We start from the raw sequence: 115,343 nt of genomic DNA, 5'->3' as shown, positions 1-115,343 counted from the left end.
TTAGGAATAATTGTGGCAGCCATAATGAGATATGTACTATTTTTTGGGGCTCTAGGAATTGCTATGAAAGGTGTAAAGTTTGATTCTGTTAATCCAGCGGCTACTCCTTTCCTCACAGTAGCAGGAACTTTTGGCTACAAGATGTTTGGCCTAGTATTATGGGCTGCAGCAACTACTTCAGTTGTAGGATGTTCCTTCACTTCCCTTTCTTTCATAAGGACATTCTTTAAATCTATAGATAGATATTTTGAAAAATATATTATTTGGTTTATAGTTTTTTGTACTGTTATCTTTGTAATTGTAGGAAAACCTGTAACTTTGCTAATATTCGCTGGCGCAATAAATGGATTAATACTACCTTTAACTCTTGGTTCAATGCTTTTAGCTTCTCGAAATAAAAAAATCATAGGAGATTATCAACATCCAACTATATTTACGATATTAGGAATTTTAGTATTCATTTTAACTCTATATGGAAGCATTAGTTCACTCTCAGAAATAGTACAACTTTTCAAATAATTAATATTTTTAAAATCAATATAAATTAAAATCCTGCTCAAGGCAGGATTTTTTTACAACGTAAATTTATCTTTTATACTTTTTCAACTCGCAATCAAAAAGCTTTTCGATGTTCTAAAATATGGAGCTGGCAAAGGGACTTGAACCCTTGACCTGTTGATTACGAATCCAAAAAGTGGTAATTTTATAACTGTTTTTGATATTACTTAAGTACTTTAAAGATGCATTACGACTGGATTTTAAGTACTTGTAATATTTTGTTAAATTACTTGAAATTCATTGAGTTTTTTTAAGTTTAAGCACTTTTTAAGCACTAAAATTTCACTATACCCGTATCAGGTATAGCTAATAAAGCATGTTGAAATCAGTAAAACTTAAGCTTTTTAACTATGTGGTCACACATGGAAGGAAAAGGAAGACCAGATTGGCTTTACAAAAAACAAATTTGAAGGCAATACTGTAAGACATAGGAAGTCATTAAATAGAACAGTTTTTGTATTATACAGGTGCAAAAGACGCAAAGTTCAATTAGCATCTGAAACTAATTCGTTATTATAGCAATGGCTGCAACAAGCTTATTTCTTTTATATTTTTAGCTAATATATTCTTATAAATTCAATGCTATCTGCTATTTATTTTTTCAAAGATGTTGTAAAATTAATTATGAGTAATATAACATTAATAGGAGATGAAAAAGCATGTGCTGTAAATGGTATGCTATTGAGACAAAGAAGGATAAAGAACTTGATACATTAAATTTAATAAATTTAATATTAGAGAAGTCAAACGAAAAGTCATACAAAATATTATTACCTAAAAGAATTATTTTCGAAAGAAAAAAAGGCAAAAAAGTAGAAACGACCAGATATTTAATTCCAAAGATAGTTTTTGTAAAAGTTGACGACATTAAAAAAATTTATAATGCAATTAATGAATTAAATTATGACCTTTTAGAAGATAACAGTAAACCTATGGAAGTAAAAGATGAAGAGATGCATATCATATTACAGTTAATAAATGAATCTGATATTATCGGAGTTTCATCAGGAATAAAAATAGGAACTAAAGTAAAAATCATTGATGGTCCTTTAAAAGATTTTAAAGGAGTTATTGAAGAGATAGATAATCGCAAAGGCAGAGCAAAAATAAGGTTAATTTTATCAGGAAATGTATATTTTGTAGACCTAGGTATATTTGTAGGGGAAGATGTAAATCAATTACTAGAGATGAGAAGCTAAAAAAATTAATTAAAAAAATTGTTTTAAAAAGAAGGAATTTTTTAGTTTATGTCGAATAAATAAAAAGTAGTAATAATATCCAGTAACATTTATGCTGACGTTTCGGCGCTCATAAATATTACTGGTGGTTATAAAGCTTTAGAGCGGAGGCGGTGAATTTAATTCACTGGCGCCCGTATGGCGAAGCTATACCTATTTTGAGGGAAATGTGATATAATTAAGGATAAGGAAAATAAAATAAAATGAATGATTGGCACAGTGATTTTGTAGCGGCTATAAAAGAAGAGCTAAAAGATATACTGAGGAAGAATTAAAAAAGAGCATGGAAAAGGGTATGGAAAGCTTAGTAATAAGACAATTAAAGAGTAAATTTAACGATATACCTTAGAAATATTTAAGATTGATAGAAGATGCAGATGAGAAAATGCTACATCGAATAGCAGATAATATATTTGAAATAAATAAGATTGAAAATATAGAAAAATATATTGTAAGTTTAGAATTTGTTTTTCAAAATGGGATATTAATACTAACTTTTGTAATAACTTATTTAGTAACTTTTTTAGTAATTGCAAATGCTGATATATCGCTTTTTTCGTTTAATTCGTACACTATTTATATAAAAGAATGTAAAAAAATTATAAATAAAATTTGGTTGTGATTAGAAAGTTATTCGTAAATGATTTTGTTTCAATATTCTAATGTTCTACTTTACAGTTTAATTGGGGGTTATTAAGAAATGACTTATTTAAAAGTAAAAAGATTGATAGATATAGTTCTTTCATTATTAGGGCTAATTTTGTTTTCTCCAGTATTTTTGATTTTAATAATAGCAATTAAGATTGACTCTAATGGTCCGGTGTTATTTAAGCAAAAAAGAGTTGGAATTCATAAGAGTTATTTTAATATATTAAAGTTTAGAACAATGAGAGTGGATACTCCTAAGGATATACCAACACATATGCTGGAGAACCCTGATCAGTGGATTACTAAGGTTGGAAAGTTTCTTAGAAAGACAAGTTTAGATGAGCTACCGCAGATGATAAATATATTAAAGGGTGAGATGAGCATTATTGGACCTCGTCCTGCTTTATGGAATCAATATAATTTAATAGAAGAAAGAGATAAGTATGGAGCTAATGATGTAAGACCAGGCCTTACTGGTTGGGCACAGATTAACGGTAGAGATGAACTACCCATTGAGGTTAAAGCGAAATTGGATGGGGAGTATGTTGAAAAGTTAAGCTTTTGGTTGGATGTAAAGTGCTTCTTTAAAACAATCATAAGTGTTATCAAAAGTGACGGAGTTGTCGAAGGCGGAACAGGAAGACTAGAAAAAGGAGAAGCTACTCAGAAGGAGACTACATAATAATGAAAAAGATACTAATAACAGGAGCTAATAGTTATATAGGTACATCTTTTAAAAATTGGGTTAGTAAGTGGCCTGACAAATATAAAGTAGACAGCATTAGTGTAAGAGGCAGTGAGTGGAAAAAGAAGTCATTTAAAGGATATGACGTTGTTTTTCACGTAGCAGCAATTGTTCACGTCAAAGAGAAAGAAATAGATGAATATTTTAGAGTGAATAGAGATTTAACTGTAGAAGTAGCAAAAAAAGCTAAACAAGAAGATGTAAAGCAATTTATATTTTTAAGCACTATGGGAGTCTATGGTACTGAAACAGGGTATATTACAAAAGATACAGTACCAAATCCAAAGACACCATATGCTAAATCAAAATATGAAGCTGAAGAATTGCTATTTAAAATGAATGGAGATACTTTTAAAGTAGCAGTACTTAGACCACCTATTGTTTACGGGAAAGGTTGTAAAGGAAACTATCCTAGACTAGCAAGAATTGCAATAAAAGTGCCAGTATTTCCTGATGTAGATAATAAGCGAAGTATGATTTACATTGATAATTTGTGTGAGTTTATTAGATTTTTGATTGATGATGATAGTAATGGGTTGTTTTTCCCACAAAATAGTGAGTATGTAAATATAAGCGAGATGGTTAAATTGATTTCTGAAGCAAACGGGAAAAAGATCAGAATTACTAAGTTATTTAATCCTATATTAAAGCTACTGAGGACAAGTACAGTTAATAAGGCGTTTGGTGACTTAGTGTATGAGAAAAAAATGTCTAGTTATCATAAACATTATTGTTTAAAGGATTTTAAAGAGTCAATTTATCTAACTGAAAAGAGAGAATTGAAATGAATGCTGGTATAAATAAACAAATGTTGGTTAGCATTATTATGCCAACGTATAATTGCGAGAAATATATAGAACAAGCAATAAATTCAGTAATCAATCAAACCTATAAAGAGTGGGAACTATTAGTTATAGACGATGGTTCAGAAGATAATACAGTTGAAATAATTAAGGAACTTTCAAAAAAAGATTCTCGTATTCGTTTTGTAAAGAATGAAAAAAATCAAGGGGTATCAGCTACTAGAAATATAGGAATCTCTTTAGCTAATGGAAATTGGATTGCATTTTTAGATAGCGATGATATGTGGGATAAAACAAAGTTAGAAAAACAGATGAAATATGCAGAAAAAACGTCTGCAGAATTTTTATTTACCGGTTCGTCGTACATAAATGAGGATGGTGAATATTATAAAGGCATATTTGAAGTTCCAGATAAAGTTACATATAAGAAATTGAGGAATCATAATGTAATATCTTGCTCGTCAGTTCTTATAAAGAAACGACTTTTCGATAACATCAAAATGGAAAAAGATGATATGCACGAAGACTATGCTGTATGGTTAAGGATTCTTAGAACAGGGATATTAGCTTATGGAATTAATGAGCCTCTTTTAATATATCGTATTTCTCGCAACTCAAAGTCTGGAAACAAGATAAAGTCAATCAAGATGACGTATAAGGTATTTAGATTTATTGGATTGAATCCGATAGTTTCAATATATTTTACGTTTAGGCATGTTATAGAATCTGTTAAAAAGTATAAGAAAATTTTTGCAAAATGAAAATTTAAGAGATACTATTATGTTATTTGATTAAGGTTAAAGGAGAAATGCATATAGCTTATAGTTTTATGAAAATCTAGTAGAATATAAAATTGCTAAAAAAATTGAGTTCAATAATAATAAAAGTAAGAAAGGTTTTATACATATACATATTAAATAATAAAACTGATATATATAAAAGTTTCTATTGATATTAATTATTTGCTTATATATAAATAAGAACCTTATATAAGATAAAAGATTAAAATAAGTTTTAAAGGATGGAGATAATGATAGGCATAATTTTTATTGGGGATTTAAAATATTGCCCTTATTTAAACAAATATACGCAAGTTCTTGATGAAGAAAATCAAAAGTATGAAGTTCTATTCTGGAACAGAGAAGGAAAATCTGTAGATTATCCATTGAATTATTTTTCATTGAATTTGAAATCAGTGCTTAATAGGCATCCGCTGTTTAAAATTTTGGATTTTCTAAAATTTAGAAAGTGGGTAAAAAATCAAATTAAAACAAGAAATTATGATAAACTTATTATTCTTTCAACTTTATCTGGTGTTCTTATTGCAAAAACTCTAATTAATAAGTACAAGTATAATTATATTTTTGATATTAGAGATTATAGTTATGAAAATAATAAAATGTTTTTCAATATCGAAGAGAATTTGATTAGAAATTCTTTTTTTACGTGTATTTCTTCAGAGGGATTCAAAGAATTTTTGCCAAAAGGATATCCTTATATTATAGCGCATAATATTAATAAAAATGATTATCAAAACAAAAAAAAATTTATAAAGAAAGATAAAGGAAGTATTCTTAATGTAGTCTTTATTGGGGCAGTTAGATATTTCAAACATCAAGTTAAAATAATTGATAGGTTGAAAAATGATAATAGGTTTAATTTGATTTACCATGGTTCAGGAGCTGAACTGGATTTGTTCATAAATTATTGTAAAAAAAACAATATATCAAATTTAAAGTTTACGGGAGAATATAATAATTCAGATAAAAATAAGTTATTAATAAAAGCGGATATATTGAACAATTCTTATAAGGCTTCCAAAATGATGGAAACAAAATATGCGATTTCAAACAAATACTATGATGGGATTATTTATGGAATTCCTCAGCTTGTTGAAACCAATACGTATAAGCAAAGTAAGGTAGAAGAGCTAGGTATAGGAATAGGTTTAGACGTAGAAGAAGAGGACTTTGCAGATAAATTATATGAATATTACTATAATATTGATGAAAAAAAATTTAATGATAGTTGCAATAAAGAATTACAAAAAATTTTAATAGAGGATCAATTATATTTAGAGAAAATAAGAGAATTTATTAATAGTTAATAATATTGAGTTATAACCTACTGCATAGGTTTTAGTCTTATGATTAAAAGATAGCGATATAAAGAACACGATATTATTTTTATAAGAAATTGCAACTTGAATGAAAGGAAGAACAATTAGTGAAAATATTATATTTGGATTTTTTGTATCCTAAAGGTCATATATGCCAAAATGCTTCATATATAAGCTGTTTTGCAAAATTTGTAAATGTTTATGTTATATGTCCTAAAAGGCATTATAATAATCTACCCAAAGAAGTAAAAGTTATAGAAAAGGATTCTTTAAAAATAAAGGATGGAAGATTATTTAGCAGGTTAAGTACGCTCAAGATCATGCTTATATCAGCTATAATAGCTCGTAAATTAAAGCCTGATTATGTTTTTATTTCTTCTTATGAAACTATAATGTTTTCAATAGGGAGGTTATTCTTTCGAAGACGTGAAAGATTATCATATTACATCACTTCAATATAGATTAATTAGAGAATAGGATTAAACGATGGTTTTTTAAAAGATATATGAATAAAGTTGAACATGTAGTTTTTGAAGAATTTATTAAAGATTGTCTAATGGAAACACATGAAATAAATAGTGAGAAGGTTCATGTTTTACCGCATCAATTAAATGAGAATATATTAAAAGATAATTATCAAAAATATGCTTGTGTAGGGTTAAGCAATAGTAATGATGAAAACATAATATCTGAGATTGTAAAAAAAGAGAACCAAGAAAAAATTTTAAAAAAAGCGAAATGTAAAGTGATATTGAAATCGAAAGTAATTAATTTTGATGATGGTTTTTTAAAAGTGCTAAATAATTATTTAGATGATATGCCATTTCCATCTACATTTAAGTATAGAATGAGTGGAACACTTGTTGATGCTTTTTCTAATAATAAAATTATACTTTGTAGCAATATTACTTTGATGGATTATTATTCAAAAGAATATCCATCAATTTGCAAAATAATTGAAAGTGTAGATGATTTTTTCGAATATGTTATTAAAATAAATAAATTGGAGATTAATGAACAACTTAATGAGTTTGAAATATTCAAAAATTCACACTCTGAAGATAAGATAGTTTTGGTTTTTAAAAATATGGTTTAATATGCAAAAATACTAGTTAAAAAATTTAGGAGAACTAACTATGCAAAGTAATGGATTAATTAATTCAAATATCAATATAAAGGTTGGTAAAATAAAAGACATAAATATTATATTATTATCTAGTATGATAGGTAGTTTGAATGTATTGTTCTATAAAAATTATCAAATATCAATGATTATTATTACCGCAGAATTAACGATACTAGCATATTATTTTATGAAAAAAGATATTACTAGATATATTGGAAGTTACTTGATTTTTCTATCTTTAAGTTTCGAATTTAATGAATTAGGTGGTACTGAACAATTTTATGGATTTAAAAATTTTAGAATATTTGGTATTAATCTAGGTATATTATCTTTATTACCTTTATTAGTAATAGTACTTTCTAAAAAAATCAAAATAAATGAAATCAAAAATAAATATACTAATTTACATAAATTTATAGCAATTATCATATTTATGGATTTTATGGGGGTTATATTTGGATTATTACAATTGATTACAAATGACAATAATATACAGAATATGGATGGTATGTTACCAAGCTTTGTGGGCACTACATATAACATGGTTGCACTACCTATTCTTCTAATAATCTCTATAATATATATTCTTACTTGAGAGAAAGAAAAAGTACAACTTTTGGAAGACTATTTAATTGCAATTTTAATTGGTGCAATTGTTTCAATGATTGTGTCATTATTAACTGGTAATTTTGGTATATATGGAAGAGCTAATACTTTATTAGTAAGTAATGTGATAATATATATACCTTTTTTGTTGTTAATACCATTTTATGAAAAATGTAATTGTAGAAAGCCTAATATTGGGATGATAAAACAAGCTGTTGAAGGACTTTAATATAAATTTAGATAAAAGCATTATAGTAGGTGATAAAGAAATAGATATTCAAACAGGAAAAAATGCAGGCATTGGTAAATGTATTTTAGTAAGAAGTGGTCATCAAGTGGATGAAGATAAAACAAAAGCAGATATTATATAATTAATTTTATAATCGTTGAATTTAATTAATAATAATTATTAGACACATACTTTTTGATTTTTCAAAGCAATTTAAGCGCATATATGCAGATATTTAGAATGATATTTTAAATTAACATTTAACAATATACCTGAGGCTCATATATGTAATGATTTTTGTATCATCAAGTCGAATATGCATGGTAGGCCAGGTAAATAATGTAATGCAAGTACGATTTAGAGATGGAGCAATTTATGAATATTATGATGTAACTAAGCCTGAATTCAAAGATTTTATGAGTTCTTCCTCATTAGGGGCAGTATTATCAAAACTTGATAAAGCGCACAGTTATCGTTGTATTCAATATTATATCTATTACTGAATGAAATAGTGTTAGAGTTCTATAATAAACTATAAACAAGCTAAAAAAGTAATGAAATAATTTAGATGAAAGTGTTTTTATTTATAAAAGGAAATTTAATATTTTATATAGAATATATGTCATAGAATTTATTAAAGCTATTTATTATCAAAGTTAGCTCTTAAAATATTAAAAGAAGGGACATTATTATGGAAAAGAATATAAGAAAGTATCTACTTATCCTTATAGATGCATTGTTAATCAATATTGCTTTTTTTATGGCTTTTTTCTTGAGATTTGATTATCATGTAGTAGAACCATATTTCACATTGTATACGCAGTCATTTATAATTTTTACATTAGCGAACATATTTACATTTATATTTTTTAGGCAATACCATAAGATATGGCGGTATGTTAATTTAAAAGATTTGATAGACATGATGGTTGTCATAACAATAGGAAGTGCCATATCATCACTGATATTATTTTTATTGCAGATACATTTGCCAAGGTCTATTTATCCATTAAGCTGGCTTTTGAATATCATATTAATTATTTCAAGTAGGATGTTTTATAGATATATAATGAGCAATTCAAAAGTAAAAATAAAAAATATAGTTTTTAAAAACACGCTCATAATAGGTGCTGGAAGTGCCGGGCAAATGTTAATAAGAGAATTAAGAGCACACCTTGAAATAGGATTAAAGCCAGTAGCTATACTTGACGATGATAGATCAAAGATATATAGGAGTATGGAAGGTGTCCCTATTGTAGGTACACTCGATGATATAGTTAAAGCAGTCAAGGAAAATGAAATTGATGAAGTGATATATGCAATTCCTTCTGCGTCAAGGACGGTATTGAGAAAAGTAATTGATAGCTTAAGTGAATTACATATGAAAGTAAAAACGCTTCCTGGAATATATGAGCTAGTGAATGGTAAAGTGTCTGTTAATCAAATACGAGATGTTGATATAAACGACTTATTAGGAAGAGATCCAATAAAGATAGATTTAGATGAAATAAGCAGTTACATAAAAGGCAAGAAGGTAATGGTAACTGGTGGAGGTGGATCGATAGGTTCAGAATTATGCAGGCAAATAGCAAAGTTCAATCCTTCACACCTTGTAATCCTTGATATATATGAAAACAATATGTACGATATACAGCAGGAATTATTAAGAAAATATCCAGATCTAAGAATGACGTGTCTTGTAGCTAGTATAAGGGATGAGAAAAAGTTAAATATCATATTTAAAGAATATAAACCTGAAATTGTTTTTCATGCTGCTGCACATAAACACGTTCCATTGATGGAAGATAGTCCACATGAAGCAGTTAAAAATAATGTATATGGAACATTGAATCTTGTCAGATGTGCAAATGCATATAATGTAAAACGCTTTGTTATGATTTCAACTGATAAAGCTGTTAATCCTACAAGCGTAATGGGCGCAACAAAGAGAATTTGTGAAATGATAATTCAATCATTTGATAAGGTTAGTAAAACAGAATTTGTTGCAGTTAGATTTGGTAATGTTTTAGGAAGTAATGGCAGTGTAATACCATTGTTTAAAAAACAAATAGCAGAAGGTGGACCTGTAACAGTTACACATGAAGATGTAAAAAGATATTTTATGACAATTCCAGAAGCAGTTCAATTGGTAATACAGGCAGGTGCTATGGCAAATGGTGGAGAGATATTTGTACTTGACATGGGAGAGCCTGTAAAGATTATAGATCTTGCAAGAGATTTGATACGCTTATCGGGTTTTGAACCAGATGTGGATATTCCTATTAAGATTACAGGACTAAGACCTGGTGAGAAATTATTTGAAGAACTGCTTATGACAGATGACAAATATACGTCAACAAAACATGACAAAATTTTTATAGAGAAACCAGGATTTAATGACTATGATGGCTTAGTTTTAACTTTAGAAAAATATAAATCTAAAATAGATGATATGAATACATATGAGATAAAAGAATTTATAAAATCGATTGTACCTGAGTATAACTCACCTGAACTTGAAACAATTGATGAAGTTAGTGCTACTACAATTAACCCGAAATAAAGTTTTAATGTATTTATAGCATTTTTGATTATAGATATGTGCATAATCAAAAATCAATCCAAAATAAAAACCGGCATAGGTAGGTTATGTAAATGATAAAGGCTAAAAAATATACTTGAACATTTAAAACTAAATAAAAGAAAAAAATGAGAGCTAAAAAAGGGTATAAAAATCCTGTAGATAATTGATGGTAAAAATTGATAAACACTTAAATATAAAATTAAGCTGTACGCTTTAAACCATCAAGAGATTTAGTTTTGTCAATATTACCAGCTTTATAGGCAGCTATAGCAAGGGTTAATAAAGTAATATGGTCAAAAGTATTTAAATTACTGACAGAATTAATATTTCTAACATATGCTCTTTCAAGGTTTAAAGCTTCACAGCTAAATTTATCTTTCTGATTCGGTCCTTAATTTATATTTAGATTTCAAATGTATAGAATTTCTATCGATTGAAGACCTGTAATCAGTAGATATAGAAGTATATTTAATGCAACCTCTGTACTTTTTGCCATTGAAGTGTTTGGGATGATGGCATGGGCAAAGAGAATCATCTTTTGATTTATAGTATTTACAACGATGTTTTTGTTTAATAAAACCATCAAAATACTCTTTGCCATCTTTAATCATTGGAATACCTGCATCACAAACAACATGACCATCATCAGTTAAATTATGCTTTTTAGAACCTCTCTTACTAAGAGGGCTAAAACAATGGCCATGGAGGGTGTTCCTTACAAAATTATAGACTTTTTTAACATCATAGTCTTTGTCAGCAATGAAATTGACACCTTCAAGATTAAACCAATTGTTGGTTTCAGATAAAAGAGGGATTGCAGCATCAAAATCGGGGATATTAGCAGTAGTAGTTACTTCAGCAATAGGCAGACGAAGACCAGACAAAGAATCAATAATTATGTGATTTTTATATCTCCAATAGAACTCATAATTTTTATTAGAAGAATCATTAGAAGCAGAATGAACACCAAGTTTACAATCCTTGTCAGACTTAGGTTGATTATCTTTAGAGAATTTATTTTTAGAAAAAGACTTAGGATTGTTAAACTTAGTATTAGCCTTAAAAGGAGTAGAATCCAAAGAAATAGGATCGCCAGAAATAAGTCCAAAATCCTTAAGAATATTTACTTGATTCTGCATAACATAAGACAAGTATTTATGGTCAAAATTCTTAAGGAAACGCTCAAAAGTCCAATAAGAAGGCAGCTTTTTAGTAATATCAAAGCCGCAGAAGTGAGCAATAATAAGATTATTGCAAGATAATCAATGAGGTCAGAAATCTCACCGAATTTCTCAGCTTTCATAACAATTAAGCTAAAGAGAGCATGGCGGGAAAAGCCTATAGGGCCAAATTTAGAAGGCGGGAATTCAGGAATGGGAGATAAATCAAGATTACTAAATAAAGAAGTATAAAAATCAATTTTAGGTTGAGAAGTAAAAAGGTCTATGAGGTTTGAAACTTGTTGAAGCTGGTACATGTAGGCTTTCCTCCTTTAATGTTTAATGATGCTAATAATACTATGATTCAACAAAAAAGGTAGGGAATCCTACATATCAGATAAAAATTTTTAAGGTGATAAGAAAAAAGCATATCTAGGAAATAGCTTAAGTCAAGGCTTTTGAGATATGCACAAGTTTATAATTTAGTATAATTGGGGTGATTTGTTATAAACAGTAGAAAACTAATACCTAATATTATAAAGCTGAGAATTAAACAAATATATTATAAACGAAAATTTAATGCCGAGATTTATTCTGATAAAGTACATATTGCTTCTAAATTAGGTAAAAGTGTAACAGTTTATAGGAATGTGTTTATAAATAAAGATGTTTGCATAGGTGATTATTCTTATGTCTACGAAAATACATTGATTGAGTCAGGTAATATTGGAAAATTTTGTTCTATTGCTTCAAATGTGAGTATAGGACCTGATAATCATCCAATTAATCTAGTGTCTACTCATCCTTTTTTATATGATAAAAAATGGTCAAGAAAAATTAATATTGATACGATAAATTATGAATATAAAAATGATAGTCCTCCAATTATAGGGAACGATGTATGGATTGGAAGAAATGCGATAATATTAAGAAATGTAACAATAGGTGATGGAGCTATTATCGGTGCAGGGGCGGTAGTAACTAAAGACGTAGAAGCTTTTTCTATTGTAGGTGGAGTTCCAGCAAGGCATATAAAATATAGGTTTCCGGAAGAAATAAGAGAGAAACTTTTACAAATAAAATGGTGGGATTGGCCAGAAGAAAAGATAAGAGAAAATATAGAATTATTTTATAATGTCGAGAAATTCATAAAAAAATTTTATCATAGTGGGGAGAATGAATATGTTTAATTATGATTATGTAATAGTAGGTGCAGGTTTTGCTGGGAGCGTATTTGCTGAAAGAGTGGCGAATTTGTTAAATAAAAAAGTGTTAATTATAGAAAAGAGAAATCATATTGGTGGAAATGCGTATGATGAATATAATGAAGATGGTATATTAGTACATAAATATGGTCCCCATATTTTTCATACCAATTACAAAGAAGTGTGGGATTATATATCTCAATTTACAGAAATGAATATTTATTATCATCATGTACTTGCAAGTATTGATGGCAAATATGTGCCAATTCCTTTTAATTTAAATACATTATATGAATTATTTCCAGAGTCAGTTAGAATAAAATTAGAAAAAAGTTTGATAGAAAATTATGGATACGGAATGAAGGTTCCTATTTTTCAATTAATGAAGACAGAAAATAATGATTTAAAATTTTTGGCAGATTTTATTTATAACAGGTTGTTTTTAAATTATACGACTAAACAATGGGGTATGCAGCCTGATGAATTAGATGAGGAGGTAACAGCTAGAGTTCCAGTATATATAAGTAAAGACAACAGATATTTTGGTGATAAATATCAAGGTGTACCTAAGCATGGTTATACAAAAATGTTTGAAAGAATGCTTGATAATAAGAATATACATATTCTTCTAAATACTGATTACAAAGAAATAATAAATCAAATTAGATATGGGAAGTTAGTTTATACAGGTTCAATAGACTATTTTTTTGACTATAAATATGGTAAATTACCATATAGATCATTAGATTTTAAGTTTGAAACACTAAGTGTAGAAAAATTTCAACCAGTAGGAACAGTGAATTACCCAAATGATTATAATTTTACAAGAATAACAGAATTTAAACATTTAACCGGTCAAGTTCATAACAAAACTACTATATTAAAGGAGCTTCCTAAAGAGTGTAAAAATAGTAATGACACACCATATTATCCAATTTTACAAAAAAGAAATGTTGATTTGTATATGAAATATAAAAATGAAGCCGAGAAATTTAACAATGTAATTTTTATAGGAAGGTTGGCTGAATATAAATACTATAATATGGATACTATTGTAAAACGTGTATTAGATATAATCAGAAATGAGGGAATGTAAATGCAGAATTTTAATAAGAAGATATTGATGATGATTTTAAATTGGAATGGTAAAATAGCTATTTTAGAGTGTTTAGAGTCAATAAAAAATTTAAATTATAACAAAAAAAATTTGATTATTGTTTCTATTGATAATGGTTCATCTGATGGTTCGGTAGAAGCTATAAAAAAGAAATATGAACAACTTAGAGGTGTAGGATTTGAATATTTGGAAGTTGTTAAACTAAACGAAAATGTTGGTGCTCCAAAAGCATATAACTATGCTTTAAGTAATATAAAGTACGAATATGATTATATATTAAAATTAGATAATGATGTTGTTTTTAATGATAGAGATATAATTAATAAATTGCTTAACAAAACGGAAACAGATAAAAAAATAGGTATTATTGGACCAAAAATAGTTTATTATGATAATCCAAATCAATGTGCCCATGCAGCAGGTTATATTAATTGGTTGTGGGGCCTTCCATATACGAGTAATGAAGATTATGAAGGCGAATGTGATTTTGTTACGGGGTGTTGTATGTTAATCAAAAGAGAGATTATAGATAAATTAGGTGTATTTTTAGATGAAGACTATTTTATATATTGGGATGATACGGATTTGTGCATGCGTGCTAAAAATAATGGATATAAAGTATATTATTTTCCTGCTACAAAAATTGTACATAAAGTATCAAAAAGTACCGGGCTAAAGAAAAGATCTAATTTTGCGATATATTATATGATGCGTAATAGAGTTTTATTTGTAAAGAAGAATGCGCCAACAATATTGCGAAAATTTGTAAACATATATATTTATTTATGGTTTTTAAGGTATGTATTGCCGAAATTACGAAAAGGTAAGAAAGGAATTAATGAGATAAAAATTACTTATAAAGCAATTATTGATGGTATAAATAATGTTTCAGGTAAAATTATTTAATTAAGTGAGGAATCGTGTATATGAAAATTCTTTATGTGGATTTATTAAGTCCAAGTGGTCATATTGGATTAAATAAAATATTGGTAAAAACATTATCAAATTTAGTAGACTTAGATATTGTATGGAGGAATAACTATATAAATATAGATGAATTAAAGGATGTAAATGACAGAAATATAAACGTTTATTATATTCCAGAAAAACTATATAAAGAGAGTGTATCTAAAATTAGCTATAGGTTAAATAATGTCAAAATAATAAAATGGTTATTGAGAAATTTTGATATCAACAAATATAACTTAGTTTTTATTAGTAGCTATGAGACTATATCTTTCTCCATGGCATGGCCGAGAAAGTTAAAAACGAGAACAGTGATATTAAATCATAATAACTTAGATGAATTACAAAATAAAGTAAAATATTTGTTTTTTAAATTAATTCCTAGGCATATTGAACATATAGTTTTTGAAGAATACATGAAAGACTATTTAAAGGAATCAATTAAAATTGATAATAAGATTTGGGTAATGCATCATCCTATAAGTTTTGATAAATATCATGATGCAAAAAGATTTGGTCTTCTGGGTAAAGAGAAAGATAAGTGTGATATAATATTTGCACCAAGTGGAAGTAATGATGAGTTGTTTATTAAAAACTTGATTAATAATCAATTGGTATATAAGTACCTAAGTCAAACAAATTGGAGATTAATTATAAAATCAAAAGAGATAACTTACGAAGATAATTATTTAAAAATATTTAGTAATTATTTAGACTATAAGGAATATTTGTATTATTTTGTTAATGCTAAATATATTCTATTTCCATATGTTCAAAATTTTAATTATAGAATAAGTGGTGTATTATTTGACGCAATTGCTTTTAAGAAAAAGATAATTGCCTCTTCAAATAAGATATTTAAATATTTTTTAAATAAATATAAAGATTTAGGATTTATTTTTAACAATTTAAATGAGTTTAATTCGTTAATAAACATATTACACAAAGATAAAGGAATCATGAGTAAAGAAATAATTAATCAGATTTACTATGATTATTCGCAAGATTTTTTTACAAAATCATTAAAAAATATTATAGGTGATAGCCAAAATGATGAAGAGTATAAGTATTAATAGCAAAATTGAGTATAAGAATTTTATTATTATATTTTTATTAACTCTATTAATTTCATTATTTGGTGAAACATTATCTTATAATCTCATAGGTTTTTTATAATTTATTTAATTGCTATAATTTTAGCGGCTTTATTATTAGTGAGAAAAAGTGATTGGGTATATATTAGTTTACTTCTTATAACTATGAATATGAGCGAATGGTCAAGAACAATTTCTGATAATAATTTTTATACTTTTAGGACAGTGAAGTTATTTGGTATTAGTTTAACTGTTTTGTTTACAATATTATTATTCAATTATAAATTTATTTTCTTAAAAAGAAAATTTGATATTTTTCGGAATACGATATTTAAAGTATTTAGTTTGATTTTTTTAGTAGGTTTAGTGGTAGGATTTTTAAATTTAATATTTGGTGATACGAATATAAAAGGCTTTGAAAGTGATTTGTATTACTGGATAATAGTTATTTTGGCATTCTATATTTCTTACAATTTTAAAAATAAAGATTTGATTGAAAATATTTTAATTATTTCCTTACTAACAAGACCATTAATTATATTATTAGGATGGTTTTTTAAATTTGGTGAAGGGAATTATGGAGGAGTCTTTATTTCATCTTTTGACCCAATAGATATTTTTATACCATTTATATTATCATTATTTTTTTTGAAGAATGATATACCAAAGTGGCTATTTATGATATCTTTTCTGTCTTCATTAATTACATTAGTATTACAGCCTTCAGGTAAGAGTATCTTACTTTTGCCTATAGGTATATTATTAATCTATATTACTTCTAATAAATCATATAAGAATTTTATTAGGCATACTGTTGTTTTTATATTTATTTTGATTTTGATTTTGACTATAATGAGTATGGGCTTTACGAGTAACAACATTTTATTTAAAATAAAATTTTCACAAGCGACTAGTTTACTAAGTTTAGTTCCAGATGTAATTAATAATCCAGATAACGTGTATAAAATGGAGGGATCACCAAGAGATAGAATTTTAGAATTTTTAAATATTATTGAAGATTTAAAGAATAGCTATAATATAGTTATTGGGAAGGGCTTTGGAGGAAGTTTTAGAGATTATAAATATCCAATTCCATTTGTTAGAAACGGCTATTCTCAAGATCAATGGTTGAATAGACAATTTTACGATGTACACGAGAGTATAAATTATGTATTTTTGAAGTTTGGCATTTTAGGAATTATGTTTTATATAATTTTTATTTTGTACTTACTTAAAAGAATTTTTTGTGAGAAAAATTGGAAAAGAAAGTTTTTAAGTATCGTTTTAATTTTTGAATTCGGTTTAATGTTAGGATATAGTTTAAAACTTGCTTTTATGTTTGGTACGTTATTAGGGATAATTTTAGACAAAAATATATGGAGTGAATCGAATGAAAAAAGTTTTGTTTATTGTACCACACAACATTGATCCAAGAATAAAAAAAAGAATTAGAATATTTATAAATAATAACTATCAAGTTTATTTATTATATGGGAATAGAGATAAAAAAAGTAATAATGAATTAGATTTGCTTGGAATCAACAATATAACATGGGTCAATTTTTCTAATAGTAGAAGCACAATCAAAAGGATATTTAACTTATTATTATTTTCAAAAAATGTATGTAAATATATTAAAAATATTCAACCTGATATAATATATATTACTGGTTTTGAAGCATTGATAGCAGTTTGTTTGTGTAGTTTAAAGAATAGGAAAAAAATATTTTATGAAGTTCCAGATCTACCAGGAGGCAGATGGAGGCGAAATAAAATTTTTAAAAAGGTTATAGATAAGCTGGAAAAAATGTTATTAAATAATATTGATAGAATAGTGTTAACATCTCCATTCTTTATCGAAAACTACAAAGAATACAAAACAAAAATTTTTATCTTTGAGAATCTACCAGAAAAAAGAATTTTTGCGAATTTTGAAAAAAAACATCATGAAAAATTTACTATTGGTTTTTTCGGTGAAATACGATATAAAAAATCGATGGAAACTTTAATAGAAGGTCTCGGAGGATTAAATAATATAGATATTATAATTGCTGGTAAAGGAATTTATTATGACGAAATTAATGACATAGCAAAAAAATATTCAAACATTAGAATGCTTGGTTCATATGATTATGAAAAAGATATAGTTTATTTATATTCATTAGTTGATTGTATATATTCTGTTTATGATCTAATATCTGATAATGTAAGATTAGCTTTACCTAACAAATTGTATGAAGCAATTATTTGTGAGTTACCAATAATAGTATCTAAAGGCACTAAATTAGAGGAATTTGTTAAAAATAAAGGTTTGGGATTCGGTATTTCTCCAGATAATAAGAATGAATTAAGAGAAATTATTAATAATTTAATTAGTTATAAGGAAATTTTAAAGGATATAGAAGGTAATTGTAGAATTATTAAAGATATGTATTACTATGAGAACATTGAAAAAGAATTTATTGATATGTGTCTATAATAATTATTTATGGATTGCTTGTAAGGAAGAATTATAATTGTTTTTATTTATTAAGGTATATGATGTTTATGGAAAAATATAAATTTAAACATTTTAAAATCAAGAATTTATATTCTATAGAATAAGTTATTAAAGTTAGAAAAAAACAAATTTTGCAATCCAATAGGACTCGTAAATAGATTTTACTATTAGTTAACAAAAAACAAATGTAATGGCTCTTATGTAAATATAAATTAGTTTTTCAATTGTATTAATGAGATTAATTTATTAGATAGCGACAAAATGTGTTCACGATTGAAGGATATTTTGCTTTAAAACAGAAATCGCAGAAATGAGGGGTAGCATGAAAATATCAATAGCAGGAACGGGTTATGTTGGACTAGTTACAGCAGTATGTCTTGCAGAAGTCGGTCATAATGTAACCTGTGTAGACATTGATGAGAGAAAGATAAGAATTTTAAATGAAGGAAGATCCCCTATTTATGAACCCGGACTTGAAGAATTGATGATCAAAAATAGAGAAAGGCTAACATTTACAACTGATTATAAAAATGCTTATAAAGATGCTGATGTTATATTTATAGCTGTTGGGACTCCAGAGAAAAAAGATGGTTCGGCGAACTTGCAATACGTATTTGGAGTTACTAAACAAATAGCAGAACCAATTCAGCAAGATTGTGTCGTCGTGGTAAAGTCAACAGTTCCAGTCGGAACTAATGATGAAATTGAACGGGTGTTAAGAGAAAATTTAAAAAACGATGTACATGTCGAGGTGGCTTCAAATCCCGAATTTTTATCACAGGGTACTGCTGTAAATGACACATTAAATGCAAGTAGGATTATCATAGGGGTCGAAACAAAATATGCCGAAGAACTATTGAGAAAAGTATACGATGGTTTTGGACTTCCATACGTGATAACAGATAGAAGAAGCGCTGAAATGATAAAATATGCATCAAACGATTTTCTTGCTTTAAAAATTTCGTATATAAATGAAATAGCCAATCTTTGTGAAATAGTTGGTGCTAATATAGAAGATGTTGCAAAAGGCATGGGAATGGATCCTCGTATAGGAGATAAGTTTCTAAAAGCTGGCATCGGTTACGGTGGTTCATGCTTTCCCAAAGATACAAAGGCACTAAATTGGCTAGCAAATTTTAATGATTATGAGTTAAAAACTATTAAAGCTGCAATTGAAGTAAATGAAAACCAAAAGATAAAACTTATTAAAAAGGCAAGAAAATATTATGATAATTTTAGTGGTTTAAATGTCGCAGTCCTCGGGCTTACATTCAAACCAGGTACAGATGATTTAAGGGAAGCACCGTCACTGCAGAATATACCGATACTTCTAGAAGATGGTGCTAATATTAAAGCATGGGATCCTGTCGGTATTGAAAATTATAAAAAGATATATCCTAAAGAGATAAAGTATTGCAATACAATAGAGGAAACAATTAAAGATTCTGATATCTGCTTTATTTTCACTGAATGGCCTGAAGTAAAGAACTTCGATGTGTCATTATTTCCTAAATTAATGAAATATCCTCTTGTTATTGACGGAAGAAATTGCTATGATTTAGATAAAGTTAAAAATAATGGTATTATTTATGAATCTATAGGAAGAATTACAATTAATGGATTATGTTTTGAAAATAGTAATTTGCAATATAAAGATGAAGCTGCTACTACAGATAGCAAAGTTAGAGGCAAATGAATTTTAAAAAATAAATAAAGTAATGATTTCTATAAATTTATGAAATGCGAGGAAATTAGAATTCTTACATTTAGTGAATGCTTTACAATGGGGGATTATTGTACAATGAATGTTTCTATTATTATACCAGTTTATAATGCAGAAAAATTTATTGCAGAAACTATAAAATCTGTGCTACATCAAACATATACTAACTGGGAAATGATTTTAGTTGATGATTATTCTAGTGATGATTCTCAAAAAATTATAAATTGTTTTGCCCAAAAAGATAATAGGATAAAATATATAAGACTTGAGAAAAATTGTGGAGCAGCTGTTGCAAGGAATACCGGACTTGAAATAGCGAAAGGAAGATATATTGCTTTTCTTGATAGCGATGATTTATGGGAACCAAATAAACTTGAAAAGCAAATAAAATTTATGGAAGAAAACAAAATAGGATTTTCTTTTACATCGTATCGTTTAATCGATGAAGAGGGTAATGATTTAAATAAAATAGTAACAGTCCCTAATAAAGTTAATTATAACAATTTACTAAAGAATACAATTATAGGATGTTTAACGGTAATGATTGATAAAAATATTATTGGAGATTTTAGAATGCCTTTGGTAAGAGCCGGTCAAGATACCGCAACGTGGTTATCTATATTACGTAGAGGTTTTGAGGCATATGGAATTAATGAACCATTAGCTAAATATAGGAAAGTTAGTGGGTCAATTTCAAGCAATAAAATTAAGGCATTAAAAAGAAGTTGGAACATTTATAAAAATATTGAAAAATTACCCTTACCTAAGTTATGTTATGTCTATTCATGTTATGTAATTAATGCTATAAAGAAAAGAATATAAACAAACATTAATTGCCTTATATAGTTGTTAGAAGGTAAAACTGTGAAGTATTAGGGATTTAATAATGGATTTGTCAAAATAATTTAGGTAAGTATATTATTATTTTTTCACAAGTTGAGAAAATTACGCTAATTGATTTTAATAGATTTAGTATAAGAATGTTCAACTTTATACACGGAATTAAAACACATTTTACTTAGGATGAGATTATTGGAAAAACAAATAGACTTAAATCATATAATTTTGTGAAGCTTATATAAAGAACAAAAAGGCTCTTTTATTTTACTAATATTTTATATTAATAATATTTAAGTTTGTATACTATATAAGATCACCGAAAAACATAAAATTAAAACGGTCGTAAAATTATTGGGGGGATGATTACTTGAAAATATCTATAAATAAATTTTTTAGATTGAGTAAGTTTTTTGTTTTTATTGTTGATTTATTATTTAGTACATATAGGCTTTATAATTGCATATATTTTAAAGTTTGGTATAAATCCGCCAATGATAAATTTTATGCCTTATTATCAATTAATACCAGTCATTATGTTATTTGTTATTTTATTGTTTAATATCTATGGACTTTACGCTATATCGAGAAAAGCGTATAGTGATATTTTATTATGGGCTTTAGCCTGTTGAGCTCGCATAGCGAGCGAAACAAAAAACCACCCGCTATGCGGGTGCGCGACAGAAGTTATACAAAAAATCACCTTTCCGTTATAATAGAGTTGTTCAAGCTACTATATATAACAAAAGGAAAGGTGATTTAATGGTTAATAAACGAGATGAAATGGCACGTACAAAATGGATGTGCAAGTACCATATTGTGTTCACTCCTAAGTATAGACGAAAAATAATATATAATCAATACAAAGAAAGTATAAGAGATATATTAAAAGAATTATGTAAATATAAAGGAGTGGAAATTATAGAAGGACATCTAATGCCAGATCATGTGCACATGCTTGTGAGCATACCACCAAAAATAAGTGTATCAAGTTTTATGGGATACTTAAAAGGCAAGAGTGCATTAATGATATTTGATAGACATGCAAATCTAAAGTATAAGTTTGGGAATAGGCATTTTTGGGCAGAAGGATATTATGTAAGCACTGTAGGGCTAAATGAGGCAACGATAAAAAAATACATTCAGGAACAAGAAAAGCGAGATATTATGTTGGACAAATTGAGTGTAAAAGAATATGAGAACCCCTTTAAGGGGTAGCCCGTAGTACGTTTGTCCCTTTAGGGGCGGGCAAAAGTGACAAATGCATGGTGGCTTGAACAAAGTGAAAGCCAGCGCCTTTAGACGCTGGCTAGTAATAGAGGCTTATAGCCTCAGAGCAAACCACCCGTTTTACGGGTGGTCATGATTTTATTGCAAATAATAACAATAGCATCGTCATTTTTTATTAAACAGTTTACTTTTCCTAAAAGTATATTTTTTATTACTTTTTTTATACAATTAATTTTGTTGTCACTGTGGAGATATTTAGTTCAGAATGTAAGGAAGTATGTTCACAGCGAGAAAAATATAATGATCATTGGTGACAGCGAAGTGGCAGAAAAGCTAGCAAAAAAGTTAATAACAAGTTCAAAAGGTTGGTATGATATAAAGTACATATTAGAACCTGAAAAATTTTTAAGTAGTAAAGAATATGTTAAAGAAATAGATGTAGTATATATTTGCAATAAAGTAGATGAGAAGATTAAGTCGGATATTATTTCAGAAGCTATTAAAATTAAAAAACATATATTTATTGTGCTAAATTTTAAAGATATTCTTTTAACTTAATCACAATTTATTCAATTTGATGATGTTCCAACGATTAGTATTAATTATCTAGCACTTACAGCAGAGCAAAAAATGATGAAGAGAATTGGCGATGTATTGTAGCACTAATTGGATTAATAATTTCGAGTCCATTCATGTTTATAATTTCTATATTAATCAAAGCAACGTCTCCAGGACCTGTAATATATAGCCAAACTAGAATTACTGAAAATGAACGAGAATTTAAGGTATACAAGTTTAGGACAATGGTTAAAGATGCTGAAAAAATGACGGGTCCTGTATTAGCTACAGACAATGATCCGCGTATAACAAAAATAGGTAAAATATTGAGAGCAACAAGGCTCGATGAACTGCCGCAGCTATTAAATGTTTTAAAAGGTGAAAGGAGCTTTGTGGGTCCTAGACCAGAAATACCATATTTTGTAAGACAGTTTAAAGAGCAATATCCGACTTATAGATACAGGTATAATATTAAAGCAGGTATTACAGGGCTTGCACAAGTTTTAGGAAAGTATACTACAGATGCTGATGACAAACTGAGGTTAGACCTTATTTATATAATGAATTATTCAGTATGGCTAGATTTAAAAATATTACTATTAACTTTGAAAATTGTATTAACAAAAGAGGCGTCATCTGGAATAAAAGGTGATATGACTTTAGAAGAATTGCTGAAATCTATGGATTATAATGTGTATAACGAGTTTGGAGTAACAAAGCTAGACCGATAAGGGGCAATTTTAATGAACATATTAGTCATTAATGAACATATTAGTCACAGGTGGAGCAGGTTTCATAGGATCAAATATTGTAGATCTACTTATAGATAATGGATATGATGTCGTTGTTTTTGACAATATGTCTACATGCAATAAAAAGAACATAAATAAAAAGGCTAGATTTTATAATGTAGACATTACAGATAGTAATTTATACAAGGTATTTGAAGATGAGAAAATTGACATTGTAATACATCATGCAGCTCAGATAGATATACAGAGGTCTATAAATGATCCAGTCTTTGACGCTAAGGTAAATATTATAGACACGATTAATTTGCTAGAGTGTTGTAGGTATACGATGTTAAAAAGATTGTTTATGCATCTTCAGTAGCAGTATACGGTGACCCAGAGTATCTAGGAGTTGATGAAAAACACGTTGTAAATCCCATATCGTATTATGGCATATCAAAACATACACCAGAGCATCACATAAAAGTGTACAACGAACTATATGGTTTAAAATATGCGGTATTGAGATATGCCAATGTATACGGTATAAGACAGGATCCAAAAGGTGAAGGTGGAGTAATATCAATATTTATTGATAAAATGTTAAAAGGTGAGAGACCCGTTATATATGGAGATGGTAATTAGACGAAAGATTTTATCTATGTAAAAGATGTGGCAAAAGCAAACCTTTTAGCGCTTGAAAAGGGAGACGACGAGATCATAAATATAAGTACAAACAGATCAACTACTATAAATGAGCTAGTTGAGATAATGAATAAATTCATGGAAGAACCACAAAAACCTATATATAAAGAGCCAAGAAAACAAGAAAAGGCGATATATTATATAGTTATCTTGATAATCAAAAGGCAAAGGATTTGCTGGGATGGGAACCAGATTATACATTAGAAGAGGGACTAAAAGAGACGATAGAATACTATAAGCTAAAATACTCAAATGATGAAGTAGCTGTTGAGATAGAAAAATAAAAAAGGAATGATGCATATGATAACAGGTGTAATCATGGCAGGGGGAAAGGGCGAAAGATTTTGGCCCAAAAGCAGGATAAAGATGCCGAAGCAGTTTTTAAAGCTATACGGTGATAAGACTATGATTCATCAGACGGTAGATAGGCTAAGGAGACTTATGCCAATTGAAAATATTTTTGTCGTTACAAATATAGATTATGCAGGCTTGATTAGCGACCAGATACCAGAGCTTCCGACAGAAAATATATTGATAGAGCCAATGGGTAAGAATACTGCAGCCTGCATAGGTCTTGCAGCGCTGCATACAGAAAAGCTATCAAAAGATTCTATCATGGTAGTAGTGCCATCAGATCACGTAATAAAAGATGAAGAAACCTATTTAGGAGTATTGAAAACAGCAATAGAAAAAGCAAAATCAGGCAACAATCTTGTCACAATAGGTATAAAGCCGCAGCATCCAGAGACAGGATACGGATATATAAACTTCAGAAAAATAACACATGAGATACTAAACAATAATCCTGTACATAAAGTAGAAAGATTTGTAGAAAAGCCTGATTATGATACAGCAGTCAAATATGTAGAAAGCGGAAACTACCTGTGGAATAGCGGCATGTTCATATGGAAGACATCTACAATATTAAATGCGATAAAAGAATATATGCCACAATTATACAGTGCATTAAATGTTATAAGAGAACACTTTGATTCAGATGAGATAGAAAAAGTATTATATGAGGAATATTCAAAACTTGAGAGTATATCGATAGATTACGGCATAATGGAAAAAGCGAAGAATGTGTATGTAGTGCCGGGAGACTTTGGTTGGGATGATGTAGGAAGCTGGACATCAATAGAAAGGCTCTATGAAAAAGACGAGAACGGCAACGTCATAAAAGGCAATGTCGTAAGCGTAGATACAAAAAAGTGTATCATAACGGGAAGTGATAAACTCATTGCGACTTTAGGCATAGAAGATGTAATAATCGTAGACACAGAAGACGCACTTTTAATATGCTCTAAAGATAAAGCACAGAATGTGAAAGAAGTATTGAAAGAGATTAGAGAGAAAAAGAGCGAGTACTTATAAAAATAACGATGATAAAACAAGATTATTCATGCTTAATTTTATTATCATAGCTTACAAATATTATTAAATTTGAAATTTTTCATGATGCAATTATAAATATTTGATAAAGGTTTTATTAATTAAGTTATTAAATTATCAAGATTTGTATAATATAGGATTCAAAAATAATTATAAATTGAATTAGTAACCTATAAACCAATATAAATTTATGCTAAAATCATATAAATTTTTTTATTAAAATTATAATAAAGAACCATAATATAGCGCTTAGAATTAATCCAATGACTAAACCTTTGTAAAATTTTTTATCAGGCATATGATTAGCTCCAATCCATAAATATGTTAAAAATATTATACTAAATCTAGTTTCGAATTACAATATTATGAATTTCAGAAGCAAACCAATTAATCCAACTGCAAATTGTAATAGAGGAAAATACCTTTAAACAAACAGTTAAAGAGTCTATTGATAATTCGCTTAAAGAAAAAGACAGATATAAATATTCTCATTTGGATTATCTTTTTATTTTTGAAAGGGGCAAATTAGGCAGGACTGCAGTCCACAGAATGATTAAAGAATATTGCTATATGGCTAAAATGGAGTAAAAATAATTAATTAGTATGGTACGGATTTTTCATTTTCGCTTTGCTCAAATCAAAAATCCGAATTTATGACGCACCTCTGCTCATTCTTCGCAGACGTGCTATTTTTTTCGAAGTATAAGCAGGCAATAAATATATTTGATAAAATAGTAAAAATATTTTTAAAATTCTATTGACATTTTGCTTTTTATATGTCATAATATAATCGAAGGTAGAAATCAAAAATAAAAAGAGGATTAGTTTTTAAAACTAAAAGGTGAGTACCTATATCAAAAGCAAAAAGAGAATAGGTTCTACCTAAAATAAAGGTGGCGTGATCAACCACCTTTATTTCTTTATGACAAATAATGTGATACTGTGACGTTTTCACGGTTATGACCTAAGTTTCTGCTTACTTCTCTTACTGCTTCTCTATCTCTTTTATCTCTTGTACATTTTTTGTATTTTCGCCCTCTGATTTCTATAAACCTGTCTTGAGCATACTCACGTCTCATGCTGTGTATATCAAGATGTTCTGGAATTCTTGTAAAAAGCCTTTCATTTCCTCTATCTTTAGCTTTTTCTAATATGCTTTCTATTTTAGGCTGATATTTTTTCAGCACAGGAACTTCTCTTGTCTTGCCACCTTTACCGTTTTTAACATGAACATATAATCTATCGTCTTTTTTATAGATATCATTTGCAGTGATAGCTGATACTTCACGCCTTCTTAAGCCAGATGATTTACAGAAATCTATTAAATCCTTATAGTTATCCGGATTAATTTTTTTGTCATCTGGTTTTTCAAGTCTTGATCTTGTTATGTTTTTTAATTTTCTTTCAGGTATTTTAATATCATTGGCAAGGCTATTATCTTTATATGCTTTTCTTAAAGCTGATCTTGCAACTTTTATAGACCATGCTGATTGACCCAGTGAAATTTTTTCGATTAAATAGTCTGATACCATATCCTTTGTTTTGTCAAAGTCCTTATTCTTTACGCCTTTAGATTTGCACCAATCAGCGAATTTTTTAACTTCATTACGATAAGTTGCATAGGTCTGCACAGAGAAGATACCTGCATTAAAAACCGCATCATTCATAGCATTAAATACATCTTGTCCATGAAGTCCATTCTTTATTGCTTCTTCTCTAGCCTTCTTCTTAATTGCATATTTACTTTTTCCGAATGACTGCTGTTCTTTTAAACTATTAAGCAATCTATAAAAAATGCTTCCCTGTCTGCCCATTAAAATCACTCCTATTTTCGTATCATATCTGCTTTTTTACTTTGTCATCTATTTTTCAGCTATTTTGATTTCGCTTTGGATGGTTCTCGGTGATACATTTATTTTAGCAGCAGTATCTTCAGCGAAAGACGACATTTTGTCGTTTTTCGGTATTGCTATTTTTTCCTCTATAAATATATTTTGCCTCAATATTGACACCTATGTCGACAAATACTACAAATCAATAAATAAAATTGTCGACATTGTTAATTATTTTTTATGCTTTTATCAGCTTATTGTACTATTTTTTCGTGTCGACAATTGTTTTGCAAAATGTCGACTCTATGTTTAGTAAAAGCTTTTAAAATGGCTTTAAATCAAGAAATTAATAATGTCGTCAAACAATTGATAACAGTGATAAAAGCATACATACCAAACTTAAATAGTTTAATAAGAGAAAAATGTTAACAGTTTTTATGTGTAAGTATAGGTTAGTTATCATTTTAAACAATTATGTTGCCTTGAAAGGCATAATATCAATAAAAACTGATGTTATCAATGTAATATAGTTTAACAGAAATAATTGATAAAGCCATTTTGACTGCTTCTGCAAAATCGCCACATCTTCTTATTGTGATTGGTGTATATTTTAAAGTTTTAGATATTTTTTTCAGCAGTTTCTTGTTTTCCATTATCTGTATTTGGAATGTTGCAACTTTTGCAACATTCCACTTCCGAAATTTTTCCAGTATATTGATTGCATATTAGGATTATCTGTTTTCCGGTGACGAAATAATTTCGCTACTGGTATTTTAAACCGCTTTTATTTGCATTCTAAGGCGGGTCTAATTCTTTAAAGGTATAAATTATAATATCCTGCTTATTAAAAGGTTTTACAGACAAATTTAAGTCTTTGTTGGCAATTATTGTGTTATAATTGTGCAGATTCCGCACAATTATCTTCCGATATCTGTATTTGGAAAAGTATCAATTTGATACTTTTCCATTTCCGAAAATTTTCCAGAATATTGGTTTTGATGTGTCTTAAGTGGATAGGACACCGTGTCCGATCCACCTCCTAAATTGTCAGCAAGTTCCTTTCCTACTTTCAATATGTATAATATTTGATGTAGGCTTGCCATTCTTTATATCTTGCAATATCTTTAACGCCTGTTTGTGAATTTCCTTGTCTTTTTCGTTTGCATCGTGTTCTAATTGCCATTTTAAGGCTTTAATCTGTCTATCTAATTTATTCATTCATAACATCTCCATAACTCAATATAATTAATGAAGTCTTATTAATACTCGCCTTTTTGCTATTATCTGCATTTTTCAAGTTGCCAAAGTGGCAACTTGAAATTTCCGAAAATCTTCCAGTATATCGGTTTTAAGAGTATGGGGTATATTGGATCCTCCAGTGATCTTCCAATGTAGCGGTTTTCTGCAAAGTTTCAGGTAAAAAAAGTATGCCTAAGAGAGGAATATAACCAGCTTCGCCGTTTATATTCTCCTATTGTCGCTGCGTGAGTAAGTTTTATATCCATAAAGTAAGCTTAGCCTTTGTTAAAACATCATTACCAGTTGTGATTATGTCGTAGATAAAGCCGGTAAGCCGCTTTATCTCCTCTAAATGCATTATCCGCATAGCATGATAGAGATTGCTTCTGCAGGGATTTTGCGATATAGCTTATGAGATTGCTGTGGTGTATTTTATCATGCCGGATAACTGATGCCTCAAAATTCCGTCTTCTCATATCCAAGCCCGTGAGCCATAGGGCTTTGCCGCTGGTGTAAATGCATGATGTCTACTGCTTATTTATGCAGTTTCAAGAAAATCAAGCAACCTTCCATTGCCATTCTCTTTTATGAAATATCCGGATAGATGCAAAGGAATTAACTTTAGCGGTAGAAAGTTAATCCTTTGATACTCGCAAAAGTGCTTTCTGAAGGCCCGGATATTTCAACCGCAGAGGAAAGAGAATGATGCATAAAGCATTTTGTTTTTATGCTTGTTTTCTTTTTAATCCGATATTATTATATAACAAATATTCAGAAAATTCAATATAAATATTTAAATACCCTATGCTTTGAATTGCACAGGGTATCTTGTTATTTTAATTAGTTTTCCATTTTGAATTTTATAAGTTCTGGCAGTGAAAAATATTCATCTCCACATAATCTATTCAAACATTCCTCATACATCATGTTATAAAGTTGCTTAAAATCACCATCGGATAGTTTACATATCTTATCAAAAAGTTCTTCTAAATTATTTGACTTGTTCATGTTCTATGATGTCATTTCCGCTTATTTTAAATGAATGTATTGTTTCATCCCAAACAACCTTTTCTATGTTTATATTATGGATTTTTGCAAATTCTTTTGCTTTTGCATAAGTATGAACAATTTCTATAATTGTAGATTTAAAATCATCTATCGCATCGTAAAGTTTAATCATGTTTTTTGCTTTAAAAGATTCATCAATTTTTTTTGCTGTCTTGTTATGTTTATCATTTAATTCCTTATTACATGTTTCTATCCAGTTTAGTGCGCCATCGCTGCCTATATATAATTTTGAGATTTCCAGCATTTTTTCTTGCAAATATCTATATGCTTTATCTTCATCCCATTTATGCTTTTCTTCAAAATTTTTTAAGATTTCTTCTAAAGAATCATTAGAATTATTCCAATAGCCATTATTAATTTCTAACGTTTTAACTTCACCTTCTTTTATATAGATGAGTACGAATTAAACGAAAAAAGCTATATATCAACGTTTATGGATACTAAAAAAGTTACTGAAAAAGATACTAAATAAGTTATTGCAAACTTTTTTCGTATTTTTTATGTGGTTCAATTAGGTTATTTAGAGCTTTTTTCGTTTTTACGTACATTATCTATTTATTTAAACTCCAAAGTAATTTTGATCGTCCTTTTGTTGACTGCTTTATGCATTTAATTTTTCCGCTTTCTGATAGTTTTTCTAGCACATATTTTATCTTTTTGCTACTCATATTTCCTTTAAATATACTGCGACTTATTTCTGTTTGGGTTAAAGGCCCTAATGCTAATGCCTTTATAATCTTAGCTTTTATATAATTGTATTCTTTTGATTGGCTATCTAAATTGAACAAATATTTAATTGAATTAACGTTTCTTTCCCAAATTGCCAAAGCAGCTTTCAAATGTTCATACCGAATTTTTTCTGTTTTATCTAGTAATGCATAAATAACACATAATTTTAAAATATATGGCTCAGCTCTCGAAGTTAAGCCGGCGAGTATTGGATCTTTTATTTCCTCTGGTATTGTATGATATATATTGCTCCAAAGATCTTTAATGCTATCAGCTATTTCAAATCTTACGATTTTCAATTCAGTAAGCCAATTTATAACATCTTTCAATTTTAAAACTGTATTATTATATATACTATCTGGCACTGGCGGTATACACGGCTCAACTTTATAACGTCTTACACATGTAAAAAGGAATCTATTCAGAAAACCGTTATAGAAATATAAATTTTTCGTGAGATTTTTAAGTTCTTGAGGTGTTATGTCAGCAATTAAACCAATATGTGGATGGCTTGATCTCATGGAACGTTTTTTGTCTTTAACATTGATTTCTAGTGGACTGCTGTCAAATCCTTGCATTATGATTTGGCTTAGAATATTTCCATCTCTTCCAGCGACTTTTAAGATGCTGCTAAATTCGTCTTCTCTAATTAAGAGTCTCTGGTCCAAGTTATCTTCATATTCCTTTGTATCAGGATTGTATAATTTGTCAGAAATTCTAGCTATGATTCCTTCGCCGCTGCTAAAACCGCTTTTGATATGATCATTTATAAAACTTTCATCTAGCCTATTAAAAAGTTCTTTTACGATTTTCCATCCAGTACCTTTTCTTGCACCAGTATCACCTACAACAAGATTAAAAATATTACTATAAATCTTCTCAGTGCCGTTTTGTATATATGCTTTTTTAGATACATAAACGCTTATAGTGGTTATAAGGTCTAATAGAATGCCAGCAGGATCCGCTTCTGTATAAGGCATAATTGCTTTAACAAATTCACCAGCGATGCCATAATAGGCATCGTTAGATAGATCACCAAGCCATGGTTTTGCTTCATTTTCTGGCACTGTTTCAAATATTATGTTTTCATCTTGTTTTTCAAATGGCAATATATTATTAATGCTATTAGCATTATTAATTTCAATCATTTTATTACCTCCTGAAAATGATATATAAAACTTTTAATACGAACACATGTATTCTTGACAAATGAATTAGTTAATCCTATGATATATGCAAGATATGCATATTAAAATTATTTTTGAAAGGGGCAAGTAAAGGGGATTACCTGCCACCTTATATTTCTTCGTTTTTGAGATTTTTTTGTTCCATAAGTTCGAATGAATCATTGATGCTTTTAAAAATTTCTACTTGTAATTCAAGTATTACATCAATGATTTCATTCATTTCATCTATGTTTTCATTGATTTCAGCTATAGATGTATTTATTAAGTCCATAATTTGATAATAATAATTTAAGTCTTTTTTATTATTTAACATTTTTGAATATACTCTGCATTTTATCATAAGCAATCCTGTCAATAAGTCATAATCTTCTGCTGAAATTTTATTATTAGCCATTTTTATTTCACCACCTTTCTCCAGCCGCCATCAAAAGCTTGTCCACCTTTTTTGATCCATTCTTCTATCTCGTCAGAGTCGAAACGAATTAGTCTGCCAATTCTCACGTATGGTATGATATTTTCTCTAGTCAAACGATATACGGCATCGATATTAATATTTAGCAGTTCAGCAACGTCTCCAGCTAATAATAATTTTTTCATAAATTATCAACTCCTTTCGAATTTTATAAAATTTAAATTACATTATTTATTATATATCAAGATTTTTGTATTTTCAATGAAAAAAATGGACCGTATATTTTTGTGTTAGTTTTTGTTAATTCAATATATAGTATTTCAGAATAAAATTGATTCTAGATGTTGAATTTATTTTATCCATATAAAATTTAAAACAGGTTATATATGTTTACATATTAAATCGATAGTAGAATATTATTTAATTTTAATCCAAAATAATTGAATTTTATTATAAAATATTATACAATATAAACATAAGAGATAAAATAATTTTAATTTTAAAGCTTTGGAAGGGATTGCAATTAAATGAATAATCAAGATGATGCAAAAAAATTTTTTAGTACAAACGAGGAAGAAAAATATAAAACTTTAGGGAAAAGAATCAAATTTTTAAGAATAGAAAAAGGATTAACTCAAGCTGATCTCGCACAAATTTTATTTTCTACTAAAACTACAATTTCAAACTACGAAACAGGGTATTCAACACCAGATTTGGATACATTATTGAAAATTGCTGATTACTTTAATGTTACGATGGATTATTTATTAGGACGAGTCGACAAAAGAGCTCCAAATAAATATGGATTTGTTTCTGATGAAATGATCATAGTACCAATTTTAAGAAAAGTAAATAGTAAAGAAAATTTATTTACTCCTGGGAATATTGAGGGATATGAATTTGTAAATAAAAGATTACTTGATGAGAATGCAGAATATTTTTATTATCATGTAACTGATGACAGTATAAATAAAATTATAAAGCAAGACAGTTTAGTACTTTTCAAAAAATCAAGTGAAGTCAAAAATGGTCAACTTATTTTGTATATTGATAAAGATAAACCTTTATTGAGATATTACTATTATAAAGAAAAAAAGGCAATTCTCGAATCAGCAAGCTATAGTTCAGAGCATTCATCATTATATTTTATGAGTTCTGAAGTACAAAAAGAAAATGTTATTGGAATTGCTGAATTTGCAATGATTGATTTAAGAATATATTAATTTTAGTTTTACGAAGGATTTATCTTCCTTTTACGATTTGTAAAAATGTTTTTAATTAGGAGGAGGATTTTATTATGGCAAGACAAAAAGGGAAAAGAGGTCAAATAATTGATAAGGGAAATGGTACTTATTTGGTTAGGGTTTGCATAGGTGTAAATGACAAAGGAGTACCACAATACCATAATAAGACTATACATGGGAAAAAAGGAGATGCGCAAAAATATTTAACGCAAAAATTGAGAGAGTTAGACACTGGAGAATTTATAAAGGAAAATAAAATATTACTTAAAGATTATCTTGATAAATGGATTGAGATAAAAAAGCCTTCAATAGCTTTAAAAACGTATGACAGTTATCAAAAAGTAATAAGGATATACATCAAGCCCTATATTGGAGATTATCCAATATCAAAATTAACACCTATGATTATTCAAGACATGTACAATAAAATGACCGAAAATGGGTTAGGATCACGTATAGTAATTTATGCCCATACGGTTTTGAGACAGGCTCTAGATCAAGCGATTAAATGGCAAATGTTAAACCGCAATCCATGCGATGGATTAACTTTGCCAAAGCGTACACAAAAAGAAATGAAAGTATTGACACAAGAACAAGCTAAAAAGTTTTTGGAAGCATGTGTTTATAATCGCTTTGGAGTGCTATTTGAATTATTGCTTATAACTGGTATGCGACCAAGTGAAGCATTAGGGCTTAGATGGGGAGACATAGATTGGGAAAATAATAAGATTATACTCCAAAGTACATTATCCCGAGTAGGAAAGATATGGGAATTAAAAGAACCAAAGACAAAACACGGTAGAAGAACGATCCCATTACCGCCTGAAATTATGAAAGACCTTAAAGAATATAGGAAAAACCAGTTAAAAGAAAAGCTTATGGCAAAAGAAACTTTAAATTATGAAAAAGACAAAAATAAATTTAAACCTGAAGAATGGGAAGAAAAATTAAATGATCCACAAGTATACATTGATTATGGATTAGTATTTGCAACAGATACAGGGAAACCGCTTGACCTTACAAATATCAATCACAGATATTTTAAACCACTTTTAAAGGAAGCGGGATTGCCAGATATACGACTTTATGATCTAAGGCATACATGTGCAACTTTCTTATTTGCTAAAAATGTAAATCCTAAAATAGTAAGTGAAAGATTAGGACATTCTAACATTGGAATAACATTAGATATTTATTCACACGTATTGCCAGATATGCAAGAAGAAGCAACCAAAAAATTAAAAGATATATTGTTTTAAGCATATCAGTTAAGGAACAGAAATAAAAGGGGTATTCGTCTTTTAATGGATACCCCTTATTTTTGCATTAGTACCTTTTACACTCTTATTTTTAAGCACTTTTTAAGCACTTTTTTTATTTTGAAATCCTGAAATCCAGAGCTGGCAAAGGGACTTGAACCCTTGACCTGTTGATTACGAATCAACTGCTCTACCGACTGAGCTATGCCAGCGCTACACTTATATAATATAGCATGAAAATAAATTTTTATCAAGTACAAATTTTGATTTATTTTTGCCACATAAAATTAACAAATTGTTCAATTATTTGATAAAATTATTATATATAATTAATATAAAATCAATATTATATATATTTTAGATGAAAGGAAGGTTATTGGAATGAAAAGAAAATACATAGCCATCATCGTAATTTTAATTATTATTGCAGGTACAACTTATTATTTTATAAGAAAAAGGTCTACACCGACAGTATCAAGAACTCCATATGTGGAAGTGACAAAAGGTAATATATCCATGACTGTTGATGGAACTGGAAATCTTGATACAGATAAAAGAGTAATAACTCTTAAAGGAAGTGGCACAGTTAAGAAGGTTTATCATAAAGTAGGAGATAAGGTAAAGGCTGGTGAGCTATTGTATCAAATTGAAGATGATAATTTAAATACACAGCTTAAAGATGCATTGATAAATGTAGAGCTTGCGCAGCAACAGCTTGATAACGATATGAAATCGTACAATGATACCATATCAAAGCAGAAAATAGTATCTCAGTATTCAGGTATTGTAGATAGTATAAGCGTCAAAGTAGGGCAAGATGTAAGTTCAGGCGCAACAATAGCTACAGTAATTGATTATTCAACAGCTACTGTCAAAGTACCATTCAATGGTTCTCAGATAAAAAACATAAAGACAGGGCAAAGTGCCGACGTGTATTTGTATAGTTCTTATGTAACGGTAAAAGGGACTGTGACGGATGTATCAACGGAGGCCGTACCTGTAAATGGAGCATCGTATTATTATGTTACAGTAAGCTTGTCAAATCCTGGTGCGTTGACTGACGGCACGACTGCACAGGTGACAGTACATACAAACAGCGGTGATATGAGAGCCATAGAGAATGGCACACTTAGTGTTAAGGATACTAATACCATTACATCACAAATACAAGGTACAGTTGCTAGTATAAATGTGAAAGAAGGTCAGAAGATAAGCGCGGGGACATTGATTGCTACATTAACTACAACAGTTGATGACACCACAATTAAAAAAGATCAGTTAAATTTGCAACAAGCTCAAAACAGCTATAATAATATTCAAAGTCAGATAAGCGATTTGAGTATTTATGCGCCAATTGATGGTACTATTATATCACAGAATATAAATGAAGGAGATGAACTTTCAGGCTCTAGTTCTTCTAATACTTCAACTAGCAGTATAAGTTCCAGCAGCAGTTCCAGCTCAAGTAGCGGCAGCAGTACATCTGTCAGCAATCTTTCGTCAGTTTACGATCAGTCAGAGACAGCGATTATAGTAAATAATAACAGCTATTCGGTAGATGTGCCTATAGATGAAACAGATATAAGCAAGATAAAAATAGGGCAGAAAGCAACGCTTACGACAGATGATTTACAAGGAGAGACATTTGAAGGAACTGTGATAGAAATATCATCAGTACCGACAATACAAAACAATGTAGCATCGTATGATGTAACTGTATCACTGCCGTATACAGATAAACTTAAACTTGGTCAGACTATGAACGTATCAATTATCGTATCGGAGAAAAATAACACACTGATGCTTCCTATTGAAGCAGTCCAAACAAATGGAAATAGTAAATATGTAGTCTTATATGATGAAAATAGTTCAAAGAATAGCGACAGTAAGACAAAAAATATAAAACAAGTTACAACTGGAATTTATAATGACAAATATATAGAGATTTTAAGCGGATTAAGCGAAGGGGACAAAGTCTTAATATCCAGCAGTGGTACATCCAACAGTACAAGTACAAATAGTAGAAATAATCAAAGGAGCGGCTTTGGAGCCATTGGCGGCGGCGGGATGCCTCCAATGAAGTGAGCTATAAGGAGGTTATACGCCATGGCAGAGAATAGAAAAGAAAATAGAAACGTGATCACAATAAAAAACCTTTCAAAAATATACAAGATGGGAGACAACATAGTAAAAGCCCTTGACAACATAAACTTAACCGTCGATGAAGGAGAATTTGTATCAATTGTTGGACCATCAGGCTCAGGAAAATCAACACTGATGAACATAATAGGGTGCCTCGATGTCATGACAGAAGGAGAATACTATCTAAACGGAAACGACACGAGGAAGCTTAATGAAAACAAACTAGCCGAATTAAGGTCCAACGAAATAGGGTTCATATTCCAAAGCTTCAACCTGCTTCAAAAACTGTCAGCACTAGAAAATGTAGAACTTCCCATGATATATAAAGGCATACCAGCAAAAGAAAGATACAATAGAGCAGTAGAGTTATTGACAATGGTAGGTCTGGAAAAAAGAATACACCATAGACCTACAGAGCTATCAGGAGGACAGCAGCAGAGAGTAGCAATAGCAAGAGCCTTAGCCAACAATCCACACCTAATATTAGCAGACGAACCAACAGGAAACCTGGATTCTCAAAGCGGGAAAGAAGTCATGAAAATAATAAAAGAACTAAACGAAAGAGGAAACACCATAATACTAATAACACACGACATAAACGTAGCAAATCAAGCAAAGAGAACTGTAAAAATCATGGACGGCAAAATATATGAATAAAAGGAAGTGTGTAAAATGGCATTAATGCAAGCAATAAAAATGTCCTTAAAAAGCATAATAGACAACAAACTAAGATCATTTCTGACAATGCTGGGAATAGTAATAGGCGTAATGTCAGTAATAGGACTAGTAAGCTTAGGACAAGGAGCAACAGAAGGAGTAACATCCCAGATAAAAAACATGGGATCAAACCTGATAATGGTATCAATAATGGGCAGGGGCATGGACACATCCCTGTCCTATAACCAAGCCATGTCAATAGGAGACTCGCCGTATATATCGAAAATATCACCCATAATGAGCGCAAACGCATATGCCAAGTACGGAAACCAATCATATGAAGAAAGCATAAACGGAGTAAACGAAAACTACATATCACTGAGAAATCTAAAACTTGCAGAAGGAAGATTCATACTATCAATAGACAACGACACGAGACAGAAAGTAGCCGTAATAGGAAGCAATGTAGCCAGTGATCTATTTGGATTCACAGACCCACTGGGCAAGACAATCCAGCTGGACGGAAACAATTTTACAGTAGTAGGAGTATTAGCATCAGGCGGTTCGTCAATATCAAACTCGTACGACGACTCAATATTCATACCAATAAAGACAATGTTCGTATTTCAGAGAAACAGAGGAATAACGCAGATATACCTAAGTGCAACTGAAGAACAGTATGTAAACATAGCACAGTATCACGTAGAAAACATGCTTAACACCATATTCAAAGGAGACACAAACGCATATAGAATAATGAATCAATCAGACCTACTATCAACAGTAAATAGCGTTAGCAACACCCTATCAATGATGCTGGGAGGAATAGCAGGCATAGCTTTAATAGTTGGTGGCATAGGCATAATGAACATAATGCTGGTATCAGTAACAGAAAGGACGAGAGAGATAGGCATAAGAAAGGCATTAGGAGCAAAGAAAAAAGACATACTGCTGCAGTTTATGATAGAATCACTGACGATAAGCGGAGCCGGAGGAATAGTAGGAGTGATTTTTGGGTTTATAGCATCGTACCTGATGGGTCACTTCATGAACATGACAGTAAACCCATCAATAAACACGATAATAATATCATTTTCGTTTTCCCTCTTAATAGGGCTGTTCTTTGGAATGTATCCTGCCAACAAGGCAGCAGGACTAAAGCCAATTGAAGCTTTACACTATGAGTAAAAATTAAAGTTTATTAATATTTTTAACTAATTAATATTGTCTCTTTATTGACTTTTACTTTTTGTAATATCATAATAAATTATAGGTAGTGAAAATTATAATAAATGCCAATTAAGGGGGTTTTTATATGAAATCTAATTTTACATACTTTATGCCGACAGAAATTATTTTTGGTCCTGGTACTCTTGAAAAGTTAGCTACAGTCCGATTGCCTGGGAAGAAAGCTCTCCTGGTGATTGGAAGCGGAAATTCCATGAGAAAGCATGGGTATTTAGATAGAGTAGCAAGTTATTTGAAACAAAACAATGTTGATTATGTAGTGTATGATAAGATATTGCCAAATCCTATAGCCGATCATGTTGCAGAAGGTGCAAAATTGGCAAAGGAGAATGAATGTGATTTTGTCATAGGATTAGGTGGTGGCAGCACCATAGACTCATCAAAAGCTATAGCTGTCATGGCTAAGAATCCTGGTGACTATTGGGACTATGTATCCGGCGGAAGCGGAAAAGGTATGGAAGTGAAAAACGGGGCATTGCCTATAGTTGCTATACCGACAACTGCAGGTACAGGTACAGAATCTGATCCATGGGCCGTTGTGACGAAGACAGAGACAAATGAAAAGATTGGTTTTGGGTGCAAATATACATATCCAACACTTTCAATAGTTGACCCTGAATTAATGGTATCAATTCCGCCAAAGTTTACTGCGTATCAAGGGATGGATGCATTTTTCCATTCGGTTGAAGGATACCTTGCTGTTGTCAACCAACCTGCCAGCGATGTTTTAGCACTTCAATCTATAAGTCTTATTACAGAGAATCTTCCAAAGGCTGTTGAGAATGGAAACAATATTGAGGCTCGTACAGCACTGGCATGGGCAAGTACGGCAGCGGGAATAGTAGAATCATTATCTTCATGTATTTCGCATCATTCAATGGAACATGCTGTAAGTGCATATCACCCTGATATACCCCATGGAGCTGGTCTTATAATGCTGTCTGTGTCATACTTTAGCTTTATGGCTTCGAAAGTTCCTGATAGATTTGTAGACATTGCTAAAGCTATGGGCGAAGAGATAAATGGTGCTACTAAGCAAGAGCAAGCTATGTCTTTTATAAAAGGTCTCAAAAAATTAATTAAGAATATAGGCATGGAAGATTTGAGTTTATCAGCTTTTGGAGTTAAAGAAGATGAAGTAGAAAAGCTATCTAGAAATGCTATGGATACAATGGGAGGATTATTTCAGGTTGACCCGTATAAGCTGTCATTAGAAGAGGTAATGTCCATATACAAAAACTGCTTTTAATAAATATAACATAGTAAAAAAAGGCTGCTTTTTGCAGCTCTTCTCCTAATCATAGCTGACATAAAAAATTCTGTTAAGTAAGGATTTTTTAAGCTTACTATACTTGACAATTGCTAATATTTATTATAAAATAAAAAAGTCGTTGTTGAAGGCTTAGTTAAATAATTGTGGAGGGATACCCAAGTGGCTAAAGGGGGCAGACTGTAAATCTGTTGGCATTTGCCTTCGCTGGTTCGAATCCATCTCCCTCCACCAAATGTGACCCATTAGCTCAGTCGGCAGAGCACCTGCCTTTTAAGCAGGGTGTCCCGCGTTCGAATCGCGGATGGGTCACCATTTTTATATTCTGAAAATAATATTGACAAAAAAAGGAGCTCATTTAGCTCCTTTTAATGTACCATAAAAACCCTTTTTACGATATAATTTATATATAATTAAGTTTGAGAGGAGTTTTAATATGTTAATGAGAAAATTGACGGAAGGTGAAGAAAGGCTATTAAAAAAATTTGTGACGAATTTATACGGCCCGGTTTATTTTATACATTCACTGCCAGAGTTTATAATCCCTCCCATCAATTCTAAAGTAAGCAGGAAGGATACTAGCTGGAGGTTAAATATATTAGAGTCTCTAACATCAGGCGATCTTGATATAAATGATTTTCTTACAACTTCTGAAATTCCGATGGATGTGGCGATACAGAAAGCCAAGGCTTTTCATGAAAAGTGGGTAGAAAAGTTTGGACATTCTTCTATAGCAGAACAGAATTTGATGCATTTGTGCATAGAGGATACTTCTAGATACTTATCTGGTGACATTGAACTGATGAATAAAAGGCCTTCGTTTATTGAATGGAGCCAAAGATATCAAAGACCAACCAGAGACAGGTTTATGATTCCTCCAGAACTTGATGATTATCCGGATTTAAAGGAAAAGTTTATAAAAGTCTGGAATATTTCTTTTGATGCATATGAAGCACTTGTAGCTGAACTTACAGAATTTTTGAAGTCAACTGTCGAGAGGAATGAGCATGAAAGTGACAAAGCCTACATAAATAGAATAAGCAAAATAGCTTTTGAAGATGCTCGATATGCACTCTTGTTGTCTGCTAAAACCAGCTTTGCTGTCGCGTTAAATGCTCTTGACTTACAAGATATAATAAGAAAACTGCAATCTCATGGCACGAAAGAAGCGGAAATATTAGCAGAGAATATCATAAATGAAGCAGAAAAAATAGCACCAAGCATGATGAGACATTTAAGCCCGTCAAAATATCAATTGGCTGTTAATAAAGATATGGAGAAAATAGCTAAGGGCTATAATTTTAACGATAATTCAGAAACATCAGATGTTAAGCTGATTGATTATACAGGTAAGAACGGCGAAATGACATTTCTTGATATACTATCAATGCATATTCTCTTTTCATACACTGGAAAACCTATTGATGGAATAATAAAAACGGTTAAAGCTCTTAGCAGAGAAGAAAAGGCTTATATAGTAGAATCTGCAGCATCAAAGATGGATCAGTTTGATCATCTGATAGAACCTTTTAGAGCTGTAAGGTATAAATTTCAGTTAAAAGTAAGTGAAGCGGCATGGCATCAATTGCTTAGGCACAGAATGATTAATTTCAATGCTTATAAGCCTACAGTTGAAAATGGATATACTGTACCGTCCAATGTCGAAAAAGCTGGATGTGTTGATGTATTAAAAAAGGCAATTGATGAATCTGAAAAATTGTACATGGAGTTGTCTGAAAAATTACCTAATGTATGTCCTTATGTCGTTACAAATGCGCATAGAAGGATTGTATTGATGGATACAGATCTGTGGGCATTTGACCATTTTGCTAATTTAAGATGTACACCGGAAGCCCAGTGGGATATAAGAAATATTTCATATAAAATGCTTGATATCATTAAAGAAAAAACACCTGAAGTATCAAAGTTTTTAGCCAGAAGGAAACAATCGTAAGGTGGTGATGATATGGAGACAAAGTATAAAGCTATAAGTTTACCTCAACTTAATAATCTTAAGCCTTCCTTGGAGTCTACCGCATTGAAGCTTATGGAAGAAGCGGGGGAGTTAGCACAGGCAATAGGAAAATTCAGGGGATTAAATGGAGAAAATATAACGATGTCTAATAAAGATGTGGCAGAGAAAATCTCAGAAGAACTTCTAGATGTTGCACAAGTAGCTGTGTCTATGATGTTTGTCTTGGAGGATCAATATAGTATAAATATTGATGAAAAATTGAATGAGCATATCGAGAAATTGAAGAGAAAAGGATATATCAAATGAGAATTTAAAAATATATGGCGTTGCCGTATATTTTTTTTTCATATGCGCATATTAAATTTGAAACTTATGAAAGGAGGAATTGAATTGCCACAGATAACAAGCAAAGAATTGATGTATCTAGATGATGTGCTTTCGCTTCAAGATCATATGGTAAAGTGTTTGAACGATGGTGCGACGAGGCTTAAGGATCAGCAACTAAAAGCACTTTGCCAGAATTTAGCTAGTAGATGTCAAAATAATTTTAACTCTATCATGAAAAACTTAGAATAAGGAGGTGTACATATGATAAGTAATACAGGTATAACAGATAAAGACATTATGATGGGAGTGCTGGGCGATTACAAACTTGCTATCGATGTACTTTCACATGCAGCAACTGAGGCCGCCAATGAAAGTCTTAAAAAGGATTTTATTAATGCTTTAAATTCAACATTTGAAGAGCAAAAGCAAGTATGGAATGCTATTAATCAAAGAGGTTGGTACTCAGTAAAGCCGGCACAAATGCAAGAAATACAGGAGACGAAAAATAAATTTAGACAACCAGCCGGCGTTATGTAAAATCAAAAAAATATGGTACAATAATGGAAGTAGTATTGAACTACTTCCATTATTGTATTGTGATAGGAGTGATTATTGTATGTACGATCTGATCATACTGGGTGGTGGGCCAGCAGGACTTGCTGCAGGACTCTATGCATGCAGATCTAAGTTAGATACTGTTATGATAGAGCAGATGTATGTAGGAGGCCAAATTGTAACAACATATGAGATAGAGAACTATCCAGGCTTCGACGGAATCAGCGGTCCTGACCTAATAAATAAAATGGAAGCGCAGGCAAAAAGATATGGACTGCAGATTTACAATGAAGAGGTTGTAGGCCTTGATATAACAGGCAAAGTAAAAAAGGTAACCACAAATAAAAAGACATATGAGGCAAAAGCAATAATACTGGCCACAGGAGCAACACCTAAAGAATTAGGCTTTGATAAAGAGAGAAAATTCAGAGGCTCTGGTGTTTCATATTGTGCTACTTGCGACGGTGCCTTTTATAAAGATCAGGTAGTTGCAGTTGTAGGTGGTGGAGATACTGCCATGGAGGACTCCAATTATTTGACTAAATTTGCAAAAAAGGTTTATGTTATTCATAGAAGAGATAAGCTGAGAGCTTCAAAAACTCTTCAAGATAGAGCATTTGCAAATCCTAAAATAGAATTCATTTGGGATACTGTTGTTAAGGACATACAAGGAGAATACGGTGTTGAAGGACTAATTTTAAAAAATGTCAAGACGAATGAAGAAAGTACTCTAAAGGTTGACGGCGTGTTTATTGCTATAGGTTTAAGCCCGAATTCTGATTTAGTAAAAGGTGTTGTAGATACAGATGAGTATGGTTATATATTAACTGATGAAGACATGAAAACAAATATACCGGGTGTTTTTGCTGCAGGAGATGTCAGAAAAAAGACATTGAGGCAGGTAGTAACAGCTACTGCAGATGGTGCTATTGCAGCTTATGTGGCAGAAAAATATATAGATAGTTTGGAGTAAAAAAGGCCATCCAGTTATTGGATGGTCTTTCCTTTTTCATCGTTATCTTCACTGGCTTTTTCCTCTCTATTTTCATCTGTTTTTTCACTTCCTTTTTCTGATTTACTTTCACTCTGTGCTTGAGGATTGTCATTATTTTCAGATTCTTTTACAACAGGTATTATTATTCTCTGTCCCGGGTAAATAAGTGAAGGATTTTGGATATCAGGATTAGCCCTCAGGATAGCATCTACAGTTGTATTGAATCTCATAGCGATTGTATAAAGAGTATCACCGGGTTTTACTACGTATACCATTCTGCCTTCCTTTGGATGTTCATATACAGGTGGTGAAGGTGGCATAGGTACAGCCTTTGATGGACATGGGATGATGATAGTTTGACCCGGGTAGATCATATTAGGATCTGCAAAATAATTTGTCCTTAATATCTCATCTAATGAAATGCCGAATCTATTTGATATACTCCATAAAGTATCTCCTGGCTGTACAACATAATAGGTTGGACAAGGCATATGTTGCGTTGTAGGTATTGATGGCGGCATGTTGTACTCTCCTATTGGAGTCATCGGTGGGGTAGAGTACATTTGATTTGTTTCTGGCTCAGTTTGCATAAGTTTATTAGCACCAGGTATGAATAGCATTTGTCCGGGATATATTGTATAGGGATATAGTATGTTATTTACATAAATTATAGATTCATATGGAACGTCAAACTTTTGTCCTATCATATAAACTGTATCACCTGGCATTACTGTATAGTATACTCCGGTAACAGGTATTATGAGAGTTTGACCGGGGTATATAAGGGATGGATTTACAATATTGTTTCTCGATATTATCGATTCGACAGAAGTATTAAATTTCTTAGCAATTGAAAATAGAGTATCACCTGACTTTACAATATACGTAAACTCTAAAGTAATCATATTGATTCCTCCTTTCCCTATTCATAATATGTAATTTAAATCTTATGGTGACATAGTTATATTGAAATCTGAATATTTTATAATGTGATTAATCATATCCAGTAAAAACATGAAGGAGTAATGTGGATGAAACCTAATACATACTTGCTACTTTCCGGCTTGATACTTCTACTTGTCTTCGTTATCAGTTTTTTGAATAAGTCAATTGAAATTATAAATTATATTCCTGTAATGAATAGAATAGTGATAATCGATGCTGGGCACGGAGGAAATGACCCTGGTAAGCCTGGAAAATATGGAAAAGATGAAGATGAGCTTAACCTGGAAATAGCTTCAAAACTTAAGAATCTAATAGAAGAAAGCGGTGGTATAGCACTTATGACGAGGGAAGACGATACATTAACTGATAGCGATATAATTAAAGATTTAAAAAACAGGGTGTATGCTGGCAATGACGTAAAAGGAGATATTTTGTTAAGCATTCATCTTAATAGTTTTCCCGATCCTAAATATAAAGGTGCACAGGTTTTTTATCAAAAAAATTCAAAAGAAGGTAAGCTGCTGGCAGAGATAATACAAGACGAATTGAAAAAAACTTTAGATCCTAATAACGACAGGATGGCAAAAGAAACAAGCACTTTTTATATATTGAGACATGCAAAGATGCCTGCTGTCATTATCGAGTGCGGTTTTATGTCCAATCCGGAAGAAGAGAAACTTTTAAATGACGAAAAATACCAGTATAAAATTGCATGGGCTATATTTAAAGGCGTTCTTAGATATTTTAAAGAAAAATCATGATTGAATTTCTACATCCTTGTTTAAGGAAAATTTTTTTTGTATACTTATAGTAAAGAAACTATATAATTTGGATAAAATATTTGTGTATTACAGATATTAAAAACTATGGAGGAATTATGGAAACGATAATTAAAATTATTGACAATATAAACAAAGTGATAATAGGCAAAACAGAAGAAGTGAAATTGGTGTTGGTGGCACTCTTATCTGGTGGACATGTTCTCATAGAAGATGTTCCAGGAGTCGGGAAGACATCGTTAGTTAAAGCATTGGCGAAGTCAATTAATGCTGATTTTAAGAGAATCCAATTTACGCCGGATCTATTGCCATCTGATGTTATTGGTGTTTCTATATACAATCCGGAAAAAGGAGTATTTGAGTTTAAACAAGGACCCATAATGAGTCAAATATTGCTGGCTGATGAGATAAACAGAACATCACCTAAGACACAATCAAGCCTTTTGGAGGCAATGGAGGAAAGGCAGGTTACAGTAGATGGAAAGACTTACATGTTGCCTCGTCCTTTTATGGTAATCGCCACACAAAACCCTATTGAATACGATGGTACATTTAGGCTTCCCGAAGCACAGCTAGATAGATTCATGATTAAAGTCAATTTAGGATATCCAGATATTAAACATGAGATTGAGATGCTTAAAAGGTTTGAGGCGTTAGATCCTCTTGAAAATTTAAAGCCTGTTGTGTCGATAATGGAAATATTAAAAATGCAAGATGAAGTAAAGTCTGTCTATGTTGATGACAGCATTCTTGATTATATTATTACGATAGTCAACAATACTAGAAATTTATCAACTGTGCTTCTGGGAGCAAGTCCGAGGGCGGCAATTAGTTTGATGAAGGCGTCGCAAGCAAAGGCTTTTATAGAAGGACGCAATTATGTTCTGCCTGATGATGTGAAATATTTAAGCGTGCCAGTTTTGTCACACAGAATAATATTAAAAAATGAAGCTAGATTTAATAACCTTGATGAGAGAAGTGTGATAAAAGATATCTTGAATGGGACAAAAGTTCCGGTGGTAAAGAAATATGCGTAGTTTTTTTCTTTTATTGTCATTTACAACAGTATCTTTTCTGTTTGCATTATTTACTGGGGGAGAAATACTTTATTACATCTTCTTTGCTCTTTCATCGATATTATTATTAAGCATTTTATATTCCATGATAGGCAGAGCATCAATCAAGCTAAAAGTGGATATAAAAGAGGCTGAAATCCATGTTGGAGAGAAAATTAGATATAAGATAAAAATTAAAAATGAAGGATTTTTACCTTTGATATTTATAGCTATTGATGAAAAAAATGAAAGCTTTTTTCCCATAACGACGAATTTAAGTCCGTTTCAAAAGAAAGCAATAAAAAGAAGCATCGAGTGTAAAAGAAGGGGAATATATAAGATAGGTCCTGTTAAAATAAAATTAAGGGACCCTTTTGGCATATTTGAGGTTAAAAAGACGTTTAATAAAAAGCATAAGATAATTGTATATCCCAACGTATACGACATTTCGATTGAGCTGCCTGCAATTGCGGAAATAGGTAGAGCTGAAGGTAAAAATAAGCAGTACGAAGATTATACGAACTTATCAAATTTAAGAGAATACATTGACGGTGATAGCCTCAAAAGGGTTCATTGGCGAATATCTGCAAAACTACAGAAATTGTATGTAAAAGAATATGAATATACAGCATCAAATGAAGTTTTTATAATATGGGATTTGTATAGACAGCATTACAGAGAAGACTATAATGGAATGATAGACGAAAAAACTGCAGAGTGTGTACTTTCCATTGCAAAATATTGCCTTTCCAATAGTGTACCTGTAAGCCTTATCGATTATGAATCAAACAAGCTTTTGGCAAGATGTAAAAGCATAAAAGATTTTAGTATTTTTAAATTATTGACTCTTAAATTGTTTCCGACTTATGATAGTGATTTCAATGAAAAACTATTGAATAATATAAGACGTGTTTCTAGAGAGTCTACATTGGCGATAATTACACCATATGTTGATGAAAAAACTGTATTTACACTGTCAAATATTAATTTGCATCAAAATGTAATTATATTTTATACAAATAAAGAGCCATTGGAAGAAGAGACAAAAAGAAAATTAGATGATTTGGGAATAAAAATTATTTCTTGGGGAGATAAATATGAAGATATACGCAAAAAAGTTCAATATATTTGAATATATTATAACTGTTATCTTATCAGTAATACTGTCATTGTCGGTATTTGTGGGCTTGAACTTTAATGTAAGTATATTTGATATCATATTTTTATCTTCCGTATTCGTTGTTTTACTGACATTTCTTTTTAAGCGGCCGCAACTTATTATAGCATTTCTTTCATTGTTCATTTTAGTAGATTTATACTATTTTTACATGAAGAAGGATGTGCTTACAAAAGTCGTTGTAGATATTGATAGATATATAAATTGGCTTTACATATATATGGGAGAAACAAATTGGCCTGACGGATTTAGCCAATTGACAAGCAGGTATTTTTTGACGACTGCTATATTAGGTATTTTTGTCGTTGCACTGATTATTACTTTTTTAAACAGCATCTTAAAGAGTTATTTTTTAACGATGCTTTTCGGTGTATTAGTATGTGTTTTCCAGTGGTATAATTATGTCGATAAAGCGTATATTTATTTAATATTTTATGTTGCTGTAAGTTTTATAAATATGTCAATAAATTATTATCAAAAGGCTGGAAATGGCAAAGCGTCAATTGTAAGCCTGCTTATAATATCGATGGTGTTTTCTTCTATAAGCACTGCAATTGCATATGCACTGCCAAAAAGTTTTCAACCTGTTGTGTGGAAATCAATGAATGATAAATTCTATGCTACATTTCCATTTACAAAAACATGGAGAAACGGTGTAGGAAATGAAGGCACTACAACGACTTTCAGCACTGACTTTAGTTCATTTTCTCAGGATCTGGGTGGGCCGAATAGTGTAAGTGATCAAATTGTTATGAGGGTAAAAGCTGATGAAAGCACATACTTAAGAGGTGAAGTTTTTGATACTTATGAGAACAACAGATGGACAAATTCTGAGATTCAGCACAATTTTGGAAATGACAATTATTTTCCGCCTGCCTTTTCAAAAGGTATAAAATACACCATAAAAAAGTTAGAAATTTATCCGGTAGCGATGAATACAAATATTATATTTTCGCCTTGGCAGCCGTATCATGTAAGTATTAACAATATATACGACAAAAGCTCTTTAGCATTGACATCTGTGGGAAGAAGGATAAAAAGTCCTTATGTTGTTGAATATTACAAATCTGACATAAGTGTCAAAGATTTAGAGAATGATAAAGCTGTTGCCAGCGATGATATGAAAACATATCTTCAATATCCTGATAATTTGCCTGAAAGGGTAAGAGAATTGGCTTTAAGCATAACTAAAGATAAGAAGACTGATTATGACAAAGTAAAAGCCATTGAGCAGTATCTTAGAAATACGTATAAATACAATCTGGATGTTCCTGAAACACCACCTGGAAGAGACTTTGTCGATTATTTTCTTTTCGATTTGAAACAAGGCTATTGTACGTATTTTGCAACTTCAATGGTTATTATGTTAAGGACTATAGGGATACCTGCCAGATATGTTGTGGGCTTTAAAATGCCTACCCCACCTATTTTTGGGGATAATTATGACATTGAAGCATCATATGCCCATGCGTGGGTTGAAGTACACTTTCAAAACAGTGGCTGGGTTACATTTGAGCCAACGGCTATTTATTCTGAGACATTTTCTCCAGCAGCAGGTACTAATATCGGGACACCATCTTCCACTCAGACAAATACTAATACCGGTAATGTAGCCATACCGAAAACAAGTGCAAACCAAAATAAGACGCAAGATAATATCGTCAAAAATCAATCAGGAAACAATACAATTCCTCGCAGAAATATTTATGCAATCATAGTAGTATTGATTGCAGTATTAATATTAGCCATCGTGGCTGCTATTAAATATGTTTTGCTAAAGAAATATCTTAGCTCCAATAGAAATGCATATGTATATTATTACAATAAAATACTTAAAAGCCTCAGGAAAAGAGCTCTTAGAAAAGACGACTGTGAAACAACTTTAGAATATCAAGAGAAAGTTATGAATGCTGGATTTAAAGATTTTGACAGAGTAACAAAAGTATACAATGATTTGGTGTATGGAAATTTGGATCCATCTAAAGAAGATGTTGCATATATAAAAGAGTACTTAAAAAGGAATATCAGGAATAGAAAAAGTTTAGCATAAGTAACTCTGATGATTTGTTCGATTGACACAAATGTTATTTTAAATATATAATATATTTAGTATGGTTATTATTTCTCCTGATAGGAGGCTTGCTGATGGTTTTAAGTTACGAGCCTGGGGTAAAAAGCAGGATCATGGTTTGCGTGACGCCTCAAAAAAGTTGCCGAAGGCTTGTTGAAAGAGGAGCAGAGAGGGCGAGAGAGACAAATGGGGAATTTTGTGTTGTGTATGTAAATAAAAACAATAATATATATAAAGATTTGAAAGAACACAAGATTTTAATTGAACTCTTTGAGATGGCTCAGAAGTTGGGTGGCAGAGTATCTATATTAGTGGGCAGAAAGATATCTGATACATTAGCTGAATTTGCAAATAAAAACGATATTACAGAGATAATAGTTGGCAAATCATTAAGGTCTGCTTTCGAAGTACTGCTTCATGGGGATGTAATAAATCCTCTTATAAAACGAGTTGAAGAAAAAAATATCATAGTGGAAGTCATAGAATGACAATCATTCTATGACTTTTTCTATATTTAAATATTAAAGTTTATAGGATTTTGCGGATTATTATTGTATAATTATTATGAGCAAGTACTAAAATTATATTAGTTTACAATTTTGCCTCGAGAGGTGAGCTTTTTGTTCAATGGCCTTATAGAAATAATAAAGACAATGAAAATAAATGATATTGTCGACATAGCAATAATAGCATACGTAATGTATCGACTTATCTTAGTCATAAGAAAAACGAGAGCAGAACAGTTATTTAAGGGAATTGTAATACTTTTAATATTGACGAAGTTAAGTGAATGGCTGCAGCTTAGGACAGTCAATTATATTTTAAGCAATGCGATGACTGTAGGCGTAATAGCACTTTTAATAGTATTTCAGCCGGAACTGCGAAGAGCTTTGGAATCACTTGGCAGAAGCGAGTTCATAAAAAGAAACTTCTTCATCATAAACGATGATATTCAGGATATAGAGGATGTCATAAGTGAGATATGCGATGCTGTTCAGTTTTTGTCTAGATCAAAAATAGGAGCACTTATAGTTTTAGAAAGAAATACAGGTTTAAATGAATTGATAGAAACAGGCATATCCCTTGACTCTAAGATATCTAGTGAGCTTCTAATAAATACATTTATACCAAATACTCCACTTCATGATGGTGCAGTTATAATAAGAGGCGACAGAATAATGGCTGCAGGATGTTTTTTGCCGCTTACTGATAATCAGAATTTAAGCACAGAGCTTGGTACAAGACATAGGGCCGCAATAGGAGTGACAGAGATATCAGATGCTGTATCAGTCATAGTTTCTGAGGAGACAGGTACCATCTCATTGGCTCAAAATGGGAGAATCTCTAGACATTTGGATATAAAGACATTGAAGGAAGTTCTCCTAAGTATGTTTAAAGTAAAAGAGAGCAAAGGACCCAATTGGTTTAAATGGGGGAATAAACATGCTGAGTAAAAATATCACAATAAAGATACTTTCAGTTGTTTTAGCCTTTATATTATGGCTTTATGTTATGGGAGAGAAAAATCCTGAAATATCATACGATATAGGCAATATTCCTGTAAATATTGTTAATGTGAATACCCTTGATAAAAAAGGATTGACATTAGTTGGTGATAAGAACTTCACAGTGACAGTTAGAATAAAAGGAAGAAGAAGCGACGTTATGAGTGTAAGGCCTTCTGATATACAGGTGGAAGCAGATGTAAGCAGGATAATAACTAAGGGGATAAATGTGGTACCAGTACAGGTTAGTTCACTGCCTAAAAATGTGACATTTGTCTCTGCAAATCCATCTGAGATAAAGTTAGATGTAGATAAAGTAGCTAGAGTGCAAATGCCTGTTCACGTCAAGGTAAATGGCACTGTTATGGATGGATATGCAATGAAGCCGGCTATATTAACCCCTGGAGAAGTTATAGTTAGTGGACCGGAAAGTAAAGTTAACTTAGTAAAAAGTGTAATTGCTCAAGTAGATATGTCTAATAAGTCAAAGGATGTAAATATATCTGTTCCAGTGGAGGCTGTAGACAGCGATAACAATGAAGTCAAAGGAGTAGATTTAAATCCCAAATATATCAAAGTTGAGATAGATGTAAATAGAGCAATAAGAGTGCTTGTAAATGCTAAAATATTTGGCAAGCCAATGGACGGCTATGATGTAGCGGAAGTCAACGTCCTACCTGAGTATGTATACATTACAGGAGAAGATTCTGTCTTGAATTCTATAAAAAGTATTGATACAAAGCAGATAGATATATCAGGGAAAAATGCATCGTTCACTGAAAATGTACCTTTTGACCTTCCAAATGGTATTAGCCTTGTCAAAAGCGACAGTACGGCAAAGGTGTATATCGATATTGAAAAAATAGTTACAAGCGATATTACACTCAGCAATATCGATGTGAAGGGTGCAGACAATAAAAACGTGACTGTTTCAAATTCCAATGTTGTAATAACAGTGACAGGTCCTGAAAATGTAGTAAATTCGGCGACTCCAAGTGAATTTAGTGCGTATATAGATGTAACAAATGCTTCACCAGGTACCCAGACATTGCCAATAAATGTTACAACAGATTTAAATCTGAAAATAGTTAAAGTAAAACCAGAGACTGTAGATGTGAATATTCAATAAAATGAATTTATTGCTTATTTCTTTTTGTGAGTAGAGGGACGAGAGTATGCTAAATAAAGGATGATGATAATGGATTACAAGAGACTTACAATTGTTCTTGGGCATTATGGTACAGGTAAGACTGAAATAGCTATAAATTATGCAAGGTATATTAAAGAAACTGGACACGATGTAGATATTGTAGATCTCGATATAGTAAACCCTTATTTTCGCCCCAGGGAGGTGAGAAGAGAGCTTTTTGATAAATGGGGTATTAAAGTAATCGGTGTTGATGAAAAATACATGAATGCTGATATGCCAGCATTGTCTAGAGATATATACAGTGTTATTCAAGATAAAGAAAAGCATGCTGTGTTTGACGTAGGTGGAGATGATGCGGGGGCAATTGCATTTGGACAGTATCACAACATCATATTCAATAAAGATGTCGATGTCCTATTTATCGTAAATGTCAATAGGCCTTTTACGAAAGACACAGATTCCGTGCTAAAATATATAAAACTTGTTGAATATGCGGCAAGAATTAGAGTGACTCATCTCGTCAATAACACACATCTATCATATGATACATCTGTAGAAGATGTCATAAAAGGTCAAAAAATAGTAGAAGATGTGTCTAGGATAACAGGAATACCCGTTAAAATGACTACTGCAAAAAGAGATATTGCCGAAAAACTTAATAAGATGGGTTACAACGTATTTCCTATAGACCTATATATGAAAGCACCATGGAATAAAATTTGATGGAGAGGATAGAAAATGAAGCAAGTCATTTTTAATGAAAATTTATGTAAAAGCTGCGAACTATGCGTAGAAGCATGTCCAAAACACATAATTGAGATGAATCTAGACAGGCTGAATGCCAAAGGATATCATCCAGCAATAATAAAACCTGAAAACATAGAAAAATGTATAAGCTGTGGGTTCTGTGCAATCATGTGCCCTGATACAGTCATAACTGTTATAAAGTGACAAAGGGGGAAAATAAAAATGGCTAAAGTATTGATGAAAGGAAATGAAGCATTGGCAGAAGCTGCTATACAGGCCGGATGCAGGCATTATTTTGGTTATCCTATAACACCTCAAAACGAAGTCACAGCATACATGGCAAAAAGAATGCCAGAAGTAGGAGGAGTATTTCTGCAGGCAGAAAGTGAAGTATCTGCCATAAACATGGTATATGGTGCCGGTGGAGCCGGCGCAAGAGTCTTAATCACATCGTCAAGTCCCGGAATAAGTCTTATGCAGGAAGGAATTTCATATATAGCTGGTGCGGAAGTACCATGTGTCATAGCAAACATAATGAGGAGTGGTCCAGGTCTTGGTGGAATACAACCTTCACAATCAGACTACTTTCAAGCAACAAAAGGCGGAGGACACGGAGACTACAAATTAATTGTTTTAGCACCATCAACAATACAAGAAATGGCGGACCTTGTACAACAAGCCTTCGACATAGCTGACAAATACAGAAATCCTGTCATGATACTTGGAGACGGTATGTTAGGCCAGATGATGGAACCTGTCGACTTTGGCAGCATAAAAAAAGGAGAAAACCACATAGAAGAAAAAACATGGGCAACAACAGGCATGGGGACAAGAAAGAAAAAAAACATCATAAACTCCCTTGAACTAGATCCACAAATGTTAGAAAAACACAATATAGAACTATTTAAAAAATACGAAAAAGCATCAAAAGAAGAAGTACGCTATGAAATGACCAATTGCGAAGATGCAGAAATTATACTGGTAGCATACGGTACAATTGCTCGCGTAGCAAAAAATGTAATCGAGTTAGCAAAGCGAGAAAACATAAAAGTAGGACTAATAAGGCCCATATCACTGTGGCCATTCCCAGTAGAACCATTCGAAAAAACTGTAGACCATGTCAAAGGATATTTATCTATAGAAATGAGCATGGGACAGATGGTAGAAGACGTAAAGCTGGCAGTCAATGGACGAAAACCAGTGTACTTTTACGGGAGAGCGGGAGGAATGGTACCAGAATCTTACGCAATACTAGAAGAGATTAGAAAATTATCAGGGGGTGCAATTTAATGGCTGTCGTATTTGAAAAAACCAAAGGCCTTACAGATATCCCATTTCACTACTGTCCAGGCTGTACACATGGGATAGTCCACAGGCTGGTAGCAGAAGTGATGGAAGAGCTTGGAGTTTTAAACAAAGCAATAGGCGTGGCACCTGTAGGATGTGCAGTATTTGCCTATGAATATTTCAACTGTGACATGCAAGAAGCAGCACACGGAAGAGCACCAGCAGTAGCTACCGGTATAAAGAGAGTTCACCCAGACAGAGTTGTATTCACATATCAAGGTGATGGCGATCTTGCCGCAATCGGTACGGCAGAAACAGTGCATGCCGCAGCAAGAGGCGAAAACATAACAGTAATATTCATAAACAATGCCATATACGGAATGACAGGAGGACAAATGGCGCCTACATCTTTGATAGGGCAAGAAACGCTTACAACACCATATGGTAGAAAACCGGGGAACAACGGTTATCCGGTGAAGATGTGTGAAATGCTGTCGACACTTGATGGAGCATCCTACATCGAAAGAGTATCAGTATACGACGTAAAACACGTACTACAAGCAAAAAAAGCAATCAAAAACGCATTTACAGCACAAATAAACAAAAAAGGATTCTCCATGATAGAAGTGCTGTCAAGCTGTCCCACAAACTGGGGCTTATCACCAAACGAAGCATTAAAATGGATTAAAGACAAAATGGAGCCATACTATCCCTTAGGTGTATATAAAAACACCTTGGAGGAGGTCAAACAAAATGGATGAAAAAATAATATTTGCAGGATTTGGCGGACAAGGAATCATGTCAATGGGACTTATAATGTCATATGCAGGCATGATGGATGGAAAAAATGTATCATGGCTACCGTCATACGGTCCAGAGATGAGAGGTGGCACAGCCAACTGTCATGTTACAATATCTGATGAACCAGTAGGATCTCCAATAATAAATGAGGCAACGGTAGTTGTTGCAATGAATAGACCTTCTTTAGAAAGATTTGAAAAACATCTGGTGAAAGGTGGCATACTGCTTATAAATAGCTCATTAATAGACATAGATGCACGAAGGAGCGACATTGAATTATACAGGATTCCAGCAAACGATATTGCAAATCAGATGGGAAATCTCAAGATTGCCAATTCCATAATGATTGGAGCATTGATGAGTTTGAAAAACATAGTAAGCGAAGATGCTGTAATAAATGGCTTTAAAAAAGTCTTTGAAGGAAAAGAAAAACTGATACCAATAAATATACAAGCATATAATAGAGGTAAAGAGTCTATTGGCTCTCAATTTGCTGTAAAATAAAAATCTCCGAATCTGGAGGTTTTTTACTTTGCATAGAAAAGTATAAATTTCCCTTAATTTGTTACTTTCCGAAAATGCGAAACAAAGAAGTTACATATAATTATATTCCAAAGGGAATTTCGCTTTTATTGATTTTTTTATTTTAGATAGAGAACTTTTTTTGCTAAGTCATCTATTATAATTATGGGTGATATTAATGATATTGTACAATTTGATAAAGATGATTACAACTGGGCTGCTTGCTTCATTTTGTAGTTTTAGCGTAAAATTCATAGATGATATACCGAAAGAACCGTGCATTTTTGTAGCCAATCATAAGAGCATTTTAGATCCTATCGCATTGATAGATGCGCTTGATAGGAGAGTTTTTTTTCTTGCCAGCAAGGATTTATACAAAATCCCAATTTTAAATTTGATTTTAAATACTTTAGAAACAATACCTATCAAAAAAAATTCTGCAGATGTAAGTGCTTTAAAAAAAGCCATCAAGATGCTTGATGATGGACGATCAATTGCTTTGTTTCCTGAAGGTGGAATATCATTGAGTAAAGGTGTAAAAAAGATTTACAAAGGTGCAATGTATCTTTCGTATAAATCTGGGTTTCCTATAGTGCCTGTAGGAATAAGTGGAACTGATGTAGTGCTACCTATGGGAGAGTATTTGCCTCATAGTGGAAAAATTTCTGTAACAGTTGGTAAAAGTATATATCCAGATTTATCGCTTAAAAAAGCTGAATTGCTAGAAAATATGAAAAATGCGGTAGTAAATGCTCTAAACGAGCTTACAAATTTTCATTCAAAATAGGATTTTAGGTGGATTCAAGACTATAATTTGAACTTTTATGAAATTAGAGTGAATATATAGTAAATTGCATTGACTTAATCGGTGTGATAAAATATTATCGTATGATTTTTGATTACTGAAAGGAATGGATTATATGGCTAGATTATTTGGAACGGATGGTGTGAGGGGTGTTGCAAACAAGGATCTTACACCACAGCTTGCATTTGAGCTGGGAAGAGCCGGCGCATATGTTTTGACAGAATGCTCCAGAAGGCCAAAGATTTTGATAGGACGTGACAGCCGCGTATCTGGTGATATGCTTCAGAGTGCGCTGACAGCAGGACTTACATCAGTTGGAGCTGAAGTCATGGATGCAGGCATTATACCGACACCCGCTGTTGCATATTTAACAAGGTTTTATAATTTAGATGCAGGGGTAGTCATTTCCGCATCACATAATCCTGTAGAGTACAATGGAATAAAATTTTTTAATAAAGATGGATATAAACTTCCGGATGAAGTAGAAGACAAGATAGAAAAGATTATAAATGAAAATAGCGATTTACCAACTCCGACAGGATTGGATGTTGGAAATGTGGTAGAAAGTAAAAGTGCTCAGAGGGATTACATCGAATTTTTGAAGTCCACCATAAACTGCGATTTAAAAGGCTTGAAAATAGTTTTAGATTGCGCATATGGTGCCAGCAGCACAGTCGCACCAATACTTTTTCATGAATTAGGTGCAGATGTAATACTTTATGGTTCGCATCCAAATGGAGAAAAAATAAATGTCAAGTGCGGATCTACAAATCCAAAAGTATTGCAGGAGATTGTAGCTGGAACCGGTGCCGATGTGGGATTTGCCTTTGATGGAGATGCAGATAGATTAATTGCAGTTGACGAAAAAGGTAACGTCGTTGATGGAGATCACATAATGGCTATGTGCGGCATACATCTTAAAAGTAGAGGCAAACTAAATAAGAATACAGTAGTTGTGACAGTGATGAGCAACATAGGTTTGGATATAGCGCTAAAGCAAAATGGCATAGATGTCGTTAAAACAAAAGTCGGCGACAGATATGTATTGGAGGAAATGGTTAGAAATGGTTACTCAATAGGTGGCGAGCAATCAGGTCATATAATATTTCTTGATCACAATACAACAGGAGATGGGGAGATTACTGCGCTTAAGGTTGCTGAACTTCTTGTCTCAAGCGGCAAAAGGCTGTCAGAATTATCAGGAGTAATGGTTTCATATCCTCAGGTTTTGATAAATGCCAAAGTTAAAAATGAATTAAAGCACAAATACATGGATGACGAAGACATAGCTAGAGAAATAAATAAATTAGAAAAGGAGATGCAAGGCGAGGGACGTGTGCTAATAAGACCGTCAGGTACAGAGCCATTAGTTAGGGTAATGGTAGAAGGGAAAGATCAAGAAAAGATTGAATCGATGGCAAAAGAATTGGCTAGCTTGATTGAAAGAAAGCTTAATTAATGGTGCTTATTAATACAGGAGGTATAATTACTTCCTGATTAATATAAAATTTAAATAAGCTTTTAAGTATTGACACAAATTATAAGACTTTAAATGTTGAAAGGGGGAATGCCCATGACATTTACAACTGAATAAAAGCGCCTGGGCTTAGAGGAAACTCTAAGTTGACGAGGACAGGGTTTATCGAGTTATCGGCGGATGCCCTGCGGTCTCCTGCGATCGATAAAAAACCGGGAAAACCATGGGTGACCATTGGCATAGAGCGGTTTGAGCAGGGAAAACTAAATATAAAAAATATTGAGAGGAGATTTTTATTATGTGTGGAATTGTTGGATATATTGGTGATGAACAGGCGACACCAATATTGATTGAAGGACTTAAAAAGCTTGAGTACAGGGGGTACGATTCTGCCGGTATAGCTGTCATAAACGACGGCAATATAAATATAAAAAAGGCAAAAGGCAGAATAAGTGAACTGGAAGAAGCACTTAAAAAAGACAATCTTTATGGTTCCATAGGAATAGGTCATACTAGATGGGCAACACATGGGGAACCATCTGATATAAATTCGCATCCACATTTGTCACAGTCCGGGATAATTGCCGTTGTTCATAACGGTATAATAGAAAATTATCTGCCATTAAAGAAAAGGCTGATAGAAGAAGGCTACACATTTAAATCAGAGACGGATACAGAAGTTGTTGCAAATCTTCTTGAGTACTATTACAAGGGAGATATAGTAGAGGCCGTTATGAAAGTCCTCGATAGAATAGAAGGATCTTATGCGCTTGGTGTACTTTCAAAAGACCATCCAGATATGATAGTTGCTGCAAGAAAAGATGCTCCACTTATAGTTGGCCTTGGAGATGGTGAAAACTTTATTGCATCAGACGTACCAGCCATATTGAGACACACGAGAAAAGTGTACTTCCTTGATGATAAAGAAATTGCGATAATTAAGAAAGACAGTGTCAAGATAATAGATGCATTTGGCAAAGATGTGCAGAAATCTGTATTTGAGGTAAAATGGGACGTTGAGTCGGCAGAAAAGGGCGGATATGAGCATTTCATGCTGAAAGAAATTCACGAACAGCCTAATGCTATAAAAGACACATTAAGAGGTAGGATAGTAAATGATGGCGAAATTGTATTAGACAAGGTGAAAATAACAAAGGATGAGATTGACAAGATAGAGAAAATATTTATTGTTGCGTGTGGAACTGCATATCATGCAGGTGTTGTTGGGAAATATGCTATAGAGAAATTTGCAAGAATACCTGTTGAAGTAGATATAGCTTCAGAATTTAGATATAGAGAACCAATAATAAACGAAAGAACATTGACAATAGTAGTAAGTCAGTCAGGTGAAACAGCAGATACGATTGCGGCACTTAAAGAGGCTAAAAAACATAATTCCCGAGTAATAGCAATCACAAACGTTGTGGGAAGCTCTATATCGAGAGAAGCAGACGATGTAATTTATACTTGGGCAGGACCTGAAATTGCCGTTGCATCTACAAAGGCGTACACTACACAGTTAGTAGCCTTATACCTCATTGCATTAGATTTGGCATTGAAGAAGGGAACAATTGAAAAAGAATATGCAAAACAAATCTGCGATGAATTAAAGAAACTTCCTGAGAAGGCAGAACGCATATTAAATTACAAAGACGAGCTTCAAGAATTTGCATCAAATCATTTTAATACGAAAGACGTATTCTATTTGGGAAGAGGTCTTGACTACGCTGTCGCTATGGAAGGATCTTTAAAGCTTAAAGAAATATCATATATACATTCAGAAGCATACGCAGCAGGTGAATTAAAACATGGAACATTAGCATTGATTGAAAATGGCACATTAGTCATTGCATTGGCAACACAGGAACACCTTTTTGAGAAGATGCTTAGCAATATAAGAGAAGTAACAACAAGAGGCGGCTACGTACTTGCATTTGCAATGGAAGGAAATAAACAGTTAGAGGGTGTTGTTGGCAAAGTTATATATCTTCCTAAGACCATGGAGGAAGTAGCTCCAATAATCACAGTAATACCGCTGCAGCTTTTAGCATACTACATGGCAGTTGAAAAAGGATGCGATGTTGATAAACCTCGTAACCTTGCAAAAAGCGTAACCGTAGAATGATACATGGGAAAGGTTCTGTTGTTGTATTTCTCATTTATTCCTCCCACCCATGCGAAAAAAGTGGTTCCGTTGAGGGGTAAAAAAGGCAAAGGGATTAAGGATTAAGTCTTTACAGAATAACAAAGGGATAAGTGGCTTAAATCTCGAATTTTTCGATGCTTTACCACTTATCCCTTTTTTCATTGAACCATGATTCTGCTCTTTTGAAAAAACTTTTTTTACACAAATTAGAGTAGTATTTGGGAAATTATAGGGAATTTAATACTGCATCACGGAAAAACTTTATTACCTCCTATAGAATCCCATGTAGATTTTATGCGGGGTGGAGAGCGTGGTAAGGGAAAGGTTTTTTTAAATTAATATTTGTCTGTAGTAGAATTCTTTTCCTCTGGAGTTAGATACAAATATAATTTTTCTTTATATTGTTCTCCCCATAAATACATTGAATCGAGTATAGGTTTTAAACTAATTCCTAATTCAGTTAGGGAATATTCTACCTTTGGTGGAACTTCAGCATATACCTTTCTTTCCACAAGGCCATCTTCTTCCATAGAACGAAGTTGTTGAGTAAGAACTTTTTGGCTTATGGAATCTATTGCTTTTTTTAATTCATTAAATCGTTTAGTTCCTTTCAATAGTTCTCTTAATATTAATATTTTCCATTTATTTCCTATAAGCGAAAGAGTTGTTTCAACGGGACAAGATGGCAATTCTTTTTTCATAAAATTTTCCCTCCTTATAGTAACTTAAAGGTAAGTATAGCACTTATAAGTGCCTACTTGCGAAAATATACTATATAAATTATTATATACACAGAAAACAACATAAATCAATTTATTTAGAAGGAGCTGTTAATTATGAACGAAGTTGTGAATTTTTTAAGCGAAAATCCTGTTCTATATCTTGCTACAATAGGAAGAGACGGTAAACCAAAGGTTCGTCCATTTCAATTTATGCTTGAAAAGGAGGGTAAGTTGTTTTTCTGTACGTCAAACCAAAAAGAAGTTTACAAGGAAATTAAACTGAATCCTTATGTTGAGTTTTCTACAACAAACCAAAATAATGTTTGGATTCGAATTTCTGGACGAATTAAATTTTCAAATGATTTGGAAGTGAAGACTACAATCATTGAGCACAATCCCCTTGTAAAATCAATTTATAAAACTCCTGACAACCCAATTTTTGAAATTTTTTATTTAGATGATGCGAAGGCAGTTATTGCTGATTTTTCGGGTCAACCTCCTAAACAATACAGCCTTTAAACCTAATAAAATAATTTCCATTTGATACTTTTATCCATGAAAAAATGAATTTAATTAGGGAGAAATGAAGGAAAAGGGTTGGAATTTAAATCCAGAAAGAATATCAAAGGGATAGTTGCAAAGCCTTGTAAATAGAGGTCTTATGACAATTATCCCTTTTTTCTTTAATCATTAATATACTGTATTTGTCAAGTGAAAATATAGTGTAAAATTTTATTAGGTCAAAAAGCAGGAAAACGGCGGTTATATGTAGAAAAAAAGACATCACCATCCTCCCAATAGGATGAGTTAAAAAAATCAATAGGAAGGTGGTTTGTGTCAAGTAGTTGTTGGCACTTTTTTCTTTAAATAGTTGTTAAACAGCAAGATATCACATCCTGAAAAATTAAGATTAATTAAGCTGACTTATCATAAAAAGTACAAAGATTAAACAATCACTAAACAGGGTTTTTACTTAAAAATTCACATTATACAATCTATAAGATCATATTATTCTAAAATATCATATACATATAGCTTTAAGTATATTCATTTTTGGGATTTACGCTTTTTGGGTAAATGCCATCTTGAATGTATTTTCTCCCCCGGATTAAACCGGGAGAAAGTTGTTTTAAAGTATGGACCCATGGATATATCAGATTGCCAGCAATCATTAGGATGCTCCATTTCAAAAGTTCTCCTGTCTTTTGTGTTCAATGCTGATGTAGAAATTTTAGTTTTGCACAGATTCTTTGAACTGTAGATAAAGATACCTTGTCAAGCTCGATAAACTTTTTAGCTAAAAGTTCCTGATAGATTGATTTAGTTGATCTTCTTGGATTATCGAGTTTTAGATTTTTAATATAAGCTTTAACATCATCAGTTAAAACTCTTGAAGCACCTTTGTCGCATCTACTTTTAGGGTATAAACCTTCAAATCCATATTTTCTGTAACAGTAAAGCCACGTCTTAATTGTATTAGGAGAGAATTTTCTTTTACCTAATGAAGGCACATCATAAACTTTAGAAGTAATAACCTCCATATATTCTTTTGCAGTTTCCTGAGTGTAATTTTCATTGATAAGCGGTGCTATCAAAGAAAATTTAAAGTAAGCAATTTTTTGTTTAGCATCATTATCCATGTCTAAAAACTTCCTCAATTTAATTATCAGTATTATTGACTGGATAATGATGGTACATTCACAAAAGTTATGTGGTGAAATAAAATGCGTCGATAAAGACACCCCTGCAGTAATAACCATGCCTATACAATTTACCATTGTAATTGCAATTAGGACATCCAGATGGTGTATCTATGTACAAATATGATTCATTTTCGATATATTCATGTATATTTTTAACTGGAAAGGCTATAATTATCATTATGATACCTTTCTTGGGGTGGTAATTAATTTTACCGTCCCATTATTTTTTTGTATAATTGTAGGCAAGATTAACCAATCTTATACATGAATATGAAAATTAATTAGTTTTACATAACAGATAAGGTCAAATTATTTTGCTTTTTATGGTGCTTTTATATTGAAATAATTTGCTGTATAACAATTTATGGTTCATTTCTATATAAGACAAAGTTTTTAAGCTATATCATATAATTCAATGCAATTATGGTAGTAATTCATACTCGCTAGTAGTATACTAGTAGTATATTATAAATTAAATTATAGGAAGGAGTTTTTGAGAAATGAAATATGTTCTATTGACAACGATATCTTTAGTTGTATTAGGTTTGATTGTAGGTTTTATTGTTCATGGCCTAAAGAAAGGGGCTTCAGGTTTTAAGATAATGCTTTTAGGGTTAAACATTACTTTGTTCGGAGGAATAATTGCAGTTGACCCTAATTCTAATCTTGGTGGTATTGAATATTTAATAGCTCTTTCAGGCTTATTAATTTCTATTATAGGTCTTGAGAAAAAGGATTAACTTCAATTAAGCGGTCTTTTTATACATTATGGTGAAATAAGTAAGGTGTATTAGTTTTATCTGAATATGCTCTCATGGAGGGCAGGTAAGGCTTCCGTTTATAGGCGGATTAATGTGCCTAATCAGAATTTTTTCCCTCAATATACATAAGAAGAATACAAAAGAGGCAACTGCACTATGACTGTAAGCAGGGGGCTTGGAAACAGCATTATTCCCCAAAGGCTTTTCAACCATCCAGAAATTGCTGTTTTGATGCTGACAAAAGAAAAGTAAGTAGCATTTGTTTGAGGGATAGTAAAGGCAAAAAATGATATTATATGAATGAGCCTATAAATATAGATGTACAATGCTATATTCTACAGGCTCATTTTTATGTAATATTAAATCAACCCATAGTAGCATCCTTTAGCTCGTTACTTGGCTCAGGTTCCAGTTTTTTGATAAACCCATATAGCATTTTGATAATTTAATGAGTCTTAGTTCCAGGGCATCATATTCCTCTTTGATTATATATTCATTCATCAGGTCTATGTATATAACTAAAATAAACTCCACTCCATGATAATAAAGTTTGTTCCAAAATCCCGCAGTAAATGCAGGATAACTCCTGTTTTGCTGCAGGGGTTGCTTTTTGGTAGGGGAGAGGGATAAGGCGTAAGGGTTAAGGAGAATAGATAATGTTAATAAATTGGATAAGAATATGAGATTTTAGAACGGACTTTATTATCTGGTAGAAATTAGGATACAGAAAAATCAAGGGTTTAAGGGGTGTGGGTGGAGGAGAGATTATTCTAAATATACATAGTTAGTGGCAAGGATTTTTTGGGTTAAGGAATAAGGGGGATGTTATAGAATAATAAAATTGACTCTGTGATAATAAGTCAGTTCTATGATAATAAAGAGGGTTCTGTAATAATAAAGTAGGCTCTATTGTAATAAAGTTAGTTCTTTAAAGAGAATGATGCTGTTAGTGCTTTCATAAACGGTAAGATTTTATTAAAATAAAACTTAATTAAATTGAAATTTATTGTTATTATATTTATGTGTATGGATATTAAAAATAGAAGCCGATTTTGATAGTAAGGCATTTTGATAATAAGAGAGGTTTATTAACATGGTTTTGTGGGGAATTTTCATTAGTGCTTTTTTAATAGGCTTTTCAGGAGCATTGATGCCTGGGCCTATGCTGGGGGTCACAATTGACGGCAGTCTTAAAAAAGGGTGGACAGCAGGCCCGTTAGCAGTATTAGGACATGGAATCCTGGAACTTATATTAATTATCATCATGACGTTCGGACTTAAAGATTTCTTCTCTAATCCGACAGTTGCAGGATTTATCGGATTATTTGGCGGTGCTTTTCTTGCATGGATGGGCTATGGAATGATAAAATCTAGTATAAATAAGTCAGTTTCTCTGGAGAATCAAAGAGCAGGGAATAGTGCAGGCATGAGAAATCTTGTATTGGCAGGAGCACTTGTAAGCGCTACTAATCCTTACTTCATTCTCTGGTGGGCGTCAACGGGGATGGAATCAATACGCCAGTCTTATACTTTAGGGTTAATTGGTGTTTTGTTCTTTTTTATAGGACATATTTTATCGGACTTTGTATGGTATTCAGCAATTTCCACGGCATTTTCCAGAGGCAAGAAACTGATAAGTGATACTGTATATCGCTGGATTATTTTATTGTTGGGCATATTTATTATAGCATTTTCAATATATTTCATAGGCAGCGGCTGGAAAATGCTTCAAACCTGATGCTATAATTTCAAGGTGGATCTGATGAAAAAGATGCTATTACCTCGTAATAGATTTAAAATTTAAACTGGAGGTCAAACTCTATGAAATCAATGCTTTTTGAAATTAACAAGAAAAGATGGTTGACGCTATTTTTAGTAGCATTATCAGCAACAATATTTAGATTGATACTGCAGGCTTTTATCCCTTCAAGCGGTAGTAATCCTTTTCCTCCGAGTGCAATCGTCAAAGCAGGATTATTAATCCCCTCATTTACGATTTATGCACTAATAACCTATTTTTTATTAGCGGTAGTATTCGTCATAATACAGGGTCGTCTGCCAGGAACAAAGATTAAAAAAGGTTTAATGTTCGGTTTTTTATTCTGCATGATGTGGTGTATATACTTATTTGAGCCTTTACCTCACGTTTCAAGCACATCACTGACCGAACTTTTTGCTTATCCAATAGTGGATGAATATCACTTGTATTTTTAGGATTGCTGTTAGGAAAATTCGTTGCTGCAGATTCCCAATTGTCAGGGAAAGTATACATTAATCTTAACATTGTACCGTTAATGGCAATACCTGTATGTTTCCTGGTACTGAGAGTATTTTGTTATAGTATAGTTCATATTTATTCCTCTTTTACTACCAATCCGTTAGGAACAATGATATGGGCAGTTGCATCAGGTATTTGGATAGGGGGGTTATATTTATTTCTCAGACAAGGCATTAAGATAGAATCTCCCATAGTGAAATCACTATTTTTTGGCATTATAGTCTTTGGAATTAACCTTTTTCTTTTCAATTTTTTCATTACTTTGGTGTTCGAATCAGATATTGCTGATTTAATCATAAGAACTATGGTAGACATCATATCTGTAACGATAGGAGTCTATATTTATGAGAAAGTTCATTTCCTCATGATTTTGGCTCACAACAAATAGTGAGTATTCAGAAAATGCAAATAGTTAATATCAATGTAAAATAGAGGATGACAATATATGTCCTGTGTGTAAAACATCAGGAGTAAAAGTAAAAAATATTACAGTCAGGCATTTGGTAGATGATACGCTGACAGAATTCGTCACAGATACAGATTATTATATATGCATGAATGAAGAATGTGATATTGTCTATTATAATCCACAATCAGGTGTTAAGTTTGATAAGCAGCAAGTGAAAGTACCTGTATGGTTTAAAAAAGACGCTAATCCTAAATATGCCTGCTACTGCAGCAAGGTTACAGAGGAACAGGTAATAAATGATGGTGCAAAAACCGTTAAAGATATTATAGAAATTACAGGGGCGATGAAAAAATGCCCAATGTGAAAAGAATAACCCTTTAGGAAAATGCTGTCATGAAATAATTCAGAAGGCTATAGACAAAGGATTATCCATGAAATAAGTGCAGTTAATATTTAATACTGCATTTTTTAGTGCGCCCGGCATGGGCGGTAACTTGGCGGTGAAAGTCCGCTGTGGGCGAGGTTACGGGAACCACTAGCTGAACCGCAAGGGTGTCCATCGTGAGGTGGAATCTGAAGGAAGCGGTAGGCAAAATCTCGGTCTGATGAACAAAAACCAGATGAGAGGCTGAATTGGGGCGGACGAGTTTGCTAAACAAAACGAAGTCCAACACTACCCGAACCCCATACAGTAAACTTAAAGATAGACGAGATGAAGGTTATCGTTCTTACCCGGGGAGGTCTCAAGGACAAGTCATTAAAGAGAACTCTGAAATGACAACCCATACAGTGATGTATGGCTGAACCTTGAGAAGTCAGCAGAGGTCATAGTACTTATCTAGTCATGAATAGATAAGGAAGGACCGAACATTAGGAGGTTTTGGAAATCTTATGAACTCGAAAGATATGCAGTTCTTAAGACAACTCAACAAAGAGGCTATCCGCTCAATCAAGAAATGGAATTTCAAGAGAGAGGGGAAGTGCATAGTATATCAACGGCGTCAAAAGATAGAAGAAACAATGTACAAAGATACACCAGTAATATGCTTGAAATGATACTAGACCGAGAAAACATGAAAGAAGCATACAAGCGTGTAGTTGCAAATAAAGGAAGCCATGGAGTCGATGGGATGGAAGTATATGAACTTCTACCGTATCTCAAAGAAACTTTAAACCATAAAGCAACAATTACTGGAAGGAAAGTATAAACCACAACCAGTGTTGAGAGTAGAAATACCAAAACCAGATGGAGGAACAAGACTACTAGGAATACCTACAGTACTAGACAGATTAATATAGAAACCAAATTAAAACTAAAAGTCAATGAAGCAAAAAGTGCTGTAGATAGACCATGGAAAAGAAAATTCTTAGGATTTTCGTTTTATACAAAAGAAAACGAAGCAAGAATAAGGATTCATGAAAAATCCATCAAAAGGTTTAAGGAAAAAGTAAGAGAAATAACCAATCGAAACAAGGGAATAAGCATGGAATACAGAATACGTAGATTGAATCAGATAACGACAGGATGGGTTAACTACTTTGGATTAGCAGATGCGAAAGGAATAATGAAAACCCTTGACGAATGGATAAGGCGTAGACTAAGAGCATGTATATGGAAGCAATGGAAGAAGATAAAAACAAAGTATGACAATCTATTAAAATTAGGATTAGAAAAACAAAAAGCCTGGGCATACGCCAATACGAGGAAAGGCTACTGGAGAATATCCAATAGCCAAATACTCAGTATGACTCTTACAAATAAATACTTCGAAGACATAGGTTATAGAAGTTTATCAAAAAGGTACCTAATTGTACATTAAATCTTAATGAACCGCCGTATACCGAACGGTACGTACGGTGGTGTGAGAGGACGCTGAATAAAATAATTATTCAGCTCCTACTCGATTTAACATTTAGGTATTTCACTTTTTACTTTTTCCATGAGAATCCTTATGGTGGGGATATTGTTCATGAAGAGTTAATATTTATCTGGTTCTATTTCCTGTTGAATCTGATTTAAATACTTCTCAATTGTTTGAATGTAAGAAAGAGATAAGGAATCATATGTATTAGGATAAAGGAAAGAAATGACCAATGTAGTTACTGCTTTATTTATTTCTCCTGAAACCTTATTTCACAGAATATCCTTTACAACCTGTTCGAGGTAGTTTAGTTCTATTCTAAGAACTTCCAAATTTATCATTATAATCGCTCCTTCGCACAAAATTTTCAGGTATTATAAAGGAAAGGACATTACAAATCAAAAAATCAGTGCAAAAATTTTATTTAAAGAATAAAAATTTTAATTGCCCTTTAAGGTGTCAATTAAATAAACATGGATATAATATATATAGAAGTTAAGAATTGGAATTGTGCTTGAAAAAATCAGAAGGAAGTGATATCATAAAGATAAGAAAAGCAAGAAAGGGGTTGTATAAAATGGCAATGGTAGTTAGTATTAAGGATTATAAATCAAATCAAATACCTAAACGTCATGATGTTTCCACTCTTGATATGATATTCAACCCCGTTAAGAGAAGAAAGTTTTATGCAGATATCGATAAAGACTATGTAGAAACAGATGATGAAAAAGAGATTTTCGATGAAATGACTAAAAGGCGGAGGGGTGAGTAAGTTTTGCCCTGTCCAGCGCTGCCGAAAAATCCACAAAAGAGTACCCATTTTGAGAAGGGTTGCATTCACTGGTTTGATTTAACTGGTAATAGTGACCCTTCGATTGCTTCACAAAAGGCAAGACCATTTATAATTATTAGCAGATATAACCCTAAATCAAGCAGAGTTATTATTTGTCCAGTGTCAGACATGATACACTATTTAGAAAAAGATACATATGGCAATATAATACAACCGCCAAAATTAAAATATCCTTATCACGCACCATTGTATAAAAAGGATTACCCTTTCCTGGATAAAGATAGTGTAGTACTTCTTGACCAGGTATATACTGTATCAAAAGATGAACTGTTTGAAGACTGGTATATGGGACAAGTTGTAAACACAAGGGAGATAGATGAAGCAATTTTTTATAACTATGATTTGTTTGCGTCTATTAATGAGGTTATTCAAGATTTGCTGAATTCCATTGAAAATATGCATAGAGAAAAATACTCTAGAAAGTAATTTAAACTAATTTCAAGAATAGAAAACCAAGGGCTAATCAATAGGATAAGTTCTTGGTTTTATTATTTTTATATGAGGATTTCAACAGACATAATTGTTTTTATTGCGGACAGTAGTTAAAGGCCACTATGGAAGTAGACCATTTCATACCCTGGGTGTTCGTAAGGGGTGATAAACTCTGAAACTTCGCATTAAGTTGCAGGCATTGTAATCATAGTAAAATAGATAGATTATCGGACAGAAATTATATAAGAAAACTACTTGACCAGAATAGCCGTTCTGACAATATATACATAGTTAATAAGGAATATAAGATTTATCACCCTGATAAATTGCCGAAATGTATAATTGTGCCGAATTAAATGGTTTTGAAAGTGGGCGGGTGCCTAAGAACCATAAATGACTAAAGACGATGTTATCATTGGCAAGAGTATTTAGATAAGTATTTTTATACAAGACTAGGGGGAAAATTATGTTCTATAATTCTAAATTAGAAATAAGTAAAGAAGTATGGTCTCAAATACTCACAGACAGAGAAGTTACTACGGAATCTGACTTGAATATTCTAAAAATTGTGTATGAGAGTAAAAACCATGAGATAAGAGCATCTGAGATAGCCTCAAGGTTAAACATTCCACATTATGGGCTAATCAACTTACAGATAAGCAGATTTAGCAAGCGTGTAATTCATAAAACAGGAGTCCAGCCACCTTTAAGAAGAGACGGAAAACCTAGATGGTGGCATGTTCCTTTTTTAGGATATGAAAAAGAAGGAAAATTTCCTTGGATTATGCGTGCTGAACTGGTAATTGCCTTTGAGGAAGTTTTTGGTCAAAGTAATACTGAATTAGTTTATTCTGGAGAAATTACTATTGATGATATCCCGTCTTTATCTGAAGGTACAGTAAGACAGGTTTTTGTTAACCGTTATGAAAGAAATAGGAAAGCAAGAAATATATGTATCGACTATTATGGTAGTAAGTGTGCCGTTTGTGGTTTTGATTTCGAGAGGACATATGGACCAATTGGTAAGGATAAAATTCATATACACCATCTTGTACCCTTATCCAAGATACAAAAGGAATACGAAGTAGACCCTATACGAGATTTAAGACCAGTATGTCCTAATTGTCATCTTATAATTCATAGTAAGAGAGAACCATTTACAATTGAAGAGGTAAGAGAAATGATTAGTATGACATAGAACAATACTGGCATTTTAAGAATTGAAAGAGTAATAGATATTTTTTGATGTGGTTAAATGAATTAAATTAAGGATGTACAATATATTTAGGAGTTGTGATTAGAACATGGGTTACTGATAGATTAGTAATATTTACAAATAAAATATTATAATGGACCTGACAGATTTCACCATGTGCGCTATAATCATTTCATAAATTAACAAAGGAGTTGGTTATAGATGAAAAAGATGATGAATATAATTTTTAACATAGTAATACCTACAGTGGCTGGATACACAACATTTTTTCTGCTTTTCTACTTGTATCAAAAACTATTTTTTGAATATAGGTGGTGGTTTGCAATCATACCGTTTGTAATAGTTACAGCGTTTATCACAAGGGACAACCTGAGAGAGTGGAGGGTGATAAAACAGCAGGGGTAGAAAATCAGGATTAAGGGAATAAGGAGATAAGGTCAAACTTACCCCTTATCCCTAAATCCTTTACATATAGAATAGAAAATATGGAAGCAGGTTAGGAGTTATGAAATATGCAATAATAAGTCTAATAGTATGTATCACAATTGTGAGCATTTCTGCAATAATAGGCATTATAAAACGAAAATAGAAAGTATTATAGATAGCAAAAAAACAGGCAATATGAGCCTGTTTTTTAGTCTTAAACTAAAGTTAAATTTATTTTAATAATCTGCTATAGCATTAATACTTTTTTCCAAATCCTCTTGTCTCACTTTAAAATAAATAGCACTACTTTCTATACTTTCATGTCCTAAGAGATACTGTACAGTATTGATATCAGTATTGGGTGTGTTAAGAATTTGAATTGCAAAATGATGTCTGAACATATGGGGATGAATTTTAATATTCGTGTCGTTTTCCCAACGCTTTAGCATTTTAAAGATTCCAGAACGGGTAAAGGGTTGTTTTCTTTCACTAATTTAGGAGATATTCAGAGTTTATAGAAGACTTGTTCCTAATTTCCAGATATGAAGTAATAGCCTTTCTAACATCTAAATGAAGGGGAATATTCCTTTCTTTCTGGTTTTTACCTATAACTCTTAGATTTCCAGAACGTTCATTTATGGTTATGTCAGCAAGGCGGATATTTATAAGTTCACTTACCCTGACTCCAGTTTTAGATAACAACTCAAAAATTACTATCCATAAATCCTTCTGACTTCTATATACATATCGCTTAATTTTCTTAAATTCAGTGTCAGAAAAATTTTTTGGAGCGGTAGGTTTATTTGTACGTATCTTCTTCATGTTTTCAGCAGGGTTGTCTTTGATAATGCTATTGCTTTGAAGAAAGAAAAAATACTCTTTTAGTGCAGCAATCTTATTATTAATAGTAGATGCTTTTTGACGCTTGATATTCAGGAGATAATTTCGATAGTCCCTTAAGTCCATCATGATTACATTTTCTAGGATAAACTCCTCACCATATGATTCAACGTAGTATTTGATAAAGCCTTTGATATTAGCAGTATAGGTTGATATAGTTCCAGAGGATTTATCGCTTTTATTTAAATAATCTACAAAAGCATCCAAGTAATATTCCTTAGTACCCATGACTAAACTCCTTTCCATAAACTTTACCATGATTTTAAGAATATCTAAGGTGAATTTCAAGTTTATATACCAGGTTGATTTCAGGTTTAAAAGTAAGACTAAAAAGTTTTGTGGACAATTTTTAAGGGCTTATTGCATCAAATTAAGGCAATATCACATCTGATTTTTATTGTTTTTTCCACAAAATCCCGTTTTTGTTGACAGGTTTTGTTGAAATATATGGAAATGTGTAATATAATTTATGTTAAAAAGAGGAATAAGGAACAAGGGGGAAATAAATATGTACATTAGTAAGTTGCGTATTAAAAATTATAAATCTTTCTTAGATTCAGGATATATTGACTTTAAAGAAAATATTTTTGCATTTATAGGTCAAAATAATACAGGGAAATCAGCAATTTTAGACTCAATACAAGCATTTTTTCCAACCTGTAAAAAAGGAATTTCAGGTGAAGATTTTCATAATGGCACTAAAGAAGATATAGTAATAGAATTGTGGTTTAAAAATGTTGATGAACCCTATTTAGAGGCAAATATTTATAAGGATAAAATAGACAAACAAAATGAAAAGATAAATGAGGCGTATGATTTATACAATAAAGAAAATACAGATACTAACTTAAAAAAGTATGAGACGCAGAAAGAGAAATTAATAGAAATTAAAACTAAAGAGTTAAATGAAGCGATAGAAAAATATGGAATAGATAACGAAGAACTCTATATAAAAATGGTGGCTAAAAAGGGCAGTAGTATCAATAAGAAATATTACAATAAAAATGATGAAGAATTAAAAGAAGCAGATTTAAAGAAAATACTTCCTCAAATCAAAGTAATACCTGCTTTACGTGACCCTAAAAATGAAAGTACAGCAGGAAATAATTCATATTTAAAAGATTTAATACAGATGTTAGATGATGAATCCAAAACAGATATTATTTTAAATGATAAGCCTCTTACATATAGTGAATTAAATAATGTATTATCTCAAGAAACTAAAAAAAGATGCAATGACTTAGCACAAACTATTACTTCTTACTATAATGATGCAATTGGTAGCAAAGATTTTAAAATAGTTATAGATGCTTCAGTTAATATATCTAAAGGTACTCAATACACTACTACTATTATAGATACAACTACTGGAATATCAAATGACATACTTAATTGTGGGACAGGATATCAGAGTATGATAATACTATCAATACTTGAGGCATATGTACAAATTTCACAGTCTAATACACAGTATATTTTACTCATTGAAGAACCAGAAGTTTATTTACATCCTAGACTACAAAGAAAGATGATTGATACTTTATTAAAGATTTCAGAAAATAACCAAGTTATTTTTTCATCACACTCACCAATAACGGTAAGTAAATTAGCAAGTAATAATATAAGACTTGTAGAAAAAAATAATGGTGAGACTAAAGTACTAAGCATAAGTCCCAAAAAAGTAATAGATGAGTTAGGTATTAAACCTGACGATATTTTATATAGCAAGGGAATTATCTTTGTAGAGGGTAAAGATGATATAGAAATTATAAGTGAATTAATTAGGAAAATAGACGAAAACATGGTCGATAAGATAAATATTATACAGGCACACTCATGTGAAAATTTAAAGTTTTATGCTAATACTGAATTATTAATAAACACCAACTTTAGTGTTCCTGTACTAATTTTGCGGGATGCGGATATAAAGAAACCAGATGTTTTAAGGGATAATCTATATGAGGAAATTGCTTTTACGTTATTAAATGAACCTCAGTATGCAAATTTTGATGAAAAAGATTTAGAATATAAAAAAGAAAAACTAAAAGAAAGTATTCATGTTTTAAATGAACATTCAATTGAATATTACTTTATTGAAAATAATTTTTTACAAGAATTTGCATCTGATAACATAGAACTTGAATATGCAATAAAATGTTACGAATGTCAATATAGAAAACAATTGGAAGAAGCGATAAATGGTAATAATCAAAAGAATAATTTTGAAAGTTGTTTCCAACCTAAAAGATTTTTAGAAGGATTCCCTGATGTGAAGGAGAGGGATAGGGAAAAAAAGGAACAATCATTGAAGAATAGGTGGTTTAAACTATCAGAGTCATGTAATTGTACCAACGATTATAAGATTGATAATTATTTAAAGGTAAGAGATGAAATCATTAAAAATATAAAACAATTTTACATAGAAGGAAACAATTTTTATCAGTACATAATTAGAAGTAATGATTTAAATATATTAAAGCGAGGGAAATTAAAAGAGATTATAATACTGCTTGAAAGATTCATTGAAAAAATGAAGTAAATTGCTGAGAATTTTATATGAAATGTTGGTTAAATATTGAGCAGAAAAGTTATTATATCAATATGAGAGTAGAGTTTTGATTTTTGTCTTGAAGGTGACAACTTTGATGAAACTATACTCGCTTAAAAAATGCTGGTATTCCTATTGATATGGAGTCACATCCTGCAGGAGCAAGAGAAGAAGGTTGGCGTAGAGTCGTGTTTATCGGCCCAGACGGAGAACAAATAGAAATTAGAGGTTAACAAATTATAATATAATCAGGTCGCAATATTATAATACAACCTTTTTAGTGTTTTGGTTTTTATAGATTTAAGAGATGTGAAATATCCATCACTTAACTGATTATAAAACTTGAAAAGAATATATATCCTACCTTATATTAAATGAAGTTCAGAAACAGGGATTTCATAATAATAAGGAGGGCTTATTCTATGCTTTTGAAGGTGGAACAAGTTTATGCGAAATTCAATGAGGAAAGTATTGAGATTAATATTTCTATGAAATTGCTATTGCCATTGCTACAGCAGGTAAATAGACACTATGAGATGTTTTAGATATCAAGGAATGTTATCCTTTGTTTAACTGTGAGGAAGTGATAAATCGAATAAAGTTTTATCTTAGAGAAAATGAACAAAAAAGATATTTGGGACAAGCCAAACAATAAAAAAGAAAATCGATATATAACTCATTAAAAGAAGAATGTTATGACATTGGTTACACGTCAGTCTGCCAAGCAATAAATAAGATAGTAAATGAGCATAAAGAAGCATACACAAAAGCTCAATACCAGCTTGGTGATGTATGTGAGTTTGATTGGGGTGAAGTCAATTTATTTATTAAAGGTGAGTTAAAAACATTTCAGATGGCGGTATTTACAAGTGCCAAAGGTAATTACAGATTTTCGAAACTTTTTCCAAAACAAGATACTTCATGCTTTCAAGAAGCACATGCATCATTCTTTGAAAATATAAAAAGTGTTTATCATACTGTAGTATATGACAATGCAAATGCTTAAACAGGCAGGCCCAAGGTTGCAAAATATCTACAGTACCTACCACCAGAGAGAAAGAATTCATAGATCTCTTGCAATATGTAGGTATAGTAGGTATGCAAAAAATATTTGATGCTAGGTTGTGCCTGAAAACGAGAAACTGCACTAATTTGGGAAATAGTATATAGTGGAATTGATGTTCAATGCCATACTGTGGTTGGTCCGTAGCGGTGCAGCCTGAAGAAGCCTGTTCGAATGTTTTGGTCCATGGAAAACAGTATGCAGCCGTTTCTGCAAATGGCATGATTTTGTTTAATTAGTAGACATTTATCGAATTTCAGACATAGTATAAGGCTGATTGTATAACTTTTTTTGCTTTTATTGTTGACAAAATTACAATATAGGTATATAATGGAAATAGGATTGATGATATGCATATAATCTTTCCAGAAACGCGACTAGGTAATTGCGAATTTTATAAAATTAAAAATTATTTACTTTGCGTAAGAGTTTAGTATTTAATCGGAATCTAAAGTCTCCCGAAGATTTGGCTAAATTTACAGCTCTAAGCCCCGACCAGCAGCAGGAGTTTATTGACCTTTTGCTTGATCCTGCGACGTACAACACAATAAATAATGAGAACAAAAATGTATCACGTAGTACAAAATATACTACCAATCTTCCCAATTCCAGTCCTATGCTTAGTAGTTCTACGGATTGGGATGCATGGGGGACACAAACTGTTTCTATTTTTGGAATTTCAATTCTAGAATATAGAATTGAAGTTGGCTATAGGGTATCTAATGGAACTGTAACTCAGATTCTCTACAATGACGCATATGTAGTTAGAAATCTTAATCCTATGGTGCAGACTGACACAATTAGTTCAAGTGCTTACATCAGCGGCAATAAGGCGATTGCTAGAGGTGTTTTCTATTACAAACTTGGGCCGATAAATGACATGTCTGTACAGATTGGAAATATTTACGGTGAATTGATTGGGTACCCAAACGGTGATACAAGCATTTCCTATTGGAGAGATTAACAATGAAAAAACATAAAATATTGATTACTATTTTCATAATAGTTGGGATTGCAGTTGTCTTATCAATTGTCGGTTATATCACTTACTTAAATGTATAAAGATAATGTAAAAGTCAATATATCCTTGTACAAAAAGTGGAATATAATTTTACACAAAAAATATACTAAGATGCATTAGAAGAACTGTTAAAGTATTCAACTTTTGATTTTAATCTATATGAAGGTCCTTTTATTGATATAACATGCGAATGATGAAGTAATCTACCTAATATTGCATTGGCTAATGTTGCTGTTCCAAATACTTCTGCCCAATTTAAAAAGGGCATATTAGTTGTAATAATTGTACTATGCTTTTCATATCTTTTAGATATTAGCTGAAAAAATATATTTGAAGCATCTGTGTCTATTGGTAAATACCCTGCTTCGTCTATTATTAACACCTTATATTTTGAAAAATGCTTTAATCGGATTTCTAAACGGTTTTCTGCTAAAGCCTTTTTAATTGAGTCATCAATTCTTGAAAATGAACGAAATATGTAGAATATCTGTGTTTTGCACATTCTATCCCTATGGCGGTGGCAAGATGTGTCTTGCCTACTCCTGGAGTCCCTACAAACAATATATTTTCGTTATTTTCTACAAATCTTAAACTTTTTAAATCAAGAATTTCTTGTTTGTTTATGCTTGGTTGAAATTCAAAATCAAAATCATCAAGTTCTTTTAAAAAAGGGAAGTTTGCTACTTTGACACATGCAAGTATTGCTTTTTCTTGTTTTGATTTTATTTCTAAATTGCTTAGTTCATATAGAGCATCTATAACACTTTTTTCTCCTGATTTAATCATGTTTAAATATGTATCTATATTATTTTTTATATTATTTAATCCAAGTTCTCCTAAATTGTTTAATAGCTTAGTATAGTTACTCACACCCTCACCTACCTATGCAATAATTTATCCAATTCGTTAAGATTATTTGTGCATATTTGTTCAATGTCCTCTTTGTTTTTGATAAGATTTTCTATTAGTTCTCTATAATGAGATTCGTGATAATTTATCTTTTTATCACTTAATATATGGACAGATATCAAGTCTGTGTTAAAATATACATGTAACTCATTTTCTACTGTTTTAAGAGTTACAGTTTTATTTATTGAGTATCTACTACCTTTGTAATATATCATAGAATCTTTATGGACAGTTGCTTTTTGTTCGAAGTTCATATAACTTTCTATGATATCATTACTTGGCATAGGAGATAGATACTCCTTTTCTTTTTGGAATAATATTATCGGTTGTATCCCTGTTGACTGATTTGTAGATTGATTAACTTTTTTGTTTATTTCACCAATTATCTTTATTAAATCTTCTTCATTCTCAAATTCACCATTGTATGGCAGTAGCCAGTCAATAAATTTATTAGATGATTCCACCTTTCCTTTGGTATATGAGTGTCTTGGCTTACATAAGCGTTTCTTAAAGTCAAAATCATTTGCAAATGCTTTTATTTTATTATTTATCTTCCTCCCCTCGTTTGTTATATCAACTATTGTTTTCATATTGTCAAAAAGGTCTCCTGTAGCTTTAAAAGCGTTTATCAAGCATTAAATTACATCTTGTTGTGTTTTTGCTTTCCTATATTCAAAATAGCAATATCTTGAATATCCAAGCTTATAGTTAAAAACATTAAAAATGAATTCTTCTCCATATTTAGAAACTAATTTTATCTCTTCTTTCCAATCTACCTGTGCTTGCTTTCCCGCAGGAGTTTCAAATCGTGGATGACCACTTACTTTTTTAGCAGGTTTCAAGCCTTTTCGCTTTACATATTTGTTGAAATTAGAATATGTTCCAATATCATAATTTTTAGAAACAAAGTATTCGTATACTCCCTTTACCGTAACCCCCTTTATTTCAAGTTTTGCTTTTATTTCATCATAGTATTTGTCTAATTTGCTTTGTTTGTTTCTTGTTTTTGGTTTGTCTTCATATCCTTCATAATACTTTTTAACAGTTCTTCTATCTACTCCATATTCCCTTGCTAGCTCTGAAAAATTAGGTTTTATCTCCATAGCCTTTAATATGCTAATTTGACCTATTTATTTACCACTTTTAGTACATTCTTATTTTATCATTTTCAAAAAATGCAAAATTATCCAATTATTAAACTAATTCAGGAATCAAATTACTTGCCCAAAATACCAAAGGCATTTGGAGAAATCCTAAATATGTTATTAAAACCTTGTGAGTTTAATATAGATGAATGCATTGAGAAGTTTTCCAATCTTCCAGAACTAGAATCAACTTTAATACAAGTATTAAATTATAATTCAAAATTAAACCGTGAAATATTATCATTAAAAGATGCAAGTTTTGTATTTAGGTGCTAAAAATACTAGAATTATTGCTATCGCATATATAACTAGATTATTATTACCAAATAGAAATGGAAGGGCAGGAAAAAATGGAATACAGCAATTCTTTTAAATAAGGCTTTAGAAGGGGCAGCCTCGCGGGGCGCGGAAACAGAACTTATACATCTCTATGACCTTCATTACCAGGGATGCATAAGTTGTTTTTCATGTAAGCTTATAGGTGGTAAAAGCTATGGGGTTTATTGAAATAAACTCACCAAATTCAATACAAATCTAACCGTCTGCTTAATATGACGGTTTCTATTTTTTGGCATGTCTTGTTTATTATGACATATTATTTCATTTTAATGTAAATATTTAGTTTACAAAGTGCAGAATTTACAGTATTAATCCTCTTTTTTACATTAATGGAAAGCCAATTATTAATTTACTTGCTATTTCACAAATTCAGATTGAATATAACCCTAAAAAAGTCATATTGCGGATAAAAAGTGATGTTAAGAATATAAACTTGTGTTAATAAATATATTTAATGTATAATAATGTTATATTGAGTCATTAAAAAGGAGAGTGATTATACTATGTTAAAAGATAAGGCACTGCCATTTTCTATCTTTTGTTTATCAATATCTATTATTATGAGTGCTGTTATCATTGCAAATGGAATGAGAAGTAACGGAGATTATGTTGGTACTGGTTTGTTTAATATGTCACAAGGATTAAGTAATATCGTAAACAATATGTACAATAACAATGATAATGTTGTTTACACAAGAAATACTTATGATTTATCTACAGCATCTTCTTATTTAGGAATTGAGGAGAGTAAATTATTAAACCTTGTTAATGAAAAAGATTCAGGGATACCCTATATCAAAATAGGTAATGATTATATATTTAGCAAAGGTGCATTAGACAAATGGCTAGAAACAGCAAGAGTTGAAATAAAATAGGATAACAGTCTTTGATCTGTTATATAACTAAAATAAACTCCACTCCATGATAGTAAAGTTGATTCTATAACACTTAACACATGAAACTTATCCATTTTTCCTTATAAATCACAATTTGATAGCTAATTTTATTCGCAATGATGTTAAGTCTACAGTTGGTATTATTAAATTGGAGGATAAACAGATGAAAAAGAATACCATCATTATAGTGACAGCCGCTGTTGTGCTTATTTGTTTTGGAGTATATGTATTGACCTCAGATAGATTTCCAAAGACATCAAGGGCTGCTATAGAGCAAGCAGTTGAAGGCCAAAGATTTATGATTTCCGAAATCATAGATGAAATTAAAATAGATAGTAATAGAATTCTAACATTGTATCTCAATGGGTATGGTGAGTTAGACTGCGCGGTAACTCATAAGAATCTGTTTTACTATACTGTTGATAATCTTGCAGGTCATGTTTACACAACGAATTCAGCGGAGGTTTTGACCGGTGTCAATTATAGAGCAATTTTACACTTTACAGGGTACGAGTCAGGAGAGGAGTATGCATGCTTTGGTGTGATTTTGGATGATGACATTGCTAGAATCGAGTTCAATAACAAAGATATGAAGGAAATTGATTTCAGAGGTATGCGTATCGTCTATACTTATGGCAGCGGGAATCCTAAGTCAAAATTCATATTGTATGACAAAGACAACAATGTGTTAGAACTGACGAAGTAAACAATCCTAGTATTTTTCTAAGAGATATAAGACGTACATCAAGTATTAGCAACAAATTATCAAATCCCATACACTAAGATTACTAACTGAATATTATTTTTGACCTTGTTTAATTTTCATTATTCTTATCATGTACATAAAGTACCTTAAGTAAATAAAGGAGGGCTTATTGTGTATCCTAATTATCGAATTTCAGTTGAAATCATTTTGTTGCATGAGGGAAAGGTTCTTTTGACAAAACGTGCAGGACATTGCAAGGTTGCTCCGAATGTTTGGAATGTTCCCGCGGGGAAAGTAAAATATGAGGAAATTCCCGTTCAAGGCTTGTATCGAGAAGCAAGAGAGGAAATCAATTTGGATGTGGAATTGTTGGAGGAGCTATCAGTTAGGAATCTAAAAAGTAAAAGTGGAGATGAAAATATATACCGTGTTGTGTTTACGTATCTTGTTAAACCTAAAAACGATGATATTTCTTCACTCAAATTGAATGATGAACATTCTGAGTTAGCTTGGATTACCAAAGAAGAACTAAATAATCCAAGATATGAAACACTTCACATTGATATAAGAAACATTCTTTTAACAAAGGTGTTTAAGTAAAGATGAATTTTTTCATTCAGTAATAACTTTGTTTTCTATTTTCTAATTATATTGACTTTAATTTTTTATCATTTTTTCTTACTATTTATTTTTTCTTCACATATATCCAATGCCGATTTTACGTTGATTGGATGAGAGAAAAGAGATTTATTAGAATCAATTTTTAAAATCTTTATTGACTATTACCCTGGGGATTGGCTTATTATTAGAACCAGGAGGGATCTAGTAATGAAAATAAGCGAAATAATGAAGATTACAAAACTAACGAAAAAAGCAATAAATTATTATGAAGAGGAGGGATTAATAAAACCCGATATCAATCCTGACAACAATTATCGAGAGTATTCTCAAAATGACGTTGATAAGCTGATTCAAATATCAACTTTGAGGCAACTGGATGTACCAGTAGTGGAAATAAAACATATTATATCAAATCCAGATTTAATAAGGGATAAACTCGAGCAACATTTAAAGAGATTAAATGATGAAGAAAAAAGAATTGAAGTGATCAGAAATGTGATCAAAACATGCTTAGATGGATTAAATCAAACAAGTGATATAACCGAACTGACAAAAAATATGATGACATTAAAAGAATCTCTCGAGATGGACGATAGAGCAAGAGAAGGTTTTATAAAGAGACAATTATTGAGAGTGTTTCCTGGTAACTTTGGAAAGTTGATGGTAGCGGCATATGGGCCATTTCTGAATGAGGTCCTTGATACGCCTGAAAAAGAAAAGGCATGGTTGAATTTGGTGAATTGCTTAGATAAAGCTGACAGTATCAATTATCCACAAGAAATGGGTGAGATGTATGAAAAGTATACTGATAAAGATATTGAAAAAATTAGCATGATAATAAATAAGACTATTCAAGAATGGATATCGGATAGAATTGAAAAAAACTATATGGACAGAGAAACTTTTTTAAAGAAATTAGATGTTATAGAACCTTTGCACAAAGAAGTATTTAACATTGTAAAGAATATTAAGGAACAACTTAAAAATAGCGGTTCGGACAAAATAAACGAATATTTAAGCATATTGAGCAGTGACTATCGCAAATATAAAAATAATCTTGAAAAGTTTCAAAAGTCATTGGGCATTAACCTTGATGAAAATGGAAATATAATAACTAACTTAGACATATAGAAATCAGCAGCTAATAATATAAGTATTTTGTTATGAGATTGTAAGGAAAGTTTTATTATTCGCACAAAAATGCCTTACAATCCATCATTTATGAAGAGATTGCGCTTTGATAATATTTAACTTGCGTAATTTTTTTAAAGTGTAGATATTTTTTGACTACAGATTTGAATTTGTTAAAAAAGTATTTATGGTATATTAAGGTATATTAAATCAATTAATTCATTTCTGCCCTTTGTTATTGTTTGTTTTCCTTCGTGTACGTATATTAATTTTACAATGTCTGGTTTGCCGTTTTGAAGATGTATATGGTCTTCATCAGCTTCTATGTATAAAGTTTCTATTTCGTTTTTAGTCTTTGGCTTTTCATATGTTTGAAGGTTGTCTATTTTTCTTAATGTGTTCATTACTGTTTGCCGGCTTACATTGCAGTTAGCTCCATTTCTTTTAAGTTCCTGAGTGGTTTTTTGATATGAGAGTATTGTAGAAAGATCCGTTATATCAGCTTTAAGCTCAGCATCTATTCTTTCATATTTTTGGATGCCAGTAGCTTTATCTACAAGATATGCCTTCTCTCCTGTTTCTTTGTTTTTATAGTACCGTCTTTTGTATGTGATATCTCCAAATACAGTTGTTATTGTCCTTTCACAATCTTTTTGGACTACCACCCAGTTTTTTCTTTTAATTTTGTCTTTATATATATGCTTTGATCAAGTTCATGAAGTGCATCTGCACAAATCTCTTTTCCTAATTCATTTGGAATTTTTTTAAGTTCTTCTTCAAATTCCAAATAGGTATATTTTCCATCAAGTAATCCAATAATTTTTTCTACGACAAGCAGGAATTTTTGAAGTGTATGTTGAATTATTTTCATAAGAACTCACCTTCCTATTTATTTTCTAACTCATCCTTTTGGGAGGATGGTGAGGTCTTATTTCTACATATTATCGCTATTTCCCTGCTTTTTCACCTAAGAAAATTTTACACTAAGGTTATCTACAGTAGGTGAAAATGGATATGCCTATGGGGTTCCGCTAAACTACGTATATGATAGAGGAAACATTTATTTCCATTGTGCTGCTGAAGGAAGCAAGTTGGACAATATTGTGTATAATAATAAGGTTTCTTTTTGTGTTGTTGGTAATACCGAATCTATACCAGACAAATTCAGTTATAGGTATGAGAGCGCAATCGTGTTTGGACAAGCGATGGAAGTATATGATAGGGAAAAAGAGGACGCATTGGTTGCACTTGTTAAAAAATACTCTAGCGAGTTTATGGGAAAAGGGATGGAATACATAAAGAGGGATGGTATAAAAACAAAAGTCATTAAAATTAATATCGACCATTTGACAGGAAAGGCAAGGAAATAGCAATTTAAAAACAAGACACTTTTTCAACACATTATTAAAGTATTTCGGTAATATGTCAAGGGATGATTGAAAAAAATTAAAAAAATTTTTTAAAAAAACAGCTAAAAAAGAGCATAGCAAAGCTAACCATTACTAAAAACAGCAATGGGAATATATGTTAATTATGGAAATAGTATATTATGTTAGTATTTACAATCATCTCCTTTCATTGCTGGTGGTTTATAAAGTTTTTCTTCGCGCAGCAGAGCAAAGACTAACCTTACAGCTTTGCGTGCCGTTAAAACTAAAGCACGTTTGTGTTTATGAGTTTTACTTTCATTAAATTTGCGAGCATAGTATTGTGAAAACTCAGGACAATATTTCCTAAGTTGGTCGGCTGCTTGAATAAAGTAATATCTGAGATATTCATTACCAGTGCGTTTTAAATAAGTGTCCTCCGCTTTAAAATCCGCAGACTGGTATTCTGACCAATATATGCCGGAAAACTTTGCAAGGGCATTATCATTATCAAACCTTGATATTCCGCCTATCTCAGATATTAGGCCAGCTGCTATAGTTGGACCAATGCCATTTACTGAAGTAAGACAAAGAAATTGATTCTTAAATCCTTTGACTTCATTGGCAATGGTCTTTTCAGAAGCTTTCTTCTGCTTTTCAAGATACTGTATATTATCAAGACAAGACTTGATAACAAAATTCAAAGAATCATTTACATTAGCGTTGATTCTATAAGATTTGCGTACAGCATCTTGGAGTAATTTAGCCGTAGCATTAGGGTCATTAAAATGGTCTCTGCCTTTATCAACTAAAAAGGCAATAAGATCTTCAAGCGGTCGAGCCGCAATATCATCAAGAGTTAAAAACTCATTAAATATTTCAGTAGCAGCCGCACCAAAATTATTACTAAAAACTTTAATCTGACATAAGCCACTAAATTTAAGAAACAGATTACTTAGGAAATAATTTTTCTCCCTGACAATACTATCAACAATGTGAAAGCGATGGCGGGTAAGCCTTTGGAGAGCAAGATATCTAAAATCTACAGGACAAGATTTAGGAAGCCTTCCAAACCTTAATTTTTCAGCAATAACAAAAGCATCAACCCAGTCATTCTTAGGCAAATCGCCAAGAGACTTTTTAAAAGCCTTGACAGTATTAGCATTAAAAGTAGTTACAGAAGGATTAAAAGGCTTCAAGGAAGCATGGTCAGCTAAATAATACTGAATATGCCAACCATAGACTGAAGTAGATTCTAGACCAATAAAAACCTTCTGAACGTTGTATTTATTACAACAATCCAAGATATGAGACACTAAAATATTGCAACCAGAAGGATTATTATCTACAGAAAAACGAGAGCAAGCATCATTACCGTCTTGGTCTAGAATATGAACCTTGACATCATCCAAGCTTATATCCATGCCTACGAAAAGTTTATTCAAGGCTATAGCACCTCCTTTCAAAGGTAATGGTGTAGATTGAAAGTTAATTTGAGATAACCTAGCGACCAGATTATGTAGCAACCTCGCAATTAGCTATTAGTATATAAACCTGAATCCTCTGCTGCCAGGGGTTTATATACGACAAAGCAGATTTCGCGTGAGAAAAGGCAAATCTGGTGTAGGGACCATACTTTAAAGAGCGGAAAAACCGCATGGAGGACAAAAGCCTGTCCCATATTAACTTTACAGTATAATAATGCTACAAGTTATCTCAAAAGTAAACATAAAGGCCGTAAAATAAAAGATGTGGCGGCCTGTGCCATGTACTTAATTTGATATTTTAGATACATGGCAATAGATGTGATTTCAAAATAATGTTTTAAAGAAAAAGAGGTAATTTCCAATTATCAATGTGCTTTATTAAATTTTAAGATGTGAGACAAATTTATTGTCTACAAAAATAATTATACGAGGAGGTAAAAAGTGTTTGATATATCCATTTATTTGCTAATGCTCTTAATAGATCTGGAGATAGTAAATCTGCAAATAATGTAATGACAATGTAAAAAGTACTTACCATAAAGCGATATCGTCTGTCAATTAAATTTAATGATATAGAAACTATTGCGTTTTCTCAACTTTATTAATCAGAATTGACTTAAGGGAGAGTATGAATTCCATAGCATTTTTAACATGATTTTTACTATGGATGCTTTTAATCTTCCAATTTAAGTAAAAAGATTATTTGTACGCGGGAGGTATTCCATGAAAGGAAGGTTCTTAAATGCAGTGTTCCTGATATGTACATTATTTTTTATTGCGACTATTGGAAGTTCAACCATTCAACTATTACAGCAGCGCTCTATGGACAGCAATTTGCATATTCTATTTAGAGGCGGAATTTGCATTGTAGCTGTTGTATTTATTGAAGTTTTCAGTTTGTTGAAATTCAAAAACATTATTGTGGAATTAGTAATTCAATATCTTGTCACAATGTCTTTAATTTTTTTGATGGTATATATGCTGGGTTATTTTGCGGAATTGGCCAAAACCGCCTATAGAGATATCTTTTTGAACTACACTGTGGGTTTTGTAGTAGTTTCGGCTATAATAATCATTTATAGAAAGAGGAAATTGAAAAAATAAAAGTTTTAAAGCGGAGGTGGTACTATGCTGCCGCAAAAGCACATAAAAGTATTACAAAAGATATATGACAGATTAAATAGAACTAATATAAATTGGGTTATTACAGGAAGTACTGCATTTATTATTCAAGGAATTCCTCTAAAACCAAACGACATAGATATTCAAACTGACAAAAAAGGTGCGTATCAAATAGAGGAATGCTTCAAAGAATTTGTTATAGCAAAAGTATGCTTTTCATCTAATGGTAAAATATCTTCACACTTTGGCCGTCTTGAAATCGATGGTATAAAGGTTGAAATCATGGGTGACATACAAAAATATGTTAATGGCATATGGGAAGAGCGGGTGGATTTAGAAAAATATAAAAGATATATAACACTAAATGGTATGAAATTGCCTGTATTAGATTTAGAGTACGAATATAATGCATACATGAAATTGGGGAGAATTGAAAAAGCATTGTTGCTCAAAAAATATATAAACCGGATGAAAAATGGAGACGGTACTATTTTTTCATTTGACGATTTAAATTAATAGTTTATAAAGTATTAAGAAATTCTGAATTTCAGGAGGATTATATATGAGCAATTTTGAATTTATAAGTGGAGGCAGAGAACTACTTGACCTAGTACAGCCATTAAATGATGATATTGAGCTATCTTTAAAATGGAACGATGGTAATAATGTGTCAATAGAATCAGCAATAAATCATGTCCTAAATTCTTTAACTATTCCAAATGAATACATGCCAGATTTTAAATCTAAATATAAATATTATTTAAAAAAGAAAGAAGACTCTTCAGTAATATATTTGGTATTTGTTCCTGATGCAAAAAGGCTTTACGTAGTCGAAGATATTATTTAAGTGTTTGTTTTGAAATTTAATCGAATATGGCCCTGTCGCTTTCAAGTAAGTTGAAACCATTTTTTGAAGATTTTCAAATATTTTATTTAAGGGACTATAAAAATATCAAGAAAAAAGTAATATGAAATTGGGGTATAACTATGGAGATAAAGTTTTACAGGATAGGTGAAGTAAGCAATAGTCAGTTTAATTTTGCTGTTATATTCGCTACTTATAAAGGAAAATGGATATTTGTAAGGCATGAGGACAGAAATACGTGGGAAGTGCCTGGCGGTCACAGAGAAAAGAATGAAGATATTAATGTGACTGCTTCAAGAGAGCTATTTGAGGAAACAGGAGCATTAAATTACGAGATTGAGCCCGTATGTGATTACTCTGTTACCATAGATGAGGTAACTACATTTGGGAGATTGCTTTATGCAAAAGTAAATGAAATGGGGCCTTTGCCAGATAGTGAGATATGCGAAGTAAGCTTTTTCAAAATGATGCCTGATAATCTTACTTATGCGGATGTACAGCTGATACTTCTAAGAAAGGTATTAGATTTTTTAAGTGAAAAGGTATTAAAACTGCTTGAAAAAGACAAAACAAGAAACATTAATATCATCAACTTTATTAGAAATTATCCTATTTATAACATTGAATCAGTTGGAGATTCAGTACTTGTTAGAGGAATAAGCGATGAAGATTGGGTTTATATTAGCAGCAAATCCTATGATGAGTTCTTTCAACTGATTGAGGGGTTGGATGAGGAGGATAAATGTTTTGCAGTCATTGAGGACTGGATGCTCCCACATATTGTAAAAAATAAAAAATAAAATCCCGACTGACCAGTATGAAACTAGTCTATGATTCTAATGTACCACTGCCGACCGTAAAATCACATATTGTTGACTTATTAATTGCAGATGCTCCATATATATTCGAGAACTCCAAGTATAAAGAGTATATATCAATTGAATATATTGAAGATAGGATAAAAAATGGCATTGGTCTTGGCACCTATGAAAATGAAAAGCTGGTGGCATGGGCGATTACACATGATGATGGAGCCATAGGTTTTTTGAATGTATTGGAAGATTACAGAAGGAAAGGATATGGCATGGATGTAACTGTTGCAATGATAAAGAGGCTTCTGGAACTTGGCCAACTGCCATTTGTACATATTGAAGAAGATAATGTAAAGTCTATGAACCTGGCATTAAAAGCAGGATTTAGAAAGGATAGGAGGGTACATTGGATAAAATTATATTAGGGTGGTGTTTCATGGCTTTAAAAAAGACATTTTTGATCTTAAATTGCAATATTAAGTGCAACACCCAATAAAGTCATATGACGATTATTTAGAATTATAAAAGAATGCAAAGAAATTGAATTTGCTTATGATGTAATGATATTAGAAGTGTAGATTTAATTTTATAGAGGATTAATTGAAATAAATATATAAAATGATTAATAGAGCACAGAAGGGATGTAATGAATATGTACATTAAACCAATATCAATTGATGATCGTCAACGCATAAATGATTTTATAAAATCTCGCTGGTTTTCAACTGAAATGGTCGTTGGTGGTAAAATAGTTGATATGACAAAATTAGAAGGCTTTATTGCATATGAAAAAGATGAAATTATTGGGTTATTGACATATAGAATTAAGGATAGTGAATGTGAAATCATGTCTTTAGACAGTTTGAAGGAAAATCAAGGTATTGGAACTGCTCTTCTAAATAAGATCATCGAAGAGGCAATCAATAAAAAATGTACAAAAATAAAATTGGTTACGACAAATGACAATATAAACGCAATTCGTTTTTACCAAAAACGCGGATTTGATATGGTGAGAATACATCACAATGCTGTGGATGTTGCGAGAAAATTAAAGCCGTCGATACCGCTATTGGGAGATTTTGGCATACCGATTAAACATGAGATTGAATTTGAAATGAATTTAGATAAATGAATTGATTTTTCACTTCCTTATGCTATAGTTTAACAACAGAAATTCCGTGTTTATTTGAAGATACCATATTGATAAGATGCTTATCAAGATATAAACATTGTTGTGTATATTTATTATTAATATTATGGAGTAAATAATATGGTATTTTAGGATAATATATACTAATGAAATATAAAAGCATATATATTATAATATGTACATGGATATATCATACCAAGGGGGAATCCATGTTGAGAAGACTTAAAAAGATGCTTTTATATTTCTTTATCCTTTTAATAGCGTTTGTGCCTACAATTTCATATGGTGATAATAGTCTTCCTCATTTTAGTTTTGGTTCAAGGCTTTTATATACCGGAACGTACGGTACTGATGTTTTAAAACTTCAAAGCATACTGAATAATATTGGATTTAATACCGGTATTATCGACGGTATTTTTGGCAATAACACATTAAAAGGAGTTCTGAATTTTCAGAAGGCAGAGAACTTAGTTGCTGATGGCATTGTTGGTTCCAAAACGTACTCTGCTATCCAGAATGCGACGTGGAGCAACCCAGTCGTTTATTATGTACAACCTAATGACAATATTTATTTTATAGCAAAAAAATTTGGAACTTCGATTCAAGACATTTTAGATGAGAATGGGCTCAACAGCAATGCGTCGTTGTACACAGGAGAAAAATTGCTGATACCGCATCCACCGGTTGTGGTACCGCCTCAGCTTGATAATGCCGCTAATTATCAAGAATTAAAAAATAATATTGAGACATTGCTTAGTCAGCATCCAGGGAAGTACGGTGTATATTTTATAGATTTAAATTCTGGCGAGACTTTTGACATAAATGGATATGATTCTTTTGTTGCTGCAAGCACCTATAAAGTTCCTCTTAATTTTTATCTATACACATTGATAACTGAAGGTAAGATAGACCCTAACATGGAAGTGCAGTATACATCACAGGATTACGAAAGCGGCTCAGGTTCTATACAGTACGATCCAGTGGGAACTTATTATACAATAAGGGAACTTTCTAGAAGATCAATTGAAGAAAGTGATAATATAGCTTCAAACATGATAATGAGAGTCGTAGGATACGATAATTATTTAAACTTTATGAAAAGCATGGGTGCTAATGTTATACCGTATACAAGTAATATCACATCACCGAGAGATTTGAGCTTGTATATGGAAAATTTATTAAATTATGCAAATGCTCACAGTAGCACTGCAGGAGAACTTCTAAATTACCTTGAAAATACCATATACAATGACAGGATTTCATATCCACTGCCAAGCAATATAACTGTTGCTCATAAAATTGGCAATCTTTCCGATGTGGTAAATGATACTGCGATAGTATTTTATCCATCAAAACCGTATATATTGACGATTATGGGCAATAATGTGGACGGTTCTGATAATTCAGATGCATACACTGTAATAAGAGAAATCTCAAAAATGGTATATGATTTCCAAAGCAGATGATAGAAATTAAAATAAGTCGGTTAATCCGGCTTATTTTAATTTCGTAAATTTAAATTTCTTCATTAATGACTTTTTCCAATATGTCGCTTACGCCATCTTCAAGATTAGATTTAGCTATATAATTGGCGCTGTTCTTTATGCTATCATCGGCATTTCCCATGGCTACGCCGCACCCTGCCTTTAAAATCATTTCTCTGTCATTGTCTTGATCACCTATTGCTACAACGCTTTTTATATCTATGTCTAATATGTCGCACAATTTTACGAGAGCTGAACCTTTTGTAACGCCGTAGGGCAATATCTCAATAAAAAATTCATCTGACTGAACGCACGTAAAAGGCTCGTCTGATAATTGCCTTATTTCGTCTACAAGCTTTAAAGACATTTTGCTGTTGCCTCTAAACAATACTTTTATTATTTTATTAAGGCTGGAAAGGTCATCTACAATATCACATTTGACGTGTTCTATAGCCATATATGATTTGATAAAATCCGAAATTTTATTTACAAATATGCCGTCTATACTGTATACAAGTATCTCGACATCGTACCTTCCTTCTTGCCACAGATTTGCTGTAAGCTTGTATAGATCATCTGAAAGATATTTTTTATGTAATATTTTTTTATTTACGGGATCGTATATCATACATCCATTAAATAGTATAACAGGTACATCAATATTAAGCTCATTTATATACGGTGTTGCAGATAAAATTCCTCGACCGGTTGCTAATGTAAAAATACCGCCCTTGTCACGAAATTTTTCAATGCTATTCTTTGTTGCGACTGTTATTTCTTTTTTATCATTTAGTAAGGTTCCATCTGCGTCGGCTACTACCATTTTATACTTCATTGAGATCACCCCGAATCATTATTTGCACAGTATTTATTATACTATTTTTTAAACATTGAGACCATCGAAATTTTTGTACGGGAAAGATATTGTTTTAAATATTCCAATATATTAAAATTGTATGAGAAGAGAAATATCGAAAAGGGGAGATTAAAATGATAACGTGGAGGGAAGAATTTCGCTTAGGCGTTGAAGAAATAGACAAACAGCATAAAAGGATATTTGATATTGCTAATGAAGCATATGACCTTCTAAAAGATGAGTTTCATTTGGACAAGTATGATCGTATTGTTGATATAATCAAAGATTTAAAAAATTATGCCGTATATCATTTTGATTATGAAGAAAATTATATGAAAAGCATAGGGTATAGGAAGCTGCTTTCACATAAGGTATTGCATGATGACTTCAAAGAGAAGATAAACAACATAGATTTGGACAAGGTAGATGAAAACCAAGATGAGTATATAAAGGAAATTTTAAACTTTGTTGTTGATTGGATAGAAAGCCACATATTGAAGACAGATAGACTTTATGCAGAAAAAGATTTAAAAAAGTAAAAGGTGGTATCAAATGATACCACCTAAAATTTTATTTTAAAGGCGTAAATGGGCAGTAGCCTATTTCATCGCATCTTTTTTTCATGTCGCTCCAAAGATTATCATCAGCTATAGCTTCATAGGCTGTTGGATATAGGATATAATTTTCTTTAAATATGTGATCTCTCATGTTAAATACGATATAGTTTGATAGCTCATTTACTCTATTTTTAAAGTCTGTGAAGTCAAGGAAGTTGACGCTGTTTGATAATTCAACTAACATCCTTTTTCTTAATCTTATCTCATCATGTTCAAGCCGCATTATTCTCGTTGGACCTGTTATGCCGAGATTTTCTAGTTCGGGGAATAGCACATCTTCTTCTCTTTTATGATGTTTTTCAGCGCTTAAAATGCCTTCAGCAGTATTTTTAAGATCGCTGAATATTGCCACACTTTCTTCATCTGATTTCATTTTCTGTATTTTAGAGTTTAACTGTTCCAGTCTATCAAGCAATTTAAGTATTTCATCATGCTCTTCTATAAACGTATTTAATACATGACCTTGTGGCAGTGATGCCTTTAAACCATTTAACTGTCCTTCTAGCATCTCTATGTGAACAGAGCAAAGACTTCTTAATTCTTCTGCTTCAATTCCTTCATCGACTAATTTCTGCTCAGCTAAAGACAATTCTTCAGCAGTAAGATCCTCTATTAACTCTTTCGCTTCATTTTTAACAGAGTCAGGATCTTCATTATTGTTTAACCTCTTTAAGATATCTGCTAATTTATCAATCTTATTTTCCATAATTAACATCCTCCTTTTTCTAGTGATAGTATATCAGAACGCATATTAAAATAATGTGATTTAAATCACAGTAAAATGATAGGAATAAATATTTTTTATCCTGGCAGTTTATTTTTTGAAATGTTTGTTTTAAAATTTAATTGAAAGCTTGTATTCCGCCATAAGACAAAACACATAAGCTTTAGGATTTTGATACCTCTGTCGGTTTTGGTAAACATGTTGTCTTTTTACTATGTGTACAAGCTAATTTTAGAGCTATGATTTTTTATATGTAAAAACAGCACTGTTTGTTTTAAGAACTATTTTTGCTGTGCTAACATGTAATTCACATTGACAACAATTGAAATTCAGTTATTAACAAACTTATCCACAATATCCACAGAATATGTATCAACACGAACAAGGTATAATGTGAATAAGCGAATTCTTGAAAATTTTAGGAGCGTGATAAAATGGAATACGTCGGTGATTATCAGGCAGAATTAAGATATCTTAATAAGACTATCGATTTTATCAAGAATGAGCTTTATAAGTTGAGACAATTGCTTATGATAGAGGAGTCAAATCTTTTGGAATTAAGAAATGCAGTTATGGAAAATGCTCCTAAGGTTCCCAGCAATTTTGACAATCTTGTAGAAGTGAATCCATATTTGATGGAGATTAAAAGGCAGACGATGTACTACAATAATACATTGAAAGAATTAAATATATTTAATAAAATGCTTGATTCGCCGTATTTTGGAAGATTCGACTTCGTCGAAGATGGATCAGACGAAAGAGAAAAAATATATATTGGTTTGCACACTTTAAGAGATCCAAATACATTTGATATACTTGTATATGATTGGAGAGCGCCTATATCAAGCATATTTTACCAGTTCGAAAAGGGCAGGGCTTATTTTATAGCACCTGACGGCATTGTAGAAGGAAATGTAGTGTTAAAAAGGCAATATACCATCAAAGATTCTAAGCTTAAGTATTACTTTGACTGTAATCTGGTGATCGATGATGAAATACTAAAAGAGGTATTGGGTCGAAATTCGACAGCTAAAATGAGGACGATTGTTGAGACGATACAAAGGGAGCAAGACCTCATTATAAGGGACACAGACAGCGACATTTTGATTGTACAAGGTGTTGCAGGAAGTGGGAAAACGTCAATAGCACTCCACAGAATAGCATATCTCTTGTACTTTGGAAGAGATAAAAATTTAAGTAAAGATAATATACTTATAATTTCACCGAATAATATATTCAGCCAGTATATCAAAAATGTCTTACCTGAGCTAGGAGAGGAAAATGTAAATCAGATTATTTTTGAAGATTTTTTGAAAGATGTTTTAAGCGACAGTGGAATGATAGAGGAAAGGTCTCGATACATCGAGAGACTTGCTTCAAATGAGGATAAAATAAAAGCTGATTCAATAAGATTTAAAGGCTCTTTGGAATTTGTCAAGATCCTAGACAGGTTTGTATCATACTATGAAAGAAAAATGATTGAGTTTACAGATATATATTATGATGGAAAAGTCATTTACACGAGACAGGATTTAAAAAATGAATTTTTAAATAACAAGATGAATCGGCCTATACAGAAAAGACTAGAGCGAATAGAAAAAATGATATTTGAAAAAATTCATCTCTTAAGGCAAGAAAGGATTTCAAAGATTGAGAAATTCGTTGGAAATTATAAGGAACATGAGTTTGAAGTAAAGTCTTACAGCCGACTTTTATCCATAAAAGAGATGAAGGCAATTAAAAACCAGATAAGCAGTTTTACTCAAATAAACTACTTTGATGTTTATAAGCTGTTATTTTCAAATATGGATCTATTAAAAAAGCTTTCACATGGGATAAATTTGCCAGAGGATATAGATGAAATTACTGACATGACGTATAAATCGTTAAAAAATGGATTTATAAGCTATGAAGACTGTGGCCCTCTTTTGTACTTGAAGTGCAAGATTGAAGGATTTAAAATCGATAAAAGAATAAAACACGTAGTTGTAGATGAAGCACAGGATTATCCACGTATCTTTTATGAAATTTTCAAATTAATATTTGAAGGTGCTAAGTTTACTATATTAGGGGATGTCTTTCAGACACTGGATAGAGAAGTAGACGTTGCTTTTTACGATGTAATAGAAGATGTTTTTGAAGGAATGAAAGTCAAAAAATTTTTCATAGAAAAAAGTTACAGGTCGACTTATGAAATAAATGAATTCAACAGAAAATTGCTTAAACACTCTCCAAAAATAATACCATTTGATAGGCATGACGAAAAACCACGTTTAGTCCAAAAAAATAGCTTTGAGGAAATATGTAATGTTATGCTTGAAGATATAGATATGCTTTTAAGTCATGGGTATAAGACTATTGCAGTGATCTGCAAGACGAAAGATGAATTGAAAGAAGTCTACAGCATGATGAAAAATAAGATTGATTTAAGAATTTTAGATTCAAGCGATGAAGAAATAGTAGAAGGCGTTAATGTTATTACGCCGTATGCTGCAAAAGGGTTAGAATTTGATGCAGTGCTTGTTTTTAACGTATCGAAAGAAAATTATAAAACTGAATTTGATAGAAGACTTTTGTATGTTGCATGTACGAGGGCACTGCATAGGCTTCTTATATATTCTGTAGGTGAAGTTACTGATTTTATAAAAAATTTTTATTCATGTTAGATTCAAAGTAAGTGCTGAATGATTTTATCTTTTAGATAAATTTGCTATAATTTATATAATAATCAAGAACGGGGTGGTTTTATGACAATATTGAAAATAAACACGCATTCTAGAGAATCCATGATAGATATAACAGAGGAAGTAAAAAGCGCGATAAAATCAAGCGGCATAAAAGACGGAATTTGTACTGTCTTTGTGCCCCACACAACGGCTGGCGTGACAATAAACGAAAATGCCGACCCTGATGTAAAAGATGATATTATTAGAGGATTGGATGAAATTATTCCCAATATACGTTTTAAGCATATGGAAGGCAACTCAGATGCACATATAAAGTCGGCTTTGGTAGGTAACTCTGTCAATTTGATAGTAGAAAACGGAGAAATTCAGCTAGGAACATGGCAGGGAATATATTTTTGCGAATTTGATGGTCCTAGAAGTAGAAAAGTATATATAAAAGTAATATAAATTGTAAAAGGGGGATAATTGTTGTGACTAAACAATATATAAATGAATTGATAAAAGATTTGAGAAGAGTCGTAATATACAAAAACGTGCTTAGTGACGATACAGTTAAAAAATTTGTTAAAATTTTAGAGTTTATATCTGATGGAAAGCCGGATGTAGATGGCGTATATAAACTGTATAGCGAATTGTATTCTGAGTTGACGAAATACGCTGTAAAGAACGATATTTACAACGGCATATGGAAGTCAAAAATTAATGATTTAGTAAAAGTTGATGAAAATATTTTTAGCCTTTTATCTGAGAAGTTTGGACAAGACATGATAGATAAAAGGCTTAAAATGGCGGCAGAAAAAGAGTTAGAAGTCTTAAAAAAAATTGCAGATGTAGACTTAGCAGAGTACATGAAAGAGTACATATCTTTCAATATGCCGCCCTGGGAAAATCTTATTATTTCACTGAAAAATAATACTGAATATATACTAGATTATAAGACTGTAGATGAGATAATCGAATATTATAATAAAAATGGTTGCGGTCTATTCAACAGATATAGAGCATTTAGATGGCATAACGGAAAACTTATAGGCGTTGAAAATCCTGATCCTGTGGAATTTGATGATCTTGTAGGATACGAAGAGGAGCATAGAATTGTCATAGATAACACGGATGGATTTATGAGAGGACTTCCTGCGTCAAACATACTGTTGTATGGGGATAGAGGAACTGGTAAATCATCTACTGTGAAGGCTGTGCTTAATATGTACTACAAAAAGGGCCTCAGACTGATTGAAGTAAGTCGCCAAGATATGATGGATCTAAACAAGATAATAAATATTATAAGCAGCAGAGGACTGAAATTTATCTTATTTTTGGATGATTTATCATTTGAAGAAAATGAAACTGAATACAAAATATTAAAATCTACGCTGGAAGGTGGTATTGAAAAGCTTCCTGAAAATGTAATTATATACGCTACATCTAATAGAAGGCACTTGATAAGAGAGTATTTAGATGACAGTGTTCAAAATGAGCTTCATTTGATGGATACAAAAGAAGAAAAGTTGTCGCTTGCGGATAGGTTTGGAATTACTATTACGTTCATGTCCCCAAATCAGGAGGGATATCTAAAAATCGTAAAATCACTGGCTCAGAAATACGGCATTAGTTTAGACATGGATACATTAAAAAGTGAATCCCTTAGATGGTGCGCATGGCACAATGGAATGTCACCTAGATCTGCAAAACAGTTTATTGATTACATAAGAAGCCGTTAAAAAAGGATTTCTTTAAAGAAGTCCTTTTTAAATTTTTATTTTTTAAAAATATTTTCGACATATTTCACCATTATAGTGTATTAATCTGGTTGATTTGTTTTCATAAAACAAGGAAACTGGCTATTTATGTGATGTTAAATGTTTACAGCTGAAAAATTATATCATTTTCTGTCGATAAAAAATATTCTAAAAAAAGAAGGATTTTTGAGGGATAAATAGAATATTATAATAGAATTTTTACATTAATAGTAAATCTTTGATAAAAATTTAAAGCTTAGAACGAATTAAGGAGGTTCTAAAAATGTATTACAAAAGAGTAATCGAATTTGTATCGACAATAAACTATGGCGACAAAATGATTGTGCGAAAGTATGCTGTTGTAAAATCAAAGGTCAATGTATTTAACGGTGGCGAAAACGTCGAAATTCCTTCCTTTGGAATCGAAATTTCAGAGCAAGTAGTTTCGGAAAACACAGTTGAGGCAGAATTTGGAGATGCTGTAGTACATGTAAGTCCATATAAAGACAAAGTTGAAGCACTAGCAAAGAAATTCTGTAGTGAGGACTTGTCACCATTGCACTTATCTGACATAATTGATGATATGTACATTGAGTACATAGCAGATTATGATGAATATGCGAAGGAATGCAAAATTGCTATATGAGGGCTTTTGGCCTTCTTTTTTTATTTTATTTTTCAGTTTATAATATACAGTAATAAAATAATTATGGAGATGATTATATGAAGATTGTTTCAAATAAAGAAATGAGAGAAATCGAATCTATAGCTATAAATTCATTAGGAGTGCCGTCAATATGTTTGATGGAAAATGCAGGGCGAGCTGTTGCAGAACATGCTAATGAATATTTAGCGTACAATAATAAAAAAAATGTCATCATTTTATGTGGCAAGGGAAACAATGGTGGAGACGGGTATGTAGCAGCAAGATATCTATTTAACAGCGGGTTTGATGTGAAAGTTTTTATTATAGCCAGTATGGGGACAATTACAGGAGATGCTAAAAAAAATCTTGACATAATAATTAATATGGGAATTTTTGTTGCTGAAATAATGCAAAAAGAGCAGCTAAAATTTTTTGAAAAGAATGTCAAAGAATGCGATTTAATAATAGATGGATTATATGGCACAGGACTTGATAGAGAGATAACAGGTATAGGCAAAGATTTGATAGAAATCATAAATGGATCTGGAAAGTACATTATATCTATCGACATACCATCCGGAATAAATGGAGACAATGGACATGTGGAAGGATATGCGGTAAAAGCTAATAAGACGATAACGATGCAGTTTATGAAAAAAGGTATTGCCGTATACCCTGGTGTAGACTATGCAGGTGATGTTATTGTCGCAGATATAGGTATACCCAAAAACTTGATTGATAGCTTTAATTGCAAATATCATATAGTTTCACAGGAAGATGTGAATTTGCCTAGAAGAAGTAGAAATACACATAAAGGTGATTATGGAAAACTTTTGATTATAGCTGGTTCAAAGAATATGACTGGAGCTGCAGCTTTGTGCGCCACGAGTGCTATAAAAACTGGCTGTGGAATTGTCAAATTAGCTGTTCCAAGAACTATTCAGCCTATCTTACAGGAAAGTTTAAAAGAGATTATAACATACGGTGTAGATGACAAAGATGGGACATTCTATATAGGTTCAGTAGAAGAAGTTTTAGATCTTTCAAAGACGGTAGATGCGGTGGCGATAGGACCGGGGCTTTCTAATAGTGTGGATGTAAAAGCTTTTGTAAAAGAAATAATATTAAGAATAGATAAACCAATAGTACTGGATGCGGATGCTCTGAATGTTTTATCAGATATGGTAGATATCATTTATGGTAAAGACATTATTTTGACGCCTCACATGGGGGAAATGTCACGGATTTTAGGTATTTCTATCGATGATATAAATAAAAATATATATGATACGGTAGAAAAATTTGTTGATAAGTATAAAGTAACACTTGTGCTTAAAGGTTCAAGAACAGTAATAGGAAGTAACACCGAAGGCATATATATAAATTGTACAGGGAATCCTGGTATGGCAACGGCTGGCTCTGGAGATGTTTTAACAGGAATGATTTCATCTTTTTTGGTTCAAGGACTGACTTGCATAAAAGCAGCAGTATACGGCGTATTTTACCATGGGAAAGCAGGCGATATGGCGGCAGACAAGTATGGAGAATATGGTTTAACTGCCACAAATATTATTGAGCACATTCCGTATGCTATGAAATTGTGAAGAGGTGATGTGATTGAAGAGACTTTTATTAGTGTTTTTGCTTATGATGACTATTGCATTTACAGGATGCATGAAAAAGTCTCATGTAGATGTGTCTTCTAATATAAAAAAGTCTCTTGATAATTTAAAAAGTTATACGTCTGATGCAGATGTTGAATTGCATAACAACAAGAATGTGAAGAAGTACAGCATGAAACAGTTTTATAAAGATGGTAGATATCGCATGGAAATATACGATGAGTCAGATAAACCTGATAAAGTTATTGTGTTTGATGGAAATAGAAGTTATGTTTATTTTTCGAAAGTTAATCAGACTTTTATCGAGGACAATAGCGACAATATCCCAGCTTATTCTCTTTTTGCCTCATTTGTGACTAATTTTAAAAAGGCTGGAGAAATAAAGGAAGAAGATGGAGAAGAATATTATAGAATTGACGTTCCTATCCCTGATGGGAATACTTTCATGTATAATGAGGTTATGGAGTTTTCGAAAAAAGATTACAAACCATCATCTTTGAAGATATACGATATAAAAGGAAAGCTTTTTGCTGAGATAAGATACAAAAATTTTATGTATAATCCTAAGCTAGAAGATGGACTTTTTACTCAAAGCGATATTTCTACATTTAGTAGATATATGAATATACAAAATGATTTATCAATAGATATAAAAGATGTATATAAATATACAGGTATAAATCCGGTATTTCCTGAATATATGCCGAAAAATTATGTACTTGTAAATGTCAGTATAGATATGTCAAATAATAATGCAATTAATTTAACATATCTAAGTGGTAATGATATAATAAAAATTGTTGAAAGTGTTTATACTTTTGACGGAAAAGGCTTTGAAAAAAAGAAGAGTGGAAATATTACGTATTATAAAAAAGGCAATCGATACGTCGTTGACAGAAATGGGCTTATAATTGATGTGTTTTCTAATGGAAAAGTTAGTTCTGATGAAGTGTTGATGATTTTAAATTCTTTAATATAATTTGGAGGTATATATGTTTAACTTATATAGGCCAACATGGGCAGAAGTCAATCTTGACAACATAATTCACAATTACAAGGAAATTAGAAAAATAACAGATAAAAAGGCTGGAATAATGGCTGTTGTAAAAGCAAATGCGTATGGACATGGTTCATATGAGATATCGAAAGAATTAATTAAATGCGGTGTTGATTATCTTGCGGTTGCAACACTCGATGAAGCACTTGAATTGAGAGAGCACGGAATCATTAAACCTATATTAATATTGGGATACACACTGCCAAAGTTTGCAGATGTAATTGTAAAGTATGATATAACACAAACTGTATTTGAGCTAGGCTATGCAAAGGAAATTTCAAAGGAAGCGGTAAAGCAGGGGAAAACTGCAAAAATTCACATAAAAATTGATACTGGCATGGGACGCATTGGTTACAACGATATGAATAAAGCGTGTGAGGAAATTGTGGCCATGACTTCACTGGATGGAATTTATATAGAAGGCATATTCAGCCACTTTTCGTCATCTGATGAAAGGGATAAAGAATACACTATGCGGCAATTTAAAATATTTAATGATCTTACGGATCGATTAAAAAGAAGTGGAATAGATATCCCAATAAGGCACATTGCAAATAGTGCTGCAATATTAGATATGCCTGAAACTCATCTAGACATGGTAAGGCCTGGCATTATATTGTATGGAAATTATCCATCGGATGAAGTTAATAAAAAAATCAACTTAAAATCAACTATATCATTGAGGTCCAGAATTGTGTATATAAAAGATGTTCCTGAAGGTGAGTATATAAGTTACAACAGGACGTACAAGACAAGCAGAAAAAGCCGGATAGCCACGTTGCCTATTGGCTATGCAGATGGACTAAATAGACTATTGTCAAATAATCACAGTGTCATAATAAAAGGTAAATATGCGCCTATTGTGGGGAAGATATGCATGGATCAATGTATGGTGGACGTAACGTCAATTGAAGGCGTAGAAGAAGGAGATGTTGCCACCATCATGGGTGAATCGGATGGCAAAGTCGTAAGTGCAGATGAAATAGCAAACAAATTAAAAACTATTTCTTATGAAGTATATTGTGGAATATCTAGAAGGGTACCAAGAATATATATGTTTAATGGAGAGATAACAAAAGTAGAAAATTATTTAAAATGTTAAATATTATGTATAAAAATAATAAAGATTGACATTAATATATATAGCAGTATATAATAAATTATATAAGTGTGTTAGGAGGTCATAATTGTGGGCGAGACAAAAAGAATACTCGTCAGTTTGCCTGAGAGCTTACTGGAAGAAGTTGATGTGCTTGCTGCTATGGAAAATAGAAACCGCAGCGAATTTATAAGGGAAGCTATGAAGCTGTACATCAAGGAAAGAAAGAAGATGAAAATAAGGGAGAGCATGAAAAAAGGGTACCTTGAGATGGCGGCAATAAATGCTGAACTTGCGGAATTGGGCCTAACCGCTGACAATGAATGTTTTAACGGATATGAAAGAAAATTAAAAAAGTGTGATTGATATGATTATAAAGCGTGGAGATATTTTATATGCAGATTTAAGCCCTGTGATAGGCTCAGAACAGGGTGGTGTTAGGCCCGTACTTGTTATACAAAACGATATCGGCAATAAGTACAGCCCTACAGTTATTGTATCAGCAATAACATCTCAAATAAACAAGGCGAAGTTACCAACGCATGTTGAGATAAATGGGACGGAATACGGTCTTAATAAAGATTCTGTTATATTATTAGAACAAATTAGGACTATCGATAAAAAGCGGCTTAGAGAAAAAATAGGTCATTTTGATCAAGAGATGATGGAAAAAGTGAATGAGGCATTGCAAATAAGCTTAGGGTTAATAGATTTTTAAAGGACTAAACAAAGTGATGTCCTTTTATTTTTGTGCTTTTTAAAATATTTCGTTAAGTAATTGTTGTTGAAAATGGTAGAATTTAAGTATAGAATAAAATAAGAGGAGGTTTACAAAGTGAAGAAAATTTATGCATTAATATTAATATTTGTTGCAATAATAGCTGTACTTGGAATAGTTTATGCGGATTCAACTCAAGACCCAGGAAGCCAACAGGATCCATTGGTGACTAAAAGCTATGTAGATAGTAAATATGATGATTTAAAAACCTATGTAGATGGCAAAATTGGTGGTGATACTACAAATAGTTATGATATAGTTGAGTTAAATCCAGGTGAAAGCATTACCCTATATCAGGGCTCTGAAGCAATCGTCAGAACAGATAATTCCTCAACAATTGTTACAAGCACTGATGGTGTTTCAGATTTGACAGGTGGCAAAGATTTAAAAAATAATGCTGTGATACCAGCAAATCATCTTTTGCTGTTTCCAAGATCCGATGGCAGGGGAATAAAAGCGAAAAATTATACGATCGTGGTAGTTATGGGAAAATACACAAAAAATTAAGATGCGCTTTTAAAGCGCTTTATTTTTTTCTAAAATATGGTATTGCCCAACGTTGTATTTAAGTGATATAATTCAAGTGATACAAATAACTAAAAGAATAAAGGAGCGATATTCTTTGAGCCTGAAAAGAATACTGGTGTTTTTTGTAGTTCTATCATTAGTTGTATCTGTAGCTGTAGACATATCCAGAATTAGTGTTGAGAATAAGTACAATACAGTTGAAACTGTAGCAGATCTATACAATTTTGAAAAGTTAGCGTCAAATACAGGGTCCAGCATACAAGACGTATTAAGTGAATTTAAGGAAAATGGCTTAAAAGGCGTTGCAGTGCCTGAGGTTACATTGAATAGACTTCAAGAGATTGGCAGCATATCACTTTATAAGCTGTCTGATGTAGAAAATATTTATAATCTAAAAGACAGTACAGGTAATATAGCCTTAAATGAGTACCTAAAAAATTTAAGTGACAGTCAAAAAAAGGTGCAAAAAGATTACATCGTTGTAGCTACAAATGACTCTAAGATATATGAATTTTTAAAATCATCTTTAGGGAAAAGAGTGCCAAGCAATAAATTAATTGTGCTTGAAAAAGACAAGAATTTTGCATTTATAATCAACGAGGACATGGATACTTATGCAGATCAGGGTTTAGGGTTTAACAAAGATGATTTAGATATGGTAAAATCATTGGGATTTGATATTATACCGAGAATAGAGAATTATAACGGCGTTAAGGATAAGGATATTCAAAGCTATATAGATCTTTTAAAACAGTATGATGTCAAAACAGTCATATTTGGTGGCAATGATGTTTTGGGAAATCCTGATAAGATATCATACGCTGCATCTTTGTTTAAGAAGAATGGTGTGGCTATAGGCATAATCGATACACCTATGGGCAAAAAACTGCAAGCTGGCACAGAGAAATTTGCAAAATTTGATGATTACAGAGGTGCTAAAATTTACGGTTTATCAGAGGCGGAAACAGATAAATACGATGCAAATGGCATAGTAGATAGGTGGTACAGGTCTATTATTGAAAGAGATGTAAGAATAGTATACATTAGAGCAAAGGTAGATACTACAAAGACTGCTGCATTTAACATGAAACAAAATATATCCATGTTGAAAGATATAAACAATCTTATACAGTATGCTGGACTAAATTTAGGGATAGTAAAACCGTTAAGTCCAATTCATCAATCAAAAATAATTGAAATCTTGATTTCTCTTGGCGTAGTTGCAGGTGGAGTGCTTTTGCTGATGCTTTTTGGGCTTAAAGATAAATATTCTATTATACTCACTACATTAGGCGTTTTATTTACAGCATTTTTACTTTTAAGCAAGTACAACGATCTTGGTGTTAAAGCTGTAGCATTGATGTCGTCGATAATATATCCATCATTGGCTATTGGATATTTTATAGAAGAGAGCAAAAAGATTATTGAGAATGGTGACGATAGCCATTACGTAAGAAATTCTTTGTCTATTTTCTTTAAAACTGTTTTGATATCTTTGATCGGCGGTTTAATAATAGCTGCAATAATGGCAGACAGCAAGTACATGCTGAAACTAGATTATTTTAGAGGTGTAAAACTTTCATTTACAGTTCCTGTTGTTGTATATATAGCATATTACTGCTATAAAGTATGGGATATAAATACATTTAAGAAGCTTTTAGATGCTTCTATAAAAATTTTGAATACTGAAATTAAAATTTGGCATGTCCTAGCCGTTTTAGTTGCAGGTGTTATAGGCGTTATTTATATTTCAAGGACAGGTAATTCACCTGTTATAAAGCCTACTTCTATAGAGCTTAAATTTAGAAGTTTACTGGAACACTATCTTGTTGCAAGGCCGAGGACAAAAGAATTTTTAGTAGGTTATCCGGCTCTGATATTGGCCATATATGCAGCAAAAAAGAAATCGAAGCCATTGAATTTCATTTTTGGAATCTTTGCATCAATTGGAATATTATCAATGCCAAATACGATGAGTCATGTAGAGAGTGTCCTTAAAATAGCACTGGAAAGGACAGTTATAAGCTGGATTTTTGGAGTAATAATAGGGGTAGTTGCTTTAATTGTCCTAGATTCAATAGTCAAATATATAAACAAGAAAAAAGTGCTTCATTGATTTGATTAGTTTTAAAATATGTTATTTTGCCATGGAGGTATAGATAATGAAAATTTTGATATCGGGCTATTATGGCTTTGAAAATACCGGCGATGATGCTGTTTTGGAATGCATTATCGCCGGGTTAAGAGAAAAGGGCATAGATGATATAACAGTGCTTTCAAATACACCTACTAATACATCGTTTAGATATAATGTCAAATCTGTATACAGAAATTCATTTAAAGAAGTTTTTAGTGCCATAAAAAATACGGATATATTGTTAAGTGGCGGAGGAAGTTTAATACAAGATATTACTAGCAGCAAAAGCTTATGGTATTACCTATCGATTATTTTTTTTGGAATTTTATTAAGAAAAAAGGTATACATTGTGGGACAAGGGATAGGACCGTTAGAGCACAAGTACAATAGACTGTTATCCAGATTCATTTTAAGAAGGGTTGATTTGATTACAGTAAGGGACAAAGATTCTATGATTTTTTTAAAGGAACTTAATATCGAGAAAAATGTTATCCTTGCTGCAGACCCTGTTGTAGATCTTGCCCCTTGTAATGAAGAAAGGTTAGAAGAAATATTGAGAAATGAAGGAATAGATAAGGAAAAGTACATAGTTGTATGTACTAGAGAATGGGGCAATAACGAGCTATCAAGGGTAGAGTTGGCTAAAGCTGTTGACGATATATCAAAAAAATACAATTTAGAAGTGGTATTTTTGCCGTTTTATTATAATAAGGATGACGCTGAAAGCGAAAAAGTAGCAAATTACTTAAAATCGCCTTATAAGATAATAAAAAACAAGTATGAACCTAAAGAGATATTGGGTATAGTAAAGAATTGTCAGTTGCTTATTGGCGTAAGATTACATTCGTTAGTATTTGCTTTGGTAAGCCTTGTTCCTTTTATAGGTATATCTTATGATCCGAAGATAGATGGTTTTCTAAAGTCAATAAATTTAAAATCTTTTAAGATAGATAAATTTTCTTCTGATGAGCTGGTTAATTATGCAGAAAGTATTTTAGATAATAGAGATAATTTTGTTGATAATTTGAAAATCCATCTTGAAGAGCTTAGAAAATTGTCTGATAATAATTTTAATATATTTGACAAATCTAAATGATGGGGTGTAAAAAATGGCTGATAGATTTGTAATATTCGGTGTACCAATAGATAAAGTTACGATGAAAAATGCAGTTGATATTGTAGAAAATTTCTTATTGGAGGACAGGCTTCACATTGTTGCGACTCCAAATGCTGAGATTGTAATGATGGCACAGAATGATGACGAATATAAGGAAATATTAAATAAAACTGATTTGAATGTTCCTGATGGCAGCGGTGTTATTTTTGCATCAAAGATATATAAAGAGGAGTTGCCAGAGCGGGTTGCTGGATTTGATCTCATGATGGAATTGATAAAGATAGCATCGCTGAAGCATTATAAAATATATCTTCTTGGTGCTAAAGCAGATGTTGTAAAGGGTGCGTATCTAAATTTAAAAAGCCGATATCAGGGTATCGATATAGTTGGGTTCCACGATGGATATTTCAGCGAAATAGATGAAGAAGAGATTATAAATGATATAAACGAAAAGAAGACTGATTTGCTTTTTGTAGCATTAGGGGCGCCTAAACAGGAAAAATGGATTTATAAAAACAGGAATAAACTGAATGCAAAAGTAGCAATAGGCGTTGGAGGTAGTTTTGATGTAATTGCAGGTAAAGTTACACGTGCACCTGAGATATATAGGAAGTTAGGACTGGAATGGTTCTATCGTTTAATGAAAGAGCCTTGGAGATATAAACGCATGATGGCACTGCCCAAATTTGCAGTTAAAGTGTTCTTTTCGAAAAAGTCTTAATAGTATTTAGCATAAAGTAAGAAAGGACAGGTAATTGTATGAGCCAAAAATTAAAAAAGATTATAATTGATTTTATATGGATTACAATAGGAACGTTGCTTCTTACTTTGTCCCTTGATTTATTTTTGATACCGAATCAAATTGCGCCAGGTGGTGTAAGCGGACTTGCCATCGTTTTAAATCATATTTTTAAATGGCCTGTAGGAGCAGTGACGCTCCTTATTAATATTCCTCTTTTTTTGATATCAATAAAAGTCCTGGGTTCTGTCTTTGGTGCTAAAACATTGTATTCAACACTGCTTCTTGGTGTTTCGATTGATGCGCTGGCATTTTTGAAGCCATTGACACATAATGCCATGCTTGCTGCAGTGTACGGTGGGCTTATTATGGGTTTAGGCCTTGGAATCGTTATAAAATACGGTGCGACGACAGGAGGCACCGATCTGGCAGCTATGACTCTACATAAATACATACCATTTTTAACAGTTGGAAGAATCCTGTTGATTATAGATTTCATAATCATAGCATTGGCTGGAATTGAGTTTAGCCCTGAACTTGCCTTATACGCACTTGCAACAGAATTTATTGCTATAAAAGTTATAGATGTCATACAGGAAGGAACAGATTACGAAAGGATTGCTATAATAATTTCGGATAAATATGACGAAATAAGTAAATCTATATTGTACGACATGGATAGAGGAGTAACTGAATTAAAAGGAGTTGGAGGATATTCTAAACAAGAAAAAAATGTTTTGCTTGTTGTAGTAAATAGAAGCGAAGTAACAACACTTAGAAATGTCGTTAAAAAAATTGATCCTAAGGCATTTGTTATTTTATCAACTGCTCACGAAGTTTTGGGAGAAGGATTTAGAAACATGTGATAAATTTTTAGGGACACAACATTTCTGTTATGTCCCTAAAAATCATCTATCAAAATATATGTTTTTACCTGTTGCTGATAGCGGTATACCTACTACAATTTCACCGTCAATTAAATTCAATCTCTTTGCACTGATGCCAATTCTATACATTATTCTATTGTCGACATTCAGCATGCTTGCTGTCTTAACAGCAGATCCAATTGCTATTCCCAGATCTATAAGCCTCCATGCACATATCGGACCGTCAAATTCCGTTCCTTTTTTGAAGTCAGGTAACTGGTCGCATTTGTTGTAACCGCATGCGCCACAGTTGAGGCCTGCTTTTTTAGGTTTGTTTAAAGATATAAGCAGGACGGCACCAGACCTTTCAACATTTTTTCCATCTCTGTCGAAGTTTTTCTTTCCGGATTCAGTACCATATTTTACCATATCTTCATTAAGTCTTTTCAAATCGTCACCAGTTACAACTTTTGTTTCAATAAAATCTTGACCAGAAGCTTTCGGCGCTGTTCTTGCTGATAATGACATAAGTTCAGCAGCTAATTCAATAACATCCATGATAAGCTATTAAACCTCCTTATAAAAATTGTTTATACAAGAGGTTGACTCTTCTACCTACGCGAAGAAAGTTAGCCCCTAAGTATTTTGCTACAAATATATTTTTATTTAGTAATAAGTTTAAAAAATATATAACAATGTATTATGTATGAACTTAGTTATGCCTAAGAAAATTATACAATAAAATCTTTGTATAACAAAATAATTATTAATTTATGGCTACATTAATTTTAAAAAGTTTTTATAATTATAGCTTACAACTTAAATTTTTTTATTGACATATACAAAAGCTATAGGTATAATAATATTAAATAATTTATACTTTAAAGTGACAGAGCAAAGACGCTCTAATATATGAGGTTAATCTCACATATTAGAGCGTTTATTTTTATAATAATGCGATGATGCATTATTTGTGACACATAGGTAGTTTTTAAAGCAATTACCATATATGATTGCTTTATAGTAAAATACTTTAAAAAGCAAAGGTGCTTTATCTTGCAGATAAGCACCTTAATTTTTTAATAAAGGGGGATGGTTAAGTTGAAAAGATATGGAAGTTAAATTTTTTAACAATTTATATTTTATGAGAGGGGTTGAGAAGTATGGAAAATTTAACTTTGGATTCATTAGCAGTTGCTATCGATAATGTATGGGTATTGGTTGCAGCATTCTTAGTATTTTTCATGCAAGCAGGTTTTGCTATGGTGGAAACAGGTTTTACAAGAGCTAAAAATGCAGGGAATATTGTTATGAAAAATTTAATGGACTTTTGTATTGGTTCTTTATTCTTTTGGGCTGTAGGATTTGCGTTAATGTTTGGTAAAGATGTAGGAGGATTATTTGGAAGCTCTGGTTTCTTTCTTAGTGGAAACTTTGATCACCTTGGTCTTAAAATACCTATAACTTCATTTTTAATTTTTCAAACGGTTTTTGCTGCTACAGCAGCAACTATTGTGTCAGGTGCTATGGCTGAAAGGACTAAATTTATTGCATACTGTATATATAGTGCAGTAATCTCACTAATAATCTACCCTATCGTAGGCCATTGGGCATGGGGTGGAGGCTGGTTGTCTAAAATGGGTTTTATAGACTTTGCTGGTTCAACTGTTGTACACTCAGTTGGCGGATGGAGTGCACTTGTAGGTGCAAAAATTATTGGACCACGAATCGGTAAATATACAAAGGATGGGAAGGTTAATGCCATTCCCGGTCATAGCATTACTCTCGGCGCATTAGGTGTTTTCATATTATGGTTTGGATGGTTCGGATTTAACCCGGGAAGTACACTTTCTGGTACTACTAATATGATAGGTCACATAGCAGTAACGACAAATTTGGCTGCGGCATCTGGAGGGGTAGCATCTATGATATTTACATGGTTAAAATACAAAAAACCTGATGTTAGCATGACTTTAAATGGAGTATTAGCGGGTCTTGTTGCAATAACTGCAGGAACAGCGGCAGTAAATCCAACATCTTCTGTTATCATTGGAGCACTAGCTGGAATATTAGTAATAGTAGCTGTAGAATTTTTCGATAAAGTGGTAAAAATAGATGACCCAGTAGGAGCTATATCTGTACATGCAGTTTGCGGTGCATTTGGAACAATAATGGTTGGTTTACTTGCAACTGATGGGGGGCTATTTTTTGGTGGAGGATTAAAACTTTTAATCACACAAATAACTGGCGTTGTTTCAGTATTTGTTTGGACAATACTTACTACAACGATACTCTTTAGTATAATTAAAGCTACAGTAGGTCTTAGAGCGTCGTCTGAGGAAGAAATTGATGGATTGGATTTAGGAGAACATGGTTCTGTAGCATATGGTGATTTCATGCTAAAACCGCAAAGTATAGCAGAAAGATCAATTAATTCGTAACTCAAATTATATTTTATGGTATATAGATAAAAGTCTGAAACATGATGTAGAAGTTAATTAAAAGTTTCAAAACTAGTAATATAGAAAATGGAAAGTATTTATATTTGTGTAGGTTCACCACATTTGTTGGAATTGGTTTACTGCCATATTCGACACTTATGGTGAACTTTCTTTTTTGCCTATTAAAAAACTTTAAGCATTAAGTTAGAATATGGAATACATCCTAATGTATATACATCAATATAGACAATAGTTTTTACAAGTGTTAAAATATTATTAAATTTATAAAAGGGGAAATATAAATGGATAATAACATTTTAAATGAAATAAATGATTTGAAGAAAAAGCGAAACGCGATTATATTAAGTCACTTTTATCAAAGGCCAGAGATACAAGATATTGCTGATTTTATTGGAGATTCATTGGAGCTATCGAGAAAAGCGGCAGACACAAAAGCGGATGTTGTAGTATTTTGTGGTGTTCACTTTATGGCTGAAACTGCTAGTATACTATCACCTGACAAGATAGTATTGCTTCCTAATATAGGTGCTGGTTGTCCAATGGCTGAAATGGCTGATTATGAAGGACTAAAAAAATTAAAGGAAGAGTATCCTGAAGCTTACGTCGTAAGCTATGTCAATACAACAGCAGATGTTAAAACATTAAGCGATATATGCTGTACATCTGCAAATGCAGTAAAAGTTGTAAATACTATACCTAAAGATAGAGAGATAATTTTCGTACCTGATAAAAACTTGGGCCGTTATGTGGAAAAAATGACAGGTAGGAAATTGATATTGTGGCAAGGATATTGCAACACACATAATAAATTGACTGTTGAAGAAGTTCTCTTAACCAAAGAAAGATATCCCAATGCAAAAGTTATTGCGCATCCTGAATGCAGAGAAGAAGTGTTAGATATTGCAGATGGAGTATTTTCTACGTCTGGAATGATTAAATATGTTGCTTCAAGTGCTGTAAAAGAATTCATAATCTGTACTGAAGATGGTATACTTCATCAGCTTCAACAAAAATATCCGGATAAAAAATTTATATTGCCTTCCAATAAGTTAATATGTCCTAATATGAAAAAGACGAAAATTGAAGATGTCTTATATAGCCTTATTAACATGAAGCCTGAGGTAAGAGTTTCCGATGATGTGAGAGAAAAAGCTATTATCCCAATAGAAAGGATGTTAGAAATAAAATGAGTTACAGCGTAAATTTTGATTCCAATGATATTGAAAGCTTTATAAGTGATTATGTAATAGTGGGTAGCGGAATTGCAGGGCTTAATGCAGCCTATTTAGCAAAAGATTATGGAGAAGTTTTTCTAATAACAAAAGATAAATTGTCAGATTCCAATTCGTTACTAGCACAAGGTGGAATTGCCTGTGTAATATCTGAAATTGATAGCTTCAAGTCACATATAGAGGATACAATCTATGCAGGTGCAGGTTTGTGCGATAAAGACGCTGTTGAGATTTTGGTTAAAGAGGCACCATCAAATATTAATCGCCTTCTTAAGATTGGAGTTGAATTTGATAAAAAAGACGGTAAGTTAGAATTAGGCAGAGAAGGAGCACATTCACATAATCGGATAATTCATGCGGGTGATTATACAGGTAAAGAAATAATAGATTCACTCATTGATGCTTTAAGTGGAGTAAAAATATTTGAGAATACTTTAGCACTGGATTTGCTGGTTGACGACAATACGGTAAAAGGCGTTTTGGTAAAAAACTTAAGCGAAGGTAAGTTTTTTATTGTATGGGCTAAAGTTGTGATATTGGCTACTGGTGGTGCAGGAAATCTGTTTTTAAATACCACAAACCCTAAGACTTCAACTGGCGATGGTATCTCTATTGCAGCAAGGCAAGGAGCAGTTTTAAAAGACATGGAATTCATGCAGTTTCATCCGACTGCATTGCATGGAAAAACAAGGGAAAGGTTTCTCATATCAGAGGCAGTTAGAGGAGAAGGCGGGATACTCAGGAACGAAAAAGGAGTACGATTTATGCCTTTCTACCACAAATTAAATGAGCTTGCTCCTAGAGATATAGTGTCAAGAGCGATATTAAGCGAAATTAATAAAAGCAATTTAGATTATGTATATTTAGATGTGTCAAATATTGGGAAAGATTTATTTAAAAAGCGTTTTCCTTCAATTTACAGCAAACTTGAAGAAATGGGTATCGACATTGAAAAAGATTATATACCTGTTTCGCCAGCTGCTCATTATTATATGGGTGGCATAGCTACAGATTTGAATGGTGAGACGACGATAAAGAGATTGTACGCATGTGGTGAATGTGCTTGTACAGGTGTACAGGGAGCAAATAGGCTTGCCAGCAATTCACTGCTGGAGGGGCTAGTCTTTTCAACACAGGCAGTAAATGATTCAAAAAAGTATTTAAATATTAAGGTCACTCCATCTCATTTTTTTAATAATAACAAGGTAGACAGAGAAATTGATGTTGAAGGGATAAAATATGAATTGCAGTGTCTTATGGAGCAAAATGCCGGCATAATAAGAAGTGAAAGCAGTTTAAAAGCGATGCTAAATTGGATTACGCTGCATGGAAGCATATTAGATATAAATGCAGATGACAGAGAAAAAAATGAACTTTTGAGCCTGTACACCATAAGCAAATACATGGTTATGTCTGCTTTATTAAGAAAAGAAAGTCGAGGAAGCCATTACAGATTAGATTATCCTGATAGAAATGAAGTGTATAGAAAACATATATTGATAAAAGGAGATGAAATTTATTTTGATAGACAGATTGATAGCGCAAAGGTTAATAGATAGTTATCTTCTGGAAGATTTAACATGGGGTGATATAACTACTGATATGCTTGTGCCAAAAGGCACAAAATCGAAAGGTTACGTGTACGCAAAAAATGATGGGATAATAGCAGGGATTGATGTTTTTCTAATGGTTTTTAATACAATTGACAGTGATATAGAGTATAAAAAATATTTTAAAGATGGGGAAGCAATAAAAAAAGGAGATTTAATATTAGAAACTTACGGTGATCTAAATTCATGTCTTAAAGCTGAAAGGGTCGCATTGAATCTCATACAGAGGATGTCTGGCATTGCCACATATGTAAAAAAACTTTCGGATATGATTAAAGGAACGAATGCAAGATTGACAGATACACGTAAAACTATGCCAGGATTAAGATATTTTGACAAGTATGCAGTTTCAGTAGGTGGTGGAGTCAATCATAGATATAATTTATCAGATGGAATTTTGATAAAAGATAATCACATAAAAGCTGTTGGAGGAATTAAAAATGCACTAACAAAGATAAAAGGGGAAGTATCTCATACAAAAAAAGTAGAAATTGAGGTAGAAACTATACATGAGCTGAAGGAAGCATTAAAATACGGTGCAGATATTATTATGCTTGATAATATGACCATCGACATGATGAAAGAAGCAGTTGAAATAACTAATGGTAGAGCAATATTAGAGGCATCAGGGAATATAAACGAAAGCAATATATTAGATGTTGCTAAAACAGGTGTAGATATAATATCGATAGGTGCAATAACACATTCTGTGAAAGCACTTGATATAAGTTACAATTTATAAAAATATTTTAAGTGGAACGATAACCATGTGGTGATATCATGTAAAAGTAGTAAAAAACAAGGAGCATAAGCTCCTATTTTTATATCTTCTCAAATTGATCCTTTCCTACACCACAGTCAGGGCACACCCAATCATCTGGTAAATCTTCAAATTTTGTTCCTGGCGGTATGTTTTGTGTTGGATCGCCAACTTCTGGATCGTATATGTATCCACAAACTGTGCATTGCCATTTTTCCATGTTTCTCAACCCTTTCTTTTTTATATTTGTAATTATATTATATCAGCATGCTTTACAAAAAATCAATATTGAAAATGATTTTAAGACCCATTTTAAGCTAAACGATATATTTATTATTATGGTATAAAATGTATTTAGTTTTGTATATAATTTGTATAAAAAGTAGTAGGTTATTTTCAGATTTTTGCATTTTACTCCTGCAAATTTTATATTTTATAGCATTGTATAGTATAATTAATTTAAGAGAGATTTACAAAATATTGTCTAAAATTTGAGTAAAGGATGAGTATAATGGTAAAAGATATAAAATTAGGCTTTGTAGGACTTGGTTACATAGGAACAATTCATGCTACTGCTTGTTTTGCAATGCCTTTAATTTTTAAAAAATTACCTTTCAAAGTAAAATTTGGTCAAGTTTGCAAGAATAACATAGATGACCTGCCGTATTTTTTTGAAGGTGGTGTAAAAACAATAGACGAACTTTTGCGAGATAATGATCTTACTGCTGTCGATATATGTACTCCAAACTATCTACACAAGAAGCAGGCACTTGAGGTTATGAAAAAAGGTTTAAACATTTATCTTGAAAAGCCCATCGGATTAAATGGTGATGAAGCTTTCGAATTGATGAGTATGGCAAAAGAGAAAAATGTCATCAACCAAGCGGCGCTTATGTATAGATTTATGCCTGCAATAAATCAGGCGAGAGACTTAATAAACAATGGAGAAATTGGGGATATATTAAATTTTAAAGCTTTAATGCTGCATTCTGGATATTTAAATCCTAAAAGACCTATGTCGTGGAAAATGCGATTTGATACATCTGGTGGAGGAGCAGTAATTGACTTGGGAATTCACCTTGTGGATGCAATAAGGTTTATGCTTGGAGAAGTAAAGATATTGCAAGCAAGATCAGAGACATATTTTAAGAAAAGACCCACATCAAATGGATCTGATTCGTACGAAGAAGTAGATGTAGATGACTGGACAGAAGCATATTTTAAGATGCAGAATGGTGCATGGGGGACAGTGGAGACATCTAGGATATCAGCGGATATAGAAGAAGAGACGCGATTTGAGATATACGGTACAAAAGGTTCTATAAAAATATCTACAAAGCAGCCTAGATATGCTTTTGTT

At 31.8% G+C, this 115,343-nt stretch carries 117 protein-coding genes, 3 tRNA genes and 11 pseudogenes (2 of these 131 only partly in view); 105 read left to right on the top strand and 26 right to left on the bottom strand.

Going from position 1 to position 115,343, the window contains the following annotated elements:
- The 14 genes and pseudogenes from Q2T46_RS06360 to Q2T46_RS06300 form a co-directional block, all read left to right on the top strand.
- Positions 1-519, top strand: a pseudogene (locus Q2T46_RS06360) (NRAMP family divalent metal transporter); it begins 645 nt to the left of the window's first position.
- Between the two features lie 698 nt (positions 520-1,217).
- Positions 1,218-1,757, top strand: coding sequence for an antiterminator LoaP (loaP, locus tag Q2T46_RS06355; protein WP_303263782.1), 540 nt, complete (start codon positions 1,218-1,220; stop codon positions 1,755-1,757).
- Positions 1,758-2,157: 400 nt separating this feature from the next.
- On the top strand, positions 2,158-2,418 hold the full coding sequence (locus tag Q2T46_RS06350) for a hypothetical protein (RefSeq protein ID WP_311062372.1): 261 nt from the start codon (positions 2,158-2,160) through the stop codon (positions 2,416-2,418).
- A 78-nt stretch (positions 2,419-2,496) separates the two neighbouring features.
- Positions 2,497-3,126, top strand: coding sequence for a sugar transferase (locus Q2T46_RS06345; RefSeq protein WP_303263783.1), 630 nt, complete (start codon positions 2,497-2,499; stop codon positions 3,124-3,126).
- 2 nt (positions 3,127-3,128) lie between these two features.
- Entirely contained in the window at positions 3,129-3,977 is an 849-nt protein-coding gene (locus tag Q2T46_RS06340; protein WP_303263784.1) for an NAD-dependent epimerase/dehydratase family protein, read from the top strand.
- Positions 3,974-4,753: a glycosyltransferase family 2 protein gene (locus Q2T46_RS06335; protein WP_303263785.1), complete on the top strand. Its 780-nt coding sequence runs from the start codon at positions 3,974-3,976 to the stop codon at positions 4,751-4,753. The genes Q2T46_RS06340 and Q2T46_RS06335 overlap by 4 nt, the downstream gene beginning before the upstream one ends.
- Positions 4,754-5,022: 269 nt before the next feature.
- Complete coding sequence (locus Q2T46_RS06330; protein ID WP_303263786.1) at positions 5,023-6,099, top strand: hypothetical protein; 1,077 nt, start codon at positions 5,023-5,025, stop codon at positions 6,097-6,099.
- Between the two features lie 134 nt (positions 6,100-6,233).
- Positions 6,234-6,572 (top strand): hypothetical protein, encoded by a 339-nt coding sequence (locus Q2T46_RS06325; protein ID WP_311062371.1) that lies wholly within the window; start codon positions 6,234-6,236, stop codon positions 6,570-6,572.
- 44 nt (positions 6,573-6,616) lie between these two features.
- Positions 6,617-7,207, top strand: coding sequence for a hypothetical protein (locus Q2T46_RS06320; RefSeq protein WP_303263788.1), 591 nt, complete (start codon positions 6,617-6,619; stop codon positions 7,205-7,207).
- Positions 7,208-7,247: 40 nt separating this feature from the next.
- Positions 7,248-7,832 carry a hypothetical protein gene (locus Q2T46_RS06315; RefSeq protein WP_303263789.1) on the top strand — a complete coding sequence of 195 codons (585 nt, stop codon included), beginning with the start codon at positions 7,248-7,250 and terminating at the stop codon, positions 7,830-7,832.
- A 72-nt stretch (positions 7,833-7,904) separates the two neighbouring features.
- Entirely contained in the window at positions 7,905-8,072 is a 168-nt protein-coding gene (locus Q2T46_RS06310; RefSeq protein WP_311062370.1) for a hypothetical protein, read from the top strand.
- Positions 8,059-8,214 (top strand): HAD hydrolase-like protein, encoded by a 156-nt coding sequence (locus Q2T46_RS06305; RefSeq protein WP_303263791.1) that lies wholly within the window; start codon positions 8,059-8,061, stop codon positions 8,212-8,214. The genes Q2T46_RS06310 and Q2T46_RS06305 overlap by 14 nt, the downstream gene beginning before the upstream one ends.
- 148 nt (positions 8,215-8,362) lie before the next feature.
- Complete coding sequence (locus Q2T46_RS15560) at positions 8,363-8,575, top strand: KTSC domain-containing protein (protein ID WP_399388333.1); 213 nt, start codon at positions 8,363-8,365, stop codon at positions 8,573-8,575.
- 188 nt (positions 8,576-8,763) lie between these two features.
- The gene (locus Q2T46_RS06300; RefSeq protein WP_303263792.1) at positions 8,764-10,635 is read left to right on the top strand and encodes a nucleoside-diphosphate sugar epimerase/dehydratase; all 1,872 of its coding nucleotides are present in this window, start codon (positions 8,764-8,766) and stop codon (positions 10,633-10,635) included.
- Between the two features lie 220 nt (positions 10,636-10,855).
- Here Q2T46_RS06300 and Q2T46_RS15555 read toward each other — a convergent pair.
- Positions 10,856-12,133, bottom strand: a pseudogene (locus Q2T46_RS15555) (transposase).
- A gap of 333 nt (positions 12,134-12,466) precedes the next feature.
- Between Q2T46_RS15555 and Q2T46_RS06285 the strand changes: the two are divergent.
- From Q2T46_RS06285 to Q2T46_RS06220, 13 genes and pseudogenes are all read left to right on the top strand, one after another.
- Positions 12,467-13,006, top strand: coding sequence for a CatB-related O-acetyltransferase (locus Q2T46_RS06285; RefSeq protein ID WP_303263795.1), 540 nt, complete (start codon positions 12,467-12,469; stop codon positions 13,004-13,006).
- Positions 12,999-14,117, top strand: coding sequence for a UDP-galactopyranose mutase (glf, locus tag Q2T46_RS06280; RefSeq protein ID WP_303263796.1), 1,119 nt, complete (start codon positions 12,999-13,001; stop codon positions 14,115-14,117). The genes Q2T46_RS06285 and glf overlap by 8 nt, the downstream gene beginning before the upstream one ends.
- The gene (locus tag Q2T46_RS06275; protein WP_303263797.1) at positions 14,118-15,044 is read left to right on the top strand and encodes a glycosyltransferase family 2 protein; all 927 of its coding nucleotides are present in this window, start codon (positions 14,118-14,120) and stop codon (positions 15,042-15,044) included.
- Between the two features lie 20 nt (positions 15,045-15,064).
- Positions 15,065-16,177: a hypothetical protein gene (locus Q2T46_RS06270; RefSeq protein WP_303263798.1), complete on the top strand. Its 1,113-nt coding sequence runs from the start codon at positions 15,065-15,067 to the stop codon at positions 16,175-16,177.
- A 141-nt stretch (positions 16,178-16,318) separates the two neighbouring features.
- Entirely contained in the window at positions 16,319-17,626 is a 1,308-nt protein-coding gene (locus Q2T46_RS06265; RefSeq protein WP_303263799.1) for a hypothetical protein, read from the top strand.
- Positions 17,589-18,677 carry a glycosyltransferase gene (locus Q2T46_RS06260; RefSeq protein ID WP_303263800.1) on the top strand — a complete coding sequence of 363 codons (1,089 nt, stop codon included), beginning with the start codon at positions 17,589-17,591 and terminating at the stop codon, positions 18,675-18,677. Before Q2T46_RS06265 ends, Q2T46_RS06260 begins: the two co-directional genes overlap by 38 nt.
- Before the next feature lie 343 nt (positions 18,678-19,020).
- On the top strand, positions 19,021-20,394 hold the full coding sequence (locus Q2T46_RS06255) for a UDP-glucose/GDP-mannose dehydrogenase family protein (protein ID WP_303263801.1): 1,374 nt from the start codon (positions 19,021-19,023) through the stop codon (positions 20,392-20,394).
- A 105-nt stretch (positions 20,395-20,499) separates the two neighbouring features.
- Entirely contained in the window at positions 20,500-21,243 is a 744-nt protein-coding gene (locus Q2T46_RS06250; protein ID WP_303263802.1) for a glycosyltransferase family 2 protein, read from the top strand.
- Between the two features lie 777 nt (positions 21,244-22,020).
- Positions 22,021-22,476, top strand: coding sequence for an IS200/IS605 family transposase (tnpA, locus tag Q2T46_RS06245; RefSeq protein ID WP_303263803.1), 456 nt, complete (start codon positions 22,021-22,023; stop codon positions 22,474-22,476).
- Positions 22,477-22,620: 144 nt separating this feature from the next.
- On the top strand, positions 22,621-23,046 hold the full coding sequence (locus Q2T46_RS06240; RefSeq protein ID WP_303263804.1) for a hypothetical protein: 426 nt from the start codon (positions 22,621-22,623) through the stop codon (positions 23,044-23,046).
- Positions 23,047-23,180: 134 nt separating this feature from the next.
- Positions 23,181-23,777: a sugar transferase gene (locus Q2T46_RS06235; protein WP_303263805.1), complete on the top strand. Its 597-nt coding sequence runs from the start codon at positions 23,181-23,183 to the stop codon at positions 23,775-23,777.
- A 31-nt stretch (positions 23,778-23,808) separates the two neighbouring features.
- Positions 23,809-24,766 (top strand): annotated as a pseudogene (locus tag Q2T46_RS15550) (SDR family oxidoreductase).
- A 16-nt stretch (positions 24,767-24,782) separates the two neighbouring features.
- On the top strand, positions 24,783-25,856 hold the full coding sequence (locus Q2T46_RS06220) for a mannose-1-phosphate guanylyltransferase (protein ID WP_311062368.1): 1,074 nt from the start codon (positions 24,783-24,785) through the stop codon (positions 25,854-25,856).
- 938 nt (positions 25,857-26,794) lie between these two features.
- Here Q2T46_RS06220 and Q2T46_RS06215 read toward each other — a convergent pair.
- The 9 genes from Q2T46_RS06215 to Q2T46_RS06175 all read right to left on the bottom strand — a co-directional run bounded on the left by Q2T46_RS06215 (position 26,795) and on the right by Q2T46_RS06175 (position 32,526).
- On the bottom strand, positions 26,795-27,688 hold the full coding sequence (locus Q2T46_RS06215; protein WP_303263807.1) for a site-specific integrase: 894 nt from the start codon (positions 27,686-27,688) through the stop codon (positions 26,795-26,797).
- A gap of 48 nt (positions 27,689-27,736) precedes the next feature.
- On the bottom strand, positions 27,737-27,877 hold the full coding sequence (locus tag Q2T46_RS06210) for a hypothetical protein (protein WP_303263808.1): 141 nt from the start codon (positions 27,875-27,877) through the stop codon (positions 27,737-27,739).
- 326 nt (positions 27,878-28,203) lie between these two features.
- Positions 28,204-28,359, bottom strand: coding sequence for a hypothetical protein (locus tag Q2T46_RS06205; RefSeq protein ID WP_311062367.1), 156 nt, complete (start codon positions 28,357-28,359; stop codon positions 28,204-28,206).
- 394 nt (positions 28,360-28,753) lie between these two features.
- Entirely contained in the window at positions 28,754-28,924 is a 171-nt protein-coding gene (locus tag Q2T46_RS06200) for a hypothetical protein (RefSeq protein WP_303263809.1), read from the bottom strand.
- 861 nt (positions 28,925-29,785) lie between these two features.
- A complete protein-coding gene (locus Q2T46_RS06195; RefSeq protein WP_311062366.1) occupies positions 29,786-29,953 on the bottom strand; it encodes a hypothetical protein in 168 nt (55 codons plus the stop codon).
- The gene (locus Q2T46_RS06190) at positions 29,937-30,257 is read right to left on the bottom strand and encodes a hypothetical protein (protein WP_311062365.1); all 321 of its coding nucleotides are present in this window, start codon (positions 30,255-30,257) and stop codon (positions 29,937-29,939) included. The genes Q2T46_RS06195 and Q2T46_RS06190 overlap by 17 nt, the downstream gene beginning before the upstream one ends.
- A gap of 307 nt (positions 30,258-30,564) precedes the next feature.
- Positions 30,565-31,890 (bottom strand): DUF3987 domain-containing protein, encoded by a 1,326-nt coding sequence (locus Q2T46_RS06185; protein ID WP_303263811.1) that lies wholly within the window; start codon positions 31,888-31,890, stop codon positions 30,565-30,567.
- A gap of 148 nt (positions 31,891-32,038) precedes the next feature.
- Positions 32,039-32,323, bottom strand: coding sequence for a hypothetical protein (locus Q2T46_RS06180; protein ID WP_303263812.1), 285 nt, complete (start codon positions 32,321-32,323; stop codon positions 32,039-32,041).
- A 2-nt stretch (positions 32,324-32,325) separates the two neighbouring features.
- Positions 32,326-32,526, bottom strand: coding sequence for a helix-turn-helix domain-containing protein (locus Q2T46_RS06175; RefSeq protein ID WP_303263813.1), 201 nt, complete (start codon positions 32,524-32,526; stop codon positions 32,326-32,328).
- A 342-nt stretch (positions 32,527-32,868) separates the two neighbouring features.
- Here Q2T46_RS06175 and Q2T46_RS06170 point away from each other — a divergent pair, with 342 nt between their 5' ends.
- Complete coding sequence (locus Q2T46_RS06170; protein ID WP_303263814.1) at positions 32,869-33,564, top strand: helix-turn-helix domain-containing protein; 696 nt, start codon at positions 32,869-32,871, stop codon at positions 33,562-33,564.
- Positions 33,565-33,638: 74 nt separating this feature from the next.
- Positions 33,639-34,844, top strand: a complete 1,206-nt coding sequence (locus Q2T46_RS06165; RefSeq protein WP_303263815.1) for a site-specific integrase — start codon at positions 33,639-33,641, stop codon at positions 34,842-34,844.
- Positions 34,845-34,983: 139 nt separating this feature from the next.
- On the opposite strand, the gene Q2T46_RS06160 is transcribed toward Q2T46_RS06165, so the two are convergent.
- Positions 34,984-35,056, bottom strand: a tRNA-Thr gene (locus Q2T46_RS06160).
- A 169-nt stretch (positions 35,057-35,225) separates the two neighbouring features.
- Here Q2T46_RS06160 and Q2T46_RS06155 point away from each other — a divergent pair.
- The 11 genes from Q2T46_RS06155 to trxB all read left to right on the top strand — a co-directional run bounded on the left by Q2T46_RS06155 (position 35,226) and on the right by trxB (position 43,991).
- Positions 35,226-36,929 (top strand): HlyD family efflux transporter periplasmic adaptor subunit, encoded by a 1,704-nt coding sequence (locus Q2T46_RS06155; RefSeq protein ID WP_303263816.1) that lies wholly within the window; start codon positions 35,226-35,228, stop codon positions 36,927-36,929.
- Positions 36,930-36,950: 21 nt separating this feature from the next.
- Positions 36,951-37,643, top strand: coding sequence for an ABC transporter ATP-binding protein (locus tag Q2T46_RS06150; protein WP_303263817.1), 693 nt, complete (start codon positions 36,951-36,953; stop codon positions 37,641-37,643).
- A gap of 15 nt (positions 37,644-37,658) precedes the next feature.
- On the top strand, positions 37,659-38,831 hold the full coding sequence (locus Q2T46_RS06145; protein WP_303263818.1) for an ABC transporter permease: 1,173 nt from the start codon (positions 37,659-37,661) through the stop codon (positions 38,829-38,831).
- Positions 38,832-38,958: 127 nt separating this feature from the next.
- Positions 38,959-40,140 carry an iron-containing alcohol dehydrogenase gene (locus Q2T46_RS06140; RefSeq protein WP_303263819.1) on the top strand — a complete coding sequence of 394 codons (1,182 nt, stop codon included), beginning with the start codon at positions 38,959-38,961 and terminating at the stop codon, positions 40,138-40,140.
- A gap of 169 nt (positions 40,141-40,309) precedes the next feature.
- Positions 40,310-40,395: transfer RNA gene (locus Q2T46_RS06135), tRNA-Tyr, on the top strand.
- Between the two features lie 5 nt (positions 40,396-40,400).
- Positions 40,401-40,476 (top strand) — tRNA-Lys (locus Q2T46_RS06130).
- A gap of 121 nt (positions 40,477-40,597) precedes the next feature.
- Positions 40,598-42,115: an FAD-dependent thymidylate synthase gene (locus Q2T46_RS06125; protein ID WP_303263820.1), complete on the top strand. Its 1,518-nt coding sequence runs from the start codon at positions 40,598-40,600 to the stop codon at positions 42,113-42,115.
- Between the two features lie 12 nt (positions 42,116-42,127).
- The gene (locus Q2T46_RS06120) at positions 42,128-42,442 is read left to right on the top strand and encodes a MazG-like family protein (RefSeq protein WP_013297018.1); all 315 of its coding nucleotides are present in this window, start codon (positions 42,128-42,130) and stop codon (positions 42,440-42,442) included.
- Positions 42,443-42,526: 84 nt separating this feature from the next.
- A complete protein-coding gene (locus Q2T46_RS06115) occupies positions 42,527-42,712 on the top strand; it encodes a spore coat protein (RefSeq protein WP_303263821.1) in 186 nt (61 codons plus the stop codon).
- Positions 42,713-42,724: 12 nt separating this feature from the next.
- Positions 42,725-43,000 carry a spore coat protein gene (locus Q2T46_RS06110; protein WP_303263822.1) on the top strand — a complete coding sequence of 92 codons (276 nt, stop codon included), beginning with the start codon at positions 42,725-42,727 and terminating at the stop codon, positions 42,998-43,000.
- A gap of 79 nt (positions 43,001-43,079) precedes the next feature.
- The gene (trxB, locus tag Q2T46_RS06105; RefSeq protein WP_303263823.1) at positions 43,080-43,991 is read left to right on the top strand and encodes a thioredoxin-disulfide reductase; all 912 of its coding nucleotides are present in this window, start codon (positions 43,080-43,082) and stop codon (positions 43,989-43,991) included.
- Between the two features lie 14 nt (positions 43,992-44,005).
- Here the strand turns inward: trxB and Q2T46_RS06100 are convergent, their stop codons facing one another.
- Positions 44,006-44,917: a LysM peptidoglycan-binding domain-containing protein gene (locus Q2T46_RS06100; RefSeq protein ID WP_303263824.1), complete on the bottom strand. Its 912-nt coding sequence runs from the start codon at positions 44,915-44,917 to the stop codon at positions 44,006-44,008.
- 126 nt (positions 44,918-45,043) lie between these two features.
- Between Q2T46_RS06100 and cwlD the strand changes: the two genes are divergently transcribed.
- The 15 genes from cwlD (at position 45,044) to glmS (ending at position 60,458) form a co-directional block, all read left to right on the top strand.
- On the top strand, positions 45,044-45,718 hold the full coding sequence (gene cwlD / locus Q2T46_RS06095) for an N-acetylmuramoyl-L-alanine amidase CwlD (RefSeq protein ID WP_303263825.1): 675 nt from the start codon (positions 45,044-45,046) through the stop codon (positions 45,716-45,718).
- Positions 45,719-45,834: 116 nt separating this feature from the next.
- A complete protein-coding gene (locus tag Q2T46_RS06090) occupies positions 45,835-46,773 on the top strand; it encodes a MoxR family ATPase (protein WP_303263826.1) in 939 nt (312 codons plus the stop codon).
- Entirely contained in the window at positions 46,766-47,923 is a 1,158-nt protein-coding gene (locus Q2T46_RS06085; RefSeq protein WP_303263827.1) for a DUF58 domain-containing protein, read from the top strand. Before Q2T46_RS06090 ends, Q2T46_RS06085 begins: the two co-directional genes overlap by 8 nt.
- Positions 47,889-50,018, top strand: a complete 2,130-nt coding sequence (locus Q2T46_RS06080) for a transglutaminase domain-containing protein (RefSeq protein ID WP_303263828.1) — start codon at positions 47,889-47,891, stop codon at positions 50,016-50,018. Before Q2T46_RS06085 ends, Q2T46_RS06080 begins: the two co-directional genes overlap by 35 nt.
- A gap of 95 nt (positions 50,019-50,113) precedes the next feature.
- Positions 50,114-50,527 (top strand): universal stress protein, encoded by a 414-nt coding sequence (locus Q2T46_RS06075; RefSeq protein WP_303263829.1) that lies wholly within the window; start codon positions 50,114-50,116, stop codon positions 50,525-50,527.
- Between the two features lie 132 nt (positions 50,528-50,659).
- Positions 50,660-51,493 carry a diadenylate cyclase CdaA gene (cdaA, locus tag Q2T46_RS06070; RefSeq protein WP_303263830.1) on the top strand — a complete coding sequence of 278 codons (834 nt, stop codon included), beginning with the start codon at positions 50,660-50,662 and terminating at the stop codon, positions 51,491-51,493.
- Positions 51,483-52,673 carry a YbbR-like domain-containing protein gene (locus tag Q2T46_RS06065; protein ID WP_303263831.1) on the top strand — a complete coding sequence of 397 codons (1,191 nt, stop codon included), beginning with the start codon at positions 51,483-51,485 and terminating at the stop codon, positions 52,671-52,673. The genes cdaA and Q2T46_RS06065 overlap by 11 nt, the downstream gene beginning before the upstream one ends.
- A gap of 69 nt (positions 52,674-52,742) precedes the next feature.
- Positions 52,743-53,417 (top strand): hypothetical protein, encoded by a 675-nt coding sequence (locus tag Q2T46_RS06060; protein ID WP_303263832.1) that lies wholly within the window; start codon positions 52,743-52,745, stop codon positions 53,415-53,417.
- Positions 53,418-53,432: 15 nt separating this feature from the next.
- Complete coding sequence (locus Q2T46_RS06055) at positions 53,433-53,645, top strand: 4Fe-4S binding protein (protein WP_303263833.1); 213 nt, start codon at positions 53,433-53,435, stop codon at positions 53,643-53,645.
- Positions 53,646-53,663: 18 nt separating this feature from the next.
- A complete protein-coding gene (locus Q2T46_RS06050; protein WP_303263834.1) occupies positions 53,664-54,731 on the top strand; it encodes a 3-methyl-2-oxobutanoate dehydrogenase subunit VorB in 1,068 nt (355 codons plus the stop codon).
- Positions 54,731-55,489, top strand: a complete 759-nt coding sequence (locus Q2T46_RS06045) for a thiamine pyrophosphate-dependent enzyme (RefSeq protein ID WP_303263835.1) — start codon at positions 54,731-54,733, stop codon at positions 55,487-55,489. The genes Q2T46_RS06050 and Q2T46_RS06045 overlap by 1 nt, the downstream gene beginning before the upstream one ends.
- A complete protein-coding gene (locus tag Q2T46_RS06040; protein WP_303263836.1) occupies positions 55,482-56,033 on the top strand; it encodes a 2-oxoacid:acceptor oxidoreductase family protein in 552 nt (183 codons plus the stop codon). Before Q2T46_RS06045 ends, Q2T46_RS06040 begins: the two co-directional genes overlap by 8 nt.
- Positions 56,034-56,253: 220 nt before the next feature.
- The gene (locus tag Q2T46_RS06035) at positions 56,254-56,838 is read left to right on the top strand and encodes a lysophospholipid acyltransferase family protein (protein WP_311062411.1); all 585 of its coding nucleotides are present in this window, start codon (positions 56,254-56,256) and stop codon (positions 56,836-56,838) included.
- A 133-nt stretch (positions 56,839-56,971) separates the two neighbouring features.
- A complete protein-coding gene (gene glmM, locus Q2T46_RS06030; protein ID WP_303263838.1) occupies positions 56,972-58,315 on the top strand; it encodes a phosphoglucosamine mutase in 1,344 nt (447 codons plus the stop codon).
- 316 nt (positions 58,316-58,631) lie between these two features.
- Positions 58,632-60,458, top strand: a complete 1,827-nt coding sequence (glmS, locus tag Q2T46_RS06025) for a glutamine--fructose-6-phosphate transaminase (isomerizing) (RefSeq protein ID WP_303263839.1) — start codon at positions 58,632-58,634, stop codon at positions 60,456-60,458.
- 356 nt (positions 60,459-60,814) lie between these two features.
- Here the strand turns inward: glmS and Q2T46_RS06020 are convergent, their stop codons facing one another.
- A complete protein-coding gene (locus Q2T46_RS06020) occupies positions 60,815-61,180 on the bottom strand; it encodes a helix-turn-helix domain-containing protein (RefSeq protein ID WP_303263840.1) in 366 nt (121 codons plus the stop codon).
- 135 nt (positions 61,181-61,315) lie between these two features.
- Between Q2T46_RS06020 and Q2T46_RS06015 the strand changes: the two genes are divergently transcribed.
- Positions 61,316-61,720: a pyridoxamine 5'-phosphate oxidase family protein gene (locus Q2T46_RS06015; RefSeq protein WP_303263841.1), complete on the top strand. Its 405-nt coding sequence runs from the start codon at positions 61,316-61,318 to the stop codon at positions 61,718-61,720.
- 692 nt (positions 61,721-62,412) lie between these two features.
- Here the strand turns inward: Q2T46_RS06015 and Q2T46_RS06010 are convergent.
- Together Q2T46_RS06010 and Q2T46_RS06005 are read right to left on the bottom strand one after the other, a co-directional pair.
- Positions 62,413-62,841, bottom strand: coding sequence for a helix-turn-helix domain-containing protein (locus Q2T46_RS06010; RefSeq protein ID WP_303263842.1), 429 nt, complete (start codon positions 62,839-62,841; stop codon positions 62,413-62,415).
- Between the two features lie 67 nt (positions 62,842-62,908).
- Positions 62,909-63,082, bottom strand: coding sequence for a hypothetical protein (locus Q2T46_RS06005; RefSeq protein WP_303263843.1), 174 nt, complete (start codon positions 63,080-63,082; stop codon positions 62,909-62,911).
- 322 nt (positions 63,083-63,404) lie between these two features.
- Here Q2T46_RS06005 and Q2T46_RS06000 point away from each other — a divergent pair, with 322 nt between their 5' ends.
- From Q2T46_RS06000 to Q2T46_RS05990, 4 genes and pseudogenes are all read left to right on the top strand, one after another.
- Complete coding sequence (locus tag Q2T46_RS06000) at positions 63,405-63,644, top strand: hypothetical protein (RefSeq protein ID WP_303263844.1); 240 nt, start codon at positions 63,405-63,407, stop codon at positions 63,642-63,644.
- A 70-nt stretch (positions 63,645-63,714) separates the two neighbouring features.
- Positions 63,715-63,917: pseudogene (locus tag Q2T46_RS15545) on the top strand (metallophosphoesterase); the annotation flags it as partial.
- A gap of 841 nt (positions 63,918-64,758) precedes the next feature.
- Complete coding sequence (locus Q2T46_RS05995; protein WP_303263845.1) at positions 64,759-65,403, top strand: LysE family transporter; 645 nt, start codon at positions 64,759-64,761, stop codon at positions 65,401-65,403.
- Between the two features lie 83 nt (positions 65,404-65,486).
- Positions 65,487-65,879 (top strand): hypothetical protein, encoded by a 393-nt coding sequence (locus tag Q2T46_RS05990; RefSeq protein WP_303263846.1) that lies wholly within the window; start codon positions 65,487-65,489, stop codon positions 65,877-65,879.
- 139 nt (positions 65,880-66,018) lie between these two features.
- Here the strand turns inward: Q2T46_RS05990 and Q2T46_RS05985 are convergent, their stop codons facing one another.
- The gene (locus Q2T46_RS05985) at positions 66,019-66,201 is read right to left on the bottom strand and encodes a hypothetical protein (RefSeq protein ID WP_311062364.1); all 183 of its coding nucleotides are present in this window, start codon (positions 66,199-66,201) and stop codon (positions 66,019-66,021) included.
- A 4-nt stretch (positions 66,202-66,205) separates the two neighbouring features.
- On the opposite strand from Q2T46_RS05985, the gene Q2T46_RS05980 reads away from it, so the two are divergent.
- From Q2T46_RS05980 to Q2T46_RS05950, 7 genes and pseudogenes are all read left to right on the top strand, one after another.
- The gene (locus Q2T46_RS05980; protein WP_311062363.1) at positions 66,206-66,331 is read left to right on the top strand and encodes a hypothetical protein; all 126 of its coding nucleotides are present in this window, start codon (positions 66,206-66,208) and stop codon (positions 66,329-66,331) included.
- A 40-nt stretch (positions 66,332-66,371) separates the two neighbouring features.
- Positions 66,372-66,792 (top strand): annotated as a pseudogene (locus Q2T46_RS05975) (Csac_0668 family 2Fe-2S cluster-binding (seleno)protein).
- Between the two features lie 451 nt (positions 66,793-67,243).
- Positions 67,244-68,172 (top strand): annotated as a pseudogene (locus Q2T46_RS05970) (group II intron maturase-specific domain-containing protein).
- Between the two features lie 544 nt (positions 68,173-68,716).
- On the top strand, positions 68,717-68,986 hold the full coding sequence (locus Q2T46_RS05965; protein WP_303263847.1) for a hypothetical protein: 270 nt from the start codon (positions 68,717-68,719) through the stop codon (positions 68,984-68,986).
- A gap of 3 nt (positions 68,987-68,989) precedes the next feature.
- A complete protein-coding gene (locus Q2T46_RS05960) occupies positions 68,990-69,493 on the top strand; it encodes a type II toxin-antitoxin system PemK/MazF family toxin (RefSeq protein WP_303263848.1) in 504 nt (167 codons plus the stop codon).
- Between the two features lie 472 nt (positions 69,494-69,965).
- On the top strand, positions 69,966-70,697 hold the full coding sequence (locus Q2T46_RS05955; protein ID WP_303263849.1) for an HNH endonuclease: 732 nt from the start codon (positions 69,966-69,968) through the stop codon (positions 70,695-70,697).
- Between the two features lie 219 nt (positions 70,698-70,916).
- Positions 70,917-71,120, top strand: coding sequence for a hypothetical protein (locus tag Q2T46_RS05950; RefSeq protein WP_303263850.1), 204 nt, complete (start codon positions 70,917-70,919; stop codon positions 71,118-71,120).
- Between the two features lie 257 nt (positions 71,121-71,377).
- Here the strand turns inward: Q2T46_RS05950 and Q2T46_RS15540 are convergent, their stop codons facing one another.
- Both Q2T46_RS15540 and Q2T46_RS05945 read right to left on the bottom strand, forming a co-directional pair.
- Positions 71,378-71,635 carry a tyrosine-type recombinase/integrase gene (locus tag Q2T46_RS15540; protein WP_399388553.1) on the bottom strand — a complete coding sequence of 86 codons (258 nt, stop codon included), beginning with the start codon at positions 71,633-71,635 and terminating at the stop codon, positions 71,378-71,380.
- Positions 71,631-72,287 (bottom strand): tyrosine-type recombinase/integrase, encoded by a 657-nt coding sequence (locus tag Q2T46_RS05945; protein WP_311062362.1) that lies wholly within the window; start codon positions 72,285-72,287, stop codon positions 71,631-71,633. The genes Q2T46_RS15540 and Q2T46_RS05945 overlap by 5 nt, the downstream gene beginning before the upstream one ends.
- A gap of 262 nt (positions 72,288-72,549) precedes the next feature.
- Here Q2T46_RS05945 and Q2T46_RS05940 point away from each other — a divergent pair, with 262 nt between their 5' ends.
- The 4 genes from Q2T46_RS05940 to Q2T46_RS05925 all read left to right on the top strand — a co-directional run bounded on the left by Q2T46_RS05940 (position 72,550) and on the right by Q2T46_RS05925 (position 76,616).
- A complete protein-coding gene (locus Q2T46_RS05940; RefSeq protein WP_303263852.1) occupies positions 72,550-74,580 on the top strand; it encodes an ATP-dependent endonuclease in 2,031 nt (676 codons plus the stop codon).
- Between the two features lie 431 nt (positions 74,581-75,011).
- On the top strand, positions 75,012-75,134 hold the full coding sequence (locus tag Q2T46_RS05935; RefSeq protein WP_303263853.1) for a hypothetical protein: 123 nt from the start codon (positions 75,012-75,014) through the stop codon (positions 75,132-75,134).
- A gap of 308 nt (positions 75,135-75,442) precedes the next feature.
- Positions 75,443-75,595, top strand: a complete 153-nt coding sequence (locus tag Q2T46_RS05930) for a hypothetical protein (protein ID WP_311062361.1) — start codon at positions 75,443-75,445, stop codon at positions 75,593-75,595.
- A 475-nt stretch (positions 75,596-76,070) separates the two neighbouring features.
- Complete coding sequence (locus tag Q2T46_RS05925; protein WP_303263854.1) at positions 76,071-76,616, top strand: hypothetical protein; 546 nt, start codon at positions 76,071-76,073, stop codon at positions 76,614-76,616.
- A gap of 163 nt (positions 76,617-76,779) precedes the next feature.
- Here the strand turns inward: Q2T46_RS05925 and istB are convergent.
- Together istB and istA are read right to left on the bottom strand one after the other, a co-directional pair.
- Positions 76,780-77,459: pseudogene (gene istB, locus Q2T46_RS05920) on the bottom strand (IS21-like element helper ATPase IstB).
- A 92-nt stretch (positions 77,460-77,551) separates the two neighbouring features.
- Positions 77,552-78,685 (bottom strand): annotated as a pseudogene (istA, locus tag Q2T46_RS05915) (IS21 family transposase).
- 117 nt (positions 78,686-78,802) lie between these two features.
- On the opposite strand from istA, the gene Q2T46_RS05910 reads away from it, so the two are divergent.
- The 6 genes and pseudogenes from Q2T46_RS05910 to Q2T46_RS05890 all read left to right on the top strand — a co-directional run bounded on the left by Q2T46_RS05910 (position 78,803) and on the right by Q2T46_RS05890 (position 82,420).
- Positions 78,803-79,003: a hypothetical protein gene (locus Q2T46_RS05910; RefSeq protein ID WP_311062360.1), complete on the top strand. Its 201-nt coding sequence runs from the start codon at positions 78,803-78,805 to the stop codon at positions 79,001-79,003.
- An 87-nt stretch (positions 79,004-79,090) separates the two neighbouring features.
- Positions 79,091-79,225, top strand: a pseudogene (locus Q2T46_RS15535) (flavodoxin family protein); the annotation flags it as partial.
- 344 nt (positions 79,226-79,569) lie between these two features.
- The gene (locus Q2T46_RS05905; RefSeq protein ID WP_303263856.1) at positions 79,570-79,941 is read left to right on the top strand and encodes a helix-turn-helix domain-containing protein; all 372 of its coding nucleotides are present in this window, start codon (positions 79,570-79,572) and stop codon (positions 79,939-79,941) included.
- Between the two features lie 184 nt (positions 79,942-80,125).
- Positions 80,126-80,668: a hypothetical protein gene (locus Q2T46_RS05900; RefSeq protein WP_303263857.1), complete on the top strand. Its 543-nt coding sequence runs from the start codon at positions 80,126-80,128 to the stop codon at positions 80,666-80,668.
- A 171-nt stretch (positions 80,669-80,839) separates the two neighbouring features.
- Positions 80,840-81,268 carry an NUDIX domain-containing protein gene (locus tag Q2T46_RS05895; protein WP_303263858.1) on the top strand — a complete coding sequence of 143 codons (429 nt, stop codon included), beginning with the start codon at positions 80,840-80,842 and terminating at the stop codon, positions 81,266-81,268.
- A gap of 228 nt (positions 81,269-81,496) precedes the next feature.
- Positions 81,497-82,420 carry a MerR family transcriptional regulator gene (locus tag Q2T46_RS05890; RefSeq protein ID WP_303263859.1) on the top strand — a complete coding sequence of 308 codons (924 nt, stop codon included), beginning with the start codon at positions 81,497-81,499 and terminating at the stop codon, positions 82,418-82,420.
- Positions 82,421-82,614: 194 nt separating this feature from the next.
- On the opposite strand, the pseudogene Q2T46_RS05885 reads toward Q2T46_RS05890, so the two are convergent.
- Positions 82,615-83,291 (bottom strand): annotated as a pseudogene (locus Q2T46_RS05885) (UPF0236 family transposase-like protein); the annotation flags it as partial.
- A gap of 115 nt (positions 83,292-83,406) precedes the next feature.
- Between Q2T46_RS05885 and Q2T46_RS05880 the strand changes: the two are divergent.
- Positions 83,407-83,790 (top strand): annotated as a pseudogene (locus tag Q2T46_RS05880) (pyridoxamine 5'-phosphate oxidase family protein); the annotation flags it as partial.
- A gap of 182 nt (positions 83,791-83,972) precedes the next feature.
- Here Q2T46_RS05880 and Q2T46_RS05875 read toward each other — a convergent pair.
- Positions 83,973-85,211: an IS110 family transposase gene (locus tag Q2T46_RS05875; protein WP_174664688.1), complete on the bottom strand. Its 1,239-nt coding sequence runs from the start codon at positions 85,209-85,211 to the stop codon at positions 83,973-83,975.
- Positions 85,212-85,997: 786 nt separating this feature from the next.
- Here Q2T46_RS05875 and Q2T46_RS05870 point away from each other — a divergent pair.
- The 7 genes from Q2T46_RS05870 (at position 85,998) to Q2T46_RS05840 (ending at position 90,689) form a co-directional block, all read left to right on the top strand.
- Positions 85,998-86,378 carry a DUF6608 family protein gene (locus tag Q2T46_RS05870; protein ID WP_303263860.1) on the top strand — a complete coding sequence of 127 codons (381 nt, stop codon included), beginning with the start codon at positions 85,998-86,000 and terminating at the stop codon, positions 86,376-86,378.
- Positions 86,379-86,402: 24 nt separating this feature from the next.
- Positions 86,403-86,912, top strand: a complete 510-nt coding sequence (locus Q2T46_RS05865) for a nucleotidyltransferase domain-containing protein (protein ID WP_303263861.1) — start codon at positions 86,403-86,405, stop codon at positions 86,910-86,912.
- Positions 86,913-86,958: 46 nt separating this feature from the next.
- Positions 86,959-87,243 (top strand): hypothetical protein, encoded by a 285-nt coding sequence (locus tag Q2T46_RS05860; RefSeq protein ID WP_303263862.1) that lies wholly within the window; start codon positions 86,959-86,961, stop codon positions 87,241-87,243.
- 140 nt (positions 87,244-87,383) lie between these two features.
- The gene (locus Q2T46_RS05855; protein ID WP_303263863.1) at positions 87,384-88,061 is read left to right on the top strand and encodes an NUDIX domain-containing protein; all 678 of its coding nucleotides are present in this window, start codon (positions 87,384-87,386) and stop codon (positions 88,059-88,061) included.
- Positions 88,062-88,078: 17 nt separating this feature from the next.
- Positions 88,079-88,498 (top strand): GNAT family N-acetyltransferase, encoded by a 420-nt coding sequence (locus Q2T46_RS05850; protein WP_303263864.1) that lies wholly within the window; start codon positions 88,079-88,081, stop codon positions 88,496-88,498.
- A 221-nt stretch (positions 88,499-88,719) separates the two neighbouring features.
- Positions 88,720-89,205, top strand: a complete 486-nt coding sequence (locus Q2T46_RS05845; protein WP_303263865.1) for a GNAT family N-acetyltransferase — start codon at positions 88,720-88,722, stop codon at positions 89,203-89,205.
- Positions 89,206-89,432: 227 nt separating this feature from the next.
- Positions 89,433-90,689, top strand: coding sequence for a serine hydrolase (locus tag Q2T46_RS05840; RefSeq protein ID WP_303263866.1), 1,257 nt, complete (start codon positions 89,433-89,435; stop codon positions 90,687-90,689).
- Positions 90,690-90,738: 49 nt separating this feature from the next.
- On the opposite strand, the gene Q2T46_RS05835 is transcribed toward Q2T46_RS05840, so the two are convergent.
- A complete protein-coding gene (locus tag Q2T46_RS05835; RefSeq protein WP_303263867.1) occupies positions 90,739-91,542 on the bottom strand; it encodes a Cof-type HAD-IIB family hydrolase in 804 nt (267 codons plus the stop codon).
- A 155-nt stretch (positions 91,543-91,697) separates the two neighbouring features.
- Here Q2T46_RS05835 and Q2T46_RS05830 point away from each other — a divergent pair, with 155 nt between their 5' ends.
- Positions 91,698-92,102 carry a bacteriohemerythrin gene (locus tag Q2T46_RS05830; RefSeq protein ID WP_303263868.1) on the top strand — a complete coding sequence of 135 codons (405 nt, stop codon included), beginning with the start codon at positions 91,698-91,700 and terminating at the stop codon, positions 92,100-92,102.
- Between the two features lie 31 nt (positions 92,103-92,133).
- Here Q2T46_RS05830 and Q2T46_RS05825 read toward each other — a convergent pair whose 3' ends face one another.
- Positions 92,134-92,886 (bottom strand): DUF438 domain-containing protein, encoded by a 753-nt coding sequence (locus Q2T46_RS05825; protein ID WP_303263869.1) that lies wholly within the window; start codon positions 92,884-92,886, stop codon positions 92,134-92,136.
- A gap of 452 nt (positions 92,887-93,338) precedes the next feature.
- On the opposite strand from Q2T46_RS05825, the gene Q2T46_RS05820 reads away from it, so the two are divergent.
- The 14 genes from Q2T46_RS05820 (at position 93,339) to Q2T46_RS05755 (ending at position 107,919) form a co-directional block, all read left to right on the top strand.
- On the top strand, positions 93,339-95,570 hold the full coding sequence (locus Q2T46_RS05820) for a UvrD-helicase domain-containing protein (RefSeq protein ID WP_303263870.1): 2,232 nt from the start codon (positions 93,339-93,341) through the stop codon (positions 95,568-95,570).
- Between the two features lie 81 nt (positions 95,571-95,651).
- Positions 95,652-96,038: a secondary thiamine-phosphate synthase enzyme YjbQ gene (locus tag Q2T46_RS05815; RefSeq protein ID WP_303263871.1), complete on the top strand. Its 387-nt coding sequence runs from the start codon at positions 95,652-95,654 to the stop codon at positions 96,036-96,038.
- Positions 96,039-96,061: 23 nt separating this feature from the next.
- A complete protein-coding gene (locus Q2T46_RS05810; protein ID WP_303263872.1) occupies positions 96,062-97,312 on the top strand; it encodes an ATP-binding protein in 1,251 nt (416 codons plus the stop codon).
- Positions 97,313-97,613: 301 nt separating this feature from the next.
- Positions 97,614-97,976, top strand: a complete 363-nt coding sequence (locus Q2T46_RS05805; RefSeq protein WP_303263873.1) for a DUF6514 family protein — start codon at positions 97,614-97,616, stop codon at positions 97,974-97,976.
- Between the two features lie 77 nt (positions 97,977-98,053).
- Positions 98,054-99,580, top strand: coding sequence for an NAD(P)H-hydrate dehydratase (locus Q2T46_RS05800; RefSeq protein WP_303263874.1), 1,527 nt, complete (start codon positions 98,054-98,056; stop codon positions 99,578-99,580).
- A 13-nt stretch (positions 99,581-99,593) separates the two neighbouring features.
- Entirely contained in the window at positions 99,594-100,577 is a 984-nt protein-coding gene (locus tag Q2T46_RS05795; protein WP_303263875.1) for an outer membrane lipoprotein carrier protein LolA, read from the top strand.
- Positions 100,578-100,590: 13 nt separating this feature from the next.
- Complete coding sequence (alr, locus tag Q2T46_RS05790; protein ID WP_303263876.1) at positions 100,591-101,757, top strand: alanine racemase; 1,167 nt, start codon at positions 100,591-100,593, stop codon at positions 101,755-101,757.
- An 87-nt stretch (positions 101,758-101,844) separates the two neighbouring features.
- Positions 101,845-102,120 carry a CopG family ribbon-helix-helix protein gene (locus tag Q2T46_RS05785; protein WP_209454898.1) on the top strand — a complete coding sequence of 92 codons (276 nt, stop codon included), beginning with the start codon at positions 101,845-101,847 and terminating at the stop codon, positions 102,118-102,120.
- Between the two features lies 1 nt (position 102,121).
- Positions 102,122-102,472: a type II toxin-antitoxin system PemK/MazF family toxin gene (locus tag Q2T46_RS05780; RefSeq protein ID WP_013297077.1), complete on the top strand. Its 351-nt coding sequence runs from the start codon at positions 102,122-102,124 to the stop codon at positions 102,470-102,472.
- A gap of 117 nt (positions 102,473-102,589) precedes the next feature.
- Positions 102,590-103,039 carry a hypothetical protein gene (locus Q2T46_RS05775; RefSeq protein ID WP_303263877.1) on the top strand — a complete coding sequence of 150 codons (450 nt, stop codon included), beginning with the start codon at positions 102,590-102,592 and terminating at the stop codon, positions 103,037-103,039.
- Positions 103,040-103,154: 115 nt separating this feature from the next.
- Positions 103,155-105,176 (top strand): DUF5693 family protein, encoded by a 2,022-nt coding sequence (locus Q2T46_RS05770; protein WP_303263878.1) that lies wholly within the window; start codon positions 103,155-103,157, stop codon positions 105,174-105,176.
- 46 nt (positions 105,177-105,222) lie between these two features.
- Positions 105,223-106,293 carry a polysaccharide pyruvyl transferase CsaB gene (gene csaB, locus Q2T46_RS05765; RefSeq protein WP_303263879.1) on the top strand — a complete coding sequence of 357 codons (1,071 nt, stop codon included), beginning with the start codon at positions 105,223-105,225 and terminating at the stop codon, positions 106,291-106,293.
- 13 nt (positions 106,294-106,306) lie between these two features.
- Positions 106,307-107,035 carry a WecB/TagA/CpsF family glycosyltransferase gene (locus tag Q2T46_RS05760; RefSeq protein ID WP_303263880.1) on the top strand — a complete coding sequence of 243 codons (729 nt, stop codon included), beginning with the start codon at positions 106,307-106,309 and terminating at the stop codon, positions 107,033-107,035.
- Between the two features lie 38 nt (positions 107,036-107,073).
- Positions 107,074-107,919 carry a YitT family protein gene (locus tag Q2T46_RS05755; RefSeq protein WP_303263881.1) on the top strand — a complete coding sequence of 282 codons (846 nt, stop codon included), beginning with the start codon at positions 107,074-107,076 and terminating at the stop codon, positions 107,917-107,919.
- Between the two features lie 42 nt (positions 107,920-107,961).
- Here Q2T46_RS05755 and Q2T46_RS05750 read toward each other — a convergent pair whose 3' ends face one another.
- Positions 107,962-108,477 carry a ferredoxin domain-containing protein gene (locus Q2T46_RS05750; RefSeq protein ID WP_303263882.1) on the bottom strand — a complete coding sequence of 172 codons (516 nt, stop codon included), beginning with the start codon at positions 108,475-108,477 and terminating at the stop codon, positions 107,962-107,964.
- 605 nt (positions 108,478-109,082) lie between these two features.
- On the opposite strand from Q2T46_RS05750, the gene Q2T46_RS05745 reads away from it, so the two are divergent.
- From Q2T46_RS05745 to nadC, 4 genes are all read left to right on the top strand, one after another.
- Positions 109,083-110,360, top strand: a complete 1,278-nt coding sequence (locus Q2T46_RS05745; RefSeq protein ID WP_311062359.1) for an ammonium transporter — start codon at positions 109,083-109,085, stop codon at positions 110,358-110,360.
- A gap of 302 nt (positions 110,361-110,662) precedes the next feature.
- Positions 110,663-111,571 (top strand): quinolinate synthase NadA, encoded by a 909-nt coding sequence (gene nadA / locus Q2T46_RS05740; protein WP_303263884.1) that lies wholly within the window; start codon positions 110,663-110,665, stop codon positions 111,569-111,571.
- Complete coding sequence (nadB, locus tag Q2T46_RS05735) at positions 111,568-113,172, top strand: L-aspartate oxidase (RefSeq protein WP_303263885.1); 1,605 nt, start codon at positions 111,568-111,570, stop codon at positions 113,170-113,172. Before nadA ends, nadB begins: the two co-directional genes overlap by 4 nt.
- Complete coding sequence (gene nadC, locus Q2T46_RS05730; protein WP_303263886.1) at positions 113,135-113,965, top strand: carboxylating nicotinate-nucleotide diphosphorylase; 831 nt, start codon at positions 113,135-113,137, stop codon at positions 113,963-113,965. The genes nadB and nadC overlap by 38 nt, the downstream gene beginning before the upstream one ends.
- 79 nt (positions 113,966-114,044) lie before the next feature.
- Here nadC and rd read toward each other — a convergent pair whose 3' ends face one another.
- Positions 114,045-114,203 (bottom strand): rubredoxin, encoded by a 159-nt coding sequence (gene rd / locus Q2T46_RS05725; RefSeq protein WP_013297086.1) that lies wholly within the window; start codon positions 114,201-114,203, stop codon positions 114,045-114,047.
- 288 nt (positions 114,204-114,491) lie between these two features.
- On the opposite strand from rd, the gene Q2T46_RS05720 reads away from it, so the two are divergent.
- Positions 114,492-115,343, top strand: the 5' portion of a protein-coding gene (locus Q2T46_RS05720) for a Gfo/Idh/MocA family protein (protein WP_303265800.1). Its footprint extends 276 nt past the window's final position; only the first 852 of its 1,128 coding nucleotides appear in the window; its start codon is at positions 114,492-114,494; its stop codon lies off the right edge, out of view.

Source organism: Thermoanaerobacterium sp. CMT5567-10 (genome assembly GCF_030534315.2).
Lineage (GTDB): Bacteria > Bacillota > Thermoanaerobacteria > Thermoanaerobacterales > Thermoanaerobacteraceae > Thermoanaerobacterium.
Note: the sequence above shows the minus strand (reverse complement) of the source record. Positions and strands in the feature narration are given on the sequence as shown.

Coding starts and splice junctions, on each gene's coding strand:
- loaP (WP_303263782.1), top strand. CDS start 1,218: ATGTGCTGTAAATGGTATGCTATTGAGACAAAGAAGGATAAAGAACTT.
- Q2T46_RS06180 (WP_303263812.1), bottom strand. CDS start 32,323: ATGGCTAATAATAAAATTTCAGCAGAAGATTATGACTTATTGACAGGA.
- Q2T46_RS05890 (WP_303263859.1), top strand. CDS start 81,497: ATGAAAATAAGCGAAATAATGAAGATTACAAAACTAACGAAAAAAGCA.
- Q2T46_RS05875 (WP_174664688.1), bottom strand. CDS start 85,211: ATGGATATAAGCTTGGATGATGTCAAGGTTCATATTCTAGACCAAGAC.
- Q2T46_RS05995 (WP_303263845.1), top strand. CDS start 64,759: ATGGTTTTGTGGGGAATTTTCATTAGTGCTTTTTTAATAGGCTTTTCA.
- Q2T46_RS05985 (WP_311062364.1), bottom strand. CDS start 66,201: ATGAAAAAATTGAAAAGAAAAAGGTTAATTCCAAAGACTATAATGCCA.
- Q2T46_RS06320 (WP_303263788.1), top strand. CDS start 6,617: ATGAATAAAGTTGAACATGTAGTTTTTGAAGAATTTATTAAAGATTGT.
- Q2T46_RS06080 (WP_303263828.1), top strand. CDS start 47,889: ATGAAGATATACGCAAAAAAGTTCAATATATTTGAATATATTATAACT.
- Q2T46_RS06315 (WP_303263789.1), top strand. CDS start 7,248: ATGCAAAGTAATGGATTAATTAATTCAAATATCAATATAAAGGTTGGT.
- rd (WP_013297086.1), bottom strand. CDS start 114,203: ATGGAAAAATGGCAATGCACAGTTTGTGGATACATATACGATCCAGAA.
- Q2T46_RS06045 (WP_303263835.1), top strand. CDS start 54,731: ATGGCTGTCGTATTTGAAAAAACCAAAGGCCTTACAGATATCCCATTT.
- Q2T46_RS06020 (WP_303263840.1), bottom strand. CDS start 61,180: ATGAAAAAAGAATTGCCATCTTGTCCCGTTGAAACAACTCTTTCGCTT.
- Q2T46_RS05850 (WP_303263864.1), top strand. CDS start 88,079: ATGAAACTAGTCTATGATTCTAATGTACCACTGCCGACCGTAAAATCA.
- alr (WP_303263876.1), top strand. CDS start 100,591: ATGTTTAACTTATATAGGCCAACATGGGCAGAAGTCAATCTTGACAAC.
- nadA (WP_303263884.1), top strand. CDS start 110,663: ATGGATAATAACATTTTAAATGAAATAAATGATTTGAAGAAAAAGCGA.
- Q2T46_RS05900 (WP_303263857.1), top strand. CDS start 80,126: ATGAAAAAGAATACCATCATTATAGTGACAGCCGCTGTTGTGCTTATT.
- Q2T46_RS05760 (WP_303263880.1), top strand. CDS start 106,307: ATGGCTGATAGATTTGTAATATTCGGTGTACCAATAGATAAAGTTACG.
- Q2T46_RS05870 (WP_303263860.1), top strand. CDS start 85,998: ATGAAAGGAAGGTTCTTAAATGCAGTGTTCCTGATATGTACATTATTT.
- Q2T46_RS06250 (WP_303263802.1), top strand. CDS start 20,500: ATGAATGTTTCTATTATTATACCAGTTTATAATGCAGAAAAATTTATT.
- glf (WP_303263796.1), top strand. CDS start 12,999: ATGTTTAATTATGATTATGTAATAGTAGGTGCAGGTTTTGCTGGGAGC.
- Q2T46_RS06270 (WP_303263798.1), top strand. CDS start 15,065: ATGAAAATTCTTTATGTGGATTTATTAAGTCCAAGTGGTCATATTGGA.
- Q2T46_RS05815 (WP_303263871.1), top strand. CDS start 95,652: ATGACAATATTGAAAATAAACACGCATTCTAGAGAATCCATGATAGAT.
- Q2T46_RS05820 (WP_303263870.1), top strand. CDS start 93,339: ATGGAATACGTCGGTGATTATCAGGCAGAATTAAGATATCTTAATAAG.
- Q2T46_RS06235 (WP_303263805.1), top strand. CDS start 23,181: ATGTTTATAATTTCTATATTAATCAAAGCAACGTCTCCAGGACCTGTA.
- csaB (WP_303263879.1), top strand. CDS start 105,223: ATGAAAATTTTGATATCGGGCTATTATGGCTTTGAAAATACCGGCGAT.
- Q2T46_RS06175 (WP_303263813.1), bottom strand. CDS start 32,526: ATGAAAAAATTATTATTAGCTGGAGACGTTGCTGAACTGCTAAATATT.
- Q2T46_RS06275 (WP_303263797.1), top strand. CDS start 14,118: ATGCAGAATTTTAATAAGAAGATATTGATGATGATTTTAAATTGGAAT.
- Q2T46_RS06110 (WP_303263822.1), top strand. CDS start 42,725: ATGATAAGTAATACAGGTATAACAGATAAAGACATTATGATGGGAGTG.
- Q2T46_RS06195 (WP_311062366.1), bottom strand. CDS start 29,953: ATGAACAAGTCAAATAATTTAGAAGAACTTTTTGATAAGATATGTAAA.
- Q2T46_RS05745 (WP_311062359.1), top strand. CDS start 109,083: ATGGAAAATTTAACTTTGGATTCATTAGCAGTTGCTATCGATAATGTA.
- Q2T46_RS06260 (WP_303263800.1), top strand. CDS start 17,589: ATGAAAAAAGTTTTGTTTATTGTACCACACAACATTGATCCAAGAATA.
- Q2T46_RS06185 (WP_303263811.1), bottom strand. CDS start 31,890: ATGATTGAAATTAATAATGCTAATAGCATTAATAATATATTGCCATTT.
- Q2T46_RS06240 (WP_303263804.1), top strand. CDS start 22,621: ATGATTTTATTGCAAATAATAACAATAGCATCGTCATTTTTTATTAAA.
- Q2T46_RS05830 (WP_303263868.1), top strand. CDS start 91,698: ATGATAACGTGGAGGGAAGAATTTCGCTTAGGCGTTGAAGAAATAGAC.
- Q2T46_RS05905 (WP_303263856.1), top strand. CDS start 79,570: ATGTTAAAAGATAAGGCACTGCCATTTTCTATCTTTTGTTTATCAATA.
- Q2T46_RS05860 (WP_303263862.1), top strand. CDS start 86,959: ATGAGCAATTTTGAATTTATAAGTGGAGGCAGAGAACTACTTGACCTA.
- nadB (WP_303263885.1), top strand. CDS start 111,568: ATGAGTTACAGCGTAAATTTTGATTCCAATGATATTGAAAGCTTTATA.
- Q2T46_RS06165 (WP_303263815.1), top strand. CDS start 33,639: ATGGCAAGACAAAAAGGGAAAAGAGGTCAAATAATTGATAAGGGAAAT.
- Q2T46_RS06220 (WP_311062368.1), top strand. CDS start 24,783: ATGATAACAGGTGTAATCATGGCAGGGGGAAAGGGCGAAAGATTTTGG.
- Q2T46_RS06010 (WP_303263842.1), bottom strand. CDS start 62,841: ATGGATAATGATGCTAAACAAAAAATTGCTTACTTTAAATTTTCTTTG.
- Q2T46_RS06215 (WP_303263807.1), bottom strand. CDS start 27,688: ATGGGCAGACAGGGAAGCATTTTTTATAGATTGCTTAATAGTTTAAAA.
- Q2T46_RS05855 (WP_303263863.1), top strand. CDS start 87,384: ATGGAGATAAAGTTTTACAGGATAGGTGAAGTAAGCAATAGTCAGTTT.
- Q2T46_RS06190 (WP_311062365.1), bottom strand. CDS start 30,257: ATGCTGGAAATCTCAAAATTATATATAGGCAGCGATGGCGCACTAAAC.
- Q2T46_RS06255 (WP_303263801.1), top strand. CDS start 19,021: ATGAAAATATCAATAGCAGGAACGGGTTATGTTGGACTAGTTACAGCA.
- glmS (WP_303263839.1), top strand. CDS start 58,632: ATGTGTGGAATTGTTGGATATATTGGTGATGAACAGGCGACACCAATA.
- Q2T46_RS06100 (WP_303263824.1), bottom strand. CDS start 44,917: ATGATTACTTTAGAGTTTACGTATATTGTAAAGTCAGGTGATACTCTA.
- Q2T46_RS06340 (WP_303263784.1), top strand. CDS start 3,129: ATGAAAAAGATACTAATAACAGGAGCTAATAGTTATATAGGTACATCT.
- Q2T46_RS06170 (WP_303263814.1), top strand. CDS start 32,869: ATGAATAATCAAGATGATGCAAAAAAATTTTTTAGTACAAACGAGGAA.
- Q2T46_RS05845 (WP_303263865.1), top strand. CDS start 88,720: ATGAATATGTACATTAAACCAATATCAATTGATGATCGTCAACGCATA.
- Q2T46_RS05800 (WP_303263874.1), top strand. CDS start 98,054: ATGAAGATTGTTTCAAATAAAGAAATGAGAGAAATCGAATCTATAGCT.
- Q2T46_RS06140 (WP_303263819.1), top strand. CDS start 38,959: ATGAAATCTAATTTTACATACTTTATGCCGACAGAAATTATTTTTGGT.
- Q2T46_RS05945 (WP_311062362.1), bottom strand. CDS start 72,287: ATGGAAAGGAGTTTAGTCATGGGTACTAAGGAATATTACTTGGATGCT.
- Q2T46_RS06000 (WP_303263844.1), top strand. CDS start 63,405: ATGAAATATGTTCTATTGACAACGATATCTTTAGTTGTATTAGGTTTG.
- Q2T46_RS05955 (WP_303263849.1), top strand. CDS start 69,966: ATGTTCTATAATTCTAAATTAGAAATAAGTAAAGAAGTATGGTCTCAA.
- Q2T46_RS05750 (WP_303263882.1), bottom strand. CDS start 108,477: ATGGATGTTATTGAATTAGCTGCTGAACTTATGTCATTATCAGCAAGA.
- Q2T46_RS06125 (WP_303263820.1), top strand. CDS start 40,598: ATGTTAATGAGAAAATTGACGGAAGGTGAAGAAAGGCTATTAAAAAAA.
- Q2T46_RS05825 (WP_303263869.1), bottom strand. CDS start 92,886: ATGGAAAATAAGATTGATAAATTAGCAGATATCTTAAAGAGGTTAAAC.
- Q2T46_RS05990 (WP_303263846.1), top strand. CDS start 65,487: ATGAAATCAATGCTTTTTGAAATTAACAAGAAAAGATGGTTGACGCTA.
- Q2T46_RS06155 (WP_303263816.1), top strand. CDS start 35,226: ATGAAAAGAAAATACATAGCCATCATCGTAATTTTAATTATTATTGCA.
- Q2T46_RS05950 (WP_303263850.1), top strand. CDS start 70,917: ATGAAAAAGATGATGAATATAATTTTTAACATAGTAATACCTACAGTG.
- Q2T46_RS06060 (WP_303263832.1), top strand. CDS start 52,743: ATGGATTACAAGAGACTTACAATTGTTCTTGGGCATTATGGTACAGGT.
- Q2T46_RS06150 (WP_303263817.1), top strand. CDS start 36,951: ATGGCAGAGAATAGAAAAGAAAATAGAAACGTGATCACAATAAAAAAC.
- Q2T46_RS06345 (WP_303263783.1), top strand. CDS start 2,497: ATGACTTATTTAAAAGTAAAAAGATTGATAGATATAGTTCTTTCATTA.
- Q2T46_RS06205 (WP_311062367.1), bottom strand. CDS start 28,359: ATGGAAAACAAGAAACTGCTGAAAAAAATATCTAAAACTTTAAAATAT.
- Q2T46_RS05865 (WP_303263861.1), top strand. CDS start 86,403: ATGCTGCCGCAAAAGCACATAAAAGTATTACAAAAGATATATGACAGA.
- Q2T46_RS06330 (WP_303263786.1), top strand. CDS start 5,023: ATGATAGGCATAATTTTTATTGGGGATTTAAAATATTGCCCTTATTTA.
- Q2T46_RS05930 (WP_311062361.1), top strand. CDS start 75,443: ATGGCGGTATTTACAAGTGCCAAAGGTAATTACAGATTTTCGAAACTT.
- Q2T46_RS06145 (WP_303263818.1), top strand. CDS start 37,659: ATGGCATTAATGCAAGCAATAAAAATGTCCTTAAAAAGCATAATAGAC.
- tnpA (WP_303263803.1), top strand. CDS start 22,021: ATGGTTAATAAACGAGATGAAATGGCACGTACAAAATGGATGTGCAAG.
- Q2T46_RS06300 (WP_303263792.1), top strand. CDS start 8,764: ATGGAAAAGAATATAAGAAAGTATCTACTTATCCTTATAGATGCATTG.
- Q2T46_RS05755 (WP_303263881.1), top strand. CDS start 107,074: ATGAGCCAAAAATTAAAAAAGATTATAATTGATTTTATATGGATTACA.
- Q2T46_RS06200 (WP_303263809.1), bottom strand. CDS start 28,924: ATGAATAAATTAGATAGACAGATTAAAGCCTTAAAATGGCAATTAGAA.
- Q2T46_RS05835 (WP_303263867.1), bottom strand. CDS start 91,542: ATGAAGTATAAAATGGTAGTAGCCGACGCAGATGGAACCTTACTAAAT.
- Q2T46_RS05935 (WP_303263853.1), top strand. CDS start 75,012: ATGCTTTTGAAGGTGGAACAAGTTTATGCGAAATTCAATGAGGAAAGT.
- Q2T46_RS06035 (WP_311062411.1), top strand. CDS start 56,254: ATGATTACAACTGGGCTGCTTGCTTCATTTTGTAGTTTTAGCGTAAAA.
- Q2T46_RS06335 (WP_303263785.1), top strand. CDS start 3,974: ATGAATGCTGGTATAAATAAACAAATGTTGGTTAGCATTATTATGCCA.
- Q2T46_RS06005 (WP_303263843.1), bottom strand. CDS start 63,082: ATGATAATTATAGCCTTTCCAGTTAAAAATATACATGAATATATCGAA.
- glmM (WP_303263838.1), top strand. CDS start 56,972: ATGGCTAGATTATTTGGAACGGATGGTGTGAGGGGTGTTGCAAACAAG.
- Q2T46_RS05940 (WP_303263852.1), top strand. CDS start 72,550: ATGTACATTAGTAAGTTGCGTATTAAAAATTATAAATCTTTCTTAGAT.
- Q2T46_RS05780 (WP_013297077.1), top strand. CDS start 102,122: ATGATTATAAAGCGTGGAGATATTTTATATGCAGATTTAAGCCCTGTG.
- Q2T46_RS06065 (WP_303263831.1), top strand. CDS start 51,483: ATGCTGAGTAAAAATATCACAATAAAGATACTTTCAGTTGTTTTAGCC.
- trxB (WP_303263823.1), top strand. CDS start 43,080: ATGTACGATCTGATCATACTGGGTGGTGGGCCAGCAGGACTTGCTGCA.
- Q2T46_RS06085 (WP_303263827.1), top strand. CDS start 46,766: ATGCGTAGTTTTTTTCTTTTATTGTCATTTACAACAGTATCTTTTCTG.
- Q2T46_RS05840 (WP_303263866.1), top strand. CDS start 89,433: ATGTTGAGAAGACTTAAAAAGATGCTTTTATATTTCTTTATCCTTTTA.
- Q2T46_RS05805 (WP_303263873.1), top strand. CDS start 97,614: ATGTATTACAAAAGAGTAATCGAATTTGTATCGACAATAAACTATGGC.
- Q2T46_RS15560 (WP_399388333.1), top strand. CDS start 8,363: ATGATTTTTGTATCATCAAGTCGAATATGCATGGTAGGCCAGGTAAAT.
- Q2T46_RS06120 (WP_013297018.1), top strand. CDS start 42,128: ATGGAGACAAAGTATAAAGCTATAAGTTTACCTCAACTTAATAATCTT.
- Q2T46_RS06015 (WP_303263841.1), top strand. CDS start 61,316: ATGAACGAAGTTGTGAATTTTTTAAGCGAAAATCCTGTTCTATATCTT.
- Q2T46_RS06050 (WP_303263834.1), top strand. CDS start 53,664: ATGGCTAAAGTATTGATGAAAGGAAATGAAGCATTGGCAGAAGCTGCT.
- cwlD (WP_303263825.1), top strand. CDS start 45,044: ATGAAACCTAATACATACTTGCTACTTTCCGGCTTGATACTTCTACTT.
- Q2T46_RS06040 (WP_303263836.1), top strand. CDS start 55,482: ATGGATGAAAAAATAATATTTGCAGGATTTGGCGGACAAGGAATCATG.
- Q2T46_RS06055 (WP_303263833.1), top strand. CDS start 53,433: ATGAAGCAAGTCATTTTTAATGAAAATTTATGTAAAAGCTGCGAACTA.
- Q2T46_RS06090 (WP_303263826.1), top strand. CDS start 45,835: ATGGAAACGATAATTAAAATTATTGACAATATAAACAAAGTGATAATA.
- Q2T46_RS06075 (WP_303263829.1), top strand. CDS start 50,114: ATGGTTTTAAGTTACGAGCCTGGGGTAAAAAGCAGGATCATGGTTTGC.